General features: G+C 71.4%; 107 protein-coding genes, 2 tRNA genes and 1 other RNA gene (1 of these 110 running past the window's edge). 76 read left to right on the top strand and 34 right to left on the bottom strand.

Going from position 1 to position 111,706, the window contains the following annotated elements; translation table 11 throughout:
- The 3 genes from AB0C66_RS27920 to AB0C66_RS27910 all read left to right on the top strand — a co-directional run.
- On the top strand, positions 1–840 hold the 3' portion of the coding sequence (locus AB0C66_RS27920) for a serine/threonine-protein kinase (protein ID WP_362444273.1). It extends 483 nt beyond the left edge of the window; 840 of the gene's 1,323 nt are visible here — the last part of the coding sequence; its start codon lies off the left edge, out of view; its stop codon occupies positions 838–840.
- A gap of 40 nt (positions 841–880) precedes the next feature.
- Positions 881–1,987, top strand: a complete 1,107-nt coding sequence (gene prfB, locus AB0C66_RS27915; RefSeq protein WP_362444270.1) for a peptide chain release factor 2 — start codon at positions 881–883, stop codon at positions 1,985–1,987.
- A 287-nt stretch (positions 1,988–2,274) separates the two neighbouring features.
- Entirely contained in the window at positions 2,275–2,979 is a 705-nt protein-coding gene (locus tag AB0C66_RS27910) for an LPXTG cell wall anchor domain-containing protein (RefSeq protein WP_362444268.1), read from the top strand.
- A 117-nt stretch (positions 2,980–3,096) separates the two neighbouring features.
- Here AB0C66_RS27910 and AB0C66_RS27905 read toward each other — a convergent pair whose 3' ends face one another.
- Complete coding sequence (locus AB0C66_RS27905) at positions 3,097–3,300, bottom strand: hypothetical protein (RefSeq protein WP_362444265.1); 204 nt, start codon at positions 3,298–3,300, stop codon at positions 3,097–3,099.
- 327 nt (positions 3,301–3,627) lie between these two features.
- On the opposite strand from AB0C66_RS27905, the gene ftsE reads away from it, so the two are divergent.
- The 6 genes from ftsE to dacB all read left to right on the top strand — a co-directional run bounded on the left by ftsE (position 3,628) and on the right by dacB (position 9,181).
- Positions 3,628–4,317: a cell division ATP-binding protein FtsE gene (gene ftsE, locus AB0C66_RS27900; RefSeq protein ID WP_362444262.1), complete on the top strand. Its 690-nt coding sequence runs from the start codon at positions 3,628–3,630 to the stop codon at positions 4,315–4,317.
- Positions 4,318–4,326: 9 nt separating this feature from the next.
- Positions 4,327–5,238, top strand: a complete 912-nt coding sequence (gene ftsX, locus AB0C66_RS27895) for a permease-like cell division protein FtsX (RefSeq protein ID WP_362444259.1) — start codon at positions 4,327–4,329, stop codon at positions 5,236–5,238.
- A 68-nt stretch (positions 5,239–5,306) separates the two neighbouring features.
- On the top strand, positions 5,307–6,509 hold the full coding sequence (locus AB0C66_RS27890; protein WP_362444256.1) for a S41 family peptidase: 1,203 nt from the start codon (positions 5,307–5,309) through the stop codon (positions 6,507–6,509).
- 18 nt (positions 6,510–6,527) lie between these two features.
- On the top strand, positions 6,528–7,007 hold the full coding sequence (gene smpB, locus AB0C66_RS27885) for an SsrA-binding protein SmpB (protein ID WP_362444253.1): 480 nt from the start codon (positions 6,528–6,530) through the stop codon (positions 7,005–7,007).
- 117 nt (positions 7,008–7,124) lie between these two features.
- Positions 7,125–7,494, top strand: a transfer-messenger RNA (tmRNA) gene (gene ssrA / locus AB0C66_RS27880).
- A gap of 100 nt (positions 7,495–7,594) precedes the next feature.
- Complete coding sequence (dacB, locus tag AB0C66_RS27875) at positions 7,595–9,181, top strand: D-alanyl-D-alanine carboxypeptidase/D-alanyl-D-alanine-endopeptidase (RefSeq protein WP_362444250.1); 1,587 nt, start codon at positions 7,595–7,597, stop codon at positions 9,179–9,181.
- 51 nt (positions 9,182–9,232) lie between these two features.
- On the opposite strand, the gene AB0C66_RS27870 is transcribed toward dacB, so the two are convergent.
- The 3 genes from AB0C66_RS27870 to AB0C66_RS27860 form a co-directional block, all read right to left on the bottom strand.
- The gene (locus tag AB0C66_RS27870) at positions 9,233–12,052 is read right to left on the bottom strand and encodes a glycoside hydrolase family 3 C-terminal domain-containing protein (protein ID WP_362444425.1); all 2,820 of its coding nucleotides are present in this window, start codon (positions 12,050–12,052) and stop codon (positions 9,233–9,235) included.
- 301 nt (positions 12,053–12,353) lie between these two features.
- Positions 12,354–12,506, bottom strand: a complete 153-nt coding sequence (locus AB0C66_RS27865) for a hypothetical protein (protein WP_362444247.1) — start codon at positions 12,504–12,506, stop codon at positions 12,354–12,356.
- An 86-nt stretch (positions 12,507–12,592) separates the two neighbouring features.
- On the bottom strand, positions 12,593–13,822 hold the full coding sequence (locus tag AB0C66_RS27860; protein ID WP_362444422.1) for an MFS transporter: 1,230 nt from the start codon (positions 13,820–13,822) through the stop codon (positions 12,593–12,595).
- A 183-nt stretch (positions 13,823–14,005) separates the two neighbouring features.
- Between AB0C66_RS27860 and AB0C66_RS27855 the strand changes: the two genes are divergently transcribed.
- The 6 genes from AB0C66_RS27855 (at position 14,006) to AB0C66_RS27830 (ending at position 21,958) form a co-directional block, all read left to right on the top strand.
- Positions 14,006–14,962, top strand: coding sequence for a LysR family transcriptional regulator (locus tag AB0C66_RS27855; protein WP_362444245.1), 957 nt, complete (start codon positions 14,006–14,008; stop codon positions 14,960–14,962).
- A 171-nt stretch (positions 14,963–15,133) separates the two neighbouring features.
- Entirely contained in the window at positions 15,134–16,528 is a 1,395-nt protein-coding gene (locus tag AB0C66_RS27850; protein WP_362444242.1) for a nitrate/nitrite transporter, read from the top strand.
- 152 nt (positions 16,529–16,680) lie between these two features.
- Positions 16,681–17,901 (top strand): uroporphyrinogen-III synthase, encoded by a 1,221-nt coding sequence (locus tag AB0C66_RS27845; RefSeq protein ID WP_362444239.1) that lies wholly within the window; start codon positions 16,681–16,683, stop codon positions 17,899–17,901.
- Positions 17,902–18,132: 231 nt separating this feature from the next.
- Positions 18,133–18,654, top strand: a complete 522-nt coding sequence (locus AB0C66_RS27840) for a sigma-70 family RNA polymerase sigma factor (RefSeq protein WP_362444236.1) — start codon at positions 18,133–18,135, stop codon at positions 18,652–18,654.
- Positions 18,651–19,415, top strand: coding sequence for a zf-HC2 domain-containing protein (locus AB0C66_RS27835; RefSeq protein ID WP_362444233.1), 765 nt, complete (start codon positions 18,651–18,653; stop codon positions 19,413–19,415). The genes AB0C66_RS27840 and AB0C66_RS27835 overlap by 4 nt, the downstream gene beginning before the upstream one ends.
- A 161-nt stretch (positions 19,416–19,576) precedes the next feature.
- Positions 19,577–21,958, top strand: a complete 2,382-nt coding sequence (locus tag AB0C66_RS27830; RefSeq protein ID WP_362444230.1) for a UvrD-helicase domain-containing protein — start codon at positions 19,577–19,579, stop codon at positions 21,956–21,958.
- A 198-nt stretch (positions 21,959–22,156) separates the two neighbouring features.
- Here AB0C66_RS27830 and AB0C66_RS27825 read toward each other — a convergent pair whose 3' ends face one another.
- The gene (locus AB0C66_RS27825; protein ID WP_362444227.1) at positions 22,157–22,363 is read right to left on the bottom strand and encodes a cold-shock protein; all 207 of its coding nucleotides are present in this window, start codon (positions 22,361–22,363) and stop codon (positions 22,157–22,159) included.
- A 261-nt stretch (positions 22,364–22,624) separates the two neighbouring features.
- Between AB0C66_RS27825 and AB0C66_RS27820 the strand changes: the two genes are divergently transcribed.
- Positions 22,625–24,046, top strand: a complete 1,422-nt coding sequence (locus AB0C66_RS27820; protein WP_362444225.1) for an NAD-dependent malic enzyme — start codon at positions 22,625–22,627, stop codon at positions 24,044–24,046.
- A gap of 256 nt (positions 24,047–24,302) precedes the next feature.
- A complete protein-coding gene (locus AB0C66_RS27815) occupies positions 24,303–24,584 on the top strand; it encodes an HU family DNA-binding protein (protein WP_014179130.1) in 282 nt (93 codons plus the stop codon).
- Positions 24,585–24,770: 186 nt separating this feature from the next.
- On the opposite strand, the gene murA is transcribed toward AB0C66_RS27815, so the two are convergent.
- Positions 24,771–26,114: a UDP-N-acetylglucosamine 1-carboxyvinyltransferase gene (gene murA / locus AB0C66_RS27810; protein ID WP_362444222.1), complete on the bottom strand. Its 1,344-nt coding sequence runs from the start codon at positions 26,112–26,114 to the stop codon at positions 24,771–24,773.
- Between the two features lie 240 nt (positions 26,115–26,354).
- On the opposite strand from murA, the gene AB0C66_RS27805 reads away from it, so the two are divergent.
- The 11 genes from AB0C66_RS27805 to AB0C66_RS27755 all read left to right on the top strand — a co-directional run bounded on the left by AB0C66_RS27805 (position 26,355) and on the right by AB0C66_RS27755 (position 39,545).
- A complete protein-coding gene (locus AB0C66_RS27805) occupies positions 26,355–26,942 on the top strand; it encodes a YqgE/AlgH family protein (protein ID WP_362444219.1) in 588 nt (195 codons plus the stop codon).
- Positions 26,943–27,049: 107 nt separating this feature from the next.
- Positions 27,050–27,358, top strand: a complete 309-nt coding sequence (locus AB0C66_RS27800; RefSeq protein ID WP_362444216.1) for a DUF3039 domain-containing protein — start codon at positions 27,050–27,052, stop codon at positions 27,356–27,358.
- A 198-nt stretch (positions 27,359–27,556) separates the two neighbouring features.
- Positions 27,557–27,970, top strand: coding sequence for a hypothetical protein (locus AB0C66_RS27795; RefSeq protein WP_362444213.1), 414 nt, complete (start codon positions 27,557–27,559; stop codon positions 27,968–27,970).
- 133 nt (positions 27,971–28,103) lie between these two features.
- Positions 28,104–29,432: an extracellular solute-binding protein gene (locus tag AB0C66_RS27790; protein ID WP_362444210.1), complete on the top strand. Its 1,329-nt coding sequence runs from the start codon at positions 28,104–28,106 to the stop codon at positions 29,430–29,432.
- On the top strand, positions 29,429–30,421 hold the full coding sequence (locus AB0C66_RS27785; protein ID WP_362444207.1) for a sugar ABC transporter permease: 993 nt from the start codon (positions 29,429–29,431) through the stop codon (positions 30,419–30,421). Before AB0C66_RS27790 ends, AB0C66_RS27785 begins: the two co-directional genes overlap by 4 nt.
- On the top strand, positions 30,418–31,287 hold the full coding sequence (locus AB0C66_RS27780; protein ID WP_362444204.1) for a carbohydrate ABC transporter permease: 870 nt from the start codon (positions 30,418–30,420) through the stop codon (positions 31,285–31,287). The genes AB0C66_RS27785 and AB0C66_RS27780 overlap by 4 nt, the downstream gene beginning before the upstream one ends.
- A 12-nt stretch (positions 31,288–31,299) precedes the next feature.
- Positions 31,300–33,033: a beta-N-acetylhexosaminidase gene (locus tag AB0C66_RS27775; RefSeq protein WP_362444201.1), complete on the top strand. Its 1,734-nt coding sequence runs from the start codon at positions 31,300–31,302 to the stop codon at positions 33,031–33,033.
- A 272-nt stretch (positions 33,034–33,305) separates the two neighbouring features.
- On the top strand, positions 33,306–34,205 hold the full coding sequence (locus AB0C66_RS27770) for an FAD binding domain-containing protein (RefSeq protein ID WP_362444198.1): 900 nt from the start codon (positions 33,306–33,308) through the stop codon (positions 34,203–34,205).
- The gene (locus AB0C66_RS27765) at positions 34,202–36,409 is read left to right on the top strand and encodes a 2Fe-2S iron-sulfur cluster-binding protein (protein ID WP_362444195.1); all 2,208 of its coding nucleotides are present in this window, start codon (positions 34,202–34,204) and stop codon (positions 36,407–36,409) included. The genes AB0C66_RS27770 and AB0C66_RS27765 overlap by 4 nt, the downstream gene beginning before the upstream one ends.
- On the top strand, positions 36,406–38,727 hold the full coding sequence (locus AB0C66_RS27760; protein WP_362444192.1) for a molybdopterin cofactor-binding domain-containing protein: 2,322 nt from the start codon (positions 36,406–36,408) through the stop codon (positions 38,725–38,727). Before AB0C66_RS27765 ends, AB0C66_RS27760 begins: the two co-directional genes overlap by 4 nt.
- 125 nt (positions 38,728–38,852) lie before the next feature.
- Entirely contained in the window at positions 38,853–39,545 is a 693-nt protein-coding gene (locus AB0C66_RS27755; RefSeq protein ID WP_362444419.1) for a M24 family metallopeptidase, read from the top strand.
- Between the two features lie 3 nt (positions 39,546–39,548).
- On the opposite strand, the gene AB0C66_RS27750 is transcribed toward AB0C66_RS27755, so the two are convergent.
- Positions 39,549–40,268, bottom strand: a complete 720-nt coding sequence (locus AB0C66_RS27750; protein WP_362444189.1) for a hypothetical protein — start codon at positions 40,266–40,268, stop codon at positions 39,549–39,551.
- Between the two features lie 212 nt (positions 40,269–40,480).
- Here AB0C66_RS27750 and AB0C66_RS27745 point away from each other — a divergent pair, with 212 nt between their 5' ends.
- The 3 genes from AB0C66_RS27745 to AB0C66_RS27735 all read left to right on the top strand — a co-directional run bounded on the left by AB0C66_RS27745 (position 40,481) and on the right by AB0C66_RS27735 (position 42,890).
- Positions 40,481–41,278: a polysaccharide deacetylase family protein gene (locus tag AB0C66_RS27745; protein ID WP_362444186.1), complete on the top strand. Its 798-nt coding sequence runs from the start codon at positions 40,481–40,483 to the stop codon at positions 41,276–41,278.
- Between the two features lie 92 nt (positions 41,279–41,370).
- Positions 41,371–42,066: an alpha/beta hydrolase gene (locus AB0C66_RS27740; protein WP_362444183.1), complete on the top strand. Its 696-nt coding sequence runs from the start codon at positions 41,371–41,373 to the stop codon at positions 42,064–42,066.
- A 20-nt stretch (positions 42,067–42,086) separates the two neighbouring features.
- Positions 42,087–42,890 (top strand): HEAT repeat domain-containing protein, encoded by an 804-nt coding sequence (locus tag AB0C66_RS27735; protein WP_362444180.1) that lies wholly within the window; start codon positions 42,087–42,089, stop codon positions 42,888–42,890.
- 66 nt (positions 42,891–42,956) lie between these two features.
- Here the strand turns inward: AB0C66_RS27735 and AB0C66_RS27730 are convergent, their stop codons facing one another.
- Entirely contained in the window at positions 42,957–44,381 is a 1,425-nt protein-coding gene (locus AB0C66_RS27730) for an endonuclease/exonuclease/phosphatase family protein (protein WP_362444177.1), read from the bottom strand.
- 76 nt (positions 44,382–44,457) lie between these two features.
- Positions 44,458–45,135 (bottom strand): DUF4232 domain-containing protein, encoded by a 678-nt coding sequence (locus AB0C66_RS27725; RefSeq protein ID WP_362444174.1) that lies wholly within the window; start codon positions 45,133–45,135, stop codon positions 44,458–44,460.
- Between the two features lie 179 nt (positions 45,136–45,314).
- Between AB0C66_RS27725 and AB0C66_RS27720 the strand changes: the two genes are divergently transcribed.
- The gene (locus AB0C66_RS27720; RefSeq protein WP_362444171.1) at positions 45,315–46,571 is read left to right on the top strand and encodes a histidine kinase; all 1,257 of its coding nucleotides are present in this window, start codon (positions 45,315–45,317) and stop codon (positions 46,569–46,571) included.
- Positions 46,568–47,266 carry a response regulator transcription factor gene (locus tag AB0C66_RS27715; RefSeq protein WP_362444168.1) on the top strand — a complete coding sequence of 233 codons (699 nt, stop codon included), beginning with the start codon at positions 46,568–46,570 and terminating at the stop codon, positions 47,264–47,266. Before AB0C66_RS27720 ends, AB0C66_RS27715 begins: the two co-directional genes overlap by 4 nt.
- Before the next feature lie 9 nt (positions 47,267–47,275).
- Here the strand turns inward: AB0C66_RS27715 and AB0C66_RS27710 are convergent, their stop codons facing one another.
- Positions 47,276–47,692, bottom strand: coding sequence for an ATP-binding protein (locus AB0C66_RS27710; RefSeq protein WP_362444165.1), 417 nt, complete (start codon positions 47,690–47,692; stop codon positions 47,276–47,278).
- Positions 47,693–47,823: 131 nt separating this feature from the next.
- On the opposite strand from AB0C66_RS27710, the gene AB0C66_RS27705 reads away from it, so the two are divergent.
- Both AB0C66_RS27705 and AB0C66_RS27700 read left to right on the top strand, forming a co-directional pair.
- A complete protein-coding gene (locus AB0C66_RS27705; protein ID WP_362444162.1) occupies positions 47,824–48,633 on the top strand; it encodes a helix-turn-helix transcriptional regulator in 810 nt (269 codons plus the stop codon).
- Positions 48,630–48,926 carry a DUF397 domain-containing protein gene (locus tag AB0C66_RS27700; protein WP_362444159.1) on the top strand — a complete coding sequence of 99 codons (297 nt, stop codon included), beginning with the start codon at positions 48,630–48,632 and terminating at the stop codon, positions 48,924–48,926. Before AB0C66_RS27705 ends, AB0C66_RS27700 begins: the two co-directional genes overlap by 4 nt.
- Positions 48,927–48,945: 19 nt before the next feature.
- Here AB0C66_RS27700 and AB0C66_RS27695 read toward each other — a convergent pair whose 3' ends face one another.
- Complete coding sequence (locus tag AB0C66_RS27695; protein WP_362444156.1) at positions 48,946–49,911, bottom strand: SMP-30/gluconolactonase/LRE family protein; 966 nt, start codon at positions 49,909–49,911, stop codon at positions 48,946–48,948.
- A gap of 102 nt (positions 49,912–50,013) precedes the next feature.
- On the opposite strand from AB0C66_RS27695, the gene AB0C66_RS27690 reads away from it, so the two are divergent.
- Entirely contained in the window at positions 50,014–50,466 is a 453-nt protein-coding gene (locus AB0C66_RS27690; RefSeq protein WP_362444153.1) for an Lrp/AsnC family transcriptional regulator, read from the top strand.
- Positions 50,467–50,557: 91 nt separating this feature from the next.
- On the opposite strand, the gene gntA is transcribed toward AB0C66_RS27690, so the two are convergent.
- The 4 genes from gntA to AB0C66_RS27670 all read right to left on the bottom strand — a co-directional run bounded on the left by gntA (position 50,558) and on the right by AB0C66_RS27670 (position 57,241).
- Positions 50,558–51,250 (bottom strand): guanitoxin biosynthesis heme-dependent pre-guanitoxin N-hydroxylase GntA, encoded by a 693-nt coding sequence (gene gntA / locus AB0C66_RS27685; protein WP_362444150.1) that lies wholly within the window; start codon positions 51,248–51,250, stop codon positions 50,558–50,560.
- A 267-nt stretch (positions 51,251–51,517) separates the two neighbouring features.
- Positions 51,518–52,285, bottom strand: a complete 768-nt coding sequence (locus AB0C66_RS27680) for a sulfite exporter TauE/SafE family protein (RefSeq protein WP_362444147.1) — start codon at positions 52,283–52,285, stop codon at positions 51,518–51,520.
- A gap of 151 nt (positions 52,286–52,436) precedes the next feature.
- Positions 52,437–56,504: an amino acid adenylation domain-containing protein gene (locus AB0C66_RS27675; RefSeq protein ID WP_362444144.1), complete on the bottom strand. Its 4,068-nt coding sequence runs from the start codon at positions 56,502–56,504 to the stop codon at positions 52,437–52,439.
- A gap of 290 nt (positions 56,505–56,794) precedes the next feature.
- Complete coding sequence (locus AB0C66_RS27670) at positions 56,795–57,241, bottom strand: heme-binding protein (RefSeq protein ID WP_362444141.1); 447 nt, start codon at positions 57,239–57,241, stop codon at positions 56,795–56,797.
- Positions 57,242–57,476: 235 nt separating this feature from the next.
- Between AB0C66_RS27670 and AB0C66_RS27665 the strand changes: the two genes are divergently transcribed.
- Positions 57,477–57,854: a helix-turn-helix domain-containing protein gene (locus tag AB0C66_RS27665; protein WP_362444138.1), complete on the top strand. Its 378-nt coding sequence runs from the start codon at positions 57,477–57,479 to the stop codon at positions 57,852–57,854.
- Positions 57,855–57,923: 69 nt separating this feature from the next.
- Here AB0C66_RS27665 and AB0C66_RS27660 read toward each other — a convergent pair.
- Both AB0C66_RS27660 and AB0C66_RS27655 read right to left on the bottom strand, forming a co-directional pair.
- A tRNA-Cys gene (locus AB0C66_RS27660) sits at positions 57,924–57,998 on the bottom strand.
- Positions 57,999–58,121: 123 nt separating this feature from the next.
- Positions 58,122–59,000, bottom strand: a complete 879-nt coding sequence (locus tag AB0C66_RS27655; protein ID WP_362444136.1) for an alpha/beta hydrolase — start codon at positions 58,998–59,000, stop codon at positions 58,122–58,124.
- Positions 59,001–59,181: 181 nt separating this feature from the next.
- Between AB0C66_RS27655 and AB0C66_RS27650 the strand changes: the two genes are divergently transcribed.
- The 3 genes from AB0C66_RS27650 to AB0C66_RS27640 all read left to right on the top strand — a co-directional run bounded on the left by AB0C66_RS27650 (position 59,182) and on the right by AB0C66_RS27640 (position 61,968).
- Complete coding sequence (locus AB0C66_RS27650; protein ID WP_362444133.1) at positions 59,182–60,087, top strand: LysR family transcriptional regulator; 906 nt, start codon at positions 59,182–59,184, stop codon at positions 60,085–60,087.
- Positions 60,088–60,200: 113 nt separating this feature from the next.
- Positions 60,201–60,770, top strand: coding sequence for a cysteine dioxygenase family protein (locus AB0C66_RS27645; protein ID WP_362444130.1), 570 nt, complete (start codon positions 60,201–60,203; stop codon positions 60,768–60,770).
- Positions 60,771–60,855: 85 nt separating this feature from the next.
- Entirely contained in the window at positions 60,856–61,968 is a 1,113-nt protein-coding gene (locus tag AB0C66_RS27640) for a putative sulfate exporter family transporter (RefSeq protein ID WP_362444416.1), read from the top strand.
- 106 nt (positions 61,969–62,074) lie between these two features.
- Here the strand turns inward: AB0C66_RS27640 and AB0C66_RS27635 are convergent, their stop codons facing one another.
- Positions 62,075–62,755, bottom strand: a complete 681-nt coding sequence (locus tag AB0C66_RS27635; RefSeq protein ID WP_362444127.1) for a hypothetical protein — start codon at positions 62,753–62,755, stop codon at positions 62,075–62,077.
- A 213-nt stretch (positions 62,756–62,968) separates the two neighbouring features.
- Here AB0C66_RS27635 and AB0C66_RS27630 point away from each other — a divergent pair, with 213 nt between their 5' ends.
- From AB0C66_RS27630 to AB0C66_RS27620, 3 genes are all read left to right on the top strand, one after another.
- Positions 62,969–64,765: a DEAD/DEAH box helicase gene (locus AB0C66_RS27630; protein ID WP_362444124.1), complete on the top strand. Its 1,797-nt coding sequence runs from the start codon at positions 62,969–62,971 to the stop codon at positions 64,763–64,765.
- Between the two features lie 411 nt (positions 64,766–65,176).
- Positions 65,177–65,818, top strand: coding sequence for a helix-turn-helix domain-containing protein (locus tag AB0C66_RS27625; protein WP_362444121.1), 642 nt, complete (start codon positions 65,177–65,179; stop codon positions 65,816–65,818).
- A 44-nt stretch (positions 65,819–65,862) separates the two neighbouring features.
- Positions 65,863–66,648, top strand: coding sequence for a S16 family serine protease (locus AB0C66_RS27620; protein WP_362444118.1), 786 nt, complete (start codon positions 65,863–65,865; stop codon positions 66,646–66,648).
- On the opposite strand, the gene AB0C66_RS27615 is transcribed toward AB0C66_RS27620, so the two are convergent.
- The 4 genes from AB0C66_RS27615 to AB0C66_RS27600 form a co-directional block, all read right to left on the bottom strand.
- On the bottom strand, positions 66,587–68,044 hold the full coding sequence (locus AB0C66_RS27615; RefSeq protein WP_362444115.1) for an MFS transporter: 1,458 nt from the start codon (positions 68,042–68,044) through the stop codon (positions 66,587–66,589). The two genes, AB0C66_RS27620 and AB0C66_RS27615, sit on opposite strands and share 62 nt — an antisense overlap.
- A 21-nt stretch (positions 68,045–68,065) precedes the next feature.
- The gene (locus AB0C66_RS27610) at positions 68,066–68,266 is read right to left on the bottom strand and encodes a hypothetical protein (protein ID WP_362444112.1); all 201 of its coding nucleotides are present in this window, start codon (positions 68,264–68,266) and stop codon (positions 68,066–68,068) included.
- Between the two features lie 20 nt (positions 68,267–68,286).
- On the bottom strand, positions 68,287–68,880 hold the full coding sequence (locus tag AB0C66_RS27605) for a helix-turn-helix domain-containing protein (RefSeq protein ID WP_362444110.1): 594 nt from the start codon (positions 68,878–68,880) through the stop codon (positions 68,287–68,289).
- 97 nt (positions 68,881–68,977) lie between these two features.
- Entirely contained in the window at positions 68,978–69,445 is a 468-nt protein-coding gene (locus AB0C66_RS27600; RefSeq protein ID WP_362444413.1) for an Lrp/AsnC family transcriptional regulator, read from the bottom strand.
- 146 nt (positions 69,446–69,591) lie between these two features.
- On the opposite strand from AB0C66_RS27600, the gene hppD reads away from it, so the two are divergent.
- The 3 genes from hppD (at position 69,592) to AB0C66_RS27585 (ending at position 73,433) form a co-directional block, all read left to right on the top strand.
- Positions 69,592–70,737 (top strand): 4-hydroxyphenylpyruvate dioxygenase, encoded by a 1,146-nt coding sequence (gene hppD / locus AB0C66_RS27595; protein WP_362444107.1) that lies wholly within the window; start codon positions 69,592–69,594, stop codon positions 70,735–70,737.
- A gap of 230 nt (positions 70,738–70,967) precedes the next feature.
- A complete protein-coding gene (locus AB0C66_RS27590) occupies positions 70,968–72,002 on the top strand; it encodes a teichoic acid biosynthesis protein C (RefSeq protein WP_362444104.1) in 1,035 nt (344 codons plus the stop codon).
- Positions 72,003–72,065: 63 nt separating this feature from the next.
- Complete coding sequence (locus tag AB0C66_RS27585) at positions 72,066–73,433, top strand: FAD-linked oxidase C-terminal domain-containing protein (protein WP_362444101.1); 1,368 nt, start codon at positions 72,066–72,068, stop codon at positions 73,431–73,433.
- Here the strand turns inward: AB0C66_RS27585 and AB0C66_RS27580 are convergent, their stop codons facing one another.
- Both AB0C66_RS27580 and AB0C66_RS27575 read right to left on the bottom strand, forming a co-directional pair.
- The gene (locus AB0C66_RS27580) at positions 73,434–74,159 is read right to left on the bottom strand and encodes a hypothetical protein (protein ID WP_362444098.1); all 726 of its coding nucleotides are present in this window, start codon (positions 74,157–74,159) and stop codon (positions 73,434–73,436) included. It abuts the gene before it with no gap.
- Between the two features lie 268 nt (positions 74,160–74,427).
- Positions 74,428–74,790 carry a hypothetical protein gene (locus tag AB0C66_RS27575; protein WP_362444096.1) on the bottom strand — a complete coding sequence of 121 codons (363 nt, stop codon included), beginning with the start codon at positions 74,788–74,790 and terminating at the stop codon, positions 74,428–74,430.
- Between the two features lie 438 nt (positions 74,791–75,228).
- Between AB0C66_RS27575 and AB0C66_RS27570 the strand changes: the two genes are divergently transcribed.
- The 3 genes from AB0C66_RS27570 to AB0C66_RS27560 all read left to right on the top strand — a co-directional run bounded on the left by AB0C66_RS27570 (position 75,229) and on the right by AB0C66_RS27560 (position 78,145).
- Positions 75,229–76,875: an RDD family protein gene (locus AB0C66_RS27570; protein ID WP_362444093.1), complete on the top strand. Its 1,647-nt coding sequence runs from the start codon at positions 75,229–75,231 to the stop codon at positions 76,873–76,875.
- A gap of 76 nt (positions 76,876–76,951) precedes the next feature.
- Positions 76,952–77,572 carry an RDD family protein gene (locus AB0C66_RS27565; RefSeq protein ID WP_362444090.1) on the top strand — a complete coding sequence of 207 codons (621 nt, stop codon included), beginning with the start codon at positions 76,952–76,954 and terminating at the stop codon, positions 77,570–77,572.
- 72 nt (positions 77,573–77,644) lie between these two features.
- Positions 77,645–78,145, top strand: a complete 501-nt coding sequence (locus AB0C66_RS27560) for an RDD family protein (RefSeq protein ID WP_362444087.1) — start codon at positions 77,645–77,647, stop codon at positions 78,143–78,145.
- A gap of 11 nt (positions 78,146–78,156) precedes the next feature.
- Here the strand turns inward: AB0C66_RS27560 and AB0C66_RS27555 are convergent, their stop codons facing one another.
- Entirely contained in the window at positions 78,157–78,453 is a 297-nt protein-coding gene (locus AB0C66_RS27555) for a hypothetical protein (RefSeq protein WP_362444084.1), read from the bottom strand.
- A gap of 329 nt (positions 78,454–78,782) precedes the next feature.
- Here AB0C66_RS27555 and AB0C66_RS27550 point away from each other — a divergent pair, with 329 nt between their 5' ends.
- Positions 78,783–81,170: an immune inhibitor A domain-containing protein gene (locus AB0C66_RS27550; protein WP_362444081.1), complete on the top strand. Its 2,388-nt coding sequence runs from the start codon at positions 78,783–78,785 to the stop codon at positions 81,168–81,170.
- 132 nt (positions 81,171–81,302) lie between these two features.
- Positions 81,303–81,620, top strand: coding sequence for a hypothetical protein (locus AB0C66_RS27545; protein WP_362444078.1), 318 nt, complete (start codon positions 81,303–81,305; stop codon positions 81,618–81,620).
- Positions 81,621–81,687: 67 nt separating this feature from the next.
- On the opposite strand, the gene AB0C66_RS27540 is transcribed toward AB0C66_RS27545, so the two are convergent.
- Together AB0C66_RS27540 and AB0C66_RS27535 are read right to left on the bottom strand one after the other, a co-directional pair.
- On the bottom strand, positions 81,688–82,272 hold the full coding sequence (locus tag AB0C66_RS27540; RefSeq protein WP_362444075.1) for an isochorismatase family protein: 585 nt from the start codon (positions 82,270–82,272) through the stop codon (positions 81,688–81,690).
- Positions 82,273–82,405: 133 nt separating this feature from the next.
- The gene (locus tag AB0C66_RS27535) at positions 82,406–83,740 is read right to left on the bottom strand and encodes a nicotinate phosphoribosyltransferase (protein WP_362444072.1); all 1,335 of its coding nucleotides are present in this window, start codon (positions 83,738–83,740) and stop codon (positions 82,406–82,408) included.
- A gap of 80 nt (positions 83,741–83,820) precedes the next feature.
- On the opposite strand from AB0C66_RS27535, the gene clpS reads away from it, so the two are divergent.
- The 8 genes from clpS to AB0C66_RS27495 all read left to right on the top strand — a co-directional run bounded on the left by clpS (position 83,821) and on the right by AB0C66_RS27495 (position 89,525).
- Positions 83,821–84,129: an ATP-dependent Clp protease adapter ClpS gene (clpS, locus tag AB0C66_RS27530; RefSeq protein WP_362444410.1), complete on the top strand. Its 309-nt coding sequence runs from the start codon at positions 83,821–83,823 to the stop codon at positions 84,127–84,129.
- Positions 84,129–84,737, top strand: coding sequence for a DUF2017 domain-containing protein (locus tag AB0C66_RS27525; RefSeq protein ID WP_362444069.1), 609 nt, complete (start codon positions 84,129–84,131; stop codon positions 84,735–84,737). Before clpS ends, AB0C66_RS27525 begins: the two co-directional genes overlap by 1 nt.
- Before the next feature lie 195 nt (positions 84,738–84,932).
- Positions 84,933–86,357 carry an amino acid permease gene (locus AB0C66_RS27520; RefSeq protein ID WP_362444066.1) on the top strand — a complete coding sequence of 475 codons (1,425 nt, stop codon included), beginning with the start codon at positions 84,933–84,935 and terminating at the stop codon, positions 86,355–86,357.
- A 137-nt stretch (positions 86,358–86,494) separates the two neighbouring features.
- Entirely contained in the window at positions 86,495–86,917 is a 423-nt protein-coding gene (locus AB0C66_RS27515) for a M67 family metallopeptidase (protein WP_362444063.1), read from the top strand.
- A 119-nt stretch (positions 86,918–87,036) separates the two neighbouring features.
- Positions 87,037–87,153, top strand: a complete 117-nt coding sequence (locus AB0C66_RS27510; protein ID WP_362444060.1) for a putative leader peptide — start codon at positions 87,037–87,039, stop codon at positions 87,151–87,153.
- Positions 87,154–87,268: 115 nt separating this feature from the next.
- Positions 87,269–87,601 carry a MoaD/ThiS family protein gene (locus tag AB0C66_RS27505; protein ID WP_362444057.1) on the top strand — a complete coding sequence of 111 codons (333 nt, stop codon included), beginning with the start codon at positions 87,269–87,271 and terminating at the stop codon, positions 87,599–87,601.
- Entirely contained in the window at positions 87,601–88,551 is a 951-nt protein-coding gene (locus AB0C66_RS27500) for a cysteine synthase (RefSeq protein WP_362444054.1), read from the top strand. Before AB0C66_RS27505 ends, AB0C66_RS27500 begins: the two co-directional genes overlap by 1 nt.
- A gap of 221 nt (positions 88,552–88,772) precedes the next feature.
- Complete coding sequence (locus tag AB0C66_RS27495; RefSeq protein WP_362444051.1) at positions 88,773–89,525, top strand: MBL fold metallo-hydrolase; 753 nt, start codon at positions 88,773–88,775, stop codon at positions 89,523–89,525.
- An 87-nt stretch (positions 89,526–89,612) separates the two neighbouring features.
- On the opposite strand, the gene AB0C66_RS27490 is transcribed toward AB0C66_RS27495, so the two are convergent.
- Complete coding sequence (locus AB0C66_RS27490; protein ID WP_362444048.1) at positions 89,613–90,854, bottom strand: PTS transporter subunit EIIC; 1,242 nt, start codon at positions 90,852–90,854, stop codon at positions 89,613–89,615.
- Positions 90,855–91,107: 253 nt separating this feature from the next.
- On the opposite strand from AB0C66_RS27490, the gene AB0C66_RS27485 reads away from it, so the two are divergent.
- From AB0C66_RS27485 to rdgB, 4 genes are all read left to right on the top strand, one after another.
- A complete protein-coding gene (locus AB0C66_RS27485) occupies positions 91,108–91,395 on the top strand; it encodes a PTS glucose/sucrose transporter subunit IIB (RefSeq protein WP_362444045.1) in 288 nt (95 codons plus the stop codon).
- An 84-nt stretch (positions 91,396–91,479) separates the two neighbouring features.
- Entirely contained in the window at positions 91,480–92,211 is a 732-nt protein-coding gene (rph, locus tag AB0C66_RS27480; protein ID WP_362444042.1) for a ribonuclease PH, read from the top strand.
- A 178-nt stretch (positions 92,212–92,389) separates the two neighbouring features.
- The gene (locus tag AB0C66_RS27475) at positions 92,390–92,785 is read left to right on the top strand and encodes a hypothetical protein (RefSeq protein WP_362444039.1); all 396 of its coding nucleotides are present in this window, start codon (positions 92,390–92,392) and stop codon (positions 92,783–92,785) included.
- A 22-nt stretch (positions 92,786–92,807) separates the two neighbouring features.
- Complete coding sequence (gene rdgB, locus AB0C66_RS27470; RefSeq protein ID WP_362444036.1) at positions 92,808–93,440, top strand: RdgB/HAM1 family non-canonical purine NTP pyrophosphatase; 633 nt, start codon at positions 92,808–92,810, stop codon at positions 93,438–93,440.
- A 67-nt stretch (positions 93,441–93,507) separates the two neighbouring features.
- Here rdgB and AB0C66_RS27465 read toward each other — a convergent pair.
- Together AB0C66_RS27465 and bcp are read right to left on the bottom strand one after the other, a co-directional pair.
- Positions 93,508–93,591, bottom strand: a tRNA-Leu gene (locus tag AB0C66_RS27465).
- 41 nt (positions 93,592–93,632) lie between these two features.
- A complete protein-coding gene (gene bcp, locus AB0C66_RS27460) occupies positions 93,633–94,100 on the bottom strand; it encodes a thioredoxin-dependent thiol peroxidase (RefSeq protein WP_362444033.1) in 468 nt (155 codons plus the stop codon).
- A gap of 136 nt (positions 94,101–94,236) precedes the next feature.
- On the opposite strand from bcp, the gene AB0C66_RS27455 reads away from it, so the two are divergent.
- Both AB0C66_RS27455 and AB0C66_RS27450 read left to right on the top strand, forming a co-directional pair.
- Positions 94,237–94,557 carry a DUF3618 domain-containing protein gene (locus AB0C66_RS27455; RefSeq protein WP_362444030.1) on the top strand — a complete coding sequence of 107 codons (321 nt, stop codon included), beginning with the start codon at positions 94,237–94,239 and terminating at the stop codon, positions 94,555–94,557.
- A 121-nt stretch (positions 94,558–94,678) separates the two neighbouring features.
- Positions 94,679–94,981 carry a co-chaperone GroES gene (locus AB0C66_RS27450; RefSeq protein WP_362444407.1) on the top strand — a complete coding sequence of 101 codons (303 nt, stop codon included), beginning with the start codon at positions 94,679–94,681 and terminating at the stop codon, positions 94,979–94,981.
- An 81-nt stretch (positions 94,982–95,062) separates the two neighbouring features.
- On the opposite strand, the gene AB0C66_RS27445 is transcribed toward AB0C66_RS27450, so the two are convergent.
- Positions 95,063–97,372, bottom strand: coding sequence for a transglycosylase domain-containing protein (locus tag AB0C66_RS27445; RefSeq protein WP_362444027.1), 2,310 nt, complete (start codon positions 97,370–97,372; stop codon positions 95,063–95,065).
- A 315-nt stretch (positions 97,373–97,687) separates the two neighbouring features.
- Here AB0C66_RS27445 and AB0C66_RS27440 point away from each other — a divergent pair, with 315 nt between their 5' ends.
- The 4 genes from AB0C66_RS27440 to AB0C66_RS27425 all read left to right on the top strand — a co-directional run bounded on the left by AB0C66_RS27440 (position 97,688) and on the right by AB0C66_RS27425 (position 101,196).
- Complete coding sequence (locus AB0C66_RS27440; protein WP_362444024.1) at positions 97,688–98,488, top strand: ABC-2 family transporter protein; 801 nt, start codon at positions 97,688–97,690, stop codon at positions 98,486–98,488.
- Between the two features lie 85 nt (positions 98,489–98,573).
- Complete coding sequence (locus AB0C66_RS27435) at positions 98,574–99,338, top strand: ABC transporter permease (RefSeq protein WP_362444404.1); 765 nt, start codon at positions 98,574–98,576, stop codon at positions 99,336–99,338.
- A gap of 3 nt (positions 99,339–99,341) precedes the next feature.
- On the top strand, positions 99,342–100,421 hold the full coding sequence (locus tag AB0C66_RS27430) for an ATP-binding cassette domain-containing protein (protein WP_362444021.1): 1,080 nt from the start codon (positions 99,342–99,344) through the stop codon (positions 100,419–100,421).
- Positions 100,422–100,458: 37 nt separating this feature from the next.
- Positions 100,459–101,196 (top strand): DUF1707 domain-containing protein, encoded by a 738-nt coding sequence (locus tag AB0C66_RS27425; RefSeq protein ID WP_362444018.1) that lies wholly within the window; start codon positions 100,459–100,461, stop codon positions 101,194–101,196.
- Positions 101,197–101,245: 49 nt separating this feature from the next.
- On the opposite strand, the gene AB0C66_RS27420 is transcribed toward AB0C66_RS27425, so the two are convergent.
- Positions 101,246–102,553: an SGNH/GDSL hydrolase family protein gene (locus tag AB0C66_RS27420; RefSeq protein ID WP_362444015.1), complete on the bottom strand. Its 1,308-nt coding sequence runs from the start codon at positions 102,551–102,553 to the stop codon at positions 101,246–101,248.
- Positions 102,554–102,799: 246 nt separating this feature from the next.
- Between AB0C66_RS27420 and AB0C66_RS27415 the strand changes: the two genes are divergently transcribed.
- The 5 genes from AB0C66_RS27415 (at position 102,800) to AB0C66_RS27395 (ending at position 107,283) form a co-directional block, all read left to right on the top strand.
- Positions 102,800–104,152, top strand: a complete 1,353-nt coding sequence (locus AB0C66_RS27415) for a DUF445 domain-containing protein (RefSeq protein ID WP_362444012.1) — start codon at positions 102,800–102,802, stop codon at positions 104,150–104,152.
- A gap of 148 nt (positions 104,153–104,300) precedes the next feature.
- Positions 104,301–105,047, top strand: a complete 747-nt coding sequence (locus AB0C66_RS27410) for a class E sortase (RefSeq protein ID WP_362444402.1) — start codon at positions 104,301–104,303, stop codon at positions 105,045–105,047.
- A gap of 71 nt (positions 105,048–105,118) precedes the next feature.
- The gene (locus AB0C66_RS27405) at positions 105,119–105,445 is read left to right on the top strand and encodes a DUF6412 domain-containing protein (RefSeq protein ID WP_362444009.1); all 327 of its coding nucleotides are present in this window, start codon (positions 105,119–105,121) and stop codon (positions 105,443–105,445) included.
- 124 nt (positions 105,446–105,569) lie between these two features.
- Positions 105,570–106,238, top strand: coding sequence for a membrane protein insertase YidC (yidC, locus tag AB0C66_RS27400; RefSeq protein ID WP_362444006.1), 669 nt, complete (start codon positions 105,570–105,572; stop codon positions 106,236–106,238).
- Between the two features lie 169 nt (positions 106,239–106,407).
- A complete protein-coding gene (locus AB0C66_RS27395; protein WP_362444003.1) occupies positions 106,408–107,283 on the top strand; it encodes a fumarylacetoacetate hydrolase family protein in 876 nt (291 codons plus the stop codon).
- Positions 107,284–107,391: 108 nt separating this feature from the next.
- Here AB0C66_RS27395 and AB0C66_RS27390 read toward each other — a convergent pair whose 3' ends face one another.
- Both AB0C66_RS27390 and AB0C66_RS27385 read right to left on the bottom strand, forming a co-directional pair.
- On the bottom strand, positions 107,392–107,874 hold the full coding sequence (locus AB0C66_RS27390; RefSeq protein ID WP_362444000.1) for a heme-degrading domain-containing protein: 483 nt from the start codon (positions 107,872–107,874) through the stop codon (positions 107,392–107,394).
- Positions 107,871–108,971, bottom strand: coding sequence for a Gfo/Idh/MocA family oxidoreductase (locus AB0C66_RS27385; protein ID WP_362443997.1), 1,101 nt, complete (start codon positions 108,969–108,971; stop codon positions 107,871–107,873). Before AB0C66_RS27385 ends, AB0C66_RS27390 begins: the two co-directional genes overlap by 4 nt.
- A 55-nt stretch (positions 108,972–109,026) precedes the next feature.
- Between AB0C66_RS27385 and AB0C66_RS27380 the strand changes: the two genes are divergently transcribed.
- Positions 109,027–110,205, top strand: coding sequence for an ROK family protein (locus AB0C66_RS27380; RefSeq protein WP_362443994.1), 1,179 nt, complete (start codon positions 109,027–109,029; stop codon positions 110,203–110,205).
- Positions 110,206–110,365: 160 nt separating this feature from the next.
- The coding region (locus AB0C66_RS27375; RefSeq protein WP_362443991.1) for a hypothetical protein at positions 110,366–111,706 on the top strand (1,341 nt) is incomplete at its 3' end.

The raw sequence follows: 111,706 nt of genomic DNA, 5'->3' as shown, positions 1-111,706 counted from the left end.
CTGGTCGACGCCCCCAGCCGGATCCGCGAGCGGCACCCCGGCCGCGGCCAGCAGCAGGGCCAGGGTCAGGGCCGTTCGCCGAATCCGCGCAGTGTCATCGGCACCCCGGACTATCTGGCCCCGGAGATCATCGAGGGGCTGCCGCCGCGGGCCAGTGTCGATGTGTACGCGCTGGCCACCGTGTTGTACGAGCTGCTGGCCGGGTTCACCCCGTTCGGCGGCGGCCACCCCGGCGCGATCCTGCGCCGCCATGTGACCGAGACCGTGGCCCCGCTGCCCGGGATCCCCGATGAGCTGTGGCAGCTGCTGCTCCAGTGTCTGGCCAAGGCGCCCGCCTCCCGGCTGCGCGCCTCCGAGCTGGCGACGCGGCTGCGTGAGGTGCTGCCGAGCCTGGCCGGATATCCGCCGCTGGACATCGACGAGCCCGATGACGAGCAGGAGGAGGACGGCGAGGGCGGCTATGAGGAGCCCGCCCACCGGGGCCCGGCCGCCGGGCCGCAGCCGCGGCGGCGCGGCGCGGTGCCGCTGGTCCCCGGCGCCGTACCCGACTCCAGCCGGGACACCCACACCAGCATGCGGGTGCCCAGCGCCGACGAGCTCGCGGGCGGCGCCCACGGCACCGCGCGCGCTCCTCGGATGCACGGCCAGCGCCGGGCGGGCTCGGCCCGTAACCGGCCCTCGGAGGCGGTGCGCCGCCGCCGGGTGAAGGCCGCCGTGGTCTCGGCGGCCGCGCTGATCGCGATCGCGGTCGGTGGATGGCTGGCCACCGGCGGCGATGACGGGGGCGATCCGCCCAAGGGCGGGGAGCACTCCAGCTCCCAGGACGCCGGGACTCCCTGACCGGGGCCGGTCAGTCTGCCGCAGCGGTTACGCTGGTGCCGTGGCAGTCGTCGATGTATCCGAAGAGCTGAAGTCCCTCTCCTCGACCATGGGGTCGATCGAGGCCGTCCTGGACCTCGACAAGATGAGGGCCGACATCGCCGTGCTCGAGGAGCAGGCGGCGGCCCCGTCCCTGTGGGACGACCCGGAGAGCGCGCAGAAGATCACCAGCAAGCTGTCCTATCTCCAGGGGCACCTTCGCCGGACCGAGGAGCTGCGCGGCCGTATCGACGACCTCGAGGTGCTCTTCGAGCTCGCCGCGGACGAGGGCGACGAGGACGCCCGCGCCGAGGCCGAGGCCGAGCTGGAGGCGGTGCGCAAGGCCGTCGACGAGATGGAGGTGCGCACCCTCCTGTCCGGCGAGTACGACTCCCGGGAGGCCCTGGTCAACATCCGCGCCGAGGCGGGCGGGGTCGACGCCGCCGACTTCGCCGAGCAGCTCCAGCGGATGTATCTGCGCTGGGCCGAGCGCCATGGCTACAAGACCGAGGTCTACGAGACGTCGTACGCGGAGGAGGCCGGTATCAAGTCGACCACCTTCGCCGTCCAGATCCCGTACGCCTACGGCACCCTCTCGGTCGAGCAGGGCACCCACCGGCTGGTGCGGATCTCGCCCTTCGACAACCAGGGCCGCCGTCAGACCTCGTTCGCGGGTGTCGAGGTGCTGCCGGTGGTCGAGCAGACCGACCATATCGAGATCGACGAGTCCGAGCTGCGGGTCGATGTCTACCGTTCGTCCGGCCCCGGCGGCCAGGGCGTCAACACCACGGACTCCGCGGTGCGGTTGACCCATATCCCGACCGGCATCGTGGTCTCCTGCCAGAACGAGCGCTCGCAGATCCAGAACAAGGCCACCGCGATGAACGTCCTCCAGGCGAAGCTGCTCGAGCGCCGCCGGCAGGAGGAGCAGGCCAAGATGGACGCGCTCAAGGGCGACGGCGGCAACTCCTGGGGCAACCAGATGCGTTCCTACGTCCTGCACCCATACCAGATGGTCAAGGACCTGCGTACCGAGTTCGAGGTCGGCAATCCGCAGGCGGTGCTCGACGGCGAGCTGGACGGCTTCCTCGAGGCCGGGATCCGCTGGCGGAAGCAGCAGGAGAAGTAGGACCGATCGGTCCCCAAGTGGCCGCGTCCGCGCGCTTTTTGGTCACAGTCCTGTACCCATGCATCACTCAAGGAAATGCATAGCGGACATCTCGCACGGAAATGACCTTGACGGTGATTTCAGAACCCGGAAGGCTGACGCGCGGCATGCGTATGTCCTGGGGCGCGTGTGAACGGGGACCGGCGGACCGCCAGTTGCGGCGGTGACCGCGGAACTGCACCCCGACGGCCGTGGCCCCGTGCATAGCTGCTCCATCGACGAGTACAGCTACTGGGGGTAGCAGGCAGATGACGAAGAAGACGCGGTTGCGGATCGCGCGCATAGCAGCCGGCGCGGTGATCGCCGCCGGTGCGTCGCTCACCGCCGCCGGCGCCGCATCGGCCGTGGGTGTGGACGTCGGCATCGGAGGCGTCGGAGCCTCCGTCAGCGCCGACGAACAGGGTGTGGACATCGGCGCGAGCGTCGGCAACCCCGGCCCGACCGACGAGCCCACGGACGACCCGACGTCCATTCCGACGGACCCGCCGACCGGTGACCCGACGGACCCGCCGACCGATGAGCCCACCGACCCGCCCACGGACGACCCGACCGTGCCGCCGACCGGCGAGCCGACGGACCCGCCCACGGACGAGCCGACGGACCCGCCGACCGATGAGCCGACGGACCCGCCGACCAGCGAGCCCACCGACCCGCCGACCGGTGAGCCGACCGATGAGCCCACCAAGCCCGCCCCGGGCGGTGGCGGCGGTGACCAGGGTGGGGACGACTCCAACACCTGCACCGTGGATCTCGACAGCACCAACTGCGACGACAACACGGACACCGACAACGTCGGCTCCAAGCCGGTCGAGCAGGGCAAGGCCAAGGAGCAGCTGGCCGAGACCGGTGCCGGTGAGACCACGTTCCTGCTGCTGGGTGCCGCGACGATGATCGCGGGCGGGATCGGCTTCCGCTTCGTGCCGCGTCTGGTCAACCGCAACAACGTGGCCTGACCACAGGACGTAGCCACGATGGCCTGATCGATTACAGGCCGTGAGCACGACGAGGGGCCCGGAGCGTAGAGCTCCGGGCCCCTCGGTATGTCGGGGTGCTCGGCCTGGGGCCGAACGTCACGCCGTGGCGCCGGCCACCTCATGAGCCAGCACGACCACCGCGATCAGCGCCAGCAGCAGCGCTATCAGGGCGGCCGGCGTCATCCCGCCGAAAAGGCCGTCCTGCTGCTGAAGGCGCTCTCTGCTGGCCCGGCAGACCGGGCAGCGGCCCTCGCTGACCGGACTCGCGCAGTTGGCGCAGACGAGCCTGTCGTACGTCATGCGCTTTCTCCTCCCGCACGGCGGTGCCGCAGTAGACACGGGGCCAACGCTCAGGAAAATCGGTTGGTTCCCCTTCCACTGTGCCAGGTTCCGCCCGGTTCGGCGCGCCCCGTGCGATTCCGTGCCGTAGCCGTACGGGTTCCTGGCCACCACGGATGGCACAGCGGTCATTTTGTCAACCGTTTGCCCCCAATAGTGCCGTGAATAAACGCACCAAGGTGGATCGGCGCTGCGCGGCCGCACACGGTTCGCGTATGGTCACGCACACCGACGGGAGCCGCCCAGGCAGCTGCCCGTACCGCTACCCAGGTCGACCGTGGTGCTTCAGTGATCCGATTCGACAACGTATCCAAGACTTACCCCAAGCAGACCCGCCCCGCACTCCGGGACGTCTCGCTCGAGATCGAGAAGGGCGAGTTCGTCTTCCTGGTGGGCTCCTCGGGGTCGGGGAAGTCCACTTTTCTGCGTCTCCTCCTCCGGGAGGAGCGGGCCAGTCACGGCGCGGTCCATGTGCTGGGCAAGGATATCGCGCGGCTGTCCAACTGGAAGGTGCCGCATATGCGCCGCCAGCTGGGGACGGTCTTCCAGGACTTCCGGCTGCTCCCCAACAAGACGGTCGGCGAGAACGTGGCCTTCGCGCTCGAGGTGATCGGCAAGCCGCGCGCCGCCATCCGCAAGACCGTGCCCGAGGTGCTCGACCTGGTGGGCCTGGGCGGCAAGGACGACCGGATGCCCGGTGAGCTCTCCGGCGGTGAGCAGCAGCGAGTGGCCATCGCGCGCGCGTTCGTCAACCGCCCGATGCTGCTGATCGCCGATGAGCCGACCGGCAACCTGGACCCGCAGACCTCGGTCGGGATCATGAAGCTGCTGGACCGGATCAACCGGACCGGCACCACCGTCGTCATGGCCACCCACGACCAGCAGATCGTGGACCAGATGCGCAAGCGCGTGATCGAACTTGAGAAGGGCCGTCTCGTCCGCGACCAGTCTCGCGGCGTCTACGGCTACCAGCACTGAAAGGACGCCATGCGCGCCCAGTTCGTCCTGTCGGAGATCGGCGTCGGTCTCCGCCGCAATCTCACGATGACCTTCGCGGTGATCGTCTCCGTCGCCCTCTCGCTCGCCCTGTTCGGCGGGTCCCTGCTCATGCGCGAGCAGGTGAGCACGATGAAGGGCTACTGGTACGACAAGGTCAACGTCTCGATCTTCCTCTGCAACAAGAACGACAAGGAGACCTCGGCCAACTGTGCCAAGGGGGCCGTCACCGAGGCCCAGAAGGAAAAGATCGAATCCGAGCTCAAGCAGATGAACATCGTGGAGTCGGTGCACTTCGAGACGAGTGAGGAGGCGTACAAGCACTACAAGGAGCAGTTCGGCGACTCGCCGCTGGCCGACTCGCTGACCCCGGATCAGATGCAGGAGTCCTTCCGGATCAAGCTGAAGGACCCCGAGCGCTATGACGTGATCTCCACCGCCTTCGCCGCCCGGCCCGGGGTGCAGGAGGTGCAGGACCAGAAGAAACTGGTCGACGACCTCTTCAACCTGCTCAACGGCATGAACTTCGCGGCCCTCGCGGTGATGACGCTGATGCTGGTCGTCGCGTTGATGCTGATCGTCAATACGGTCCGGGTCTCGGCGTTCAGCCGCCGCCGGGAGACCGGGATCATGAGACTGGTCGGCGCGTCCAGCTTCTATATCCAGATGCCGTTCATCATGGAGGCCGCCATCGCGGGGCTGCTGGGCGCGGGCTTCGCCTGCGTACTGCTGGTCAGCGGGCAGTACTTCCTGGTCAACAACTGGCTGGTGGACAAGATCGACGTGATCAACTTCATCGGCTGGGACGCGGTGCTCGCCAAGCTGCCGCTGGTGCTGGCGATCGGGCTGCTGATGCCCGCCCTCGCGGCCTTCTTCGCGCTCCGCAAGTACCTCAAGGTGTGACATTCGCCCAGGGCGCCGTACCGGACAACCCGCCGTACGGCGCCCGTTGGTGCCCTACACTCACCGGCATGTCGGGCCCGAGTCTGTTCGTCCAGCCCCGCCGCGTTCGCCGCGGGGCCGCCCTGGCATTGATCTTCGTCAGCGTGCTGGCCACCGGCGCGGCCGTGGGCTCCTGGGACGCGGAGGCGGAGAACGGGCGCGATTCCGCGGCACACCGGATACCGGCGCACTCGGTCATGGGGTCCGTGGAGAGCGACGAGGTGAAGGCGGCCGCGGCCGCCGCCCAGCAGGACGGCAAGTCCGGCTCCGAGGCGGCCCGCGAGGTGGTCAGCCGCAGCGGCGACCGTTGGGGCGCGGTCTACAGCGCCCGTGAGTACGAGGGGTTCCGCCGCAATCTCAACGGTGCCTATGTGGGCACCGGGATCTCCGCCCGCCAGGGCCGCGAGGGCCGGATCGAGGTGGACCGGGTCCAGCCCGGCAGCCCCGCCCGGGAGGCCGGGATCCGCGCCGGTGACCGGCTGCTGACCGTCGACGGCGTCCGGGTGACCGGGCGTCCCGTCACCGATGTCGTCGCCCGGCTGCGCGGCCGCGCCGAGCGGACCGCGGGCAGCTCCGTGGCGCTCGGACTGCGGCGCGACGGGCACAGCTGGCACCGGACCCTGCACCGGGCCCGGCTGGCCACCGAACCGGTGACCGTGGACCGCCTCGGCGGTCCGGACGCCGGGGCCGTCCGTATCAAGGTCGGCTCCTTCACCCGGGGCTCGGGCGAGCGGGTCCGGCGCGCGGTACGGAGCATCCCGGACGGCGAGGGGATCCTGCTCGACCTCCGCGGCAACTCCGGCGGGCTGGTCACCGAGGCCGTGACCGCCGCCTCCTCCTTCCTCGACGGCGGACTGGTCGCCACCTATGACGTCCGCGGTGAGCAGCGCGTCCTCGACGCGAAGCCCGGCGGTGACACCGACAGCCCGCTGGTGGTCCTGGTCGACGGCGGCACCATGAGCGCCGCCGAGCTGCTCACCGGCGCCCTCCAGGACCGCGGCCGCGCCGTGGTCGTCGGCTCCCGCACCTTCGGCAAGGGCTCGGTACAGATGCCCAGCGAGCTGCCGGACGGCTCGGTCGCCGAGCTCACCGTCGGTCACTACCGCACTCCGGCCGGTCGCAGTGTGGACGGGGAGGGCATCTCCCCCGATCTGTCGGTCAAGGGCGACGAGGGACCCGGCGCCGAAGCCCGGGCCCGCACAGTATTGAGTGGCCTCGGGGGCGGGTCATAGTGCGAGAATGTCCTCGCTATGGCTAAAGAGACGGGTCGCAAGCTGATCGCGCAGAACAAGAAGGCGCGGCACGACTACCACATCCTGGACACGTACGAGTGCGGGCTGGTGCTCACCGGTACCGAGGTGAAGTCGCTGCGTCAGGGGCGGGCCTCGCTCGCCGACGGCTTCGCCCAGCTCGACGGCGGCGAGGCGTGGCTGCACAACGTGCACATCCCCGAGTACTCGCAGGGGACCTGGACCAATCACTCCGCGCGGCGCAGGCGGAAGCTGCTGCTGCACCGGGCGGAGATCGAGAAGCTGCTCGGGAAGACCCAGGAGACCGGGCACACGCTCGTCCCACTGGCCCTGTACTTCAAGGACGGCCGGGCCAAGGTCGAGGTCGCCCTCGCCAAGGGCAAGAAGGAGTACGACAAGCGCCAGACCCTGCGGGAGAAGCAGGACCGGCGCGAGACCGACCGGGCGGTCTCGGCCGCCCGGCGCCGCCAGCGGGCCTGACCCGGGCGGCGGGCGCGCCCCGGCGGGCGGGAATCATGTGGCCCCGTCGCGCGTTGTTCACCTATGATGGCGCTGTGCCCCTCCGAGGGCATGGCACCACCTTTGAAAACACCACATGGGGATGATCGGTTTCGACAGCGGCTGTCGAAGCAGGGGAAGCGAGCCGAGGAAGCGGCAATGATCTCGTAAACCATATGTCGCAACCAATAATCGCCAACACCAAGCGCGATTCCTTCGCCCTCGCTGCCTAAGTAGCGACTTGCGAAGTGTCAGCCCGGGGATGTTCCCGACCCGGATCCTGGCATCGACTAGGGAACTAAACCACTAGACCCGGTCACGGGGTGTAGTGGGAAATCAAACAGTGACTGAGCCCGTCGGAGACTTGTCCGCGTGATCTCCGGGGCCGAGAAAATCACAGCGGACTGCGCTCGGAGAAGCCCTGTTTCCGCACCGGTGGACGCGGGTTCGATTCCCGCCATCTCCACTCATCCCATGTACGACGAAGGCCCCGCCGGAAGGCGGGGCCTTCGTCGTGCCACGGGTGGCGCCCTGTCGCCGCGGCCGACCGTGCGGGATGCTCCGGTGGCATGAGGAGACCTGAGAGTCGCGTGAACCGCCGTACGCGCGTCTGGATCTGGCCCGTGGTCATCGGGCTGGCCTGCACGCTCAGCTGGAGCTCCCCGGCCGGTGCGGACAGCTCCCGCCCCGGGCTCGGCCGGGCCATCGACACCCTGCTCGACGACCCGTCGCTGAAGGGCGGCGCCGCCGGGGTGGTGGTCGCCGACGCCGGGAGCGGCGCCATGCTCTACCGGCACCGGCCCGACGACCGGCTGATGCCCGCCTCCAACACCAAACTGCTCACCTCCGCCGCCGCCATGGGAGTGCTCGGCCCCGACCACCGCTTCCGCACCGACGTACTGACCGACGGCACCCGCCACGGCCGCGTGCTGCGCGGCGATCTGTATCTGCGCGGCACCGGTGATCCGACCCTGCTCGCCGCCGACTACGAACGGCTGGCCAGGTCCGTCGCCGACGCCGGGATCCGCCGGGTGACCGGGCGGCTGCTCGCCGACGACACCCGGTTCGACGCCCAGCGGGTCGGCCGCTCCTGGGCCGCCGACGACGAGTCGTCGTACTACGCGGCTCAGATCTCGGCGCTGAGCGTGGCGCCGGACACCGACTACGACGCGGGCAGCGTCATCGTCGAGACCGCACCGGGCGCCCGGCCCGGCGCCCGGCCCACCGTCACGCTCACCCCCAAGACCTCGTACGTACGCGTCGAGAACCGCGCCACCACCGGAGCCGCGGGCAGCGGCAGCACCCTCACCGTCGAGCGGGGCCACGGCTCCAACACCCTCACCCTCAGCGGCAGCGTCCCCGCCGGGGCGGCGGCCGCCAAGGAGTGGGTCAGCGTCTGGGAGCCCACCGGTTACGCCGCCGCCGTCTTCGCCGACGCGCTGGAACGGCACGGGGTGCGCGTCGCCGGTGCCACCCGGCTGGGCCGGGCCACCCCGGACGGCGCCCGGCCGCTGGCCGCCCACCGCTCCATGCCGCTCAAACGGCTGCTGATCCCCTTCATGAAGCTGTCCAACAACATCCACGCCGAGGTGCTCACCAAGGCCATCGGCTATGAGACGGCGGGCCGCGGCACCTGGACGGCGGGGCTGACCGGTATCTCCGACTGGCTGAAGAAGCGGGGCGTGGACGTCGGTTCACTGCGCCAGGTCGACGGCTCGGGGCTGTCCCGTATGGACAACGTCACGGCCGGGCACTTCAGCGCACTGCTGCTGTCGGTGCGGGACGAGCCCTGGTACGCCGACTGGTACGCCTCGCTGCCGGTGGCCTGCGACGCCGACCGCTTCGTCGGCGGCACCCTGCGCACCCGGATGTGCGGCACCCCGGCCGCGCACAACGCCCGCGGCAAGACCGGCACCCTGACCGGCGCCTCCGCGCTCTCCGGGTACGTCACCGACGCGGACGGCAGGGAGCTGGTCTACAGCGTGGTGCTCAACAACTTCCTCGCGCCGTCGGTGAAGAGCCTGGAGGACGCGATCGTGGTCACCCTGGCGAAGTCCGGCGAGGACGGCACACGGCCCATCCGCCCCCGCGCCACCCCCCGCCGGTCCGCCCCCCAGACCCTGGAATGCGCCTGGACCAAACCCCACCCCTGCTGACGCCCGGGTCCGGGGCCGCGGCCCCGGACCCATGGCCGTTCGTCCGCCTCCTCAGCGGAGTGTGAACGTGGTGAGGCGTACGCCTTCGCTGAGGATCAGGTGGATGTCGTGGCGGCCCTTGGCCGAGGTCAGGGGGGCGATCACCGTGCGGTAGGTGTAGCGGGAGCCGGTGCTCGGGATGTGGGCGGTGGCGGCCAGGGGGCCGGTGGGGGAGTCGAGGCGGACCTCCACGGTGGCCGGGCCCGGGGTCTCCTTCGCCGCCCGTACGGTGAACACCGACGCGCCACGGCCCAGCTCCGCGTCCCGGAAGACCAGGCGTCCGCCGTGCGGGCCCGCGGCGACCGCGTCACCGCGCACCTTGGAGGCGTCGACCAGCCGGGTTCCCGCGTAGTCGTCGAAGTCCGCCGCCCGGGTGCGGTGTGCGAGAGCGCGGGCGGGGATCGTCTCGCCGTGGACCCGCCACGCCGTGCGGGTGCGGATATCGGCCGAGGAGGCGCCCACCATCAGGTCGTAGACCCCGCTCTCCACGACCCAGCGGCGCCGGGTGACGTCCCAGTGCGCCAGATCGGCGGTGCGCAGCGGCAGCCGGACCGTGGCGGTTCGGCCGGGCTCCAGCGACACCCGCCGGAACGCCCGCAGCCGCACCCGGGGCTGTTTGTCGCGGGAGGCCCGCTGGTGGGTGTAGAGCTGGACGACCTCGTCGCCCGCCCGGGAGCCGGTGTTGGTGACCGGGACCTCCACCCCGCCCGGGACCCGCTTCACCTGGCCGTAGCGGAACCGGGTGTACGACAGGCCGTGGCCGAAGGGGTAGAGCGGACGGCCGCGGAAGTACTGGTAGGTGCGGTCGGAGCGGATGATGTCGTAGTCCAGGATGCTCGGCAGATCCCGCTCCGAGCGGTACCAGGTCTGGGTGAGCCGCCCCGCCGGGTTCACCCGGCCGAAGAGGACGTCGGCGAGGGCGTGGCCGGTCTCCTGGCCCGCGTGGGTGGTCCACAGCAGCGCGGGGGCGTGCTCCTTCTCCCAGTTGAGGGTGGTGGGGTAGCTGTTCTCGACCACGACGACGGTACGCGGGTTGGCCCGTTCGACCGCCCTGACCATCTTCTCCTGCTGCCGGGCGAGGCCCATGTCGGTGCGGTCGTGGTCCTCCTTGCCGTTGATGAGCGGCATCGAACCGACCACGACGACCGCGGCGTCGGCGCCGCGCGCCGCCTCGGCGGCTTCCCGCGCCCCGTCGCGCCGTACCTCCCGGGTGTAGTGGGTGGCGTCCTCGGCGGTGACCAGGGCGACGGTGCCGTCCTCGCGCGCCGCCAGGTACTGCTTGTCGCCGAACCAGCTCTCCTGGGTGTCGTAGCCCGCGTAGCGCAGCAGACAGGTGCCGTCGGGCTGCCGCTCCAGCCGGAACTGCTGCTGGACGAACCAGCCGTTGGGCTCGGTCTGGTCGTTGACGAGGGTGCCGTCCTCGTGCAGCCCGACGTACCGGCCGTTGGCGACGGCGCGCAGGGCCGCCACCCCGCCGCCCCAGTCGAAGACGTCGAACTGCTCGGCCGCCCCGGCCGGGGTGGCGCTCTCCCTGAGCGGGGCTCCGGCGGTGCCGCCGCCCGCGGTGAGGTAGCGGCCGGTCTCCGCGTTCCGCAGGGCGATGCGGTCCACGCCCTCCCGGCTGGTGACGGAGCCGGTGCCGGAGCCGGACGACGCCAGCCGCTCGGCGATGCCCGCCTTCGGGGTGACCTTGTAGGGCAGGGTGCCGGAGTACCAGTCGGTGTAGAGGGTGTCGGCCAGCGGGCCGACGACCGCGACCCGCCGGGTGCGCGCCGGATCCAGCGGAAGGGTCTTGTCCCGGTTCTTCAGCAGCACCATCGCCTTGGCGGCCGTCTCGCGCGCCAGCGCACGGTGGGCCGGGCTGTTGATGACCGACGGGCCGATGTCGCCGTAGGGGCCGCCGCCCGGGTCGAACTCGCCCAGCCGGACGCGGAGGGAGAGGGTGTGCCGGACGGCCCGGTCCACATCCGGGACGGTGATCAGCCCGCGGTCCAGGGCGCTGTGCAGCGCGGCCCGGGTGGGGCCGGGGTCGGTGTTGTCGTTGGTGAAGCTGTCGATTCCGGCCTTCAGCGCGGCGGCGTCCGCCTCGGGGGGCGTGGCGTAGTAGTTCTGCACCCCCGGCAGCAGATTGCCGGGCCCCTGGGCGTCGGTGACATGGAACAGCTCGCGCCGGGTCCACCGGCGCACGGTGTCGTTCAGATCCGGATTCACCGTATTGGGGCGGCCGTTGACCAGGTTGTACGCCGACATCACCCCGGTCGCGGCATCGGCGGAGAGGGCGGGCTTGAACGCGCCCTCGTCGTACTCGTGCTCGACCCGGGGGCGGAGCTGGGAAGAAGTGGTGGTGCGGTGCCACTCGTTGTTGTTGGCGAGGTAGTGCTTGAGGGTGGGGGCGGTCTTGAGGTGGCCGGGGTCGTCGCCCTCCAGCCCCTTGCCGTACGCGGTGGAGACGGCGCCGGTCAGGAACGGGTCCTCGGAGTAGCCCTCCTCGTTGCGGCCCCAGCGCGGATCGCGCAGCAGATTGACCACCGGGGCCCAGACGTTGAGCCCCCAGCCGGCCGGACGCTCCTGCTGGAAGCCGCGGGTCTCGTCGCCCACGGCCGAGCCGACCCGCCGGACGAGCGCGGGGTCCCAGGCCGAGGCGAGCCCGATCGCCTGCGGGAAGACGGTGGCCTTCCCCAGCCAGGCCACTCCGTGCAGGGCCTCGGTGCCGGTCTTGAACGACCGGATACCGAGCCGGGGGATGGCGGGCTGGTACTGGTGGAGCAGGGAGATCTTCTCGTCCAGGGTGAGCCGGTGCAGCAGATCGTCCACCCGCGTCCGCAGCGGCAGCCGCGGATCGCGGAACGGATGGCCGGTCTGCGCCCCGGCCCGGGCCGGGCCCGCCGGTGGTAAGCCGGTCAGCAGGGCGGCGGCCAGGGCGGCCGCGGTGAGTGCGCGGAGGGCCACGCGGCGGCGGTGGGGCCGGGTGGGGGTGGCTGTCACGAACACGTACGTCCCCTCGGGTAGCGGCGGTTCGACGTCCGGGCGCGAAAACCGCACCGTAGCGCCGCCGTCCACCCGCCCGCGCCCCCCACACCCACGCGTTGCCCCCATCGGCCCATCGGACGACAGGCGAGGCAGCCATCGGATGTCAGGCGTCGCGTCGGCGCCCCGCCCGCCAGCCCGCCAGGAGCGCGGCCGCCGTCCACAGGGCCAGCACCGCCCGCCCCTCCCACGGGCCGACGCCTCCGGCCGGGTCCTCGAGATCGTGCGGGCATACGCCTGGTCGCCGAAGGCGATTCACCGCTCTTCCCGGCGGCGGTACGGCGGTCGGCCGCCTCGTACGGCGAGGACCCTCGTACGGCGAGGACCGGGGCAATGCCGCGCGGCCTAGGAGTCCGGCTTCGTGTCCCCGGCCTGAGACGGCGTCGGGCCGGGCCGCCGTCGGCCGCCGCGCCATCCCGCGAGGGCGGCGGCCAGGGCGAGGGCGGCGGCCACCGCCGGGGTGGTGTACGGCGAGACCGTGCCCAGATGGTCGGCGGTCCAGCCGCCCGCCGCGGCGCCCGCGGAGATACCGATGAGCAGCCCGGTGTAGACCGTGGTCATCCCCTCGTTGAGCCGGGCGGCCGGGACCAGCCGGTGGACCAGCGACATCCCGGTGATCATCGTGGGAGCGGTGGCCATCCCCGCCAGGAGGAGCAGCGGGGCCAGTGTCGCCAGCCGCTCCGCCGCCAGCAGCGGGAGGACGGCCACCGCCATGGCGGCCACCCCCGCCACCAGCCGGGTGGACGGCGCGCCGCGCGGCGGGAGCGCCCCGAAGACCAGCCCGGCCGCGCACGATCCGGCCGCCTGGAGGGCCAGGACCGCGCCGCCCGCCCCGGCACCGCCGAGGGACCGTACGGTGGCGACCGTCGCGACCTCCAGGGAGCCGAACACCGCGCCCGTCGCCAGGAACGTGAGCAGCAGGGCCCGTAGCCCCGGGACGCGCGTCAGCGGGACGGCGCGCTCCCCGGTGGCGGGGCGCGGATGCGGCGGCGGTTCGGTCCGGCGCTGGGCGGCGAACAGCAGGGTGCCGGTCACCAGCAGCGCCGCCGCCATGAGCAGCCCGGCCTCCGGGAAGAGCGCCGTGCACACCACCATGGCCAGGGCCGGGCCCGCCATGAAGCACACCTCGTCCACCACCTGCTCGAAGGAGGCGGCCGTGTGCCGGGCGGCCGCGTCGTCGTGGTGGAGCGCCGCCCAGCGGGCGCGGGTCATCGAACCGAGGCTGGGGACCCCGGAGGAGCCCGCCGCGCACAGGAACAGCGCCCAGGCCGGGGCGTCGTGGTGGACGCACAGCACCATCGCGGTGGCGCCCAGCGCGAACACGGCCACCGAGGGCACCGCGACCCGCGCCTGTCCGTACCGGTCCACCAGCCGTCCGAGCGGCGGTCCGGTGACCGCGGTGACCGCCACCCCGGTCGCCGAGACGGCACCCGCCAGCGCGTAGGAGTCCCGCGCCATGGCGACCATGAGCACATGGGCGACGCCGAGCATCGCCCCCGGCAGCCGTCCGGCGAACGCCGCCAGCGTGAAGGCCAGCGCACCGGGGGCGGCGAAGAGCCGTCCGTACGGGGTCAGAAACGCCGTACGGCGGCGCGGACGGCGACGGGTCCGGCCACGGGCGGGCGGCGGCGGGACACGGCGGACGACGGGCCGGGAGGCAAGGAAAAGGATCACCCCCTTACGGTCCCGGCCGCCCCCGTCACCGGTCCAACACCTGATCGGGCCCCATTGACGCATCTGGGTTGTCAATATGGAGGGGTGAACCGGGATATCGAACCGCGACTGCTGCGGGCCTTCGCCGCCGTCGCCGACGAGCTGCACTTCACCCGTGCCGCGGCCCGCCTCTATGTGGCACAGCAGGCGCTGAGCCGCGATATCCGCAGGCTCGAACGGGAGCTGGGCGCCGAGCTGTTCGTCCGCACCACCCGTCAGGTCGCCCTGACCGCCGAGGGCGAGCGGCTGCTGCCGTACGCGCGGCGGGTGCTGGCGGCACAGGACGAGCTGGCCGCGGCGGTCGGCGGCGGGACCGGCCGTCCGCTGCTGGTGGACGTGGGCGCGCCGGTGAGCACCGGCAGCCGGGTGCTGGACGAGGCGCGGCGGCGGCTCACCGCCGACACCGAGCTGGTGGCCCGCTACCACAGCGGGCTCACCGGCGCCGCCGCCGAACTGCTCGCCGGACGCCTGGACGTCTCCTTCGGCCGCGCCCGCGGTCTGGACCCGGCCGTGCTGGCCGGTCTCGAGCACCGGCCGGTGCGCTACGAACGGCTCGCGGTGGTGCTGCGCGAGGACCATCCGCTCGCCCACCGGGAGCGGATCCCGCTGGCCGCCCTCGCGGGCGAGACCCTCTACGCCGCCGCGGGCAACGCCTCCACCGCCGAATGGACCGATCTGGCCCGGCAGTTGTTCGCGGGGCGCGGGATCGCGATGGCCGAACCGTTCCCGGAGATCGAGGGCGACGCGGAGTTCATCCGGGTGGTGACCAAACGGCGCTGGTCGGTGCTGGCGAGCGAGGTCTTCATCGATCTGCCCGGTACGGTGCTGCGCCCGCTGATCGACCCGGTGCCGCTCTCACCGGTCTCCGTCGTCTGGCGCCGGGGGCTGCGCCACCCCGGGCTGACCGCCCTGCTCGCCGCCGCCCATGACCTCGGCGCCCGGCACCGCTGGCTGGACCGGCCCCGTCACGCCTGGCTCCCGCGCCCGGAGGCGGCGCACTGACACCGGGCGGGCCCCCGCGCCCCATGGCTGTACGCCCCACGGCCGTACGCCTCACCGCCCCGCGTTCCGCCGGGTGAGAGCAAGGTTTCGCCGGTGTCACCTGCCGCCACAGCGCGGTAACGCGCCGTCCCTAGCGTCGGCGGGGACACCGAGCACCGTGGAGGCGACGCGATGACTGCCCCGACCACCACCACCGCACGCAAGGGGGGCCGCTGGATCGAGCGGTGGGACCCGGAGGACGAGACCTTCTGGCGGCAGACGGGCCGCCGGACCGCCGCCCGCAACCTGGTCTTCTCCATCCTCTCCGAACATATCGGCTTCTCCCTGTGGAGCCTGTGGTCGGTGATGGTCCTGTTCATGGGGCCCGAGTACGGGGTGGACCCGGCCGGGAAGTTCTTCCTGGTCGCGATGCCGACCCTGGTCGGCGGGGTGCTGCGGGTGCCGTACACCTTCGCCGTGGCCCGCTTCGGCGGGCGCAACTGGACGGTGGTGAGCGCCGCGCTGCTGCTCGTCCCGGCCGTCGCCGCCGCCGTGGTGATGGAGCCCGGCACCTCGTACACCACGTTCCTGGTGGTCGCGGCGGTCACCGGGGTGGGCGGCGGCAACTTCGCCTCCTCCATGACCAACATCAACTCCTTCTACCCGCTGCGCGAGAAGGGCTGGGCGCTCGGCCTCAACGCCGGGGGCGGCAATATCGGCGTGCCCGTCATCCAGCTCGTCGGCCTGCTGGTCATCGGGACGGCGGGGGCCGCCCATCCGCGGCTCGTGCTGGCCGTCTACCTCCCGCTCGTGGTGGTGGCGGCGGTGCTCGCGGCGCTGTTCATGGACAATCTGGCGCCGGTGCGCAACGACACCGGCGCGGCCCGGGAGGCGGCCCGCGACCCGCACACCTGGATCATGGCGCTGCTCTACGTCGGCACCTTCGGCTCGTTCATCGGCTACAGCTTCGCCTTCGGTCTGGTGCTCCAGAACCAGTTCGACCGCACCCCGCTCCAGGCCGCCTCGCTCACCTTCATCGGCCCGCTGCTCGGCTCGCTCATCCGCCCGGTCGGCGGGCGGCTCGCCGACACCTACGGCGGGGCGCGGATCACCCTGGTGAACTTCGCCGCCATGGCCGCCGCGACCCTCGTGGTCGTCTACGCCTCGGCCCAGCGCTCCCTGGGGATCTTCCTCACCGGCTTTATCGCGCTGTTCGTCCTCAGCGGTCTGGGCAACGGCTCCACCTACAAGATGATCCCCGGGATCTTCCAGGCGAAGGCCGTCGCCCGCGGCCTCGCGGGGGAGGAGGCCGCGGCGTACGGGCGGCGGCTGTCCGGCGCGGCGATGGGGCTGATCGGGGCGGTCGGCGCGGTCGGCGGGCTGGGGATCAACCTCGCCTTCCGGCAGGCGTTCCTGACCGCCCACTCCGGCACCCCCGCCTTCGTCTCCTTCCTGGCCTTCTACGCCCTGTGCTCCGTGCTCACCTGGGCCGTATACCTGCGCGCCGGCTCCGCCGCGGGCGGGACGAGCGCGGCCGGGACACATGAACCGCGGTCCCGGCGGCAACCCGCCTACGCGGACATCTGAGCCCGCGTGCAACGGCTGTACGGCCGGTGGGAAGCCCTCGGCCGTACAGCCCGTTACACCTGGGTAACCTCCGCGAACCGCGACCGTCATGGGACGGCGGCAGGATGCGGGATCCGGAGGCGCCCATACGACAGTGAATCGGGACGAGAACCATGCACCGAGACCAGAACAGCGCGGCGGGCGGCGCCTCTGCGCCCCGGCCTCCGGCGAGCGGCGCGGCCACCGGGGACGCCCCCGTCGGCCCGCTGGCCGGGTTCACCGTCGGCGTCACCGCGGCCCGCCGGGCGGACGAGCTCGGCGCCCTCCTGCGGCGCCGCGGCGCCGAGGTGATGCACGCGCCCGCGCTGCGCATCGTGCCGCTCGCCGACGACTCCGAACTGCTCGCGGCCACCAAGCGGCTGCTCGACCACGCCCCCGACGTGGTCGTGGCGACTACCGCCATCGGCTTCCGCGGCTGGGTCGAGGCGGCCGACGGCTGGGGGCTCGGCGAGGCGCTGCTGGACCGGCTGCGCGGCGGGCGGCTGCTGGCCCGCGGGCCCAAGGTGCGCGGCGCGATCCGCGCCGCCGGCCTCACCGAGGAGTGGTCACCGGTCTCCGAGTCGATGGCCGAGGTGCTGGACCGGCTGCTGGAGGAGGGCGTCGACGGCCGCCGGATCGCCGTCCAGCTGCACGGCGAACCGCTGCCGGGCTTCGTGGAGTCGCTGCGCGCCGGGGGAGCGGAGGTGGTCGGGGTGCCGGTCTACCGCTGGATGCCGCCGGAGGACATCGGCCCGGTGGACCGGCTGCTGGACGCCACCGTCGCCCGGGTCCTGGACGCGGTCACCTTCACCAGCGCCCCCGCCGCCGCGAGCCTGCTGGACCGGGCCGAACAGCGGGGCATGCGCGAGGAGTTGCTCGACGCGCTGCGCCACGATGTGCTGCCCGCGTGCGTCGGCCCGGTGACCGCGCTGCCGCTGACCGCCCACGACGTGCCGACCAGCCAGCCCGAACGGTTCCGGCTCGGCCCGCTCGTACAGCTGCTGGCCCGTGAACTCCCCGGCCGCGTCCGGTCGTTGCCGGTGGCCGGACGACGGCTGGAGATCCGCGGCCATGCCGCGGTCGTCGACGGCGAACTGCGCGTCGTACCGCCCGCGGGCATGGCCCTGTTGCGCGCCCTGGCCCGGCGCCCCGGCTGGGTGGTCTCCCGGGCCGACCTGCTGCGCGCGCTGCCGGGCGCGGGGCGGGACGAGCACGCGGTGGAGACGGCGATGGCCCGGCTGCGGACCGCGCTGGGCGCCCCGAAGCTGATCCAGACGGTCGTCAAACGCGGCTACCGGCTGGCATTGGACCCGGCCGCCGACGCCAAGTACGACGACCTCCCGCCCAAGAAATGACGCAGGCCCCGGATGGGGGGACCGGGGCCTGCGGGGCGGAGATGGGGAGGGAGCCCTTCCTGGTAACCGGCCCCCGCCCGGGGCCGGCTTCTCGGACTCCAGTACGTACCGAATACCCGGAAGCGTTCAGTCCGGAATTGGGGCGAACGTCACAGGAATCCCGGTGAACGCCGTGCCATTCCCGCCCGTACCCCCCTCGACCCGGCGGCTTGCGTACGCAAAGATGCCCTCGTGACCGAGAGGACGACACCGGACGACGCGCTGATGCGCGCGCTCTACGCGGAGCACGCGGGCCCGCTTCTCGCCTTCGTCCTGCGCCTGGTGGCGGGCGACCGGCACCGCGCCGAGGACGTGGTCCAGGAGACGCTGCTGCGGGCCTGGCGCAACGCGGACCAACTCCAGCGCGCGGGAGGGTCGGTGCGCCCCTGGCTGGTGACCGTGGCCCGCCGCATCGTCATCGACGGCCACCGCCAACGCCGCGCGCGCCCCCAGGAAGTCGACGCCTCACCCCTCGAGGTCATGCCCGCCGCGGACGATATCGACCGCGCCCTGCGGCAGATGACCCTCTCCGACGCCCTCGCCGATCTCACCGATGCGCACAGACAGGCGCTCGTGGAGACATACTTCAAGGGACGGACGGTGAGTGAGGCGGCCGAGGTGCTGCGCGTACCTCCGGGGACGGTGCGGTCCCGGGTCTTCTACGCGCTGCGCTCCCTGAAGCTCTCGCTCCAGGAACGGGGGGTGACGGCATGATGCCGGCAGCGGACGACCAGCAGCACACGGCCGTCGGCGCCTACGCGCTCGGCGTTCTCGACCCCGCCGACGCGGCACGCTTCGAGGAGCACCTCATCGGCTGCGACCGGTGCGCCGCCGAGCTCGACGAACTGATGGGCATTCCGCCGCTGTTGGCCGAGTTCGCCACCGCCCCCGACGGACGGCCGCTGCCGGATCCGGCAGGGCTCACCGCCCGCCCCGGGCCCGAGTTGCTCGACCGGCTGCTGTCCGATGTCAGCGCGAAGCGCAAGGCGTCCGGCAGACGGCGTCTCTACCTCGTCGCCGCGGCCGCCGCCCTCATCGTCGGCGGCCCGCTCGCGGGTGCGGCCCTCACCTCCGCCTCCTCCGACGACGGCGGCGGCGGCAAGCCGGTGGCGGCGGCCAAGCAGGTCTACGACCAGGGGCAGAGGAAGTTCACCGCGGTCGACCCCGTCACCAAGGTGGACGCCTCCGTCTCCCTCGAACAGAAGGGCTGGGGCACCGCCGTCGCCCTCAAGCTGGGCAATGTGAAGGGCCCGCGCTCCTGCGACCTGGTGGCCGTCGGCAAGGACGGCCACGAGGAGACGGTGACCACCTGGGCCGTGCCCACCTCGGGCTACGGCGTCAAGGACGGCGACGGCTCCCGCTGGAGCAAGGAGCCGCTGTACGCCCAGGGCGGCGCGGCGATGAACCAGGAGGACATCGCCCGGTTCGAGATCCGCACCCTGGACGGCGAGCGGCTGGCCAAGGTCGAGCTCTAGGCCCCGTCCGCCCCGTCCGCCGGACAGCGTCCACACGGTCACCGCCGGAAACGGCGGTGACCGTTCCGACCTGCGCACCGGACCCGTACGGGAGACACCCGACACGGCGCAAAAGGGGTGTACGGTTGACGGCTGCCCTAGGGACACAGAAGGGGGCTTGGGTGGCCGCGCAGAACGCCACGCATGACAGCCGCACGGCTCCGCCGCCGGGCGGCGGGGACGGGATCCGGGACCGCGAGGTCCGGACCGAGCAGGCACATCTGGACCGGGTGTACCGGCGTCTCGAGGAGAAGATCCACGAGGCGGAGTTCCTCATGGACGACGCCGCCAAGCGCGGCCAGGTCGGCACGCCCGGCGCGCTCGCCGAGCGGGACGCCCAGGTGTTCCGCGCCGGAGTCCACCTCAACCGGCTGAACAGCGAATTCGAGGACTTCCTCTTCGGCCGGATCGATCTGCTCCTCGGCAAGGACGGCGCCCGGGGGCCGGACGGCGCCTACACCTCCGTGGAACCCGCCGACGAGGCCATTCGCTCCGCGGAGGACGGCGACCGCGCCGAGATCGCCGAAACCCTGCACATCGGCCGCATAGGGGTGCTGGACGCCGACTACGCCCCGCTGGTGATCGACTGGCGGGCGCCGGCGGCCGCGCCGTTCTACCGCTCCACCCCGGTCGCCCCCGGCCGGGTGGTCCGCCGCCGGGTCATCCGCAGCAAGGGCCGCCGGGTGCTCGGCGTCGAGGACGACCTGCTGCGCCCGGAGCTCACCGCCACCCTGGACGGCGGCGCGCTCCCGGTGGTCGGCGACGGGGCGCTGATGGCCGCGCTCGGCCAGGCCCGCGGCCACACCATGCGCGACATCGTCGCCTCCATCCAGGCCGAACAGGACATGGTGATCCGGGCCCCCGCCGCCTCCGTCACCGAGGTCGAGGGCGGCCCCGGCACCGGTAAGACGGCCGTCGCGCTGCACCGCGCCGCGTATCTGCTCTACCAGGACCGGCGGCGGTACGCGGGCGGCATCCTGATCGTCAGCCCCACCCCGCTGCTGGTCGCCTACACCGAGGGCGTGCTGCCCTCGCTGGGCGAGGAGGGGCAGGTCGCCATCCGGGCGGTCGGCTCCCTGGTGGACGGCGCGGAGGCCACCACCTACGACGAGCCGGCGGTGGCCCGGATCAAGGGCTCCTCGCGGATGCAGCGGGTGCTGCGCAAGGCGGCCCGCGGCGCCCTGGAGCTGCCCGGCGGCGGCAGACCGGCCGCGGCCACCGGGGCGAGACCCGACGGCCCGCCCGAGCGGCTGCGAGTGGTCGCCTTCGGCGCCCGTGTGGAGCTGGAGGCCGATGAGCTGGACCGGATCCGCCACCACGCGCTGGGCGGCACCGCCCCCGTCAATCTGCTGCGCCCCCGCGCCCGCAGGCTGCTGCTGGACGCGCTGTGGGCGCGCTCCGGCGCCCAGCGCCGCTACACCGACCCCGAACTGGCCGCCGAGGCCCGCGAGGGGTTCGACGAGGACATCTCCACCGAGGACGCCTTCCAGGAGTTCCTGGACGCCTGGTGGCCCGAGCTGACCCCGCGCTCGGTGCTCGCCGCGATGGCCGACGAGCGGCGGCTCGGCCGCTGGTCCCGCCGGGTGCTCAATCCGCGCGAGACCCGGCTGGTGGCCCGCTCCCTCACCCGGCTGGGCGAGGACGGCCAGGGCCCGCTGTCCGTCCATGACGTGGCGCTGCTGGACGAGCTCCAGACGGTCCTGGGCGCCCCCGTCCGGCCCGCCGCGCCCCGTGAGGCGGATCCGCTGGACCACCTCACCGGACTGGAGGAGCTGACCACCCACGCGGAGCGGACCGCCCAGCGCCGCGCCGACCGGCTGGAGCGCGAACGCGCCGACTACGCCCACGTCATCGTGGACGAGGCACAGGATCTGACGCCCATGCAGTGGCGGATGGTGGGGCGGCGCGGCCGACACGCCACCTGGACGGTGGTGGGCGACCCCGCGCAGAGCTCCTGGTCGGACCCGGACGAGGCGGGGGCCGCGCGGGACGAGGCGCTCGGCACCCGGCCGCGCCGCCGCTTCACCCTCACCGTCAACTACCGCAATCCGGCGGAGATCGCGGAGCTGGCGGCCAGGGTCCTGGCGCTCGCCATGCCCGGTACGCCGTCCCCCGAGGCGGTCCGCTCCACCGGTGTGGCACCGCGGTTCGCCCGGGGCCGCAACGGCGACGTGGGCGCGGCGGTACGGGCGGAGGCGGTCCGGCTGCTGGGCGAGGTGGACGGCACGGTCGGCGTCGTCGTCGCCATGAACCGGCGTGAGCGGGCGCGTGGATGGCTGGACGGCCTGGGCGACCGGGTGGTGGCGCTGGGCAGTCTGGAGGCCAAGGGGCTCGAGTACGACGCGACGGTCGTGGTCTCCCCGGCGGAGATCGCCGATGAGTCCCCGGCGGGGCTGCGGGTGCTGTACGTGGCGCTGACCCGGGCCACCCAGCGGCTGACGGTGGTGTCGGGCAAGCGCGACGCACCGGACGCGGACGGCGTCCCGGACCTGCTGCGGGAGTGACGGAAGGGGCCCGCCCGAGGGCCCCGGAAATCAACCCCCGAGGAGGGAATCGCTTCCGGGGATGGTTTGTTAGCCTTGCTGTGGCACCGGCTCGATCCAAGCCCCCGGGCCCAACCTTCGTCGCTTCGAGCGACCACTTGCCGCGAGGCGAGCATGGCGGGTCGGTGCCACCCTACGCATCCGGAAGAGGTCCGCGTCCTAGCCCAGGACGCGGACCTCTTCGGCTTGCGGACCCTTGCGGCCCTGGACGATCTGGAACTCCACCCGCTGGTCGTCGGCGAGGCTGCGGTAGCCGCTCCCGTCGATCGAGCTGTAGTGGACGAAGACGTCCGGCCCGCCGCCCTCCTGGGCGATGAATCCGTAGCCCTTTTCGGCGTTGAACCACTTGACGGTGCCCTGAGCCATGCCGGCGCTCCTCTGTCCCTCGACTCTGTGCGCGCCAGAGCCTAGGACGGCGGGGCCGCGGGACACTCCGCCTCGCGGGCGGTTCGCGCGAAGGAGTGGGGCTTTTCCACTCCGCTGACCCCACTCTCGTATGTCAGAACAATATGTCCGAAAGTCGGGCCGGGTTACCTGGTACCGGAAGGTAGGTGTAACCATCTGAGGATGGCGGCCGCTACCCCGTGGCCGCATACCTGAAACAAGGGAAAGCAGAGGAAGACGGCCATGGCAACGGCGCCCAGCGTCTCGTACTCGATGACGGTCAGGCTGGAGGTGCCCGCGAGCGGTACCGCGGTCAGCCAGCTGACCACGGCCGTGGAGTCCTCCGGTGGCTCCGTCACCGGCCTCGACGTGACCGCCTCCGGTCACGAGAAGCTCCGTATCGACGTCACCATCGCCGCGACCTCCACCGCCCACGCGGACGAGATCGTCGAGAAGCTGCGGGGCATCGACGGAGTCACCCTCGGCAAGGTCTCCGACCGTACGTTCCTGATGCACCTCGGCGGCAAGATCGAGATGTCGTCGAAGCACCCGATCCGCAACCGTGACGACCTCTCCATGGTCTACACGCCCGGTGTCGCCCGGGTCTGCCAGGCGATCGCGGACAACCCCGAGGACGCCCGGCGGCTGACCATCAAGCGGAACAGCGTCGCGGTGGTCACCGACGGCTCCGCGGTGCTGGGCCTGGGCAATATCGGCCCCAAGGCCGCGCTGCCGGTCATGGAGGGCAAGGCGGCCCTCTTCAAGCGGTTCGCGGGGATCGACGCCTGGCCGCTCTGCCTGGACACCCAGGACACCGACGAGATCGTCGCGATCGTGAAGGCCATCGCGCCGGGCTTCGCCGGGATCAACCTGGAGGACATCTCCGCGCCCCGCTGCTTCGAGATCGAGGCCCGGCTGCGCGAGGCCCTGGACATCCCGGTCTTCCACGACGACCAGCACGGCACCGCGATCGTGGTGCTCGCGGCCCTGACCAACGCGCTGCGGGTGGTCGACAAGAAGATCGGCGATGTGCGGGTGGTGATGTCCGGCGCGGGCGCGGCGGGCACCGCCATCCTGCGGCTGCTGATCGCCGCGGGCGTCAAGCACGCGGTCGTGGCCGATATCCACGGGGTGGTGCACGCCGGGCGCCAGGACCTGGTCTCCGCCGACCCGGAGTCCCCGCTGCGCTGGATCGCCGACAACACCAACCCCGAGGGCGTCACCGGCACCCTGCGCGAGGCGGTGCGGGAGGCCGACGTCTTCATCGGCGTGTCCGCCCCGAACGTGCTGGGCGGCGAGGACGTGGCCGCCATGGCGGATGACGCGATCGTGTTCGCGCTGGCCAACCCCGACCCCGAGGTGGACCCGGCGATCGCCCGGCAGACCGCCGCCGTGGTCGCCACCGGCCGCTCCGACTTCCCCAACCAGATCAACAACGTACTGGTCTTCCCGGGTGTCTTCCGCGGGCTCCTGGACGCGCAGTCCCGTACGGTGAACACGGAGATGATGCTGGCGGCGGCCCGCGCGCTGGCTGATGTGGTCCACGACGACGAGCTCAACGCGAACTACATCATCCCCAGCGTCTTCAACGACAAGGTGGCGGGCGCGGTCGCCGGAGCGGTGCGCGACGCGGCCAGGGCTGTGACCGGTACCACGGCGGTCTAGGCCGGGCACGGCGCGTCGCATGCTGTGGGGTCCACGGCGCACCCATAGGGTGGCGGGCAGAAAAACGACCGCCCTGGCGCTTTTCGTGTGACTCATCCGGGGTTCCGGATTGGCTTTCCCGCCACAGGTGGGGGCAGGATGCGTTCCGGGCGCGAGGGTCTGAACAGCAGACCCGGGTCCGGGGACTGTCCGAGGGCCCTGGCAGCATCGGCTTCGATCTCACGCCTCATTGGCAAGATGAACACGGGAGTACAACATGAACCGCAGTGAGCTGGTGGCCGCTCTGTCCGAGCGCGCCGAGGTGACCCGCAAGGACGCCGACGCCGTTCTGGCCGCCCTCGCAGAGGTGACCGGCGAGATTGTCGCCAAGGGCGACGAGAAGGTCACCATCCCCGGCTTCCTGACCTTCGAGCGGACCCACCGTGCGGCCCGCACCGCGCGTAACCCGCAGACCGGCGAGCCGATCGAGATCCCGGCCGGCTACAGCGTGAAGGTCTCCGCGGGCTCCAAGCTCAAGGAAGCCGCGAAGGGCAAGTAACCGTCTGTACGAAGGGGCGGCCATCCGGTGGGGTGGCCGCCCCTTCGCCTTGTTCCGGGGCCGCTGAGCCGCCTTCTGGCGCCGTTCTCGCCCCGTACACACCGCGCGCCGGGCCGCTTGGAGCGGCCCGGCGCGCGGTGTCGTGGCCGGTCGCGGGGCGGAATGCCTGGAGTCGGCCGGTATGTCTCAGATGGTGTCGCCACCGCCCGGCAGCTCGACCTTGGCGCCCAGCTCCATCAGCTTCGCCATGAAGTTCTCGTAGCCGCGGTTGATCAGGTCGATCCCGTGCACCCGCGAGGTGCCCTGCGCGGCCAGTGCCGCGATCAGGTAGGAGAAGCCGCCCCGCAGGTCGGGGATGACCAGATCGGAGCCCTGGAGCCGGGTGGGGCCGGAGACAACCGCCGAATGGAGGAAGTTCCGCTGGCCGAAGCGGCAGGCGGAGCCGCCCAGGCACTCCCGGTAGAGCTGGATGTGCGCACCCATCTGGTTGAGCGCGGAGGTGAATCCCAGCCGGGACTCGTAGACCGTCTCGTGCACGATGGACAGACCGGACGCCTGGGTGAGGGCGACCACCAGCGGCTGCTGCCAGTCGGTCTGGAAGCCGGGGTGGACGTCGGTCTCCAGTGCGATGGCGTTGAGCTTGCCGCCCGGGTGCCAGAACCGTATGCCCTCGTCGCCGATGTCGAACGCGCCGCCGACCTTCCGGAAGGTGTTGAGGAAGGTCATCATCTCGCGCTGGCGGGCGCCCCGGACGAAGATGCTGCCCTCGGTCGCCAGGGCCGCGCTGGCCCAGGAGGCGGCCTCCAGGCGGTCCGGCAGGGCGCGGTGGTTGTAGCCGCCGAGTCTGTCCACACCGGTGATCCGGATGGTCCGGTCGGTGTCCATGGAGATGATGGCGCCCATCTTCTGGAGCACGCAGATGAGGTCTTCGATCTCCGGTTCGACGGCGGCGTTGGAGAGCTCCGTCACACCCTCGGCGAGCACCGCGGTCAGCAGCACCTGTTCGGTGGAGCCCACCGACGGGTACGGCAGCCGGATCTTGGTGCCGCGCAGCCGGTGCGGGGCCTCCAGGTACTGGCCGTCCGCGCGCTTCTCGATGGTCGCGCCGAACTGGCGGAGCACATCGAAGTGGAAGTCGATCGGACGGCCGCCGATGTCGCAGCCGCCGAGGCCGGGGATGAACGCGTGGCCGAGGCGGTGCAGCAGCGGACCGCAGAAGAGGATCGGGATCCGCGAGGAACCGGCGTGCGCGTCGATGTCGGCGACGTTGGCGCTCTCCACATGCGTGGGGTCGAGCACCAGTTCGCCGGACTCCTCGCCGGGGCGCACGGTGACCCCGTGCAGCTGGAGCAGACCGCGGACCACCCGGACATCACGGATGTCGGGGACGTTGCGCAGCCGGCTCGGCGCACTGCCGAGGAGAGCGGCGACCATGGCCTTCGGCACGAGGTTCTTCGCGCCGCGGACACGGATCTCGCCCTCGAGCGGGGTGCCGCCATGGACGAGCAGGACATCGTTCTCGCGGGTCATCTGGTCTCGCGTTCCTGAGACGGGCAAGGGGCCAAAGGGCAAGAGTAATGGCCGCGCGGACCCCCTCCATAAGCCTCGTGCGGCGGTCGTGACGGCATGAATCGGGCAGAACACGTTCCGTGCCGGTCAGGGAGCCCACAGTCATGTGCGCCGCTCCTGCTGTCGTACGCCCCGACCTGCTCTCATACGGGAGTCGGATTCCACTCCCCGTCCGGAGGGGATTTGCGGGATCATGTGGCCATGACGGAGGTGTCCTCGCTCACAGGACGGCTGCTTGTCGCGACACCGGCGCTTGCTGACCCGAACTTCGACCGTGCGGTGGTGCTGCTCCTCGACCACGACGAGGAGGGCTCCCTCGGCGTGGTGCTGAACCGCCCCACCCCGGTGGGGGTCGGCGACATCCTCGAGTCCTGGGCCGCGCTGGCCGGGGAGCCGGGTGTGGTCTTCCAGGGCGGTCCGGTCTCGCTGGACTCCGCGCTGGGCGTGGCCGTCGTGCCGGGTGAGAGCGGCCGGGAGCCGGCGCGCAGCGAGGACGGACCACTCGGCTGGCGCAGAGTGCACGGGGCGATCGGACTGGTCGATCTGGAGGCGCCGCCGGAGCTGCTGGCGGCCGCCGTGGGCAGTCTGCGGATCTTCGCGGGGTACGCGGGCTGGGGGCCGGGCCAGCTGGAGGACGAGCTGTCCGAGGGCGCCTGGTACGTGGTGGAGTCCGAGCCCGGGGACGTCTCCTCACCGGCGCCGGAGCGGCTGTGGCGGGCGGTGCTGCGGCGCCAGCGCAGCGAGCTGGCGATGGTCGCCACCTATCCGGACGACCCGTCGCTGAACTAGTCCGGCGAACTGGGCCCGGTCCGGGGCGATCCTGAGCCGGTCACCGGCAGGAACGTGGCCCGTCGCACATCCGCCGCACCGGGCGGGCATGAGTACCCTAGGGCTGTATGAGCACTCTTGAGCCCGAGCGCGGGGCAGGCACGGGGACCCTCGTTGAGCCGACACCGCAGGTGTCGCACGGTGACGGCGACCACGAGCGCTATGCCCACTATGTGCAGAAAGACAAGATCATGGAGAGCGCGCTCTCCGGATCTCCGGTGGTCGCACTCTGCGGCAAGGTGTGGGTCCCGGGCCGGGACCCGAAGAAGTACCCGGTGTGCCCGATGTGCAAGGAGATCTTCGAGGGCATGGGCTCCGGCGGCGATGACAAGGGCAAGGACGGCGGCAAGGGTGGCAAGGGCGGCGGCCAGAAGTAGCCACCCGGCGCCCTGACCGGCGCCACCCCCTCCCGCTCCACGGCCCCGCGCGCGGTACGTCCGGCCCGCGTCCCCCCACCCCGGGGACGCGGGCCGGACGTACCGCGTTCCGCTGTGCCCGGACGGCGTCGGCGACGAGGTGTGAGGGTTGACGCGTTCCCGGCGCCGCGGCGGTGCCCGCCCAGTAGGGTCGCCCCCATGAGCGGGCGTGCGGAGAGCGGATCGGAGTCGCGCGCGGTCTGTCTGGTGTTCGGGGCGCGGGAGGTCGACGAGCCCGACACGGAAGCCGCGGGCATCTACTGCCAGTTCGAGAAGGACTGGGACGCCCAGCTGGAGCGCTGTGGACGGCTGGCGGAGGAGCGCGGCTACGCGGCCGCGGGCAGCTGTGTGGTGTCGGCGTCACAGCCGGCCCTGCCGCGGCTCCTGGAGTGGGCGGACGACCCGGGGTGCGAGGTCGTCCTCGTCGCGAGCGCCCGCGTACTGGCGCGTATCGAGAGCTCCTGGCCGGACTGGCCCGAGGTGACGGGCCGTCTGAAGACCTCCGGCGCGAGGGTCGAGGCGGCCCCGTATCCCGAACCGTCCTACCCCGGAGAAGAGTTGCCGAAGCGGTAACGGCAAACTTCCTGTGTCACGGAGTGGTTGAGACCTCTTGTCGTGGACGCCCAACATTCCTTAGCCTCACGCATATTGTGCTGAGCGAAATGCGCGTTGCGTTATGTGCAACGCCCTGGTGCTAAGGGTGTCCATGAAGCTGTCCAAGCCCCCCATGCTCTCCCGACGTGTCGCCGCCCCCGCGGCGGCGCTGGTCCTCGCGGGGCTGACCGCCACCGCGTGCGCGCCCTCCACGTCGGACAACAGCTCCAAGAACGACGAGAAGACCGGCACCATGCGGGTGTGGCTCTTCCGCGAGGTCAACAACAAGCCGAAAGAGGACGTGGTCGACGAAGCCGTCGCCGACTTCAAAAAGGAACATGCCGACGTAAAGGTCGATGTCAGTTACATTCCCGTCAACACCCGGGCACAGAAGATCAAGGCGGCCTTCAACGACCCCAAGAGCGCGCCGGACCTGATCGAGTACGGCAACACCGACACCGCCGGGTATGTGAAGGACGGCGGTCTGATGGACATCAGCAAGGAGTTCGGGGCCTGGGACGAGGCCATGAACACCGACCCGACCACGGAGTACTCGGTCACCATCGGCGGCAAGGTGTACGGTGCGCCGCTCTTCGTCGGGGTGCGGGCGCTCTATTACCGCAAGGACGTCTTCAAGGAGCTCGGCCTCAAACCGCCGACCACCCAGGACGAGTTGATTTCCGACGCCAAGAAGATCCGCGCCAAGCATCCGGACATGTACGGAATCGCGGTGGGTGGTGCCTCCACCTATGCCGCGATGCCGTTTATCTGGGCGCATGGCGGTGATATCGCGACGGAAAAGGGCAAGTTCGGCTCCAACCAGTACGACGCGGCCATTGACAGCAGCGACGCCAAAAAGGGCATCAAGGCGTACACCTCGCTCTTCCGCGACGACAACTGCCCGGCCGCCAAGTGCGCCCAGTGGGGCGGCAACGACACCGTCCAGTCCTTCGCCTCGGGCAAGGCGGGCATGGCCATCGCCGGTGACTTCAATCACCAGGCCATCGAGGCGGGGAAGGCCAAGGGCAAGTACGGGGTGGTCCCGCTGCCGGGTGTGAAGAAGGGTGAGGTGGCCCCCGCGTTCGCAGGTGGGAACAATCTGGGCATCCTCAGGAGCACCAGCCACCGCACCCTCTCGGTGGACCTGCTGAAGACCCTCGCCGGGAAGAAGACCCAGACGAAGCTGTTCAACGCGATGGGCTTCCTGCCCACCTTCACCGACGTCCGGGGCGCGGTCGCGCAGAAGCAGCCGTTCGTCAAGCCGTTCGTCAAGACCCTCTCGGACAGCGCCAAGTTCGTCCCGGCCAGCCCCGGCTGGGCCGCGATCGACGCCCAACTGGTGCTGCCCACCATGTTCCAGGAGGTCGTCAGCGGCCGTAAGAGCGTCGATGACGCGGCCTCCGACGCGGCGAAAAAGATGGACGAGGCATTCGCACAGTGAGTCCCGGCACCACCACCAAGCACGCCAGGCCGCGCGCGGCCGCCCCTGCCCACCGTCGCGGTGGGCCGGGCAACGGAGTCGGTCAGGGAGCCAGGCGGCGGAGGGCCTGGACTCCCTGGCTGTACCTCGCCCCGGCCCTGGTCGTCCTGGGCGGACTGCTCGTCTACCCCATCTACCAGCTCGGGCTGATCTCCTTCCTGGAGTACACCCAGGCACAGGTGAGCGGCGGTGAACCGGCGACCTTCCAGGGCTTCGCCAACTACTCCCAGCTCTTCGGCGACAGCCAGTTCTGGGAGGTCACCACCGCCACCCTGGTCTTCGCCGCCGTCTGCGTGGTCTCCACCCTCACGGTGGGCTGCGCGCTGGCGGTGCTGCTGACCCGGGTACGGGCCCTGCCGCGGCTGGCGCTGATGCTGGCCGCGCTGGGCGCCTGGGCCACCCCGGGCATCACCGGCTCCACCGTCTGGGTCTTTCTCTTCGACCCCGACTACGGGCCGGTCAACAAGGTCCTGGTGTGGTTGGGGCTCTCCGGGTTCGAGGACTTCTCCTGGACCTATGACCGCTACAGCGCCTTCGCGCTGGTGCTGTTCGAAGTGGTCTGGTGCTCGTTCCCGTTCGTCATGGTCACCGTCTACGCGGGCATCAAGTCCATCCCGGGGGAGGTGCTGGAGGCGGCCTCCCTCGACGGCGCCTCCCACTGGCGGACCTGGCGCTCGGTCATGGCGCCCATGCTCCGGCCGATCCTGATCGTGGTCACCATCCAGTCGATCATCTGGGACTTCAAGGTCTTCACCCAGATCTATGTGATGACCGACGGCGGCGGGATCGCCGGACAGAACCTCACGCTCAATGTGTACGCGTACCAGAAGGCGTTCGCGTCCTCGCAGTACAGCCTGGGCTCGGCGATCGGCGTGGTGATGCTGCTGATCCTGCTCGTGATCACCCTGGTCTACCTGCGGCTGCTGCGACGTCAGGGAGAAGAACTATGAGCCGTTCCCGTATCTCCCTGCGCGTGCGCCGCCCCTGGCGGCTGCTGGCGGAGGCCACGGCCCTGCTGGTGGCCGCCGTGGTCGCCTTCCCGCTCTACTGGATGGTGCTGTCCGCCTTCAAGCCGGAAGGCGAGATCCAGTCCACCGAGCCCCGCCCCTGGACCACCTCGCCCTCGCTGGACTCCTTCCGGCGCGTCTTCGAACAGGAGGACTTCGGGCGGTACTTCCTCAACAGCCTGTTCGTGGCCGCCGTGGTGGTGGTCGCGTCCGCGCTGATCGCCTTTCTCGCCGCGACCGCGGTCACCCGCTTCCGCTTCCGGTTGCGCACCACCCTGCTGATCATGTTCCTGGTCGCCCAGATGGTGCCGATCGAGGCGCTGACCATCCCCATGTTCTTCCTGATGCGGGACCTGGGGGAGACGGTGCCGGGCATCGGGCTCAACACCCTGGGCTCGCTGATCGTGCCGCATATCGCCTTCTCGCTGCCGTTCGCCGTCTGGATGCTGCGCGGCTTCGTCAAGGCGGTGCCCGAGTCGCTGGAGGAGGCGGCCCATCTCGACGGCGCCAGCCGCTCCCGCTTCCTGTGGCAGATCCTCTTCCCCCTGGTCTTCCCGGGACTTGTCGCGACGAGCGTCTTCTCCTTCATCTCCGCCTGGAACGACTTCCTCTTCGCCAAGTCCTTCATCATCAGCGCCACCGAGAACTCCACGCTCCCGATGGCGCTGCTGGTCTTCTTCAAGGACGAGGGCAACGACTGGGGAGGCATCATGGCCGGGTCCACCGTCATGACCATCCCCGTACTGGTCTTCTTCGTACTCGTACAGCGCCGACTGGTCTCCGGGCTGGGCGGCGCCGTGAAGGACTAAGGACACATATCCATGCCCGGACCCGCCGGTCCCCGTCCCGACCCGACCCCCGACCCCGCGGGCGCAGCCGCCCACGGTCTGATCCCGGCCCCGCGCACCACCTGGGCCACCCTGCCCGGCGGCGAGGGGCGGGCGGGGGGATATGTGCTCGACGAGCACACCCGTATCGAAGCCCGCCCCGGCACCGAGCGGGTGGCCCGCTGGCTGTGCGCCACGGTCGGGGCGGCCACCGGACTGCCGCTGGCGCCGCACACCGCCGCGGACGGCGACGCCGGACGCGTCCTGCTGCGCCTCGACCCCGAACTGGAGCGCAGACTCGGCGCCGAGGGCCACCGCGTGGTGGTGGACGACCGCGGGGCCGTCATCGAGGGCGGCAGCGAGACGGGCGTCTTCTGGGGCGCCCAGACCTTCCGTCAGCTCCTCGGCCCGGACGCCTTCCGCCGGGCCCCCATCGACCCCGCCCGGCACCAGTGGCGGCTGCCCGCCCTCGGCGTGGAGGACGCGCCCCGCTTCGGCTGGCGGGGGCTGATGCTCGACGTGGCACGGCACTTCATGCCCAAGGACGGCGTCTTCGCCTATCTCGACCTGCTGGCCGCCCACAAGCTCAATGTGCTGCATCTGCATCTCACCGACGACCAGGGCTGGCGGCTGGAGATCCGCCGCTACCCCGGACTCACCGAGGTCGGCGGCTGGCGACCGCGCACCAAACTGGGCCACCGCGCCTCACCGCTGTGGGATCCGCGCCCGCACGGCGGGCACTACACCCAGGACGACATCCGCGAGATCGTGGCCTACGCCGCCGAGCGGCACATCACCGTCGTGCCCGAGATCGACATCCCCGGGCACTCGGGCGCCGCCATCGCCGCCTATCCGGAACTGGGCAACTCCGATGTGGTCGACACCTCCTCGCTCGGGGTGCTCACCACCTGGCGCACCAATCCGAACGTACTCTCGCCCACCGACAGCACGCTCCGCTTCTACGAGAATGTGCTGGAGGAGGTGCTCGAACTGTTCCCCGGGACCTTTGTGCACCTCGGCGGCGACGAGTGCCCCAAGGACCAGTGGAAGGCGTCCCCGGCCGCCCAGGCGCGCATCCGTGACCTCGGACTGGCGGACGAGGACGAGCTCCAGAGCTGGTTCATCCGGCACTTCGGGCTCTGGCTGCGGGAGCGCGGCCGCCGGCTGATCGGCTGGGACGAGATCCTCGAGGGCGGCGGCGAGCGCGGCGGCGGTCTGGCGCCCGGCGCCGCGGTGGCCTCCTGGCGCGGCTACGCGGGCGGCGTCGCCGCGGCCCGCGCCGGTCACGACGTGGTCATGTGCCCCGAACAACAGGTCTACTTCGACCACCGGCAGGCGGCGGGCGATGACGAACCGGTGCCCATCGGATATGTCCGTACCCTGGAGGACGTCTACCGCTTCGATCCGGTTCCGCCGCGGCTCGACGACGCCGCCGCGGAACGGGTGCTGGGCGCCCAGGCCAATGTCTGGACCGAGGTGATGGAGGACCGCCGCCGCGTCGACTACCAGACCTTTCCCCGGCTCGCCGCCTTCGCCGAGGCCGTCTGGTCCGCCCTGCCGCCGCCGCCCGAGCGGGACTTCACGGAGTTCCAGGGGCGCATGGCGGCGCACTACGCGCGGCTGGACGCGCTGGGCGTGAGCTACCGCCCGCCCACCGGGCCGCACCCCTGGCAGCGGCGCCCCGGCATCCTCGGACGTCCGCTCGACGGATCGCCCCCGATCGTGTGAGCCGCCCGCAAGCGGTCCACCCCGGCGCCCCGCCCCTGCCACCGTGGGACCCACGCAAGCCCAAATCGCACAAGGGTCCCTGAAACGTGGCAATCCACACCGGGCGGAGACATCGTCGCAAACCCGTACCATCCCCCAGGTCAGGGACGGATCCATGGATCACGGACCCTCGTGACGGTGGACTCGGAAGATGTGCCAGAGTTGCCACGTCCGGGCTGTCAGCACGTACCGTACGGCGCAACAGCCGGGACACCGGGGAAGGGGCAGCTGGGTTGACCACGCACGCACCGCAGGCGGCGCACACGGTGACGTTGCCGGGCTCGCTCGATGAGGCCGTGGCGGCACTGACCGCCATGCCCGCCGCCGTGCCCGTCGCCGGCGGCACCGATCTGATGGCCGCGGTCAACTCCGGCCTGCTGCGGCCCGCCGGACTCGTCGGCCTCGGCCGGATCAGCGAGATCCGCGGCTGGCGCTATCTGGACGGACACGCCCTGCTCGGCGCCGGACTCACCCACGCCCGGATGGGCCGCCCCGACTTCGCCGCGCTGATCCCGGCGCTGGCCGCGGCCGCGCGGGCCGCCGGACCACCACAGATCCGTAACGCGGGCACCCTCGGCGGCAATATCGTCAGCGCCGCCCCCACCGGCGACGCGCTGCCGGTGCTCGCCGCCCTGGAGGCCACCGTCATCATCGCCGGGCCCGAGGGCTCCCGCCGGGAGATCCCGGTCAGCCATCTGCTGGCCGGGGTCGAAATGCTGCGCCCCGGGGAACTCGTCGGATTCGTCCGGGTCCCGCTGCTGCACGCCCCGCAGACCTTCCTCAAGGCCACCGGCCGCACCGGTCCCGGCCGGGCCACCGCCTCGGTCGCCGTGGTGCTCGACCCGGCCCGGCGCGGAGTGCGCTGCGCGGTCGGGGCGGTCGCGCCGATGCCGCTGCGCCCGCTGGAGGCCGAGCGCTGGGTCGCCTCGCTGATCGACTGGGACGGTGAGCGCGGTCATCTCGACCCGCAGGTCACCACGGCCTTCGGCGAGTACGTCGCCGCCGCGTGCATCCCCGACCCGCCCCCCGCGGAGGACGGCGCCGAGCAGGTCACCCTGCCGCCCGCCGCGCTCCACCTGAGGCGTACGGTGGCAGCCTTGGCCCGCCGAGCACTGGGGAGGGCACTCGCGTGAGTGACGAACAGCGGCCGCACCGACCGGAACCGGGCAGCGGCTGGCAGCCGATGCCGCACGGCTCCGACTGGGACGCCGACTCGACGGCCTTCGTACAGCTGCCGCCCGACTACGCCTTCCCGGACCCGTCCGACCCCTCCGGCAGCTGGGATCCGCTCGCCGCGCCCGGTACGGGCTACACCCCGCCGCCGGTGACCGGCGGCCCCGATGGACACGACGGCCAGGGCGGCCAGGGCGCGCCCTCGCAGGGCGGCCAGTGGCAGCCCCCGCACGGTCAGCCGGGCCACGGCCCCGCGGCGCACGGCCAGGGCGGCCATGACCCCGGTGCGACCGGGCAGTGGACCATGCCCCCCGCCACCGACGGCTCCGGCTACGGCTACGGCGGCCAGCCCGACCCGTTCACACCCCGCGCGAGCCAGTGGCCGGCGCCCGCCGAGGACCCGCACGCCCCGCAGACCGGTCACTGGCCGGTGCGCGGCGCGGAGCCGGTGGACGACTGGCCGGTGCCCGCCTCCTCCGACGACGGCACCGGCGCCCCGGTGCACACCAGCCAGTGGACGATCCCGGTCGCGGGCGACGAGGTGGACGAGACCGGTGAGTACCGCGTCGACGACCACCCCGGCCCGGCCGCCCCGCCCTACGGCGGCGCCCAGGGCGGCCCCCGGGATCCGCAGACCACCGCCGAGTGGCGGATCCCGTTCGCCGACGCCGGACCCGGCCGCCAGCAGGGCCCTCAGCAGCCGAGCCAGCAAGGGGGGACCGGCCAGTGGTCGATCCCGCCCGACGCCGAAGGCGCGGAGCGGTCCGGCGAGTACGCGGCCGAGGGCCGTTCCGCGCCCGCGCCGCGCCCGGCGCCCGCACGGCGTCCGCTGCGGATGCCCGGCACCGGGGACCGCGCGCAGTCGAGCGGTCCCGGCGCCGCCCCGGAGGCGGACCCGGCCACCGATCAGAGCTGGCACGGCTCCGCCGGGGACTCGGGCGAGTTCCCCGGCGCCGCCGCGCACACCGGCCTGCGCACCCCGCCCCACGGCAGCCCGGTGCCCGCGGCGCCCGACGACCCGGCCTGGCCCGCGCCCGGTGACTCCGGTGCGTACCCGGTGGACCCCGAGCACGGGGGCCGCAGCACCCCGCCGCACGGCAGCCCGGCGCCCGGCCTGCCGCGACAGCCGGGCCGGCAGGGCGAGTTCACCGGGGAGACCCACGCCGGGGACAGCCACGGCCGGGACGCCCTCGGCCACGCCGCCCCCGAGAACGAGCCCGGCGCGCGCGCCGGTGACACCGCGGACCGGACCGCCCCGCATCCGGATGCCGAAGCCGAGGGCCAGGAACGGCCCGCGGCCGAGGACGAGTTCACCGAGGCCCCGGCCGAGGCCCCGGCCGAGGCCCCGGAGACCCCCGGGACGGCCGCGCCCGCCGAGGACCCGGCCGACGCTCCGGAGGCCGCCGACGACCCCGCCGAACCCCTTCCGGCCGACGCCCCGTCCGACCCCGGGGCCGACGCCCCGGAGCGGGACGGCGCGGCGGCCGCCACCGGCGGGACCGGCACCGACGCGGAGCCGCCCCACAGCGAACACCCGCAGGCCTCCTACGTCCTGCGGGTCAACGGCGCGGACCGCCCGGTGACCGACTCCTGGATCGGCGAGTCCCTGCTCTATGTGCTGCGCGAGCGGCTGGGCCTGGCCGGGGCCAAGGACGGCTGCTCACAGGGCGAGTGCGGCGCCTGCTCGGTCCAGGTGGACGGGCGGCTGGTCGCCTCCTGCCTGGTGCCCGCCGCCACCGCCGCGGGCTCCGAGGTCCGTACCGTCGAGGGCCTGTCGGTGGACGGCCGGCCCTCCGACGTACAGCGCGCCCTGGCCGAATGCGGCGCGGTGCAGTGCGGGTTCTGCGTACCCGGCCTCGCGATGACCGTGCACGACCTGCTCGAGGGCAACCACGCCCCCACCGACCAGGAGACCCGTCAGGCGATCTGCGGCAACCTCTGCCGCTGCTCCGGCTACCGCCCGGTGGTCGACGCCGTCCGCGAGGTCGTCGCGGGCCGCGAGGCGGCCGAGGAGGCCGCGGCCGGGGGCACCGAGGACACCGAAGGCGGTGCCACCCAGGACGGGGCCCGCATTCCGCACCAGGCGGGCCCGTCCGGCCCGCCCGGGATCGGCGGCCACGGCAGCGCGAACGGAACCGGCAGCGGCAGCGGAAGGGCATCATGACCGGAATCGCGGACGGCGCCGGAGCCGTCACCGCCACCCCCGCGGCCGGTACCCCCATCTCGCCCCCACCGCCCACGATGGGCCTGGGCATCTCGCTGCCCGCCGCCGAAGCGGTGGCCAAGACCTCGGGCACCTTCCCGTACGCGGCCGACCTGTGGGCCGAGGGGCTGCTGTGGGCCGCCGTGCTGCGCTCACCGCATCCGCACGCCCGTATCGTCTCCGTCGACACCACCCAGGCCGCCCGGATGCCCGGCGTCCACGCGGTGGTCACCCACTCCGACGTACCCGGTGACGTCGCCCACGGCCGCCGGGTCGCCGACCGCCCCGTCTTCGCCAAGGACGTGGTCCGCCACCACGGCGAGCCCATCGCCGCCGTCGCCGCCGACCACCCCGACACCGCCCGGCTCGCCGCGGCCGCCATCGCCGTCGAGTACGAGGTGCTGGACCCGGTCACCGACCCCGAGCAGGCCTTCGCCGCCGAACCGCTGCACCCCGACGGCAATCTCGTCCGCCATATCCCGCTGAGCTTCGGCGACCCCGATGTCGTCGGCGAGGTCATCGTCGAGGGCCTGTACCGCATCGGCCGCCAGGACCCCGCCCCCATCGGCGCCGAGGCGGGGCTCGCCGTACCGCGCCCCGACGGCGGGGTGGAGATCTACACCGCCTCCACCGATCCGCACGCCGACCGCGACCTCGCCGCCGCCTGCTTCGGCCTGGAGCCAGAGCGCGTCAAGGTCGTCGTCACCGGTGTGCCCGGTGCGATGGGCGAGCGCGAGGACCCCGGGATGCAACTCCCGCTCGGGCTGCTGGCGCTGCGCACCGGCCACCCCGTCAAACTGGCGGCCACCCGTGAGGAATCCTTCCTCGGCCACCCGCACCGCCACCCCACCCTGCTGCGCTACCGCCACCACGCGGACGCCGAGGGCAGGCTGCTGAAGGTCGAGGCCCAGATCCTGCTGGACGCGGGCGCCTACGCGGACTCCTCCGGCGACTCGCTCGCCGCCGCCGTCTCCTTCGCCTGTGGCCCCTACGTCGTCCCGCACGCCTTCATCGAGGGCTGGGCGGTACGCACCAACAACCCGCCGTCCGGCCATGTGCGCGGCGAGGGCGCCATGCAGGTGTGCGCCGCCTACGAGGGCCAGATGGACAAGCTGGCCGCCAAGCTGGGCATCGACCCCGCCGAGATCCGGCTGCGCAACGCGATGGCCACCGGCGATCTGCTGCCGACCGGACAGACCGTCACCTGTCCGGCCCCGGTCGCCGAACTGCTCCACGCCGTACGGGACGCCCCGCTGCCGCCCCTCCCCAAGGACGACCCCGAGGAGGAGTGGCTGCTGCCCGGCGGCGCCGAGGGCGCGGGTGACCCGGCCGCCGTGCGCCGCGGTGTCGGTTACGCGCTGGGCATGGTCCATATGCTCGGCGCCGAGGGCACCGACGAGGTCTCCACCGCCACCGTCAAGGTCACCGGACCGGTCGCCACCGTCATCTGCGCGGCCGTCGAGACCGGCCAGGGCTTCACCACCCTGGCCCGCCAGATCGTGCAGGACGTCCTCGGTATCGAGGAGGTCCACGTCGCCCCGGTCGACACCGACCAGCCGCCCGCCGGTCCCGCCTCGCGCGGCCGCCACACCTGGGTCTCGGGCGGTGCCGTCGAGCGCGCCGCCAAGATGGTCCGCACCCAGCTCCTCCAGCCGCTGGCCCATAAGTTCGGCATGTCCACCGAGCTGCTGACCATCGCCGACGGCAAGATCACCTCCTATGACGGGGTGCTCAGCACCACCGTCGAGGAGGCCCTGGAGGGCAAGGAGCTCTGGGCCACCGCCCAGTGCCGCCCCCACCCCACCGAACCGCTGGACGAGACAGGCCAGGGCGACGCCTTCGTCGGCCTCGCCTACTGCGCGGTGCGCTGCGTGGTCGACGTCGACATCGAGATCGGTGCCGTCCGCGTCGTCGACATGACCGTCGCCCAGGACGTCGGCCGGGTCCTCAACCCCCGCCAGCTGCGCTCCCGGATCGAGTCCGGCATCACCTTCGGCATCGGCACCGCCCTCACCGAGAACCTCCGCACCTCCCGTGGCGTGGTCCGCCGTCCGGATCTCACCGGCTACGCCCTGCCGACCGCCCTGGACGTCCCCGACATCCGGATCGTCAAACTGGTCGAGGAGCGCGATGTGGTCGCCCCGTTCGGCGCCAAGGCCGCCAGCGCGATCCCCATCGTCACCTCCCCGGCCGCCGTGGCCGCCGCCGTCCGCGCCGCCACCGGCCGCCCGGTCAACCGCCTCCCGATCCGCCCGCAGTCCGCCGTGGTCAATCGCTGACGAGCCGCCACCGGCGGGCCGCCGACAAGGCCCCGATCACCTCCCAACTCGGGCCCTGTGCAAGGCTTGGCGGTGTATTCGGCCCACATATGTGCCCACATATGTGCTGAAGAACGGGGATGAGCATGGCAGTTGAGGAAAGCGGGCGTATCGCGGGGCTGATCGCCGCGCAGGAGAAGGCGATCGCCCTGTTCGCCGAGGTCGAGGCGCGCGGGCTGGTGGCCCCCGGCCGGGGCGAGCGGGAGGTGAGCGACCACATCCGCGACCTGGCGAACGAGATGTTCGGCACCACCAAGCACTGGCACAAGCGGATCATCCGCTCCGGTCCCAACACGTTGCGGCCCTACAAGGACAACCCGCCGGACCGGACCATCGGCGAGGACGACGTGGCCTTCGCCGACTTCGGCCCGATCTTCGAGGAGTACGAGGCCGACTTCGGCCGTACCTACGTCTTCGGCGACGACCCCGACAAGCACCGGCTCCTGGCGGACCTGCCGCGCATCTTCGACGCCGGTCGCGCCGTCTTCCGGAAGACCGAGGACATCACCGGCGCGCAGCTGTACGCGGAGGTGGAGCGCATGGCCGCCGAGGCGGGCTGGGAGATCGGCATCTGGCACGCCGGGCACCTGGTCGGCGAGTTCCCGCACGAGACCAACGACGGGGTGAAGGCCGAGTCCTACATCACCCCCGAGAACCACACCCCGCTGCGCCGCACCGACCGGTCCGGCCGTATCTGCCACTGGATCCTGGAGCTCCATTTCGTCGATCGGGCGAAGGGCTTCGGCGGCTTCTACGAGCAGCTGCTCGATCTCGCGTAACCCTCACGGCCGTCCCGACCGGCGGAGCACCGGATGGTCGAGATCGTCATTGCCGACCACGATCGTGGCGTGTGCGGCGGGGTCGATCTCGGCCAGATAGTGCCGGCAGGCGGCGTGGTAGCGGGTGTCGAAGGCGTGCTCGGCCCGGTCCAGGCCGCCGAACAGGCCGGTGTCGCGCCGGGTGCCACGGCGGCGCGCCACCGGGAAGCTGGTGTCGGTGAACACCACCTCGTCCCACAGACCGGCCAGTTCGGGGCGCTGGAGGAAGCTGCCGTCCACCACGAGCACCGCGTCGGCCGGGGCGGTGACCGGGGGTTCGTCGACCGGCCGGTCCTCGGCCAGGTCGATGAGGGCGCGCCGGTAACGGTGGTCACCGCCCGGCCCGAGCGGGAGAAGGACCGCGTGGGCGAAGCCGGGGAAGTCGTAGGCGTCCTGGTAGTACCCGAGTGCGGAGTCGCGGCCCTGCCGGTGCCGGTGCGCGCGCGGGTGGTGGAAGCCGTCCATGGACAGCTGGATCGCCGGACGGCCCCGCCGGTCGACCTCGGCGGCGATGGCGCGGGCGAGGGTGGTCTTTCCGGCGCCGGTGACGCCGTCCACCGCGACGCGCAGCGGATGTCCGGGGTGGCGGGCGATCAGCTGGTCGGCGATCCGCCCGATCACCCGGTCCCGGGTGGGCGCGGTGGTGTCAACGCTCCCGGTGGAGCGGGCCGGTTCGATGGTCATGGTGCGGCTCCCCCGCGTTCCCTCCCGGGCGTCTGCCCGGGACTCCTTGTGAGTTCCGAAAGGGAACCTACTAGACGTTCCTCGTCTCAACAGGCCCTGGCCCGTTCCCTGGTACGGGAATGTGCGAGATCCGTAACAGATGGATCCTTCTTCCCTCATATTCCGTCCTCCTGGGTGCGAAAGCGGCAGAGAAGACATGAGGAGCGGCGGACATGGGACGGCACCGGATCATGGGGACGAACGGCCGAGTGCTGATTGCGGCCGTCGGTGTGGCGGGGGTGACCGCCCTGGCCGCCGTGTGGACCGCCCAGGCCGGATCCATCGAGTCGGTGCCGAGCGCGGCACCGAAGCCGAAGCCGATCGTGGGCCAGACCTCCAAGCCGGACCCCGAACTGCCCGACCCCAAGGTCAACATGGATATCGCCCACGCCTCCGACAAGGGCCCCAAGGGCGTCAACATCACCATCGACGACGGCCCGGACCCGAACTGGACCCCCAAGGTCCTCCAGGTGCTCAAGGCCCATCACGCCAAGGCCACCTTCTGTATGGTCGGCCCGCAGGCCCAGGCCCACCCGGACCTGGTCAAGGCGGTCGTGGCGGCCGGACACCGGCTCTGCGACCACTCGATATCGCATGACACCGGTATGGACAAGAAGTCGCGCGCCTACCAGTCCAAGGAGGTCCTGGAGGCCCGGAGCATGATCGTCAAGGCGTCGGGGGGCGTCAAGCCGCTCTACTACCGCGCCCCGGGCGGTGCGTTCACCCCGTACAGCCGCCAGATCGCCGCCGCGAAGGGCATGCGGCCGCTCGGCTGGAACGTGGACTCCAAGGACTTCGAGAAGCCGGGCTCCGCCGCCATGGTCAACACCGTCAAGAACGAGATCTCCAACGGCCCGACCGTGCTCTTCCACGACGCGGGCGGCGACCGTGGCCAGACCGTCGAGGCGCTGGGCCAGATCCTGCCGTGGCTGAAGCAGCAGGGCTACACTTTCGGTTTCCCGGTCCGCTGACGGCGGCCGCGCGGTCCCGCCTCCGGCCAAACGCCGGACACAACTCCGTCCGGGTCACCCCCGTTGTCGTACCCCCGCGCTACGGTGCCGCCATGGCTGAATTCGTACTCGTGGCAGGGGCCTGGCTCGGCGCGTGGGCCTGGGACGACGTGGTGCCGGAGCTGCGCGCCGCCGGGCACGGCACCCATCCGCTGACGCTCTCTGGCGTGGCCGACAAGCGGGGCGTACCGGCCGGACAACAGACGCATGTCCGGGACATCGTCGACGAGATCGAGCGCCGTGATCTGAGGGACGTCATCCTCGTCGGCCACAGCTACTCCGGGATTCCGGTCGGCCAGGCCGCCGAGCGGATCGGCGCCCGGCTGGCCCGGATGGTCTTCGTCGACGCCAATGTCCCGGTGGACGGTGAGTCGTTCGTGATGAGCTGGCCGGAGGGCCGGTCGATCGTCGAGGCGTCCTGCGCCGACCACGACGGCTTCTGGGCCCCGCTCACCGCCGCCGACTTCGCACACCAGGGCCTTACCGACGAGCAGATCGGCCGCATCGTCAGCGGTGCCACCCCGCACCCCGGCGCCACCCTCACCGAGCCCGCCGCCCTCGCCCGCTCCCTCGGCGGGCTCCCCGCGACCTATGTCAAGTGCCTCCTCGACGGCACCGAACCGTCCCCCGACGTCGCCCGGCTGCTCACCAGCGACCGCTGGCGGCTGGTCCGGATGGACACCGGCCACTGGCCGATGTTCTCCCAGCCCCGTGAGCTGGCCCGGGTCCTGCTCGACGCGGCGGGCTGAGCCGGGGGAGGATCCCCCTCATGGCCATGTTCGTGCATCTGACGTCGGCGGCCGACGCCCCGCGCATCCGGCGGTCCGGCATCCGCGCCTCCGGCCACGGTCAGGGCGGGGCGCGCGGGGTGTACTGCTTCCCGGTGCTGCCGTCGTACACCCTCACCCACCAATGGCTGCGCGAGCTGGCCCGGTTCGGCCGAAGGGGCGGGCTGGTCGCCGTCCACGTACGGCTGGACGACGCCCAGCCCGTCCTGACCGGCCACTACGGGGACCGCGCGCGGGACGCCCAGGAAACGGTCCCCGCCGCCGAGGCGGTGCGGCGGATCGCGGCGCTGGACGATCCACGCGGCTGGGAGGTGTTCGTCCCCCGGGCGATCCGTCCCCGCGAGATCCACCGCGTCCGCACCGCCCCCCAGGTCGTCGGCTGGCGGTACCGGCCGGACGCGCACGGCGTCCGCCCCTGCACCTGCTTCGGCTGCCGGGTGCGCGGCGATTACGGATCGCGGCGGCTGCGCGAGCGGCTGCCCCATCCGCTGGACGGCCCGCCGCCACCGCCCCGGGCGCTGCTCGCCCGGATCGCCGCCGCGGGCACCCCCGGCGACCCGGCCGCGCTGCGGGAGGTACTCCACTGGTTCGGTATGCGGCGACGGGGCCCGATCGACCAACTCGCCCCTCTCGCCGGCCATCCCGACCCCACGGTGCGGGAGGAGCTGGTGTGGGCGGTCGGCCGCTGGACCACCCCCGGCGTCGGCGAGCTGCTGGACGGCCTCGCCGACGACCCGCACCCGGACGTCCGCGAGGCGGTGGCGGAGGTCCGTGAGCCGTGGTGATCACTGACTCCCTGTCGTGCCGGACCCGGGGCCGCCCCCGCTCGTGAGGCGCGCCCCGGGTGCGGGTCAGCCCGCCTGGCCGGTACCGGGGTCGCCGCGGCCGTCGTCCCCGCCCGGCTTGGGGTTGCCGCCGCCGGGGCTGTCGTCGTCCCCGCGCTCGACGGGGCTGTTACCGGTGGTGTCGTCCAACGCGGGCTCATCCACCTCGACGGGGCGCCAGGAGGAGGGCTTGTCGCCCAGGGCCATGTTCCCGTTGAGGCCGTTGCCTATCATGCTCACCCCAGGCTGCATATGGCTGCCCTGGCCGGCGCTCCCGGCGAGCACGGACTGGATCCGGTCGCCGGTCAGACCCCACTGATGCGCCGGGTCGTTGGGGTCACACTGCGCGGTGTCCGTGTACCAGGCGTCGCCGCTCTGCCTCGTGACGAGGCACTTGTCGCCCAGGACCGACAGCATGTACGTGCCGGGCGCGTTGCTGTAGCGCACCGTGACGCGGAGACGGGGATCGTCCGCGGCCGTCTTCTCGTCGAACGGGACGAGCTGCGGCACATCCCCGATCGCGAGGGCCTTGCCCGTCTCTTCCGCGGACTCGAAGCGGTAGGTGCGGCCCGGCATCGGGGCGTTGCAGTCGGCGCCGTCCCTGCGGCAGTTCTCGTGCACGAGCCGTAGGAAGAAGTGGTCGGCGGTCTCCGCACCGCCGGGGCGGTCGAGGCTGAGGGTGCCGTTGTTCCGGTCGCCCAGCAGCCAGTAGTCCAGCTCCCGCCCGCCCTGGTGGGTGGGCTGGCCCGCCATGATCACATGGCGCTGGAGAGGGATCGGAATGCTGCCGGGCTCGTTGTTGAAGTCGGCCATGAACAGCCAGTCCGCGTTCGGGGCATGGTTGTTCATGAAATCCCTGGCCCTGTTGTACATCTGCACCTGGTCGTTGGGCTGATTCCCGAGGGAGCGGGCGTGCCCGGTGAAGTACCAGTCGTTGCCGAGCTGGACCCCCAGGATGGGCCTGGAGCCGGGTGCGACCTCCAGGCTGACCACGTCCACCGCGGTCTCCCGGGTGACGAAGGCCAGCCCGTTGCGCTGCTGTCCCACGTCGGCCCAGTAGATGTTCGCGGTGGTCCGGTCGGGAGTGCGGTCCGACGAACCGGCCTGCCAGATGTATTCGTGGACCGTCGACTGGGAGAAGCGGCGCTGGGTCCGGACCCCGGGCGGCTCGTTGCCCGCCTCCTGGAGGGCCAGGACGTCGGTGTTGTCCCACCGGGACACAATGCTGTTGGACCAGCGCGACTCACGTGTCCTGTCGTCCATGCGCTGGAACTGGCCGTTCATATTCCACGAGGCGAGCCGCCGGTCCGTCGGACTGGCCTGGGCGGGCGTCCCGGTGCCGGGCAGGATCGGCACGACGAGCCCGAGCGCCAGCAGGGCCCCCAAGAGGGAGATGCGGGTGATCCGTGCGAGGCGGCCCCGTGCGGGGCGTACTCGATGTCGTAACAGCATGCGCGTGGTGGTTCCTCTCCGGGAGAGTGTCGGTCGGTTCGGGTGCGGAAGTGGCCGGACTGAGCGCACTGGAGTGTCAGCTGGTCCCGCTGTCACCGGGGACGGCTTCCTGCGGTGAGGTGTGCCAGTTGGTGGCGACCGGCCTGTCGACCGTGATGCTGCCGGTGGACAGGCTGACCGGATCGGTCTGGTCGTCCCCGCTCACCTTGACGACGATGCTGTCCAGCTCCTTGCCGTTGTCGTCGTTGGTGGTCTTGGGGTTCACCCCGGAATAGGCGACGGTGCCGCCGCTCAGCTCCACCTCCTCGGTGACCGCCTGCTCGGCCGGCCCCGCCTCGGTGCCGTCGGACCCGAACGCCACCACCGGATGCTGGCCCGGCAGCGTGCAGGTGATGCCCGGCTTGGCCTTCACCGAGATCTGGATGTAGCCGCCGGCCTGGGTCTTCGATGTGGCGGTCCAGGACAGGTCATTGGCGCCGCAGACCTGTCCGTAGCCCTCCTTGTCCCCGCCCTCACTGCCGCCCGTCGAGCCCGAGCCGCTCCGGCCCGGGTCCTTCGTCCCGGAACCCGCCGGGGCTGGGGTCTGCGCCCCGGGGTCCTCCGACGCCGTGGGAGCGGAAGAAGACGGGGAGTTGCCCGCGTCGTTCTTGCCGTCGTCGCCCTGACAGGCGGTCAGCGAGAACGTGGCGGCGGCGGCCACGGCCACGAGGCCGGTGGTACGTAACGTGCGGCGGGTACGACGAGCTGTCTTCACAAGGTCCTCCACGGGTGCCGGATGTCTGTTCCGGGCGTTCTGTGTCATTCACGTCATCCTGCGGCGCGGCGCCCCCCTTCCGGATCAACCGTCCAGCCGACCCGGCCGCCCGCCGGTGAGCCCGTATCGGCCGAAAGTTGGAGGTACGGTCGGCAAGCCCGGCCGTAACGTGAGGAAGCGTGATCCCCGCTCTCCCACTCAGCTCACCTCTCCGCCGGGCGCTGCTGGCCCTGGCGGCCGTCCTGGTGTCGGCCATGCTCGTCGCCGAGGGGGCGGCCACGGGCTATGTGCCCACGGCCGTCGCGACCGTCGCCACGGGGGCGCTGTGCGTGGCGGCGCTCCTCGTCCCCGTCAGCCGCTTCCCGCCGGCTGCCGCCGTCGCTGTGACGGCGTCCGGTGCGTTGTCCGTCGTCACCGTGCAGCTCACCCACCGGCCGGAGGTCACACCGGGGGCGATGGAGATGGGGGCGCTGCTGCTGCTGGTGTCCCGCGCCGTACGGTGCGCGCGCCCGGCGCTCGCGGCGGCCCTGTCCGCCGCGGGTGGACTGGCCGCCGGGCTGCTGCCGCTGCGGCTGCCACCTCCGGAGTACATCAACGTGATCAAGCTCGGCGAACCCGTGATCTTCTTCTGCCTGGTGCTCGCGGTCCTGCTCGGCCTCTATCTGCGGCTGCTCGACACCTTCCGCGCCCGCGAGCGCGAGGCGGACCGGCAGGCGCAGCGGCTGGAGTACGCGCGAGAACTCCACGACTTCGTGGCGCACCACGTCACGGCGATGGTCGCGCAGACCAAGGCGGTGCGGTACGCCTCGGCGCAGGGTCACGCGCCCGCACCCGACGCCCTTGACCGGATGCTGGCGGGTATCGAGCGCGCGGGGTCCCAGGCGATCGAGTCGATGCGCGGCATGGTCACGGTGCTCCGCGCGCCCGGCGAGGGCCCGGCCGCCACCCGCCCGGCCGGAGATCTGGACGGGGAGCTGCGCGGTCTCACCGAGGAGTTCACCGCATCGGGCCCGGCCACCGCCGAGGTGTCCCTCGCCCCCGAGCTGACGGCCGCGGGGCACGGGCTCCGTCCCGAACTGACCACGGCCGCGCACCGGGTGGTGCGGGAGTCGCTGACCAACATCCGCAAGCACGGCGAGGGGGTGCGGTGGGTGACCGTGGACGTACGGCCGTCGCCCGGCGGGACGCTCACCGTGACCGTCACGGACGACGGCCGCGCGTCGGCCCACGCCACGGCGGCGGGGGCGGCGCGGGCCGCCGGGAGGGCAGGGACGGCGGACGGCAGCGGGATGTCCGGGCGGTCGGGCTTCGGCCTGACGGGGCTGGCCGAGCGCGTCGAGACGCTGGGCGGAACCTTCACGGCGGGCCCGCGCGAGGACGGCACGGCGGGATGGCGGGTCACGGCCGAACTGCCTCTGGAATCATGGAAACCGTGAAGGGCAAGACGATCCGCGTGCTGCTCGCGGACGACCAGGAGATGGTCAGGGCGGCCTTCCGGATGATCCTCGAAGCCCAGCCCGACATCGAGGTCGTCGCGGAGACCGCCGACGGCGCGACCGCGGTCGCCGAGGCGCGCCGCCTGCGCCCTGACGTCTGTCTTCTCGACATCCGTATGCCGGAGCTGGACGGTCTGGAGGCCACCCGGCAGCTCGCCGGGCCCGAGGCACGGGACCCGCTGAACGTGCTGATCGCCACCACCTTCGACCTCGACGAGTATGTCTACCGGGCGCTACGCGACGGGGCCTGCGGGTTCCTGCTGAAGCACGGCTCGCCCGCGCTGCTCGCCGAGGCCGTGCGCGCGGCGGCGCACGGCGAGTCGATGATCTCCCCGTCGATCACGGTGCGGCTGCTGCGCCATATGACGCCTCCCACCGCCTCCGCCCCCGCGAAGACCACGGCGCCCGTTCCCCCGCGCGCGCCCGCGAAGGCTCCCGTCGAGCCGCTGACGGAGCGGGAGTTGGAGGTCGTACGGTGCGTGGCGCGCGGCCGGACCAACGAGGAGGTCGCGCTGGAGCTGCACGTCACCGTGTCGACGGTGAAGACCCACCTGGGCAATGTGCAGCGCAAGCTCGAGGCCCGCAACCGTGTCGAGATCGCCGCGTGGGCGTGGGAGTCGGGCCTCCTCGGCTAGCTCAGGCTCTCAGGGGCTCAGCTCGGCCCACACCGTCTTGCCGACCAGGCCCGGGATGACGCCCCAGCGGTCGGCGAGCTCCTCGACGAGCAGCAGCCCGTGGCCGGACTCGCCCGGCGCCTCGCCCTCCGGTTTGCTGCGCACGGCGGGCAGCCGGTCCGTACAGGCGTCCCGCACCTCGATGCGGAGGGTGTCACCGCTGAACTTGAGCGTCAGTCGGACGTTCCGCCCCGGTACGCGGCCATGGAGCGCGGCGTTCGCGGTCAGCTCGGCGCTGATCAGCGCCGCGTTGTCCACCGGCAGCCCCCAGGTGACAAGCCGTTCGGAGGCCATTAACCGACCGAGCCGGGCGCCTTTGCGGGTGGCGGAGAGCAGCACGGTGAAGTGCGAAACGGAGGTGTCGGTTCGAGTGATTTGTTGGCTCACGTCACTCAGAGTGGCCGTCTGTGCTTAGGCTGAAAAGTAGCGACGTCAATACGGGCGGTGACTGTCCGTCGGTTGTCCGGCCATGTCCGGACGGCGTCGGGTGGCGGGTCTCAATCGGGAGGTGGGCCGGTATGGAAGACGAGGAGAGCGCGGCTGTACTGCGGGCGGTCGGCCGTCAGATCAAGCTGTGGCGCGAGGCGGCCGGGCTGAAACAGGCCGAACTGGGCGCGGCGATCGGTTACGGAGAGGAACAGGTCTCGGCCGTCGAACGGGCCAGGCGGATCCCCAGCCCTGGCTTCCTCGACAAGGCGGATGAGGTGCTCGGGGCGAGCGGCAAGATCGCCGCGATGAAGAAGGATGTCGCGGAGGCGCGGTATCCCAAGAAGGTTCGCGATCTGGCGAAGTTGGAGGCCGAGGCCGTCGAGTTGGGTTCGTATGGCACTCACAACATGGTCGGCCTGTTGCAGACCGAGGAGTACGCCCATGCGCTGTACCGCATGAGGCGGCCGCTCCTCACGGAGGAAGACATCGACCAGCGGGTTGCCGCTCGCATGTCCCGTCAGGAAATCTTCGTACAGCAGCCCGCGCCCATCTTCAGCTTTGTCCAGGAAGAGGTGACGCTGCGCCGCCCCATCGGGGGCAAAATGGTTCAGCAGCACCAGCTTGAACACCTGCTGGAACTAGGGAAGTTGCGGAACGTCGAGATCCAGGTGATGCCGACGGAGCGCGAGGACCATGCCGGGATGGGCGGCGAACTCAAGCTCCTGAAGCTCAAGGCAGGAACCACCGTGGGCCACGTGGAGGTGCAGCGGTTCAACCGCCTCGTCTCCGATCCCCATGAGGTGCAGACCCTGGAGATCCAGTATGGGATTATCCGGGCGCAGGCCCTCACACCGCGTGAGTCCCTGGCCTTCATCGAGAAACTGCGGGGAGAGACATGACCCTCAAGCCCTTTGAGTGGATCAAGAGCAGCTACAGCAGCAACGAAGGCCCCGACTGCGTCGAGGTCGCGTGGATGAAGAGCAGCTACAGCAGCAACGAGGGTCCGCAGTGCGTCGAAGTTGCCTGGGCCAAGAGCAGCTACAGCAGCAACGACGGCCCCGAGTGCGTAGAGGTCGCCGCCGACCCCTGCGGCACCATCCACGTCCGCGACTCAAAGGTGCCCGACGGCCCCCAACTCGCCGTCACTCCGGCCGCCTGGACCGCCTTCCTCGGCTACGCCTCACACCGCTGAGCCCCCTGCCGCACTGACCTCACCGGCGCCGGGACTCCGGGCCCAGCCAGGGCCTGCGTCCCGGTCCGGTCGGGTGTGTACCGGTGACGCCCATGACCACCGAGTAGAGGCTGGTCTGGGCGGTGATGAAGAGACGGTTGCGCTTGGCTCCGCCCCAGGCGATGTTGGCAACCGCCTCGGGGACGTCGATCCGTCCGATCAGCGTGCCGTCGGGGTCGTAGCAGTGCACTCCGTCGGTCATCGCGGCCGCCCAGAGCCGTCCGCCCTCGTCGAAGCGGAGGTTGTCGAAGCGGGCCGCCCCACGGGCTCCGGCCTCGGCGAAGATCTCGCCGTCCGACAGCGTGCCGTCCTCGCGTACGTCGAAGACCCGGATGAAGCCCGCCCGGGTGTCGGAGACGAAGAGCTGCCGCTCGTCGTGGGAGAAGACGAGGCCGTTCGGGGCGCCGAAGCAGTCGGCGACCAGCCGCACTTCGCCGCTTGAGGGATCGACGCGGTAGACGTTGTTGGCGCCGATCTCGCTCTCCGCGCGGTAGCCCTCGTAGTCGCTGGTGATCCCGAAGTCCGGGTCGGAGAACCAGATCGAGCCGTCGGACTTGACCGCCGCGTCGTTCGGGCTGTTGAGGCGCTTGCCCTGCCAGCGGTCGGCCAGCACCGTGACCGTGCCGTCGTGTTCGGTCCGGGTCACCCGGCGGTTGCCCTGCTCACAGCTGATCAGTCGGCCCTGGGCATCGAGGGTGTTGCCGTTGGTGTGCCCGGCGGAGCGGCGGAAGACGCTGACGGCCCCCGTCTCCTCGTCCCAGCGCAGCATCCGGTCGTTGGGGATGTCGCTCCAGATCACCTGCCGCCAGGCGGGCAGGTAGATCGGCCCCTCGGCCCAGCGGCAGCCGGTGTACAGGACTTCCAGGCCGTCATCGCCGTTCATGCAGCGGCCGGTACGGAACCGGTCGTCGAACATCTCGTACAGGGAGGGACGCTCGCTGGTCATGTGAGTCCTTCTCATTCCGGCACATGCCGAATGTGCTTCGGCATGTAGTGGAGATTGCAGTATGAGATACGGTGACGGCAAGCTAATCCCGAATGGAGAGTTGTGGATCACATCGACCGCACCCTGCTGGCGCGGCTCCAGCAGGACGCCACCCAGTCCTACGCCGCGCTGGGCAAGGCCGTGGGCCTCTCCGCCGGGGCCGCTCATGAACGCGTACGGAAGCTGCGGGAGCGCGGCGCGATCCGGCGCACCACCGTCGAGGTGGACCCGGCGGCGGTGGGCAATGCCGTCCTGGCCTATGTGATGGTCAACTCGGACTCGTGGATGGGGGATTCGGCGGAGAGCTTCGCCGCGCTCCCCGAGATCGTGGAGGCGCATGTCATCGCGGGCAGCGCGTCGCTGCTGGTGAAGGTCCGGACCGCGACCACCGAGCAGTTGCAGGATGTGTTGCGCCGGATCTACGCGATCGACGGGGTCAGCGGGACGCAGGCCACGGTGGTGCTGGAGACGTTCTTCGAGCGGCCGGTCCCGCCGTACCCCGCCGACCAGGAGTGATCCCACAGGGGCTGGGCCCGCACGCCGTTGCCCCGGCGGCCTGGAGTGGCTGCCGGGGCAACGGGGTGTGTACGCGTGGAGCCGGGAGGGCTCAGGCCGGGGTCGGGCCCAGCAGGGCGGGCTCGCGTTCGCCCTCGCGGGCCGCGAACGGACACTGCCAGTCCGCGGGCTTCGGGCGGCCGGAGTAGCGGCGGGCCTCGGAGAGCTGCTCGTACTCGAGCAGATTGGGGTTTATATCGCCCTGGAGCTGGATGTCCTGCTTGCGGATCTTGTCCGCGAGCCGGTCCCACATGTTGGCGCCCTTGATGCGGTCGAACTGCTCATGGGAGTTGAAGGCCAGCATCGGGAAGGGAGGGCGGCGGCCCCAGCGGCGGTGGGTCTCATGCAGTCCGATGACGAAGAAGGGATGACCGGCGACGCTGTAGGCGAACTCCTCGGCCTGCGGATCGGACGAATAACCATCGGCCCATCGATAGGACCGGGCGTCCTGTTCGTGCAGCAGCTGGAGCTGTTCCCACAGCAGCTCCTCGAACCGCAGCTCGTCCACCCCGCGAGGCCGCTCGAAGGTCGCGATGAAACTCGTGAAGGACCGGGCGCTCCAGTCCGCCGCATCCACGAAGTCCGCGAGATCGAGTGCCATCAGCCGGGCCGAGTCCTCGGAGCCCATCAGGTCGTAGTGACGATGGGTGATACCACCCTTGCGCCAGGCGGAGCGTCCCGCCAGGCAAGCGAACCGGTCACCCAGGATGAACCGCTCCACCTCGTCACGTGCGTCCAACGTCATTGCCAGCCTTCCTTCCAACTACGTGCCTCCTCGCTGGGAGCTCATCTCCTTCTCACATCCGAAGGCGCCCACCCTGATCACCCGCGTGTCGAGAGCAGGGGAGCGGAGAGGGTCGCCTCGCCGATTGTGACCGGCGAGGGCCCATCGGCGAAATCCGTTTGCGGAACGGATGTCTAGGTGCGGGTGTGATGTGCGTCGTTCAACAGCGCGTGATGTTTTCGGCGCGTTCGGTGACGGTTTGGGGCCGCTGTCTCCCACCGGGTCTGGTCACCGGACCACCAGCTGCACGATCGCCACCGTGCCCACCGTGACGATGAGCGCGCGCAGCACGGCCGGGCTGAACCGGCGGCCGACCGCGGCTCCTATCTGGCCGCCCAGCGCGGAGCCGACGGCGATCAGGGCGACGGCCGTCCAGTCGTAGTGGGCGACGAAGAGGAAGAAGATCGCGGCGACGGTGTTGACCACGGCGACATAGACGTTCTTCGCCGCATTGAGACGTTGCAGGGGTTCATCGAGCAACATGCCCATCAGGGACATATAGATGATCCCCTGGGCGGCGGCGAAGTAGCCGCCGTAGACACTGGCGAGGGTCAGACCCGCGAAGAGCAGCGGGCCGCCGTCCCGGTGGACGGGGCCACCCCGCTTCTCGCGGCGCTCGCGGACGGCCCGGCTGATCCGCGGCTGGAGGATCACCAGCACCAGCGCCAGGCCCACCAGGACCGGCACGATCATCTCGAAGGCCGTACTGGGCAGTGCCAGCAGCAGGGTGGCGCCGGTGAGTCCGCCGATGAGGGCGGCCCAGCAGAGCTTGAGGATCCGCCGGGCCTGGCCGGTGAGCTCCTTGCGGTAGCCGATGGCGCCGCTGATGGAGCCGGGGACAAGACCCAGGGCGTTGGAGACGGTGGCGGTGACCGGGGGCAGGCCGGTGGCCAGCAGAACGGGGAAGGTGATCAGCGTGCCGGAGCCGACGACGGTGTTGATCGCGCCCGCACCGGTGCCCGCCGCGAAGACGGCGGCCATCTCCCAGGGGGTCACGCTGCCTCTTTCGTCGTACGGCTGGTGCTCATCGCCCTCGACGGTAGATCACGATCCGTTCGGTGACCAGCGAACTGTTTCCGGGGACGGGGACGGGGCCGGGGCGGCTGCCCCTGGGAGCCGCCCCGGCCCCGTCCGTCGGCCTCGTCCGTCAGCTCCGGGCACGGCGCAGCGCGGCGGCCAGCACCGGACCGATCCGGGCGAGCGACTCCTCCCGCATCATCCGGTAGTGGTGGTCCCCGACGCCGTGCACCTGGAGGCGGCCGCCGACATACGGCCGCCAGGCGCCGGGGACATGCAGCGGATCGCGCCGGTAGCCGGGGATCTCGTCCTCGGCCATGAAGAGCAGCATGTCGCCGTCGAACCGCTCGGGGGCGAACTTGCGCATCAGCTCCTGATCGTTGAGGAGGATGTCCAGCAGCGGGAAGCCGCGCTCGCCCGTCAGCAGCCGTTCCGGCAGCCCGGTCTCCCGGCTGAGGTCGGCCACCAGATCATCGGCCCCGCCGTTGTCCCCCTCCACGCCGTCGGGATGGGCCGCCAGCCAGCCGGGGGCGAAGACATCGCCGCCGCCGATGTCGTCCAGCAGCACTCCGAGCCACTGCCGCTTGGTCAGCTCCGGGGCGTTCGGCAGCGCCTGCGCGTTGTCGGGATAGGCGTCGACCACGGCCAGCACCCCGACCTCGGCGCCCTCGTTCCGCAGCCGGGTCGCCATGGCGTGGGCGATCAGACCGCCGAAAGACCAGCCGAGGAGGTGGTACGGACCGTTCGGCCACACCTCGCGGATCCGCCGCAGATAGTCGTCCGCCATCTCCTCCACACTGGCCGGGAGGATGTCCGGCTCGGTCAGCCCGCGCGCCTGGAGGGCGTAGACCGGCTGGTCCGGGGCGAGGTGGCGGAGCAGTCCGGTGTAGGACCAGCCGAGGCCGCCACCGGGGTGGACGCAGAACAGGGGAGGGCGCCCGCTCCCGCCGCGCAGCGGCAGCAGGATGTCCAGCGGCGGGGGCTCGGCCGCGCCGGAGGAGGCGGGCGCGGTCGCCATCCGCTCCACCAGCCGCGCGACCGTCGGCGCCTCGAACAGGTCGCGCATCGACAGCGCCTCGCCGAGCACCGGGCGGGCCTGGGCGACCAGCTTCGAGGCGAGCAGCGAATGGCCGCCCAGCAGGAAGAAGTCGTCGTCGATGGTGACACCGGGGACGCCGAGGGTCTCGCCGAAGAGGGCGCGGAGGGCCTCCTCGGCCGGGGTGCGCGGCGCCCGGCCGGACGCCGTCGCCTCGAAGGACGGCGCGGGGAGGGCGGCGCGGTCCAGCTTGCCGTTGGCGTCCACCGGGAGCGTGTCCAATACGACGTACGCGGCGGGCACCAGATGCTCGGGCAGCGTGCGGGCCAGGGCCTCGCGGGTGGCGACGGGTTCGGGCACGACGGGTTCGGCGGCTGTCAGATAGCCGGTCAGCCGCTGCTCACCGGCCTCGTCGGTATGCAGCGCGGCGGCCGCGTCCGCGACCTCAGGCAGCGCCCGCAGCGCGGCCTCGACCTCGCCCAGCTCGATCCGGAACCCGCGCAGCTGGACCTGGCCGTCGGTGCGCCCGAGGTATTCCAGGGTGCCGTCCGGGCGGCGGCGGGCCAGATCGCCGGTGCGGTACATCCGGCCGCCGGGGTCGTCGAAGAGCGCGCCGAACGGATCGGGGACGAACCGTTCGGCGGTCAGCTCCGGGCGGTTGAGATAGCCGAGGGCGAGCTGCGCCCCGGCCGCGTACAGCTCACCGGTCGCCCCGGCCGGGCACGGCTTGAGGGCGGTGTCGAGGACATAGAGCCGGGTGTTGTGGACCGGGGTGCCGATCGGCACCGGTCCGTCCGCGCCCGGCCGGACCAGGTGGTGGGCGATCTGGATGGTGGTCTCGGTGGGGCCGTAGAGGTTGTGCAGCGGGACGCCGGGCAGCGCCGCGTGGAACCGCTCGGCCGTCTCCCGCGGCAGCGCCTCGCCGCCGCTGGAGGCGCGCCGCAGGGCGCTCGCGCAGGAGGCGGCGGCGTCCGGGTCGGCCAGCAGCGCCCGGAGCATCGACGGTACGAACTGGAGCGTGGTGATGGACTCCTCGCGGACGGTGCGCGCGAGATACGCCGGGTCCTTGTGGCCGCCGGGCCGGGCGAGCACCACGGTCGCGCCGCTGATCAGCGGCAGGAAGAACTCGCAGACGGAGGCGTCGAATCCGGCCGGGGTCTTCTGGAGCATCCGGTCCTCGGAGGTGAGGCCGTACAGCTCGCGCATCCACTCCAGGGCGTTGACCACGGCCCGGTGCGGGACCACCACGCCCTTGGGGCGGCCGGTGGAGCCGGAGGTGTGGATGATGTACGCGGGGTCCTCGGGGGCCGGGGCCGCCGGGGGAGCGGTGTCGTCCGCGGCGCTCGTCCCGTCCGTGGCGCTCGTCTGGTCCGCGGCGCTCGGGGGTCCCTCGGGGGCGTCCAGCAGCAGCCGGGGAACCCCGCCCGCCGGGGGCAGCGCCGTGGTGGTGTCGGTGACCACGAGCGCGGGCGCGGTGTCCTCGAGCAGATACGCCAGCCGCTCCGCCGGATGGTCCGGATCGAGCGGCACATAGGCGGCCCCGGACTTCAGCACGGCCAGCAGGGCGACCACCAGCTCGGCGGAGCGGGGGAGTCCGACGGCGACGGCGCGGCCCGGTCCCGCGCCGTGCGCGCGCAGTCGGCGGGCCAGCCGTCCGGCGGCGGTGTCCAGCTCCGCGTAGCTCAGCCGGGTGCCCTCGTGGACCACGGCGGGTGCGCCGGGGGTGCGGGCGGCCTGGGCGGCGATCAGCTCGGGGAGGGTGGCGGTGGTGGCCGGGCGGGCCGTGGCGTTGGGCTCGACGATCAGCCGGTGGATCTCCTCGGCGGTCGGCAGGTCGAGACCGCCGACCGTACGGTCCTTGTCCGCGGCGGCGGCCGGATCGGCGAGGGAGCGCAGCAGCCGCAGATAGCGCTCGCGGTGGCCGATCAGCTCATCCTCGGTGTAGAGGTTCGAGTTGGCGTTGAGGTCGATACGGATACCGGTGCCGTCGGACCGGTCGTAGCCCATGATCGAGAGGTCTTCGACGGTGCCGTTGGAGAGGTTGTGGCCCATGACCCGGTGACCGGCGAAGCCGAAGTCGTAGTCGTAGGTCATGATGTTGACGTGCGGGCCGAGGAAGCCGTTGCCCCCGTCCGGCATCCGCAGATCCCGGGCCAGATCGATACGGCGGTAGCGCTGGTGCCGCAGGGCCTGCCGGACTTCCCGGGAGACCTGGCGCACCAGCTCCCGTATTCGCATACCGGCGTGCACCCGGACGCGCAGCGGCACCACATTGGCGAACATGCCCGGAATGGAACGGGCGGTGGCGTCGGTGCGGGCGGAGACCGGCAGCGTCAGAATGATGTCGGATTCACCGGTCATTCGGTGCAGATACACCGCGGTGGCTGTGATGATCATCGCAGACCAATGGGTCGCGTAAGCGCGGGCGGCGGCGCGCAGTTCGACCGCTTCCGCTTCACTGAGGTAAGCGGTCCGCCGCCGGACGGTGGAGAGCTCGTTACCGGGGCGGCCGGCGAGCCGGGCCGGTCGCGGGGAATCCCCGAAGTGGTCCGTCCAGTAGGCGCGGTCCCTGGCGAAATCCTCGGACGCCCGGTATTCGGCGTCCTGGTCGAGCATCGCCCGCAGTGAGCCGAAGGCGCTTTCCGCGGCGGTGGGTTCGGTGCCTTCCGCAAGGGCGGTGTAGAGCTCGGCGGTACGGCGGGCGAGAAGGGCCGCCGATCCCGCGTCCGAGACGATGTGATGGGTGCCCTGGTACCACAGGAAACATTCCGGGCCCAGTTTCAGCAGGGCGAAGGAGAACGCCGGGTGGTCGCCGAGCCGGAGCCGGGTGGCGAGGTCGTGCCGCATCCACCGCTCGGCCGCCGCGCGGGGCTCGGGCTCCCCGCTGACGTCGGGTTTCGGCAGCTCCCAGTCGGTCACCGGGTCCAGCGCCTGCCACGGCACTCCGTTGTCCTCGCCGACCCGCACGTTGTACGGCTCGGCCTCGGCGACTGCCCGGCGCAGCGCCCTCTCGAATATCTCCGGATCTATCGCGCCTTGTATCTCCAGGTATTCACCGACCCGGAAAGTCGTGCTCTCCGGCGGCTCCAACTGCTCGATGAACCAGATCTCGCGCTGGCCGGTAGTCAACGGCAGACGGGCGTCCGGTACGGCGGGCTGCACATTTCCCCCACATGGAAAAAGAACTCGGCAGAAACAAAGGTGCCTGTCGGTCGGGGCGTTGTCCGCCGTACGACCGCAGGCACCACTGTGACCCTAGGAGACAAACGCACCGGGGACGGAACACCAAGACCGTATGTCCAGGGGAGTTGACGTGATCTTAACTATGCGCCCGAAAGTATTCGCACTCAGTGGGACGGCGTGGAAACCGTCCAGTGGTGAGAATGTGAAAGCGGGAAGCGCGTCGGTGAACGCGGCGAGAAGAAAGCCGTGACCGGAATCGAACCGGGCGGTCAGCCGGTGGGCACCTCGAACCCGAGGGCGGCCAGGGCCTCTTCGGCGGCCCGCTGGTCCTGCTCGTAGCTGCCGCCGGAGATTCCGAGCCCTCCGACGCACCGGCCGTTGTCGATGATCGGGTAGCCGCCGCCGACCGCCATCAGCCGGGGGTGGCCGCCCAGCGGCGCGATGTTCGGATTGGCGAGGTAGTTGTTCCACGTGTGGGTGGGGGTGCGGAAGGAGGCCGCGGTCCAGGCCTTGTCGACGGCGACCTCGGCGGTGAGGAAGGGCGCGTCATCGGCGCGGTCGAACGCCTTGAGGTGCCCGCCCGGGTCGGTGACGGCGACAGCCGCCGTGAAGCCGATCCGGGCGGCGGCCGTCTGTACCGCTGCGATCAGTGCGCCCGCCGCGACCTGGGTGATCGAGGAGGCGGGGAACGACATTGCGAGTGGCTCGGTGCTCATGGCTGGTCCCTTTGTGACGTGCTGTGCGGGTGGCGCCGCTCCGGGCGCGAGTGGTCCGGCCGGGTCACCGCAGTGGTGAGGCGGGAGTGGGGGCCACGCTCTCCTGAAGAGGCAACACTGCGGAACTCCCTTGGCGGGCCCTCCCGTTGACGTCGGCGACGCTATCCCCGGGGATATAGTTACCTTCAAGGTCTGGTACTTCCCATTGGGAAGTGACCTGGTGAGGAGAGTGAGCATGACGACCACCTGCCCCAGCGGCCAGCACGCGCACCATGACGTCTACGCCGCCCAGTGCCCGTGCCGCGCGCTGCTGGACCTGCTCGCCAACAAGTGGTCCGCGCTGGCCATCGGCGCCCTCGAGGACGGGCCGCAGCGTTTCGGGGAGCTCCAGCGCAGGCTCCAGGGCGTCAGCCCCAAGGTGCTCACTCAGACGCTGCGCCGCCTCGAGGACTTCGGCATCCTCGACCGCACCGTCTACCCCGCCGTGCCCCTGCACGTCGAGTACGCCCTCACCGCCGTCGGGCGGAGCGCCGCGATCCCGCTCAACGCGCTCCGGTCGTGGGTGGAGGAGAACATCGACCACGCCTTCCGGCCCGAACCGGTCGCGGGGTGAACGGTCCTGTGCTCCAGCACGCGCGGCCCCGTGCGACAGGACTGGCGCCTTGCGGCGGCCGGTGGGAAATGGAGGCCGTGACCGGATTCGAACCGGCGTAACTCGCTTTGCAGGCGAGCCCCTCAACCACTCGGGCACACGGCCGATGCTGTGCCTGTGCGTCGACGGTAGGACGGGGGCCGGGAGGGAATCAATGATTCGGCCGGGGCTGCCATACGACTGACATGCCGCGTTCACAGGGGGCGGCGCCCGGCCCGGCCTGGTGCGTCAGGGACCGCCGGGGCGCCCCGCGAGGAAGTCCTCGACCAGCTGCCGGAAGAGATCCGGCTCGTCCACCCACGGGTAGTGGCCCACACCGTGCAGCGGATGGTTCCGGCCGTCGGGGAAGGACTCCGCGACCAGCTCCCCGGCCCGTACCCCGGTCACCGCGTCCCGGTCGCCGGTCACCGTCAGCACCGGGCAGGCCACCTCGCGCAGCCGGGCCAGCACCGCGCGGCGCCCCGCCTCGTCGACGCCCTGCCAGAAGCCCGCGCGCGGCACCGGGCCGAGCTGTTCGCCCTCGGCGGCGGCATGGGCCCGCTGCGGTTCCTCCCAGCGGCCGTACGCCATCGGGGCGGCCCGGAGCAGCAGTCGGCGCACCTCGCCGAAGTCGCCGGTGTCGGGCAGCAGCCGCACCGCGTCGGACGCCTCCTGCCACCACGGCTCGTCCGCGCGGGACTCGAAGATCTCCCGGGCGTCATCGGGCAGTTCACCCTGGAGCCGGGCGCCCGGACAGACCAGGACGAGATGGGTGAGGTGCTCGGGGTGTGCGGCCGCGTACGCCTGCGCCGTCGCGGCCGCCGCGTCATGGGCGAGCAGCGGGAAGCGGTTCAGCCCCAGATGGCGGCGGAGCGCCTCCAGGTCCTCCGCGAGACCGGGGAAGGAGTAGCCGCTGGGCTCACCGGCCGGAGGGGAGTCCCCGGTGCCGCGGCTGTCCGGGATGATCAGTGTGTGCCGGGCGTCGAGGCCGCCGAGGTCGCCCAGGTAGGCGGCGTCCCGCCCGGGCCCGCCGGCCAGACAGATCAGCGGCGGCCGCGCGGAGCCGTCCCGGGCCTCCAGGACGCGGTAGGCCAGCTCGGTGTTGTCGTACGACGTGTAGTGCGGCATGTGGTCAGCTTGCCCGAAGCGGCCGGACTCAGCCCGAAGACACCGGGGCGTGTGGCGTCCGTCATCGGCCGCGGGGGTGGGGAGACCGGCGATCGGGTGTGATCGGTGACTCAGAAGCGACGGTGGGGGTGATCTTCCCCCGACCCAAAATGTGCTTATGTTTTCCGCCTATGATGCGAGGGTGTTCGATTCCCGGCACATCAAGACGTTCCACGAGGTGGTCAGCGCCGGTTCCTACTCGGCCGCCGCTCGTGCGCTCGGCTATACCCAGCCGGCCATCACCCAGCAGATGAAGGCGCTCGAACGGGCCGTCGGCAGCCCGCTGTTCATCCGGGTCGGCCGCGGGATGCGGCTCACCGAGGCGGGGGAGACCCTGGCCCGCCACGCGGACGCCATCCTGTCCAGCATCTCCACCGCCCAGCAGCAGATGAACGCGATCACCCGGCTGCGCTCGGGCCGGGTGCGGGTGTGCGCCTTCCCCAGCGCCAACGCCACCCTCATCCCCGAGACCATGTCCCGGCTCGCCGCCGCCCATCCGGGGGTGCGGGTGGAGCTGCTGGAGGGCGAGCCGCCGGAGTCGCTGGGGCGGGTGGTGCGCGGCGAGTGCGACATCACGCTGGCCTTCACCTATCCCGGGCTGCGTGAGGAGGTCCCCGCCGAGCTGGTCGAGATCCCGCTGCTGGAGGACCAGCTCACGGTGTTGCTGCCGACCGGGCATCCGCTGGCCCGGCGGCGCGCGGTCAAGCTGGCCGAGCTGAGCGAGGAGCGCTGGATCGCCGGTTGTCTGCGCTGCCGCGCCAACTTCCTGCACGAATGCGCCGAGCAGGGCTTCGCCCCCGACATCGCGTTCACCACCGATGACAACCTCGTGGTGCAGAGCATGGTCGCGGCGGGGCTGGGGGTCGCGATGATGCCGGGTCTGGTGCTGTCGTTCCTGTGCCACCAGAAGGTCACCGGACGCGCCCTCGACCCCGCCTCGCGCCGCCATGTCTCGGCGTACGTCCTGCGGGAGCACCTGGAGATACCGGCGACGGCGCGGGTGCTGGAGGAGCTGAGGACGGTGGCCGGGAACCGGGTCGGCTGCTGACCCCGCCCGGCCGGGATCCGGTCGCCCCTCACCCGCCATCCATAAGCGGAATTTGGGGTCTGCCAAGAAACCGTCGTTGGACGTGATGGAGCGGGCGGCCGCACGCTGCCACCATGACCACCACGCCGACCGAACCCACCGTCTCCCGCGTCACGGCGCGCCTGGGCGCGTTCGTCGACGGCGTCCGCGAGGCCGTCGGACGCGGTCTCCCGCCGGATGTGACCGCCTACCTCGTGGGCGAACGGCTCGCGCCCTTCCTCGGCGCGGCCGATCTGCTCACCCCCGAACAGCGGGAGGGCCATCCGGACACCTACCGCCAGCACGTCCTGCACGCCGAGCCGGACGGCAGCTTCTCGATCGTCGCCCTGGTCTGGCTGCCGGGACAGCGCACCTCGATCCATGACCATGTGTCCTGGTGTGTGACCGGGGTGCACGAGGGCGAGGAGCACGAGCGCCGCTACCGGCTGGTGCCGGACGGGCTGAGCTCCCGGCTGGTCGCGGAGAAGGACGTGGTCAACCCGCAGGGCTCGGTCTGCGGTTTCGCACCGCCCGGGGACATCCACAGGGTGTGGAACGCCTGCGAGGGCACGGCGATCTCGATCCATGTCTACGGCGCGGACATCGCGCGGCTGGGCAGCAGCGTCCGCCGGGTGTACGAGCTGCCGACGGAGGACGAGCTGTGAGCGCGCGCCGCTCCCTCCGTATGCGTCCTCCGCTCCGCGGCGCGGTGACGGCGTGGCGCTGACGGGGGCGCGGGCCGCCGGGCGGATGACCGCCGCGCCCTCCGTCGTCCGGTCGGCCGGTTCGGCCGCGCCGGGCCGTCGGCTGCCCGCCCCCGCGTACGGGCTCGCACTCGCGGCGGCCGGGGTCGGGGTCGCCTGGTGCGTCCACTGGCTCGTACCGGCCGTGCCGCTGCTCACCGCGGCGGTGGTGCTGGGCATCACGGCCGCCCATCTGCCCGGGGTGCGCTCTCTGGTGCGCGGCGGATGCCGCGCCGGGCTCTCGTTCGCCGGGAAGCGGCTGATGCGGCTGGGGATCGTGCTGCTGGGTCTCGGGCTCGGCCTCGGCGATGTGCTCGGCCTGGGCTGGGCCACGGTGGCGATGGTGTTCGGCGTGGTGGCGGCCACCTTCTTCGGCACCTGGTGGCTCGGCCGCCGGATGGGGCTGCGCGGGGACCAGCCGCTGCTGATCGCCACCGGCTATTCGATCTGCGGTGCCTCCGCGATCGGCGCGGTCAGCGAGGTGTCGGAGAGCGACGAGCGGGACGTGGCCACCTCGGTGGCCCTGGTGACGCTGTGCGGCACGCTCGCCATCGCCGTACTGCCGCTGCTCCAGCACCCGTTGGGGCTGAGCGACGCGGAGTTCGGCCGGTGGGCGGGTGCGAGTGTGCACGATGTGGGCCAGGTGGTGGCGACCGCGCAGACCGCCGGGGGCGCCGCGCTGAACGAGGCGGTGCTCGTCAAGCTGGTGCGAGTGGCGCTGCTCGCACCGCTGGTCGCGGCGCTGGCGCTGTCCGTACGGGCACGCCGGGCGGCGGCCGGGACGGCCGTGCCGACCAACACGGCCGCGGGGGAGGGCGGGGCCGAGGGGGCCGAGGGCTCGGAGCGGGCGGGGACGCGGCGACCGCCGCTGGTACCGCTCTTCGTCCTCGGCTTCCTGGCCATGGCGGGCGTGCGCAGTACGGGTGTGCTGCCCACGACCGTGCTCGACACCGCCGGAGACGCCCGTGAACTCCTCCTCGCCGCCGCCCTCTTCGGCCTCGGCAGCGCGGTCCACCTGCCCTCGCTGTCCCGGACGGGGGCGCGGGTGGCGGCGCTCGGGCTGTGCGCGTGGGTCGTCATCGCGGGAGTCTCCTACGCCGGAGTGCTGCTCACGGCGTAGCGGGGCCCACGGGGGGACGGGGCCCGGCATCCGCCGGGCCCCGTCCGTGTTCCCTGGAGCGTCGTTCCCCGGGGAGCCTTCTCCGGGGAGCGTTCTCCGGGGAGCGTCAGGACGAGTAGAGCTCGGTCATCTCGGTGATCTTGTTGCCGGAGCCGACCGCGACGTCGTAGAAGTTCTGCCCCCAGCAGTCCTCGGCGTTCGTCTCGCTCTGGCCGCCGTCGTAGTGCTCGCCCTTCGGGTCCGCGCAGGTCTTGACGTGCGCGATGCCGCCCTTCTGGGCGGTGAGGGCGTGCCGCTTGCCGTCCTTCTTGCTGATCACGGTCACCTTGGCGGTACCCGAGGCGACGGAGTAGGTCTTCACCTCGCCGGTGGCCTCATAGGCCGCGCCAGCCTGGGACTTCGGGTCGCAGTGCGGTGTGGCGTCCTTGGCCAGGACGTGATTCATGGCGCCTTCGACGTTGTTGACCCATATGACCTTGTGGCCCTTGGCGAGCGTCGGGCAGTTGCCCTTGCCCTGGTCGTCCTTGCCGCCCTTGGCGTCCTTGGCGGCGCCCTCGGCACCGGCGCTCGCCGTGGAGTCGGCGCCCGAGGAGCTGTCGTCCTCCGGGCCGCAGGCGGTCAGGGCCAGCGCCGCGGAGACGAGCGCGGCGGTGGCGAGAACATGACGGATGGAAATGATGACCCCCGTGGTACGAGCCCGGACAGACGTGACCGGGTGTGCAGTGGACAGACAGCCGCGCTCGGCGATCGCGGATGCGGAGGCGGCTGGCCGAAAGTGTAAGTGCATGAACATGGCGAGTTGATCGTGGTGCCTCGCTCACGCCCGGCCGCGGTCGGGAAAGCGATAACCCCCGGTGAACGGCGGGCGGTAGGGCGGGCGCGGTGTGAGCCTGGTCCCACCGCCGGGTGGTCTCGCGGTGTAACCCCGAAGCGTGAACGGCGGCCCAGGTAGGCTGACGCGGTTCCCGAACGAACCCGCCGAGCCAGCCCGACGGAGACCGTGAGTACTACCGCCTCCAGCACCAGCCATCACCTCTCGCCCGCCTTCCCGGGGCGGGCCCCGTGGGGTACCGCGAGCAAGCTGCGCGCCTGGCAGCAGGGCGCGATGGACAAGTACATCCAGGAGCAGCCGAAGGACTTCCTCGCGGTCGCGACGCCCGGCGCGGGCAAGACGACCTTCGCACTGACCCTCGCCTCCTGGCTGCTCCACCACCATGTGGTGCAGCAGGTGACGGTCGTCGCGCCCACCGAGCATCTGAAGAAGCAGTGGGCGGAGGCCGCGGCGCGGATAGGGATCAAGCTGGACCCGGAGTACAGCGCGGGCCCGCTCGGCAAGGAGTACCACGGTGTCGCGGTGACCTACGCGGGCGTCGGCGTCCGCCCGATGCTGCATCGCAACCGCAGCGAGCAGCGCAAGACCCTGGTCATCCTGGACGAGATCCACCACGCCGGTGACTCCCGCTCCTGGGGCGAGGCGTGCCTGGAGGCGTTCGAGCCCGCGACCCGGCGGCTGGCGCTCACCGGTACGCCCTTCCGGTCCGACACCAACCCCATCCCCTTCGTCACCTACGAAGAGGGCGACGACGGTATCCGCCGCTCCTCCGCCGACTACACCTACGGCTATGGCAACGCGCTCGGCGACGGTGTCGTCCGGCCGGTCATCTTCCTCTCCTACAGCGGCAATATGCGCTGGCGCACCAAGGCGGGCGACGAGATCGCGGCCCGGCTGGGCGAGCCGATGACCAAGGACGCCGTCTCGCAGGCGTGGCGTACCGCGCTCGATCCGCGCGGCGACTGGATGCCGAATGTGCTGCGCGCCGCCGACCAGCGGCTGACCGAGGTCCGCAAGGGCATCCCGGACGCGGGCGCGCTGGTGATCGCCGCCGACCAGGAGTCGGCCCGCGCGTACGCCAAGCTGATCCGTGAGATCACCGGCAGCAAGGCCACGCTGGTGCTCTCCGACGAGGCCGCGGCCTCACAGCGGATCGAGGACTTCAGCCACTCCGACGACCGCTGGATGGTCGCGGTCCGGATGGTGTCCGAGGGGGTGGACGTGCCCCGGCTGGCGGTCGGGGTGTACGCCACCACCATCTCCACACCGCTCTTCTTCGCCCAGGCCGTCGGCCGCTTCGTACGGTCGCGGCGGCGCGGCGAGACCGCGTCGGTGTTCCTCCCCACCATCCCGATGCTGCTCGGCTTCGCGAACGAGATGGAGGTCGAGCGCGACCACGTCCTGGACAAGCCGAAGAAGGACGGCGAGGAGGAGAACCCGTACGCGGAGGAGGAGAAGCTCCTCGAGGAGGCCGAGAAGCAGCAGGACGAGGAGACCGGCGAACAGGACCAGCTGCCCTTCGAGGCACTGGAGTCCGACGCGGTCTTCGACCGGGTGCTCTACGACGGCGCCGAGTTCGGGATGCAGGCGCACCCCGGCAGCGACGAGGAGCAGGACTACCTCGGCATCCCCGGGCTCCTCGAACCGGACCAGGTGCAGATGCTGCTCCAGAAGCGGCAGGCCAAGCAGATCGCGCACAGCCGCAAGCGGCCGGACGCGGAGGCCGATCTGCTGGAGATGCCGGCCGAGCGGCGGCCGGTGGTCACCCACAAGGAGCTGCTGGAGCTGCGCAAGCAGCTCAACACGCTGGTGGGGGCGTATGTCCACCAGAGCGGCAAACCGCATGGGGTGATCCACACCGAGCTGCGCAGGGTGTGCGGGGGGCCGCCGAGCGCGGAGGCCACGGCGGGGCAGATCCGGGAGCGGATCAAGAAGGTGCGGGAGTGGGCCACGCGGATGCGGTGACGGCCGTGGTCACCGCTGGGGTGGTGCGGGGTCACCAGTGGGGTGGTGCGGCGGCCCGCCGGGGTGGTGCGGTGTGCGTTCGCACTACCCCTCGCACCCTTCACAACCCCTTTTATGGAGCCCCATCAACTCGCCACTGAATATCCGGGCATATGGCGCTAAACACCTCAATCCACAGCCTGACAGGGCGATGACACCGGAAACCTGTGCTCGGATTCTGGACGGACTCTTCCGCTGAGCGGACCGGCTCGCTAGCGTTCGGGCACGCACACGCCCCGTGGCAGCGCCGCCGCGGAGCGCAGCCGGATTGCGTACCAGCCACCGCGACCGGCGGCCTCTGCGCGCGCCGTCGTCGAGACCGGCGGTGCACCTCCGCGAAGGGCCGCCACCCATCACCGAGGAGGGGGCGTCGTGACCGCGGAGACCTCCCAGACGCTCGACCGGGGACTGCGCGTCCTCAAACTGCTCGCCGACACCGACCACGGGCTGACCGTCACCGAGCTCTCCACCAAGCTCGGCGTCAACCGCACCGTCGTCTACCGACTCCTGGCCACCCTCGAGCAGCACTCCCTGGTCCGCCGCGACATCGGCGGCCGGGCACGCGTCGGTCTGGGGGTGCTCCAGCTCGGCCGCCAGGTGCATCCCCTGGTCCGGGAGGCGGCACTGCCCGCGCTGCGCTCCCTCGCCGAGGACATCGGCGCCACCGCCCACCTCACCCTGGTCGACGGCACCGAGGCCCTCGCGGTCGCGGTGGTCGAGCCGACCTGGACCGACTACCACGTGGCCTACCGCGCCGGGTTCCGCCACCCGCTGGACCGGGGCGCCGCGGGCCGGGCGATCCTCTCCGCCCGCGCGGCCCGCCCCGACGACCCGGGGTACGCCCTCACCCACGGCGAGCTGGAGGCGGGCGCGAGCGGTGCGGCCGCCCCGCTGGTGGGGGTGACCGGGATAGAGGGCAGCGTGGGTGTGGTGATGCTCTGCGACGCCGTACCGGACCGGGTCGGTCCGAGGGTGGTGGACGCGGCCCGGGAGGTGGCCGAGGCGCTGAGGTGACGGGCGGGGCGAAGATCGCCCGGGGCGTCAACTAGATTCACTCCATGCCTGCCGTCTCCCCCCGCGCCCGCACTCTGCTGATCTGCTCGGCGATCGTGCTCGCCCTGCTGGCGGTCGCCGCGTTCGCCCCGCTGCCGTTCACCGTCGCCCAGCCGGGCACCACCGTGAACGTCCAGGGCTCCGACCACGGCAGGCCGGTGATCAGCATCTCGGGCGCCGAGACCCGTAAGACCGGCGGACAGCTCCGGATGACCACGATCCAGGCGACCGGGCCGGACGCCACCGTGCGGCTCAAGGATGTGATCGGCGGCTGGCTGGAGACCGACCGCGCCGTGATGCCGCGCGACTCGGTCTATGTGGGCGGCACCACCGAGGAGATCGAGCGGCATAACGCGCGGGAGATGGCGAAGTCGCAGTCCACCGCCACCAGCGCGGCGCTCGGCTACCTCCACCGGTCGCCGCGCGAGGTCAAGGTCCGGCTGCGGCTGGCCGACGTGGGCGGGCCGAGCGCCGGGCTGCTGTTCTCGCTCGGCATCGTCAACAAGCTGGACGGCGACGGCAGCGGCGGCGATCTCACCGGCGGGCGGACGATCGCGGGCACCGGCACCATCGACGCCAAGGGCAAGGTCGGCGCGGTGGGCGGCGTACCGCTGAAGACGCAGGCGGCCGAGCGGGACGGCGCCACGGTCTTCCTGGTGCCCAAGGACGAGTGCGCGGACGCGGAGGCCGAGCTCCCGAAGGGGCTCCGGCTGATCCCCGTCACCACCCTCAAGGGCGCGGTGTCGGCCCTACGGGCGCTACGGTCGGGCGGCCCGGTCCCGCACTGCTGAGCCCCGCCGTGACCGGGGCCCCTTTGTCCGGACAGCCTCCGGCCGGGGCGGCGGTGGCCGGGGCGGTGGCGGCTGGGGCGGGGGTCGCCGGTTCGCCGTTCGCCGGTTGGCCGTTCGGCGGTTGGCCGTCCAGGCCGCGCCAGACGGGGAAGACCAGTGGGCTCAGCGTGGTCAGGAAGTAGATCCCGCCGGTCACCAGGAACGCGGCCGTCAGCCCGGCGCCGTCCACCAGATAGCCGGCGGCGAGGCCGCCCAGCGGGACCACCACCCACACCCCGGCGGTGAGCGCCCCCATCACCCGGCTGCGCAGCTCGTCCGGTACGGCCTCGTACGTCACCGTGGTGAGGATCGGGTTGAGCATCCCCGCCGCGAGCCCGCTGATCACCATCGTCACGGCGAGCGGCGGAAGGCCGGGGACGAACGCGGCGACGGCGAACCGCGGCAGTCCGCAGAGCAGGAAGCAGACGCCGAAGACGGTACGGCGGGAGAACCGCTCGCCCACCGCCCCGTACAGCAGCGCGCCGGTCAGCGCGCCACCGCCGAACAGCGCGGCCACCAGCCCGAGATCGACCGAACCGCCCAGGTCGCGTTCGGCGTGCACCGGCAGCAGCACCGAGGAGTAGCCCTGGTCGAGCCCGTTGGTGGCCATCACCATCAGCACGATGGCCAGCAGCAGCCGGTGGCGCAGCAGGAACGCGTACCCCTCGCGGAGTTCGGCCCGGTACGCGCGCAGCGAGACCGGCGCGGTCGCGCGGCGCGGGGCGGCGGCGGCCAGTCCCCGCAGCCCCGCCGCGATCAGCAGCGCCGAGAACCCGAACGTCATCGCGTCCAGCAGCAGCACCGAGGCCGGGCCGAGGAAGGCGATGAGCACGCCGCCGAGGGCCGTCCCCAGCATCCGGGCCCCGCGCGAGGCGCCGTCGAAGAAGCTGGCCGCGCGGCTGAGGGTGGTGCCCGCCCGTTCGGCCAGCGCGGGCACCAGCACCCCGCGGGCCGTCTCACCCGGGGCGTGGAGCAGTCCGGAGACCGCCATCAGCGCGCACAGCTGCCAGAACCGCAGCAGTCCGGCGAAGTGGAGCAGCGGGATCGCGGCGACCGCCACCCCGCACAGCGCGTCCGAGGCGATCGAGACCCGCCGCCGCCCCAGCCGGTCGATGACCGGTCCGCCGACGACGGCGGAGACCACCACCGGGAGGGTGGCGCAGAAGGCGACGAGCCCGGCCCTGGTGGCGCTGCCCGTGGTCTGGAGAACGAACCACGGGACGCCGATCAGCGTGAGTGAATTGCCCGCGATGGAGATGGCGTTGGCGGCGAGGACGAACGCGAGCGGCCGACGGTCGGGACTGCCGTCGGGTCTGCCGTCGGGTATGCCGCCACTCTCGCCGTTGTTGTCGTTCATGATCCCCCCTGTACGTCTCGGTCAGTAGTCGAGCCGCGCCGTCAGTGTCGCCTGCGGACCGCGCGGTGTCGCCATCCGCAGCCCGACCTCCACCAGCGTCCAGCCCAGCCGGATGCGCAGCGGTGGGGCGTCGGGGCGGGGCGCGGGTGCCTCCCGGGCCTCCTGCCGGAGGTGTTCGGCGCGAATACGGTGCAGCCGCAGATGGATGTCGTCGCCGTGCATGGTGTCTCCCCCTGGCTCCGTCATTCCTCGTCGCGCGGGAAGGCGTGCAGATGGACCCGGTACCGGGCCGAGTTCTCGGTGTCCTGGTCCACCTCCTTCTCGCGGTAGCTCTCGATCACTTCGTGCAGCTTGTCGCGCATTTCCTCGGCGAGTTCGGGCGTCAGCCGAAGCTTGAAGTCGCTCAGGTCCGAGGCACGACGCCACTCCGGGGACCAGGTGTGCAGGGTGCCGATCCAGGTCGACACCTCCTGACTGTGCACCGTGGCCCATTCATGCAACAGGGTGTTCATCGCTCCGCGCACGGCCGGATCGGGATGGGTGCCGAACTCGTCGCCCACGCGGATGCCCCGGTGCGCCGGCTTCCACCACCGCTCCCGGCCCTTGCCGCGCTCCGGATCGTCGGTGACGAAGCCGTGCGCGGCGAGCTGCCGCAGGTGGTAGCTGGTGGCACCGCTGGACTCGCCCAGCCGCTCGGCCAGTTGGGAGGCGGTCGCCGGTCCGTACTCGCTCAGCGCGGCGAGCAGGCGCATCCGCAGCGGATGGGCGAGCCCGCGGAGGGAACGCGGATCGAGCTGCCGTACGTCGTCGGGCAACGGCTTCTCGTTCTCTGCCATGTCCGGGAGCGTAAGCATGCAAAGGTTTCGTTGCAAGTACTTCTTTGCAACGAAACCTTTGGATCCACTCGCCGCGCTCGGACCAGTCCTGTGCCGCTCAGTCCTGTGCCGCCTGCCGCACCAGCGGGATGATCCGCAGCGGTACCGCGTTCTCCATCACGATCGCCGTCGAGGCCCGGACGATCCCCTCGAACCCCACGACCAGGTCGATCACCCGCTGGAGATCGGCGTTGGAGCGGGCGACGAGACGGCACAGCATGTCGCCGTGGCCGGTGGTGGTGTGCAGCTCCAGCACCTCCGGGACACCCGCCAGATGCGTCCGCACGTCCGCCCCCTGGCCCTGCTTGATCTCCAGCGTCGCGAACGCGGTCACCGGATAGCCCAGCGCCGCCGGATCCACCTCCGGGCCGAAGCCGCGGATCACCCCCTGCGCCCGCAGCCGGTCCAGCCGCGCCTGCGCCGTACCGCGCGCCACCCCGAGGCGGCGGGACGCCTCCAGCACCCCGATCCGCGGCTCGTGTGCGAGCAGCTCGATCAGTCCGGCGTCGAGCCCGTCGATTCCCATGGACACCTCCCGGCACAGGGCGACCACCGCTGTGATGGTGGTCACTGTGTGCAGAATGCCGCGCGGAACGTCGATATGGCTATACAGAATGCTCAGCGATTTCGCGAACTGTTGCGCACCCTGAACCTCGGGGAGACGCTTCAGGTATGACTGAGATCCTGAACCCCACCCCGTCCACCGCGCGGCAGGCCGACCCCTTCCCGGTGAAGGGGATGGACGCGGTGGTCTTCGCGGTCGGCAATGCCAAGCAGGCGGCCCACTACTACGCCACCGCGTTCGGTATGAAGCTCGTGGCCTACTCCGGACCGGAGAACGGCAGCCGCGAGACCGCCAGTTACGTCCTCGTCTCGGGCAGCGCCCGCTTCGTGTTCACCTCGGTCATCAAGCCCGGCACCGAATGGGGCCGCTTCCTCGCCGGGCATGTCGCCGAGCACGGCGACGGGGTCATCGACCTGGCCGTCGAGGTGCCGGACGTCCGCGCCGCGTACGCCTACGCCGTCGAGCACGGCGCCACCGGTATCGAGGAGCCGCACGACGTCAAGGACGAGCACGGCACCGTGGTGCTCGCCTCCATCCGCACCTACGGCGACACCCGCCACACCCTCGTCGAGCGCACCGGCTACGACGGCCCCTACCTGCCCGGTTTCGTGGCCGCCGACCCCCTCGTGGCCCCGCCGGCCAAGCGCACCTTCCAGGCCATCGACCACTGCGTGGGCAATGTCGAGCTCGGCAAGATGGACGAGTGGGTCGCCTTCTACAACAACGTCATGGGTTTCACCAACATGAAGGAGTTCGTGGGCGACGACATCGCGACCGAGTACTCGGCGCTGATGTCGAAGGTCGTCGCCGACGGCACCAAGAAGGTGAAATTCCCGCTGAACGAGCCCGCGATCGCGAAGAAGAAGTCGCAGATCGACGAGTACCTGGAGTTCTACGGCGGCCCCGGGGTCCAGCACATCGCGCTCGCCACCAGCGACATCGTCTCGACCGTCCGGACCATGCGGGCCGCCGGTGTCCAGTTCCTCAACGTCCCGGACTCGTACTACGACACCCTCGGCGAGTGGGTCGGCGACACCCGGGTGCCGATCGAGGAGCTGCGCGAGCTGAAGATCCTCGCCGACCGCGACGAGGACGGCTATCTGCTCCAGATCTTCACCAAGCCGGTCCAGGACCGGCCGACCGTCTTCTTCGAGATGATCGAGCGCCATGGCTCGATGGGCTTCGGCAAGGGCAACTTCAAGGCCCTGTTCGAGGCGATCGAGCGGGAGCAGGAGAAGCGCGGAAACCTCTGATCCGGAACCATTGATCCACCCCGCTGACGGCCCCGGGCGACCCCCCACCGCCCGGGGCCGTCGTATGCCGTCGTATGCCCCGAGCAGATGCCGCGGACGCCCGCACGGCCCTTCGCCGGTCCCGCTCGAAAAATCCGAACCCCGGGCGGGAGGGCGACCTCCAGCGTCTACACTCTCGGCGACCTGTTCACTCCAACAGGGCGAGATCGCAGGGGAGTTGTGGAGTTCGCATGTCCGAGGACACCCAGGACACATATGACGCGGGGCGGTTGACCCGGCGCAGGTTCGCCCTCGCGGGCGGCGCGGCCGCCGCGGGAGCGTTCGCGGCCTTCTCGGCCCGTACCGAGGCATCGGCGGCGACCGAAGGGGGCCGGTTCGATCTGACCGCGCCCTCCACCCGGCTGCTGCGGGAGAAGACACCGCACAACGCCACGGTGCTCCAGTCCTTCGCGTTCGACGACACCCACCACCACCTCTACGTCCTCCAGCTGATGGAAGGCGGGATCCAGCTCGACGGCGAGCCGGGACCCGTCTCCGGCGCCGACCGGGCCGCGCACGGCGATATGTGCCTCACCAGGATGTCGCTCGCCGGTGCCGAACTGGGCTCCATGTATCTCAAGGGGTTCGGGCACGGGGCGGCCATCGGCTGTGAGCCGGTGGGCGGCACCGCCTATCTGTGGACCGAGTCCGACGCCGACCCCGCCTCCGGCTACGGGCGCGCCATCAGCCGCTTCCGGTTCGCCGCCGGGACCGTGCTGTCCAGCGGTTCGTCCTCGCTGGTCAAGCACCGGCCGGTGGCCGGTTCGACCGCCAACCAGCCCGCCGTCGACATGCTCGACAAGCGCCTGCTGATGCGCTACCGGCTGAACGGGGTGCCCCGCTACCGGCTGATGAGGCTGGCCGACGTCACGGCCGGGAGGTACACCGCGCTGTACGACATACCCCAGGCCGGGGTGGCCGCGAACGAGACCTTCCGGGGCTTCGCGGTGCTCGGCGACCACGTCTACCAGCTGACGGGCACCGCCTACACCGACGAGGGCGGCGCCAACCCGCCCTCCGGCCACGGCAACACCCACGTCTCCTGCGTCGACCTGCGCACCGGCGAACTGGTCCAGCGGGCCCGTACCGAGGCCGCCCACTCGCTCGGCTACCGCGAGCCGGAGGGGATGGCGATCCAGCTGACCGACCCCCGGCGGCTGTGCATGGGCTTCGCCTCGGGCGCCACGGGCGACCGCAAGGTGAGCGTCTACTACAAGCCGCAGTAGGCCGAGGCGGCGCCACACCGTCGCGATCTTCCCTGGCGGGCGGCCGGGTGCGACGCTGGAGGCATGACCGACCTCATCGAGCTGCTGCGGGAGGGCCTCCCCGAGGAGGCGGTGCTGACCGACCCCGATGTCACCGGGGCGTACGCACACGACATGGCCAGCTTCTGCGAGGCGGGCACGCCCGCCGTGGTCGTCCTGCCCCGCACCGTCGAGCAGGTGCAGCACATCTGCCGCACCGCCACCGCGCTGCGCGTCCCGATCGTCCCCCAGGGCGCGCGCACCGGACTGTCCGGCGCGGCCAACGCCTCCGACGGCTGCGTCGTGCTGTCCCTGGTGAAGATGGACCGCATCCTGGAGATCAACCCGGTGGACCGGATCGCGGTCGTGGAACCGGGCGTGGTGAACGCGGCACTGTCCCGCGCGGTGATGGAGAAGGGGCTGTACTACCCGCCGGACCCCTCCAGCTGGGAGGAGTGCACCATCGGCGGCAATATCGGCACCGCGTCCGGCGGGCTGTGCTGTGTGAAGTACGGCGTCACCGCCGAATACGTCCTGGGCCTGGACGTGGTGCTGGCGGACGGACGGCTGTTCAGCACCGGCCGCCGCACCGCCAAGGGCGTCGCGGGCTATGACCTCACCCGGCTGTTCGTCGGCTCCGAGGGCAGCCTCGGCATCGTCGTACGGGCGGTGCTCGCGCTCAGGCCCAGCCCGCCCGAACAGCTCGTCCTGGCCGCCGAGTTCCCCTCCACGGCCACCGCGTGTGACGCCATCTGCCGGATCATGGAGCGCGGGCACACCCCCTCGCTGCTGGAGCTGATGGACCGCACGAGCGTCCGCGCGGTCAACGCGATGGGCGGGATGGGGCTGCCGGAGACCACCGAGGCGCTGCTGATGGCGGCCTTCGACACCCCCGACCCGGCCGCCGACCTCGCCGCCGTCGGTGAGCTGTGCGCGGCGGCGGGCGCCACCGAGGTGGTCCCGGCCGATGACGCCGCCGAGTCGGAACTGCTGCTCCAGGCCCGCCGGATGACCCTGACCGCCCTGGAGGCGGTCAAGGGCGTCACCATGATCGACGACGTCTGCGTACCGCGCTCCCGGCTGGCCGAGATGATCGACGGCACCGCCGCCATCGCCGAGAAGTACCGGCTGACCATCGGCGTCGTCGCCCACGCCGGGGACGGCAACACCCACCCCACCGTCTGCTTCGACGCCGCCGACCCCGATGAGTCCCGGCGGGCCCGGGAGTCGTTCGACGAGATCATGGCCCTCGGTCTTCAGCTGGGCGGCACGATCACCGGCGAACACGGCGTCGGAGTGCTCAAACGGGAGTGGCTGGCCCGCGAACTCGGCCCGGTGGGCGTGGAGTTGCAGCGTGGTATCAAGGACGTCTTCGATCCGCTGGGCCTGCTGAACCCGGGCAAGCTCTTCTGATCACCGGGAGGGGACCGGGGAGGACGGGCTGCCGGACCCCGACGGGCTGGGCGTGGCCGTCCCCGACGGTATGGGCCCGGGGCGGCCGCTCGACGAGGGCTTGGGCGGCCGGGGCGTGTGACTGGGCCGCCGCGTCGGCGTCTCCTTGGGCGGCTTACGGGTACGGGTGGCCGACGGCGGGGCGCCGCTCTCCTCGGCCGCCGGTTCGCTGGCGCCGGGCGACGGCCGGGGCGGGGTGGTCGTGGGCGGGGGAGCGGTGAACGTGGGCCGCCCCTGACGGCTGGCCCGGTCCGGCGCCCGCGACGCGGGCGACACCGCGGTGCCGGGTGTGGACTCCGACGTATCGGCCTCGGGCTCCCCGGGCGTCTTGCCGTCCCGCTCCGACACCGTATGCGACGGGCCCTCGGAGCGCTGCGTCAACAGCAGCGAACCGGCGGCCAGCCCGCCCACCACCGCGAGCGCCGCCACGGCCACGGCCCTGCGCCGCCGCTTGCTCCGCCGTACGGGGCTGGGCTGGGTGAGCGTCACGGCACCGAGCTGAGCGGTCAGCGGGGCGACGGCCTCGGCCGTGTCCTCTCTGCGCTCGGGCCCGAAGACCTGCTGGGCGATGGCCCGCGTGCTCAGCGCCTTGGGGTCGGCCGGTCCGGCCAGCGGGTCGTACGCACCGCATTCCGGACAGGTGACAACCCCGTTGAGAGTCCTGCGGCACGAGGCGCAGTAGTCCATCTGTTGCCCTTCCATTCGTCGGCAGGTCCCGTTCCGCGTCGCCCGTGGGCGGGCTCGGTTCCCTGCCGGGGGTGGTGCGGTCCGCCGTCCGGTGCGGTCACCTCACGGTAACGGCCGACCAGAACGAGGTACGCCGGGCCGTCCCCCGGTGTTCAACTCCGCGCCGTGGCCAGCCTCACACCGCCGCCGCACGCACCGAGGCCCCCACTCCGTGGAGCGGGGGCCTCATGCAGGTCACACGCGGGCGGGGCCCGCGTGCCTCAGCGGATCAGGTCGAGCAGGTGTCGTCGTTCAGCTTCTCGGCGCTGGTGAAGACACCGACCATCGGCAGGGCCGCGTAGAGGTCGGTCTCGCCGGGCTTGACGCACAGCAGCTTCTCTCCGCCGGGGTTACCCGGAGCGCTGTTGTTGTAGTACGTCACACGAATCCGGTAGTTGTGATCGTTGCAGTTGATGTACTTCCTGAGGTCCTGGAAGCCACATTCCCGCTGCACGGACACCTTGCCGCTCTCGCCCTTCGCCGTACCCGATGCCGCCGACGCGGCGCTCGCTACCGCCGGTGTCCCCACGACCAACAGTGCCGACAGTCCCAGACCGGCGCCGATCATGCGCTTGGCTCGATGTTTCATCATCGTTCCTCCGTGCTGTCGTTCTCGCGAGAAGACGGCATGGTCAGTGCGCCGTCCCCCGTTCTCTGCGATGTCCGCCCCGCGCGGTTTGACCTCCGGTTCACGAGGTACGCGAAGGCGAACGATCAATAACGTCCCACGAGTTGACCGAATGCGTCAATAACCTTTCAGATCAGTCCAGTTACTGACAGGTCAGGTCAAATCGCTCGCCACGTGGGCCGGTGCCGGGGGCTCGGGGGGTCGGGTACGGGTCGCACGGGAGGGTGGTGCCGGGGGATGACGGGCACATGACGCCGTCACGTCTGATAGACCTTGACCCGCGCGCTCCGGGTTGCGCTGCGGCTCTTCTACGGCAGACTGCTTGGGCCCCCCACCCGCGAGGCACCACTCAGGCGCAGCGCAGGACAGCACGGCTGAAGCAGATACGGGACATCGGAGATCATGAGCGCTTCTACCTCAGGATCCGCTGACGGCAGCTCCATTCCTGGCTTTTATCCGGATCCGTCCATCCCTGGCTACATCCGTTACTGGAACGGCGCGGCCTGGGTGCCGGGCACCAGCAGGCCCGCGCCCTCCGAGGGCGAGTCCATGCCCGCGCCGCCGCCCGGGGTGACCCACACCCAGGTCATCGCCCCGGCGGGGGACGAGACCGGGCCGATGTTCCTGGACGAGGACCCGGCGTCGGGTCCCGCGCAGGGGACCGGTGGGGCGCTGCCCGAGGTGCGCCCGCGCGGGGAGATGGATGTCCGGGACGGTGGGACGGCCGGTGCGGGGGCCCAACCGGTGCCGCCCGGCGGGACCGCGGCCCCGGTGGACTGGGACGATCCACGGCGGTTGCACGGCTCCCGGCCCGAGCCCGCCACGGCCTGGCAGGCCGATGCCTCGCGGCAGGCGGGGTACGGAAGTGAGCAGGACCGCCGGATCTTCTGGGGCTCGGAGCACGACGGCCCCGGCGGCGCCCAGGCCGGGCCGCTGCCCGGGGTGCCCGATCCGCGGCGCGCGGCGGAGGACCCGGCGAGCGGCGGTGACCAGCCGGGTGGTGGCGACCAGCAGGGCGGCGGCCCGGACAACTCCACGCTGACCATGCGCGGAAGCGGGACCCGGACGCCCAAGGACCGTTCCACCCAGGCCCTGCCGCCGGTGCGGCGGAACCCGGAACTGCCCCCGGCGGACGGCGGAGAGGACACCCCCGCCCCTGGCCAGGGTCAGGGCCAGGGGCGGGACCAGGGCACGATGGCGTTCCGCACGGTCGCGGGCGGCGGTCCGGGCCAGGGTCCCGCGGCCGCCACACCCCCGGCCCAGCCCCAGCAACAGCAGCAGCAGCAGCCGCAACAGCAGCAGCCGCAACAGCAACAGCAGCCTCCGCAGCCGCAACCCCCGCAGCCGCAACCGCAGCAGTCCTACGGTGGCCCGCCCCCACAGAGCGGCGCCCCGGGCGCCCCGCCCTGGCAGCAGCAGGTGCACCAACTCGCCCAGCACGGGCAGCAGCAGGGGCACCAGCACGGGCAGCCGCAACCCGGCGGCGGCCAAGGCGCACCCGAGGGCGTCATCCCGTGGAAGCCGCCCGCCGACAACCCCTTCCTCCAGGCCGCGCAGGCCCAAGGGCGGCCCGCCCCGCTCGGCCGCCGTCTCCTCGCCCGGCTGATCGACACCGTCGTCCTGCTCGGCATCGTCGGCGCCGCCGCGCTGCCCCTGTGGGCAAAGGCGGGCGACCATATCGACGAGAAGGTGGAGACGGCGAAGCGGACCGGCGAGACCGTCACCGTCTACTTCCTGGACGGCACCACCGGCGGCTATCTGGGCATGGTGCTCGGTCTGCTGCTGGTCCTCGGCATCGTCCTGGAGGCGCTGCCCAGCGCCGTCTGGGGCCGCACCCTGGGCAAGAAGCTGGCCGGGGTACGGGTCCTGGACATCGAGGGGCATGACAAGCCGTCGTTCGGGGCCGCGCTGCGCCGCTGGCTGGTCTACTCGGTGCTGGGACTGCTGGCGATCGGCGTGCTGAACGTGATCTGGTGCCTGTTCGACCGCCCCTGGCGGCAGTGCTGGCACGACAAGGCGGCGCGCACCTTCGTGGCGGCCTCCGGCTGAGGCGGATGGACCAGCCGGGTCGCCCGAAGGGGGTACGCCGGATGCGGCGGCCCCGGCTCCGGGTTCGACTCGGGCCATGAGCACCGACCAGCCGCCCCCCGGGGCCGATGAGCCCCGGGACCGGGGCAGCGATCCGTTCGCCAAACACCCGCCGACCGGCGGCCCCGAGGACAGCGGCGGTACCGGGGGCACGGGCGGCGGCACCAACGGCACCCCGTACGGCGAACACCGCGACGAGGACGATCCGCTCGCGGGCATGCCCCCGCTGGCGCATCTGGGCCGCCGTCTGATCGCCCGGATCATCGACGCGCTGCTCGTCGGCATCCCGGTGGGGCTGGTCATGGCCGCGATCCTGGGCGGTTATGACCCGGTGGACGGAAGCGCCCGGTCGTCCACGGTCACCATCGTGTACGCGCTGGTGTACTTCGTCTACGAAGGATTGATGCTCACCCACTACGGCCAGACGGTGGGAAAGAAGGCGATGAAGATCCGGGTGGCGATGCTGGAGAACGGCCAGCCGCCGGTCGGCCAGCCCGGCTGGGTGCGCGCCGGGGTCTATGCCCTGCCCGAGATCGTGCCCTGCTGCGGTTTCATCTTCTGGCTGATCAACGTCTTGTGGTGCACCTGGGACCGGCCGTATCGGCAGTGTCTGCACGACAAGGCGGCCAAGACGGTCGTGGTCTCCACGGTGTCCTGAGACCGCGTACGCGGAAGGTCCGGTCCGACCCTGAGGTACCGGGCGGTCAGGGGCTGCTGATGTAATCGGGGCATGAGCCCCGAGCCGCTGTCGCCGCCGCAGAACCCCCAGCTCGCCGGGATGCCGCCGCTGGCGACACCGGGTCAGCGCCTGGCCGCCCGGCTTCTCGACACCCTTGTCCTCGGCGTCATCTGGACGGTGGCGCTGGTGGCGACCGGGGCGCTCCAGTACGCGGTGGACCACCCGGGCAAGCAGGACATGGGCAGGGTGATCGTGGCGCTGGTGCTCACCATGGCGGTCTATTTCGGCTATGAGGGGCGGATGCTGTCCCGTACCGGCCAGACCCTTGGCAAGAGGGCGCTGCGGATCCGGGTCGCGATGCTCTCCGACGGGGATGTGCCGGGGCGGCAGGGCTGGGCGCGGGCGGCGGTGTACACCCTGCCGGGGATGCTGGTGCCGCTGCTGGTCGGCACGGTGTTCTGGCTGGTCAACTCGGTATCGCCGCTATGGGACAAGCCGTACCGGCGCGCGCTGCACGACAAGGTGGCGCGGACCGTGGTGGTGACGGCGTGAACCGAGCGGGATCAGCCGTGGAACGAGTGCTCGCCGACGCCCGCCGTCTCGGCTGAGGCGCGCGCCGGAGCGCTCGGCCGCGGCCGGTTCGTCCGGACCGTACGAGAGCCCTGGGGCGGGTGGGGCGCACGGGCCGCGCGGGCGAACGGCCCGGTGACGGCGACCAGGAGGCCGAGCAGCAGACCTGCCATCGCGATGACCCCCACCCACAGCGCTGACCTGGCCTCGGACAGCAGCAACAGGGCGAAGGTCGAGACCACGACGGTGGCCGAACCGTAGGCGAGCTGTGCAGGAGTCGGACGCGGCATGGCGAGATCCGTCCTCGAGGCATCGGTATGCGGGGGGTATGCGTCTGGCAGGAGTCAGGCTGATGTGCACCGCCGAATTGACTCTACGGTGCTGAATGCCCGAGGGGAACGCGTGTAAGCGTGACCTCACCCACGGTGCCGTTGCATGAGGGGCGCACGGAATCATCACGCCGTCCAACTGACGAGATGGACGCGCCCGTTGACGTCCGGTAACCGGTATCCGGCGGACCGGTTAACGTACTTGTCCCACCAATCCAAGTCAAGGTCTGTCTTTTCTCCTGCCACTCCGGTCAAATGTCCGCACCGGCGTAAAGGGGAGGAATCAACAAGTGAACAGTCAACGGAGGGCGGCCAGATCGGCTGCCATAGCCACGGTGGTGGCCGCGCTCGGCGCTGCGGCCCTGTCCACCGGCATGGCACAGGCAGACGCACCGTCTACGCGAGTTGAGCGTCAGGACCCGGCGCCCGCGAAGACGGATGTGAAGCACGATCTGGCCGGCCCCTACAGCAAGACGCAGGAAGCGCAGCGCGAGGAGGCCCTGCGTCAGGTCATCTCCGGGGACGCGAAGGCCGCCAAGCGCGGCGGGTCGCAGGTGGTGAAGCTCGGCAAGGGGAAGTACGTCGAGCTGGCCCGGGAGAAGACCGACAAGATCTTCACCATCCTGGTCGAGTTCGGCGACAAGGTCGACAACACCACGATGGTCGACCCGGACGGGGACGGTCCCAAGCCCCCGGTGAAGAAGTACGGCGGCGACCCGGGCCCGGCCCACAACACCATCGCCGAGCCGGACCGCAAGGACGACAACAGCACCGACTGGCAGAAGGACTTCAACCGCAAGCACTTCCAGGACATGTACTTCTCCAAGGACAAGAAGAAGGAGTCCCTGAAGAAGTACTACGAGCGGCAGTCCTCCGGCCGGTACTCGGTCGACGGCGAGGTCTCCGATTGGGTCAAGGTCGACTGGAACGAGGCCCGTTACGGGTCCAACTACTGCGGTCAGACCAACTGCTCCAACGCCTGGGACCTGATCCGCGACGGGGTCAACCAGTGGGCCAAGGACCAGAAGGCGGCCGGTCGCACCGACGCGCAGATCAAGGCGGACCTGGCCAAGTACGACCAGTGGGACCGCTACGACCACGACAACGACGGCAACTTCAACGAGCCCGACGGCTACATCGACCACTTCCAGATCGTGCACGCCGGTGAGGACGAGTCCGCGGGCGGCGGCGCGCAGGCCGAGAACGCGATCTGGGCCCACCGCTGGTACGCGTACGGCACCGACGCCGGTCGCACCGGCCCGGCCGAGAACAAGTCGGGCGGCACCCAGATCGGTGACTCCGGAATCTGGGTCGGCGACTACACGATGCAGCCGGAGAACGGCGGACTCGGCGTCTTCGCCCATGAGTACGGCCATGACCTCGGTCTGCCGGACGAGTACGACACCTCCGGCAAGGGCGAGTCGTCCGTGGCCTTCTGGTCGCTGATGTCCTCCGGTTCCTGGCTGGGCACCGGCAAGGACTCCATCGGTGACCTCCCCGGCGACATGAACGCGTGGGACAAGCTCCAGCTCGGCTGGCTGAACCACGCCACCGCCAAGGCCGGGAAGAAGTCGACCCACACCCTGGGCGTCGCCGAGTACAACACCAAGAACAAGCAGGCGCTGGTCGTCGAACTGCCCGCCAAGCCCGTCACCACCGAGGTGGTCAAGCCCGCCGAGGGCGCCAAGCAGTGGTGGAGCGGGATGGGTGACGATCTGAAGAACACCCTGAGCCGGTCGGTGGACCTCACCGGCAAGTCCAAGGCCAGCCTGGACCTCCAGGGCTGGTGGGACATCGAGGAGAACTACGACTACCTCTACGCCGAGGTCTCCACGGACGGCGGCGCCAACTGGACGCCGGTGGACGGCACCGCGGACGGCAAGGCCATCCCGCGGGACGCCGGTGACAAGCCGGCCCTGACCGGCACCTCCGGCGCGTACAAGAAGCTCTCCTTCCCGCTGGACGCCTACGCCGGCAAGAAGATCGACCTGCGCTTCCGCTACCAGACCGACGGCGGAGTGGCACAGAAGGGCTTCGCGGCCGACGCCATCACGCTGACCGCGGACGGCTCCCCGGTCTTCTCGGACAACGCCGAGGGTGACGACAACGGCTGGACGACCAACGGCTTCTCGCGCATCGGCGGCTCGTTCACCAAGGACTACCCGCAGTACTACCTCGCCGAGAACCGCCAGTACGTGAGCTACGACAAGACCCTCAAGACGGGTCCGTACAACTTCGGCTGGACCTCCACCCGTCCCAACTGGGTCGAGCACTTCCCGTACCAGAACGGTCTGCTGATCTGGAAGTGGGACACCTCGCAGCCGGACAACAATGTGAGCGCCCACCCGGGCACCGGTCAGATCCTGCCGGTCGACGCGCACCCGACCGCCGAGAAGTGGGCGGACGGCACGCTCATGCGCAACCGGTTCCAGGCGTACGACTCGCCCTTCAGCACGTACCGCAGCGACGGCTACACCGTCCACAAGGACGGCAAGGCCGCGAAGGTCAAGAGCAAGGCGGGCATTCCGGTCTTCGATGACGGAAAGAACACGTACTGGGACGAGAGCAACCCCACCGGTGGTGTGAAGATTGCTGACACCAACACCCGGATCAAGATCCTCAAGGAGCGCAAGGACGGCTCCATGATGACCGTACGCGTCGGACCGTCAGCTTCATAAATCAACAAAACTGCGTTTTCGCAGGTCAGAGCGGTAGCGGCCGTCGCCCCCTAGCGGGCGGCGGCCGTTCGCGTTTAGATGCCCCTACGACCTTCTTATTGACACGACGTCTCACGGGGGACATGAACCGCAATGGCCGATGGAGGATTCACCAAGCTGCCCGGCGGCAGTGTGGTGGTCGCGATCACACTGCCGCGCCCGCTGGGCGACGGCGGCGTACGCGTCCTGGTACACGCCGCCAACCGACAGCGCGCCCTGACCAGGCTGCGCAATCTCGGGCTCCGCGCCGTCTATCTGCGCGGTAACGCGGCACCGCCGACACCGGATGAGGTGACGGCGGTCCTGCACCATCCGGACGGACTGGTCTGGCGCACCGCGCCGGACGGCGGAGGGGAGCTCTGGCACCCCATCGCCGCCCTGCTCAGGCCGCCGGCCGCGCATACGCCCTAGCCGTACGGCACACACCAGGGCCCCTCACCGCACCGCGATGAGGGGCCCTGGGCGCGCTCCCACGGGGTCAGACGACCGGGGCGCCGGTCAGCTCCACCCCCGCGGCCCGCATCTCCTCCACGGCGCGCCGGGTCGACTTCTCGGCCACCCCGGCGGTCAGATCCAGCAGCACATGGGTGACCAACCCCTCACGGCGCGCGTCCAGCGCGGTGGCCCGCACACAGTGGTCGGTGGCGATGCCGACCACGTCCACCTCGGTCACCCCGCGCTCGCGCAGCCAGCGCGCCAGCGGGGTGCCGTGTTCGTCGCTGCCCTCGAAGCCGCTGTACGCCGCGGTGTACTCACCCTTGTCGAAGACCGCGTCGATCGCCCCGGAGGCGACCGCGGGCGCGAAGTTCGGGTGGAAGCCGATGCCCTCGGTGCCCGCGACACAGTGCGGTGGCCAGCTGTCCATATAGTCCGGGCGGGCGGAGAAGTGATCACCGGGGTCGATGTGGTGATCGCGGGTGGCGACCACATGGCGGTAACCGGCGGTCGCCGCCCCGATCAGATCGGTGATGGCCGCGGCGACATCGCCCCCGCCCTTCACGGCGAGGCTGCCTCCCTCGCAGAAGTCGTTCTGGATGTCGACCACGATCAGTGCCCGGTGCATGACACATGCCTTCCGACGAGGAACGGACAGGACCGGGAAACGCCTCGGCCCGAAGCGGATGATGTGGTAACGGCTGTCACCGAGGGTAGAGACTCGGCGCCGGATGCGGCAGTGGGCACGCTCCGCGCCTCCTTCAGCTCCGCGGGTATTCGGTGGGGATCACCGGTTCACCGCGCGAGAGCTGGGTCGCCGACAGAGGCAGCCCCGCCCGCGCCACCTTGTGCCGGTCACGCGCCGCGTCCAGCGGTTCGCGCCCCACGATCTCGCCCCCGCGCACCAGCTCCACCAGCAGCTCCCGCCCGGCCAGCTCCGCCGGGACCGCACCGCCGCCGACCACCTCGGCCTCGGCCACCCCGTCCTCGTCCAGCCGCCGCGCCGCCCATTTGCGGCCGCCCACCGAGCCCTTGGCGCCCATGGACTTCTTCGCCACCGGCAGCAGCGGGGCCCCGGGGTCGTCCGAATCCGCCCGCGCGACCAGCTTGTAGACCATCGAGCAGGTGGGGTGGCCGCTGCCGGTGACCAGCTGGGTGCCCACCCCGTACGCGTCCACCGGGGCCGCGGCCAGCGAGGCGATGGCGTACTCGTCGAGATCGCTGGTGACCACGATCCGGGTGCGCTTCGCGCCCAGGTCGTCCAGCTGCTGACGGACCCGGTGGGCGAGCAGCAGCAGATCGCCGGAGTCGATACGCACCGCGCCCAGCTCCGTCCCGGCGACCTCCACCGCGCTGCGCACCGCCTCGGCCACGTCGAAGGTGTCCACCAGCAGGGTGGTGGCGCTGCCGAGCGAGTCGACCTGTGCGGTGAAGGCGTCGTGCTCGGTGTCGTGCAGCAGGGTGAAGGCGTGGGCGCTGGTGCCCACCGTCGGGATGTTGTAGCGGAATCCGGCCGCGAGATCGGAGGTGCTGGCGAAGCCGCCGACATAGGCGGCGCGCGAGGCGGCCACGGCGGCCAGTTCATGGGTGCGGCGCGCGCCCATCTCGATCAGCGGGCGGTCGCCCGCGGCCACCGACATCCGCGACGCGGCGGCGGCCACCGCCGAGTCGTGGTTGAGGATGGAGAGGATGACGGTCTCCAGCAGCACCGCCTCGGCGAAGCTGCCCTCCACCCGCATCACGGGTGAACCGGGGAAGTAGACCTCGCCCTCGGGATAGCCCCAGATGTCGCCGGTGAAGCGGTAGTCGGCGAGCCAGCGGAGCGTCGGTTCGTCCACGATCCGGTGGTGCGCGAGGAAGTCCAGCACCGCGGTGTCGAAGCGGAAGTTCTCGACGGCGTCCAGGACGCGGCCGGTTCCCCCGACAACTCCATAGCGACGGCCCTCGGGCAGCCGCCGGGTGAAGACCTCGAAGACCGCGCGGCGATCGGCGGTGCCGGACCGCAGCGCGGCCTGGAGCATGGTGAGTTCGTACCGGTCGGTGAAGAGTGCGGTCGACGGTACGTCCACCGGCAGTCCCAAGTCCGCAGTGTCCATGGAGCCGATGCTACCTCATTCTCGTCAGAGTGACGAGATAGGGGTGCCGGTTTGCGCGACGGCCCATACCGGGTGGCAGCATTGGGGGTGTGAGCGTCCCCGTGGAGATCGAGCGTCCAGAATCCCGTGAAGCGCCGTCGATGGTGCCGGAGCCCGACGTTCCCTGGGTGACGGTGGTGCACAACGACCCCGTCAACCTCATGAGCTATGTGACATACGTCTTTCAGAGCTACTTCGGCTACTCCAAGGACAAGGCGCACCGTCTGATGATGGATGTTCACCACAAGGGCCGCGCGATCGTCTCGAGCGGCAGCCGCGAGGAGATGGAGCGCGACGTGCAGGCGATGCACGGCTACGGCCTGTGGGCGACCCTCCAGCAGGAGCGCTGATGTCGGGACGATTCGAGCCGCTGCCCGGCGGTGGTGCGGCGCTCGCCCTGGACGAGGTCGAGATCTCCATTCTGCGCAGCCTGGCCGTACAGCTCGCCGAGCTGATCGGCCCCGGTGACCAGCCGGAGGGCACGACCGATCCGCTGGACGCGCTGTTCGCCGAGGGGCCCAGCAAACCGCCCGCCGACCCGGCGCTGGCCCGGCTGTTCCCGGACGCCTATGTGGCGCCGGACGCGGAGCTGGGCGCCGAGGAGGAGAAGGAGGCGCATGCCGCCTCCGCCGAGTTCCGCCGCTTCACCGAGAACGATCTGCGGGCGCGCAAGCGCGATGACGCCCTGGCGATGGTGCGGGACCTGGACGCGCTGTCCTCCGCCGAGGTCAGCCAGGTCCCGGCGGTGCTGGAGCTGGAGCCGGAGCGGTCCCGGCAGTGGCTGGGCGCCCTCAACGACCTGCGGCTGGCCATCGGCACCCGGCTCGAGGTGACCGATGAGGACGACGGCGGCGAACTGCTCGGGCTGCCGGACTCCGACCCCCGCAAGCCCATGGTGATGGCCTACTTCTGGCTCGGGGGCCTCCAGGAGACCCTCATCGAATCGCTCATGCCGTAGTGACGGAGTGTTCGTTTAGAGGATGCTCAAGTCCGGATAACGATCGAGTCACCTCCACCGTTCACTTTGTTACGCCGGTTTACATTTGTCCGGTTCTTCCTGTGGCCTGCCCCACAAACGCCTGAGTGGATCAGTGCTGCGAGCGTGGTAAATCTTCACGATCGCCAGCCGCCACAGAAGGAAAGGCGCAGCAATATGACCTCAGTGGCTCCTGAAGAGGGCTATGAGCGCGGCCTCGGCAGCCGCCAGGTCCAGATGATCGCCATTGGTGGTGCCATCGGTGTCGGCCTGTTCATGGGCGCCGGTGCGAACATCGCCAAGGCAGGACCCAGCATCATCCTGATGTACGCGCTCGCCGGCGTGATCATCTTCTTCATCATGCGAGCGCTCGGCGAGCTGCTCCTCTACCGGCCGGTCTCGGGCTCCTTCGCGGAGTACGCCCGAGAGTTCCTCGGCCCGTTCTTCGGTTATGTCACCGGATGGACGTACTGGCTGATGTGGGTGGTGACCGGGATGGCCGAGCTCACCGCCGCGGCCATCTATATCCACTTCTGGTTCCCCTCGATCCCGCAGTGGGTCAGCGCCCTGGTCTTCCTGGTGGTGCTCTTCGGGGTCAACCTGATCTCGGTCAAGATCTTCGGTGAGGTCGAGTTCTGGTTCTCGATGATCAAGGTCACCGCGATCATCGGCATGATCGTCATCGGTCTCGGCGTGCTCACCCTGGGCTTCTCCGACGCCGGTGACACCGCCGCCGCCTCGAACCTCTGGTCCCACCACGGCGTCTTCCCGAACGGCATCGGCGACAGCCTGATGACCCTCCAGGGCGTCATGTTCGCCTACCTGGCCGTCGAGCTCGTCGGCGTCACCGCCGGTGAGTCCGAGAACCCGGAGAAGACCCTGCCCAAGGCGATCAACACGCTGCCCTGGCGCATCCTGATCTTCTACGTCGGTGCGCTGGTGGTCCTGCTGGCCGTCGTCAAGTGGACCGAGTTCTCCGCGGGTGAGAGCCCCTTCGTGCACGCCTTCTCGAAGATCGGCATCCCCTTCGCGGCGGGCATCGTCAACTTCGTCGTCCTCACGGCGGCGCTGTCCTCCTGTAACTCCGGTATGTACTCCACCGGCCGGATGCTGCGTGACCTCGCCTCCAACCGCGAGGCCCCCGGCGCCTTCGGCAAGCTCAACTCCCGTAAGACCCCGGCCGTGGGCATCACCGTCTCCGTCGCCCTGATGGGCATCGGCGTGGTCCTCAACTACGTCGTCCCGGAGAAGGCGTTCACCTACGTCACCTCGGTCGCCACCGCCGCCGGTATCTGGGCGTGGATGATGATCCTCGTCAGCCACATCAAGTACCGCCGCGCGGTGGTCCAGGGCCGCCTCCCGGCCTCGTCCTTCCCGGCCCCGGGCGGCTCCGCCTTCAGCTGGGTCGCGCTGATCTTCCTGATCATGGTGACCGGGATGATCGCCTACGACAAGGACGCCCGTGTCTCGCTGTACGTCGGTGCGGGCTGGGCGGTCTGCCTGGTGATCGGCTGGATGGTGCTCAAGCGCCGCGGCCGCGTCTCCGCCCTCCCCGGTGCCGAGCAGCGCACCGAGGGTGAGAAGGAGTTCGCCCGTAAGTAACGGCGACGGCGGCGCCCCCGGACGCCGGCCGTGAAACGGGCCCCGGACCGCCGTCCGGGGCCCGTTCCCGTGCTCCCGGGTGAGCCGGGGGCGAAGGCCCCGCGCGCGCCGCCGGACGGCTTTTCTATTCTGTGGCCATGCTGACCATCACCCAGGCCCTCCATGACCAGATCGTCGCGCACGCCCGCGCCGACCACCCCGACGAGGCGTGCGGCGTGATCGCGGGCCCGGCCGGGAGCGGCCGCCCGGAGCGGTTCATCCCCATGCTGAACGCGGCCCGCTCACCCACGTTCTACGAGTTCGACTCGGGCGATCTGCTCAAGCTCTACCGCGAGATGGACGACCGGGACGAGGAGCCCGTCGTCATCTACCACTCGCACACCGCCACCGAGGCGTACCCCTCCCGCACCGATATCTCCTACGCCAACGAGCCCGGCGCCCACTATCTGCTGGTCTCCACCGCCGACGCGGACGGCGCGGGCGAGTTCCAGTTCCGCTCGTTCCGGATCGTGGCCGGTGAGGTCACCGAGGAGCAGGTGGAGATCGTCGAGGCGTACTGAACCCCTCGCCACCCCTCGCCGTCCCTCCGTGCCCCCGATATCCCGCATGCCGGTACCTACCTGTCCGTATCCCGGGACACGCTTCCTGGGGGCCGAACGGGAATCGATACGATGAGTCCATGGTTTTCGATGATGTGAGCGACAAGACGCCGGGCATGCTGCTCGTGGCGCGGCTCCACGTCGACCTGTGCAGGCTCGCCAGCGCGATCTGTCCACACCGCGCCGTGGCCGCCTGACCCCGCGGCACCCGCACCGCCAGCCCCGCCCGGCGCCGTCGTGCGCACCCGTGACGCCCGCCCGGAGCCTTCCGGGACCCGCCTTCCACTCCGCCCTCCGACAGGAGCCCCTGACATGGCCATCGAGGTCCGCATCCCGACCATCCTCCGCACCTACACCGACGGCCAGAAGGCGGTGGAGGGCAGCGGGACCACCGTGGCCGAGCTCTTCGCCGACCTCGAGTCCCGGCACAGCGGAATCCAGGAGCGCCTGGTCGACGGCGGCGAGCTGCGCCGCTTCGTCAACGTCTACCTGAACGACGAGGACGTCCGCTTCCTGGACGGCATCTCCACCAAGCTCTCGGACGGCGACAGCGTGACGATCCTCCCGGCCGTCGCGGGCGGGGCTTCCGGGGCGAAGCCCCGTCCTGCCGGGGTGGCGGCCGGGCGACGGCTGGGCATGCGCTGATGCGGTACGACAGCCCCTTGGCCGCGGTCGGCAATACGCCGCTCGTCCGCCTGCCGCGGCTCTCGCCCTCCTCCGAGGTACGGATCTGGGCGAAGCTGGAGGACCGCAACCCGACCGGCTCGATCAAGGACCGCCCCGCGCTCCATATGATCGAACAGGCCGAGAAGGACGGCCGGTTGACGCCGGGCCGCACCATCCTGGAGCCCACCTCCGGCAACACCGGTATCTCGCTCGCCATGGCGGCCAAGCTCAAGGGCTACCGCATCGTGTGCGTGATGCCGGAGAACACCAGCGAGGAGCGCCGCCAGCTGCTCGCCATGTGGGGCGCGGAGATCATCTCCTCGCCCGCCGCGGGCGGCTCCAACACGGCCGTCCGGGTGGCCAAGGAGCTGTCCGCCGAGCATCCCGACTGGGTGATGCTCTACCAGTACGGGAACCCGGACAACGCGGGGGCCCACTACGCCACCACCGGCCCGGAGATCCTGGCCGACCTGCCCTCGGTCACCCACTTCGTGGCCGGGCTCGGCACCACCGGCACCCTGATGGGCGTCGGCCGCTTCCTGCGCGAGCACAAGCCGGACGTCCAGATCGTGGCCGCCGAACCGCGCTACGACGATGTGGTCTACGGCCTGCGCAATCTGGACGAGGGGTTCGTCCCCGAGCTGTACGACGAGTCCGTGCTCACCACCCGCTTCTCCGTCGGCTCCGAGGACGCGGTCACCCGCACCCGTGAACTCCTCGCCCAGGAAGGCATCTTCGCGGGTGTGTCCACCGGCGCCGCGCTGCACGCCGCGCTCGGTGTGGCCCGTAAGGCGGAGCGGGCGGGCGAGAGCGCCGATGTGGTCTTCGTGGTCGCCGACGGCGGCTGGAAGTACCTGTCCACCGGTGTCTACACGGCGGCCACCACCGAGGAGGCGATCGAGACGCTGCACGGCCAGCTCTGGGCGTAGCGGTCCGCGGACGGCCGCCGGGAGGCCGCGGGAGGGCCATGGGGAGGCCGAGGGGGCGGCGAGGCCGGGCTCCCCCGGCTCCGTCCTGGTGATTCCGCCCACAACGCGGGCCCATGGAGGAGCTACCAGGGCTTTAGCGCCTTACGCTCGGGGGCACCGCATGACCCCCGCACCCGCCCATGGCCCTCGGCATGGGGACCCCCCAAGGAGGTTCCTGCTCCATGAAGCTCACCGTCGTCGGATGCTCAGGGTCGTTCCCGTCCGCGGAATCGGCCTGTTCGAGCTACCTCGTAGAGGCCGACGGCTTCCGGCTGCTCCTCGACCTGGGCAATGGCGCCCTCGGCGAGCTTCAGCGCCACTGCGGTCTCTACGACCTCGACGCCGTGCTCCTCTCCCATCTGCACCCCGATCACTGCATCGATATGTGCGGATACTTCGTGGCGCGCTACTACCGCCATGACGGCGGCCGCGCCGAGGCGATCCCCGTGTACGGGCCGGAGGACACCGAGCGGCGGCTGGTACAGGCCTACGACGACGTCCCCGACGAGAAGGCCATGCGGGAGGTCTTCGACTTCCGCACCCTGACCCCGGGCACCTTCGAGGTCGGCCCGTTCACGGTGCGCACCGAGCGGGTCTGCCACCCCGTGGAGGCGTTCGGCTTCCGGATCGAGCACGGCGGGCGCTCCCTGGTCTACTCGGGCGACACCGGCCCCTGTGCGGCCCTGGTGGAGCTCGCCCGGGACGCGGATCTCTTCCTGTGCGAGGCGGCCTTCACCCACGGCAAGGAGGACATCCCCGAGCTGCACCTCAACGGGCGGCAGGCGGGCGAGCACGCCCGGCGGGCGGGAGTCTCCTCCCTGGTGCTGACCCATATCCCGCCGTGGACGGATCCGCAGATCAACCAGCGGGACGCGCAGGCGGTCTTCGGGGGCCCGGTGGAGCTGGCGAAGGCGGGCGCGGTCTACGAGGTCTAGGCCCCGGCGGACACGTGAACAACGGCGATGCGCCGGACCGGATCTCTCCGGTCCGGCGCATCGCCGTTGTGGTGCGAGGAGGAGGGCTCAGCCCTTCTTGGCGCTCACGGTGGTCGCCGCGGCGTCGTCCACCGTGTCGTCCGGTTCCCGGCCCGGGGTCGGGATATTGAACTTGGTGATCACGAAGCGGAACACCACGTAGTAGACGACGGCGAAGGCCAGTCCGATCGGGATGATCATCCAGGCCCGCTCGCTGTGCGACCACCCCAGCAGATAGTCGAAGAGCCCGCCGGAGAAGGTGAAACCGCTGCGTATGCCCAGCGCCCAGGTCAGCGCCATGGAGACACCGGTCAGCACCGCGTGGATGCCGTAGAGCACCGGCGCGATGAACATGAACGAGAACTCGATCGGCTCGGTGACGCCGGTCACAAAGGCGGTCAGCGAGACCGAGAGCATCATGCCCATCACGGCCTTGCGGCGCTCGGGGCGGGCGCAGTGCGCGATGGCCAGACCGGCGGCGGGCAGGGCGAACATCATGATCGGGAAGAAGCCGGTCATGAACATTCCGGCCGACGGGTCGTCGTGGAAGTAGCGCGCGATATCACCGTGGTAGGTCTGGCCGCCCGCGGAGAAGTCACCGAACTGGAACCAGGCGAACGAGTTCAGCAGCATGTGCATGCCGACGGGTATCAGCAGCCGGTTGACCACGCCGAAGATCCCGGAGCCCGCGGCGCCGTTGTCCGAGAGCCACTCGGAGAAGTTGTTCAGGCCGTCGCCGAGCGGGGCCCAGAGGTAGCCGAAGGCCACACCGTAGAGCAGACCCGCGAAGGACATCAGGATGGGGATGAAGCGGCGGCCGCTGAAGAAGCCCAGCCAGTCCGGGAGCCGGGTGCGGTGGTACTTCTCCCACAGCACCGCGGCGGTGATGCCGACCACGATGCCGCCGAGCACGCCCGGGTCCTGCGGCTTGCCGGTGACATCGCTGACAAAGCCGGTCAGCACGTTCTTGTAGACGAGGAAGCCGACGAGACCGGCGAAGGCAGTGGTGCCGTCGGACTTCTTCGCGAAGCCGATGGCCACACCGATACAGAAGAGCAGGGCCAGGTTGTCGAAGAGCGCGCCGCCCGCGTGGGCGAAGATCTCCGCCAGCTTGTTCCAGCCGAGACCGTCCTTGCCGAACACGTCGTCCTGGCCGAGTCGGCTCAGGATGCCCGCGGCGGGCAGCGCGGCGACGGGCAGCTGGAGGCTGCGCCCGATCTTCTGCATGCCCTTGATCAGACCGGCACCCCGCTTCTGGGCGGGCGCAGCCGAGGCGGTGGCCGTACTCATCGGATTCCTCCTGGTGAGGCGGGCTCTCGGAAAGGGGGGGCGGCCCGCAGTATGGTCTACACCACAAGTGGTGTAGACCTGTTGTAGCACGTGAGGATCCGATAAAGGAATCCATCGTTGTCTGTGGTCTGAACCACCGATGTCCAGGGGTGCCAGGGTGCCATCCAGGAGGTCAACCCGCATAATGGTGTAGACCACTTGGGAGGGCGGACCGACATGGCCCTGCGAAGGTGGGCCGGCGTGGTTAACGTAGATGGACCGCTCGCCGGTATCCCGGATCCGAAGGGCCGACACAACAGGAGTGGACATGGCCAGCAAGGCTGAGAAGATCGTCGCCGGGCTCGGCGGACTCGACAACATCATCGAGGTCGAGGGCTGCATCACGCGGCTGCGCACCGAGGTCAAGGACCCCTCCCTCGTGGACGAGGCCGTCCTGAAGGCGGCGGGCGCGCATGGCGTGGTCAAGATGGGCAGTGCGATCCAGGTCGTCATCGGCACCGACGCCGACCCCGTCGCCGCCGATATCGAGGACATGATGTGACCACCCGGTGAGCCCCGGCTCCACCGTGTGAGGGCCCCCGTCCGGCCGGACCGGGGCCCCTCGCGTTCCCGATAGGCTCATCCCATGTCTCGTATCGACGGCCGCACCCCTGATCAGCTCCGCCCGGTCACCATCGAACGCGGATGGAGCAAGCACGCCGAGGGCTCCGTCCTCGTCTCCTTCGGCGACACCCGGGTGCTGTGCACCGCGAGCGTCACCGAGGGCGTACCGCGCTGGCGCAAGGGCAGCGGCGAGGGCTGGGTCACCGCCGAGTACGCGATGCTGCCGCGCGCCACCAACACCCGCGGCGACCGCGAATCGGTCCGCGGCAAGATCGGCGGCCGTACCCACGAGATCTCCCGCCTCATCGGCCGCTCGCTGCGCGCGGTCATCGACTACAAGGCGCTCGGCGAGAACACCGTCGTGCTGGACTGCGACGTCCTCCAGGCCGACGGCGGCACCCGCACCGCCGCCATCACCGGCGCCTATGTGGCCCTCGCCGACGCGGTGGAGTGGGCCCGCGGCAAGAAGCTGATCAAGGCATCCCGGCAGCCGCTCACCGGCACCGTCGCCGCCGTGAGCGTCGGCATCATCGACGGCGGCCCGATGCTCGACCTCTGCTACGAGGAGGACGTGCGCGCCGAGACCGACATGAACGTGGTCTGCACCGGCGACGGCCGCTTCGTCGAGGTGCAGGGCACCGCCGAGGGCGAGCCCTTCGCCCGCGACGAGCTCAACGCCCTGCTGGACCTCGCCGTCGCGGGCTGCGGCTCGCTGGCCGGAATGCAGCGCGCGGCGCTCTCCGACGAGGGCTGAACGCTCCCGCGGCCGGGACTCCCGCGGAGCGGGACTAGGGAAACGCGGGAGATTGAGTAATCGACCGGGCAACTCCCCTCCGGCCGACGGCGTGTAGTCAGGTAGCACACTGACCGATCCACGGTCCCGGGGCCCGCGTCCACGCGCCCCGGGACCGCTTCACGGGAGGAACCGTTCCATGGCCGCGCGCCGTCCCCATCGCCGTACCACCACCACCCTCGCTCTCGCCGCCGTCGCTCTCACCGTCCCCCTGGCAGTGGGATGCAGCGCCGTGGAGAAGGCATTCGACTGCGCACAGCTCGCGGTCGACATATCCCACGATGTCGACAAGCTCCAGAAGGCCGTGAGCGGTGTGGCGGCCGACCCCACCGAGGCCGGACAGGCGGTCGACAGCCTCGACAAGGACATCGACAAGCTGGACGACCGCACCGACAACGCGGACGTCAAGAAGGCCGTCAACCACCTCCAGACGGCCGTGCACAACGTCAAGAAGGACCTCGACAAGGGCAGCACCCCCGATATGACCGCGGTCAAGGAAGCCACGAACGAGCTGACCAAGGAATGCAGCCCCTGACCGCCCTTGATAATCGAGAGCTATGGAACGTTCAGAGGGACATCCCCCGCACACCCGCCGCCTGATCCTCGCGACCCGCAACGCCTACAAGATCACCGAACTGCGCTCGATCCTCGGCGAGTCCGGGCTCGACGTCGAACTCGTGGGCGCCGACGCCTATCCGGAGGTCCCCGACGTCAAGGAGACCGGGGTGACCTTCGCGGAGAACGCCCTCCTCAAGGCCCACGCCCTGGCCGACGCCACCGGGCACCCCGCCATCGCCGACGACTCCGGCCTGTGCGTGGATGTCCTCGGTGGCGCCCCGGGCATCTTCTCCGCCCGCTGGTCCGGCCGCCACGGCGACGACCGCGCCAACCTGGAGCTCCTGCTCGCGCAGATCTCCGACGTCCCTGATGAACACCGCGGCGCCCACTTCGCCTGCGCCGCCGCCCTCGCCCTCCCGGACGGCACCGAACACGTCGTCTCCGGCCGCCTCACCGGAACACTCCGTCACCAGCCCACCGGCGGCGGGGGTTTCGGCTACGACCCCATCCTCCAGCCGGACGGCGAGACCCGCACCTGCGCGGAGCTGACCCCCGAGGAGAAGAACGCCATCAGCCACCGAGGGAGGGCCTTCCGCGCCATCGCCCCGGTGGTACGTGAACTCCTGGGCTGAGCCCGCCCGTCGGAACGCCGCAGGCCCGGCCCGCTCATCGGCGGGCCGGGCCTGCGTCTTCCGTTCGTGCGGCCGGAGGGACTCGAACCCTCACGGGAGTTACCCCACTGGGACCTAAACCCAGCATGACTGCCAATTCCATCACGGCCGCCCGGCACGGTCATGGTACTGCCTGGTGAACGCCGGGCGAGGTCAGAGCCCCAGGTCCTTGATGATCTTGGCTACGTGGCCGGTGGCCTTGACGTTGTAGAGGGCGCGTTCGACCTTGCCGTGTTCGTCGACGATCACGGTGGAGCGGATGACGCCGGTGACGACCTTGCCGTAGAGCTTCTTCTCGCCGTAGGCGCCATAGGCCTCGAGGGTCTGCTTGGAGGGGTCACCGACGAGGGTGACCTTGAGGTTCTCCTTCTCCCGGAACGTGGCCAGCTTCGCCGGTTCGTCGGGGGAGACGCCGATGACGTCGTAGCCGTGGCCGGAGAGGAAGGCGAGGTTGTCGGTGAAGTCGCAGGCCTGCTTGGTGCAGCCCGGGGTGAGGGCGGCGGGGTAGAAGTAGACGATGACCTTGCGGCCGGCGTGGTCGGCGAGCGAGACCTCCTTGCCGTCCGCGTCGGGGAGGGTGAAGGCGGGGGCGGTGTCGCCGGGCTGAAGTCGCTCGCTCATGGTTCGGGTGCTCCTCGTGGCGTCGGGTACATACCGACATTAGCCAGCTTTGCGACCGGGGGTGCCATGGGGCGGGGACGAGGGCGAGCTGACAGACTGTCCATCACGAATCATCGAGACTGACGGAGGCAGCGCGGTGTCGGATGCCAGGACCCCTGCGCAGATCGAGGCGGACATCGCCCGCAGGCGGCAGGAGCTCGCCGTGACGCTCGACGAGATCGGGGTGCGGCTGCACCCGAAGACGATCGTCGGGGACGCGAAGGCGAAGGCGGCGTCGGCCGTGGACCGGACCGCCGGGCGGGCGTACGTCTCCGCCAACCGGATGGTCACGAATGTGCGCGGCCAGCTGGTGGGCGAGGACGGGGCGCCCCGGATGGAGCGGATCGTGCCGGTCGCGCTGGTCGTGGTGGGGCTGGTCGGCCTGCTGACCATGTCCTCGCGCCGCCGCCGCGGCTGACGGTCCCCGTGCGGGCCGTGACGGTGCGGGCTGTGACCGCCCTGGGGCCTCGGCGCGCGCCGAGGCCAGGTACGGTCATGTCGTGAGTACGAACACGTCCCATGACAAGCTGCCCATCCGGATGCTCCACGACCGCGTGCTGGTCCGTACCGACATCCCGGAGGGCGAGCGCCGGTCCACCGGCGGCATCGTCATCCCCGCGACCGCGGCGGTCGGCAAGCGGCTGGCCTGGGCCGAGGTGGTCGCGGTCGGGCAGAGCGTACGGACCGTGGAGCCGGGCGACCGGGTGCTCTACGACCCGGAGGACCGGGCCGAGGTCGAGGTGCGCGGCGTGGCCTATGTGCTGATGCGGGAGCGCGATCTGCACGCGGTGGCCGCCGAGCGGCTGGAGGGCGCCGAGGACTCCACGGGGCTCTATCTGTAGCCGCGTCCGCAGCCGCTGGCGATCGGCGGCAACAACGCGCGACGGAGGGTGGTGACCTGGTCACCACCCTCCGTCGCGCTGTCAGCCGCCGTCCAGGCCGCCGCCGGGATCCTCCTCGCCCCCGCCCTCGTCGCCCTCCCCGTCGCCGGGGTCCTCCACCGGTGGCTCACCGGTCGGCAGCCCCGTGGGCGGCTCGAAGGTCGGGAGGTCGGTCGGCACCTCCGGGATATCGGTGGGCAGGGAGGGGACCGAGGTGTCCGGCGGGCTGGCCTCCGGCGGTGTGGTCACCACCGGCGGCGGGCTGGTCGGGGGGTCGGGGGTGGCCGGGAGCTCGTCCGGGGTGCCGCTGCCGTCCTCCAGCCGCAGATCGAACTCGGCCGGCGGCTTCCCGTCCAGCGCGCCGGAGGTGTACTCGGCCCAGATCTCGGCGGGGTAGCCGCCGCCGTTGATCCGGTCCAGCCCGGTCGCCCCGTACAGCGGCTTCTGCACACCGGTGTTGGAGTCCTGGCCCATCACGGCGACGACGGTCGCCAGGTCCGGGGTGTAGCCCGCGAACCAGGCCGCCTTGTCCTCCTCCGCGGTGCCGGTCTTGCCCGCCGCCGGGCGCTCGGCGGCCTGGGCCGCGGTGCCGGTGCCGCCGTCGACCACGCTCTGGAGCACCTGGGTGGTGGTGTCGGCGGCGACCCGCGGAATGGCCTGCCGGGTGTCCCGGGACGGCAGCTGGACCTGTGCACCGTCCTTGGTGATCTCCGAGACCAGGGAGTAGTGCCCGTGCCTGCCGTGGTTGGCGATGGTCGCGTACGCCTCGGTCATGTCCAGCACGCTGGCGGTGGCCGGGCCCAGCGCGATGGAGGGGGAGGCGTGCAGATCGGGGGTCTTCTCGGGGACGCCGAGGTCGAGCGCGGTCCGCTTGACCTTGCCCGGACCGACGTCCTCGGCCATCTGCGCGTACACCGAGTTCACCGAGTTGTCGGTGGCCGTGGTGACGTCGATGTCGCCGTAGTCGACGTCGTCCTCGTTGGCGGGGGAGTAGCCGGTCGGGCCGTCCCGGCCGATCACCTCGCGCTTGTTGTCGCCGTTGTAGAGGGTGTCCGGCGTGATCGTCTGGCCGTCCTGGGTGGTGGCCCCGTAGCGCACCGCCGAGGTGAACACGAACGGCTTGAAGGTGGAGCCCACCTGGTAGTCACGGCGGGTCGCGTTGTTGACGAACTGCTTGGTGTAGTCGATGCCGCCGTAGAGCGCGACCACCTTGCCGGTTCCGGGATCGATCGAGGCGCCGCCCGCGCGGACGTAGGAGTCGACCTTCCGGTCCTTGCTGAGCTTGCTCATCAGCCGCTCGCGCACGGCCTCGGCGAAGGCGTGCTGCCGCTCGGGGTCGATCGTGGTGGTGATGCGGTAGCCGCCGCGCGCCAGGGTCTGTTCGTCGATGATCCCGTTGCTGGTGAGGTAGTCCTGGACGGCCTCGATCAGATAGCCGCGCTGGCCGGACAGACCGGAGGGGGCGCGGGCCGCGGTGGGCGCGGGGAAGGTCATCTTCTGCCGCTCGGCCGCGCGCAGCCAGCCCTTCTTGACCATGCCGTCCAGGACGTAGTTCCAGCGGGCCACGGCCTGCCGCTTGTTCTGGGGGTGGGCGACGACGTCGTACGCGCTGGGGGCGTTGAGCAGGGTGGCCAGATACGCGCTCTCGGCGGTGTCCAGCTCGCCGATGTCCTTGCGGTAGTACGCCTGGGCGGCGGCCTGGATCCCGTACGCGTTGCGCCCGAAGTAGCTGGTGTTGAGATAGCCCTCGAGGATCTTGCCCTTGCTCACCTCGCGATCCAGCTTGATCGCGATGAAGAACTCCTTGGCCTTGCGGGTGACCGTCTGTTCCTGGTCCAGGTAGTAGTTCTTCACGTACTGCTGGGTGATGGTGGAGCCGGACTGCTTGCCCTTGCCGGTGGCGGTGTTCCACCCGGCGCGGACCATGGCCACGGGGTTGATCGCCGACTCGGAGTAGAAGTCCCGGTCCTCGGCGGCGAGCACCGCGTGCTGGGTGGTCTTGGACACCTGGCTGAGCTTGACGTTCTCCCGGTTGACCTTGCCGTCGCGGGCCAGCGGGCTGCCGTCGGAGTACAGGAAGACATTGCTCTGGGCGATGGCGGCCTTGTTGGCCGGGGGGATGTCGACGAGCAGATAGCCGGTCACGAGTCCGCCCGCGACCAGCGCGACGATCAGCAGGAAGCCGCCCAGCACCACGCGCCAGGTGGGGATCAGACGGCGCCAGCCGGTGCGCCGGGGACGGCCCTTCCTGCCCTTGCCGGGCCGTGTGGACCTGCCGCCGCTACCGCCTCTGCCACTCGGGGCGCCCGTGCCGGCCGCGCGGCCGACGATCAGCTGGGGCTCGTCGCTCATGTCTCCTGAGACTCCTCGGCCGCCGTCGAGGGTTGCGCCGCGGCGGAATCGTACATCGTTGGGCGATTCGCGTCGTACGCCCCATAAAACACTGTCGCATCATCCGTTCCGGGCCGTGGTCGTGGCACGCACCCGTGATGGGTCTGTGACCGGCTGAACGGATGATTTCCCTCACACCTTCCGGTGAAAAATCACTGGCTGGTTATCGGCCAGCCGGGCTAGGCTCCTGCACTTTGGTGCCGTTCGGGGCTGGTCACCGCCGGTCGGGGGACAAGGCGGGCCGGGGAGGGCCGTTCAGGGAGGGGGAGCGGGCGGATGCGGCTGTACGCGGCCGTCGCGGTGAGCGCCTTCAAGCGCTACGCGACGTACCGGATCGCCACCGTCGCCGGGGTGTTCACCAACACCGTCTTCGGCCTGATCCTCGCGTACACCTACAGCGCGCTGTGGAACGAACGCCCGCACCTGGGCGGCTATGACCTCGCCCAGGCGCTGACCTTCGTCTGGCTGGGGCAGGCGCTGCTCGCCGCCACCGCGCTGATGGGCGGCGGCTTCCAGGACGAGCTCCAGGAGCGGATCCGCTCCGGGGATATCGCGGTCGACCTCTACCGCCCGGTCGACCTCCAGCTGTGGTGGCTGGCGGGGGATCTGGGGCGGGCGCTGTTCCAGCTGCTCGGGCGCGGTGTGGTGCCGCTGCTCTTCGGCGCGCTGGCCTTCCGGCTCACGCTGCCCGGTTCGCCGTTGACCTGGGTGTGGTTCCTGCTGTCGGTGACGCTCGGGGTGTGTGTGGGGTTCGCGGTGCGCTATCTGGTGGCGCTGGCCGCGTTCTGGCTGCTCGACGGCACGGGGCTGACGATGCTGAGCGGGCTGCTGTGTCTGTTCTTCTCCGGGATGATCCTGCCGCTGCATGTCTTCCCGGGGCGGCTCGGTGAGGTGGCCCGCGTACTGCCCTGGTCGGCGATCCTCCAGGTGCCCGCCGATGTCTTCCTCGAGCAGCACCGGGGGACCGGACTGCTGTGGGCCTTCGGCTTCCAGACCGCGTGGGCGGTGGTGCTGTTCGCGGCCGGGCGGCTGCTCCAGTCGGCCGCCACCCGGAAGGTGGTGGTCCAGGGTGGCTGAGCGTACGGCCGACCGGCGCGAGGGCGACCGGGGGGCGGGGCCCGTACTGCTCCACGGACTGCGCGCCTATGTGCTGATCGTGGGGATGTGGGTGCGCTCGACGATGGCGTACCGCACCTCCTTCGTCCTCATGACGCTGGGGAACTTCGCCGCGACCGGGCTGGACTTCGTGGCCATCGCGCTGATGTTCTCGCATATCGGCAGCCTCGGCGGGTTCACCCTGCCGGAGGTGGCCCTGCTCTACGGCACCACCAGCATCGCCTTCGGCCTCGCCGATCTGCTGCTCGGCAATATGGAGCGGGTCGGCCGCCGGGTGCGCGACGGCACGATGGACACCCTGCTGGTGCGGCCGGTGCCGATCCTGGCCCAGGTGGCCGCCGACCGGTTCGCGCTGCGCAGGCTCGGCCGGATCACCCAGGGGGCGGCGCTGCTGGGCTGGGCGCTGTACCGGCTGGACATCGACTGGACGGTCGACCGGGTGCTGCTGGTGCCGGTGATGCTGCTGAGCGGCGGCGCCATCTTCGGCTCCGTGTTCGTGCTCGGCGGCGCCTTCCAGTTCTGGGCCACGGACGCCAGCGAGGTGCAGAACTCGGTGACCTACGGCGGGAACACGCTGTTGCAGTATCCGCCGACGATCTTCGCCAAGGAGCTGCTGCGCGGCGTCACCTTCGTCATTCCGCTGGCCTTCGTCAACTGGCTGCCCGCGCTGCACATCCTGGGCCGCCCCGATCCGCTGGGGCTGCCCGGCTGGATCGGGTTCGCCGGGCCGCTGGTCGCGGCCGGATGCGCGGCGGTGGCGGGGCTGGCCTGGCGGGCGGGGCTGCGGGCGTACCAGAGCACGGGGAGCTGAGGGATGAACGGTACGGGCGGTACGGGTGGTTCGGGCGGCTCCGGCGAGGCCCTGATCGAGCTGGAGGAGGTCGAGAAGGTCTTCGAGGTACGGCGCCGCGCCGGGCTGCTGCGCCGCGAGCGGCGTCAGGTGCGCGCGGTGGACGGCATCAGCTTCCGGGTGCGGCCCGGTGAGATGGTCGGCTACATCGGCCCCAACGGCGCCGGGAAGTCCACCACCATCAAGATGCTGACGGGGATTCTGCTGCCCAGCGGAGGGCGGCTGAGGGTGGCGGGGATCGACCCCGCACGGGAGCGGACCCGGCTCACCCGCCGGATCGGGGTGGTCTTCGGCCAGCGCACCACCCTGTGGTGGGATCTGCCGCTGCGTGACTCCTACGCCCTGGTGCGGCGGATGTACCGGATCCCGGACGCCCGGTACCGGGAGAACCTGGACCGCTGTGTGGAGCTGCTGAACCTCGGCGAGCTGCTGGAGGTGCCGGTGCGTCAGCTCTCGCTCGGCCAGCGGATGCGCGGGGACATCGCGGCGGCGCTGCTGCACGATCCGGAGGTGCTGTACCTCGACGAGCCGACGATCGGGCTCGATGTGGTCAGCAAGGCGAAGGTGCGGGAGTTCCTGCGCGATCTGAACGCCGAGCGCGGCACCACCGTGCTGCTGACCACCCATGACCTCACCGATATCGAACAGCTGTGCCGACGGGTGATGGTGATCGACCACGGCCGGCTGGTCCATGACGGCGGGCTGGACGCGCTGCACGCGGTGGGCGACAGCGAACGCACGCTGGTGGTCGACCTGGAGCGGGAGACCGCGCCCATCGAGATCCCCGGCGCCCGGACGGTACGGGTCGAAGGGCCCCGGCAGTGGCTGGCGTTCCCGGCGACGAGCAGCGCGGCGCCGGTGATCGCGGCGGTGGCCGACGGCTATCCGCTGGTGGACCTGTCGCTGCGGGAGCCGGATATCGAGGACGTGATCGCGCGCATGCTGCTCCCGGGGCGGCCCGACGCGGTGCGTGAGGGGCGGCCCGACGCTCCCGGCGCGGTACGTGACACCGCCGGTGACGCGGCCGACGCGACGGGAACGTAACGCCGCCAGCCGGTCGGCCGCCCATTACGCTGTCCGTATGACAAGCGCTGGATCTTCCCAGGGGGAGAACCCCGACGTTCCGGGCGAATCCCAGATGCGGGCCTCCGACGCCGAGCGCGAGCGCGTCGCCGAGGCGCTCAGGGAAGCCGTCGCCGAAGGCCGCCTGGACATGGACGAGTTCGAGGAGCGGCTGGACGCGGCGTACACGGCGCGCACCCACGCCCAGCTGGAGCCGCTGGTCCGGGACCTCCCGGTGCCCGGCGCCGCCGCCCCGCCGTCCGCGCCCGCCCGCCGCGAGGACCGCGAGGACTGGGACCAGCGGATCGGGGGCACACCCACCTCCCGCGTGGCCGTCGCGATCATGGGCGGCTTCCAGCGCAAGGGCACCTGGACCGCACCGCGGCACTTCACCGCCTTCACCCTCATGGGCGGCGGGGAGATCGATCTGCGCGACGCGCGCTTCGAGGGCCGTGAGACGGTGATCCGCTGCTTCGCGCTCATGGGCGGGGTGCAGGTGATCGTGGGGCCGGACGTCGAGACGCATGTCGGCGGCATCGGCATCATGGGCGGCTTCGACCAGAGCGGGGAGGCCGACGGCGAGCCCGGCGCGCCCCGGGTGAGGGTCACCGGGCTGGCGATCTTCGGCGGGGTCAGTGTCGAGCGCAAGCTGCGGAAGGCGGAGGCGCGGCGGCTGAAGGCCGAGCGCCGCCGGCTCAAGGCCGAGCGCCGGGAGCGCCGTGCGGTGTCCTTCGAGAAGGACCGCCCCGACGACTGACGCGCCCCGGCTGGGAGGTTCCCCGGCCGACCGGAGCGCCCCGGCGGCTTCAGAGGGTGGCCGCCGCGGTGCCCTTCAGATCGTCCAGGTCGAGCGCCCGCGCCATGGCCCGGTAGCCCGCGTCGCTCGGGTGCAGATGGTCGCCCGAGTCGTAGACGGGCCGCAGCCGCAGCGGGCTGATCGGGTCGCGCAGCGCCTTGTCGAAGTCCACGACCTCGTCGAAGACCTTCCCGGCGCGGATCCGGGCGTTGATCTGCTCCCGTACGGCGTCCAGCCGCGGGGTGTAGCCGCGGTGGCCGTAGAAGGGCGTCAGGGTGGCACCCACGACCCGCAGACCCCGGGCGTGCGCCTGCTCGGTCATCCGCTTCAGCCCGGCCACGATTTTGTTCGGGTCGGTCTGATGGGGGATGCGAAGTATGTCGTTGACGCCCAGTTCGATGACCACGGCCTTGACGCCGGTGCGGGAGAGCACATCGCGGTTGAACCGGGAGAGCCCGCTGGGGTTGTTGGGCGGGTACTGGGTGCCGTCGCTCAGCACCCGGTTGCCGCTGATCCCCTGGTTGAGCACGCCCAGCCGGGGCGCCCCGGGCTCGGTGCGCAGCCGCTCGGCGAGGAAGTCGGTCCACCGGCGGTTGGCCCCGGCGGTGGAGGTGATGCCGTCGGTGATCGAGTCGCCGATCACGGCGACCGCGCCCTGCGCCTCCTTGGACCACACGTCCACACCGGTCAGATAGCGCCAGTACGGGCTCTGCTCGGTGTACGCCGCGCCCGCGGTGTCCTCCGTGCGGTCGCCGCGCGCCATGTACGAGGTCTGGCGGGCGTGCGGATGGTAGGTGACCGAGCCGGACGCCTCCGGGGTGTAGGTGGTGACCAGCAGGTCCGCGGCGTCCGGGACATTGAGCCGGACCGGGTCGCTGGTGACCGCCTTACCGGGCGGGATGGTCACCCAGGTGCGGTTGGAGAAGCTGAGGCGGCGCATCGTACCGGCCGCCGCGGTGGGGTTGCTCGGGGCGGCCGCGAGCGCCACCGAGGCATGCGTGATCCTCAGCGGGCGGGCGCTGTAGAAGTTGGAGAGCTGGATCCGGGCGCTGGAGCCGCCGATGCTGGTGCGGATCACATTCCGTATCGACATGCCGGACATACCGCGGAGGGTGGTGTTCGGCTCGGCGGCCGCCGCCGAGGTGGACCAGGTGCCGACCCAGGAGCCGGACGAGGCCGGGGCGGCGGAGCCGCGGGTCCGGGCCCCCGTGTCCAGATCGTCCCCGTCGCCGCCGACCCCGACGAATATCGCGGTCGAGACGAGGATCACCACGGCCGCCAGCGCAGCGAGCACGGTGTAACCCGTGCGTCTGGGCATAGGGGGCACGCTCATGGGCGGGGGTCTCCTCGGGCGACGGAGCCCGAGGCTCCGGTACATGGACGGGGAACTGCGAGTGTGTCAGCAGCGCCGTAAGGGTCCGGTCGGTCCCCCCATGATCCCATGGCGGGCTGTCCCTCCGCCCGTCGGCCTGCCCCCAGTGTGCGGGATCGCTCCCTCGGACAGACGACGGGAACCCGCCGTTCGTTCCACAAGTGGGCGACTGAAACAGGAAAGAGACAATGCATGAGGGGACGGCGCGACCGGGTGGAGCGAATGGACCGGACAACAACGGGTGATACGGCGCACAGACCGCCCGGCGGCGGTCCGGGCGGCCTCACCGCGGACACCCCGCTCGACCAGGAGCGGCGGCGCGGTGTGCGGCGGATGAAGGCGTTCGCCACCGGTCTGCTGCTCGCCGTCGCGCTGGTGTACGCCCTCGCCAAGTGGGCAGGCTCCGCCGGGGCCGGCGGCTGGGCCGGATATGTCGCCGCGGCCGCCGAGGCGGGCATGGTCGGCGCGCTGGCCGACTGGTTCGCGGTCACCGCGCTCTTCCGGCGGCCGATGGGGCTGCCCATCCCGCACACCGCCATCATTCCCACCAAGAAGGACCAGCTCGGGATGAGTCTGGGCGAGTTCGTCGGGGAGAACTTCCTCTCCGGCGACGTCGTACGGATGCGGCTGCGCTCGGTCGGCATCGCCGAGCGGCTGGGCACCTGGCTGGCCCAACCCGCGCACGCCGACCGGGTGACGGCCGAGCTGGCCACCGCGCTGCGCGGTGCGCTCCGGGTGCTGCGGGACTCCGATGTGCAGGCGGTGGTGGGCGAGGCCATCACCCGGCGGGCCGACGCCCAGGAGATCGCGCCGGGCCTCGGCAAGCTGCTGTCGCACATCGTCGCGGACGGCGGCCACCACCGCGCCGTCGACCTGGTGTGCATGCGCGCGCACGACTGGCTGGTCGAGCACAACGAGTCGGTGATGGACGCGGTCACCGGCGGCGCCCCCGGCTGGACGCCGCGGTTCGTGGACCGCAAGGTGGGCGAGCGGGTCTACCGGGAACTGGTGCGGTTCGTGAGTGAGATGCGCGACATGCCCGCCCATCCGGCGCGCGGCGCCGTGGACCGCTTCCTCACCGACTTCGCCCATGACCTCCAGTCGCACACCGACACCCGGGCCCGGGTCGAGCGGCTCAAGGGCGAGGTGCTGGGGCGCCCCGAGGTGCAGGACCTGATCGCCTCCACCTGGGCCTCGGTGCGCTCGATGATCGTCGCGGCGGCCGAGGACGAGCACAGTGAACTGCGGCGCAGGGCGCGCGAGGCCATTCTGTCGCTGGGCACCCGGATGGTGACGGACACCCGGCTGCGCGGCAAGGTGGACGGGTGGCTGGAAGACGCCGCCGTCTATGTGGTGACGACCTATCGGGACGAGATCACCTCGCTGATCACCGAGACGGTGGCGGGGTGGGACGCCGAGCACACCTCGCGGAAGATCGAGGCCCATATCGGGCGGGATCTCCAGTTCATCCGGATCAACGGCACGGTGGTGGGCGCGCTCGCCGGGCTGGTCATCTACACCGTCTCGCGCGCGCTGGGCGTTTGACGGACGCCCTTCTCTGGCAGGTGCGAGCGGCAGGCCCTATGGTGCCCCTCCCCGGAGGGAGACCGGTGTGCGACGTCAACGAGACCAGGGGCCGCGGAAGCGGCGGTTACGGCGGAGCGTCGCGGGGCGGGGCCGGGAGCGGCGCGCGGTGGCCGCCCGGGTGCTGTGGACCGCGGGTGAGCTCGCGGTCACCCTCGGCCTCGTCATGCTGCTCCTCGTCGTCCATCAGCTCTGGTGGACCAACCGCCAGGCCCGGCAGGGCGCCCAGCGCGAGGTGGCGGCCCTGGAGCGGGAGTGGCGTACCCGGGGGCCGGGGGACACCGCGCCGGACGCGGACCCGGGGGACTCCTCCCCGGCCGGTCGCGGCCCGGACCGCGACCGCGCCACCACCGCCCGTACCGGCTCCGGGGCCGGTGCCGCCCGTGCCCCGGGGCGGGACCAGTCGTACGCCGTGCTGCGCATCCCCCGTATCGGGCTGACGGCCCCGGTCGCCGAGGGCGTCAGCCGGTCCGCCGTCCTCAACCGGGGTTACGTGGGCCACTATCCGGGCACCGCCCAGCCCGGCCGGGCGGGGAACGTCGCCCTCGCCGGGCACCGCAACACCCACGGTGAGCCGTTCCGCCGGCTCGACGAGGTACGCCCCGGGGACACCGTACGCATCGACACCGCGGACGCCCGCTACACCTATGTGATCGAGCGCACCCTGCCGCGGACCTCGCCGTCCGACGGCACGGTGATCGCGAAGATCCCGTACAGCTCGACCCATCCGCGTCAGCGGTACAGCGACCCCGGCTACTACCTCACCCTCACCACCTGCACCCCTGAATTCACCTCCCGCTACCGGCTGGTGGTGTGGGGACGGCTGAAGACGGCGGTACCGCGCGCGGCCGGGTAGCGCGCGCGGATGCCTACACTGGGCGGAACGGAAGCACCTGGGGACACGTGGGAAGCAGGGGGAACGGCGGGATGACCCACCGGTTCGAGCGGCTGCGGATGCACCTGGGTGTGTGTCTGTTCCTGCTGACCGGGGCCCTGCTGACCCAGACCGGGCTGGTGAGCGCCGTCGCGTTCGCCGCCACCACGGCCGCCACCGCCGCCGTCGCGGCGGCGCTGCTGACCTGCGCGCTGCTGGCCTCCCACGGTCGGGTTCCCGCTCCACCGGGCCGGATCCGTACCGCGATCAGGGACCGGGAGCGCCGTACCGCCTTTCTGCCGCAGCGGGATCCGGACGCCTCGGGGCGCCCCCGGCCGCGAGCGCCAGGCCGTCGTCCGCCGACGGCCGCGCAGGCGTAACGCGCGGGGTCACCAGCACACTCCTGGCCCACGCACTGGCGCACCTTCATCCGTACCGCCACGCCGCGCGGTTCGTCACGCCGATTCACCCCATCCGGCACGACGAGATCCGCGGAGTTCTCCCATGTCCCTCTTCTCCTGGCTCGGCAGTCTGTTGTCCATCCTCGCCGACCAACTCGACCCGCTGTTCGGGGCGTCCGCGACGGCCGCCGCGATCGTGGTCTTCACTCTCTGCGTCCGCGCCGCGCTCCATCCGCTGACCCGCGCCGCGGTGCGCGGCGAGAAGGCGCGGGCCCGGCTCGCCCCGGAAGTCGCCGAACTGAGCCGACGCCACCGCGACGACCCCGAGCGGATGCGGCGCGCCCTGGGCGAGTTGCGGGCCAAGGAGGGTGCCTCGCCGGTGGCGGGCTGCCTTCCGGCCCTCGTCCAACTCCCCGTCTTCTTCGTCATGTACCACGTCTTCTCCACCGGCAGCGGCGCCGGTGACCTGCTCGACCACACCCTGGCGGGCGCCCCGCTGGGCGGCCGGTGGGACGGCGCGCTGGGCGGTTCGCAGGGGCTCGTCCACCTGGTCCTCTTCGCGCTGATCGCGGCGGTGGCGACGTGGACCTGGCGGCGCGCCCGCAGGACGGCGGTGCCCGGGGCGCCCGGTCTCACCCGCGTGCTGCCGCTGTTGTCCTTCGGGACCGTGGTCACCGCCGCCCTGGTGCCGCTGGCGGCGGGTCTGTACCTCGCGACCAGTACGACCTGGACGGCGGTGGAACGGGCGCTGTTGCACCGCGGCGGAAGCTGACGGCCCCGCCCGGGTGACCCGGACCGGACCGCACCGCACCGCACCGGACCGGTGGGGTCCGGTTCGGTCCGGTCCGTGAACAGGGTCTTGCGGAGTGGACAGGGCTCTTGGAGGATCATCCGACCCGGCCGTCCCCCGGACTTGTCCCTTCGACCACGGGAGTCGTGACATGAAGCTGCTGCGTGTGGGACCGGCGGGCGCGGAACGCCCGGCGCTGCTGGACGAGACCTCGGGCACCCTGCGCGACCTGTCCGGCCTGGTGGCGGACATCGACGGGGCCCTGCTCGCCGATGACGCCGCGCTCGCCCGGATCCGTGAGGCGGCCTCGGCGGAGGGCGCCGGGGCGCTGCCCGCGATCGAGGACGAGGGGGTACGGATCGGTCCGCCGGTCGGCCGAATCGGCAAGATCGTGTGCATCGGGCTGAACTACCACGACCACGCCACCGAGACCGGCTCCGCCATCCCCCAGGAGCCGATCCTCTTCATGAAGGCCCCGGACACGGTGGTCGGCCCGCACGACACCGTGCTCATTCCGCGCGGCAGCGTGAAGACCGACTGGGAGGTCGAACTCGCTGTGGTCATCGGCCGTACCGCCCGCTACCTCGACTCCGACGAGGCGGCCCTCGGCGCGGTCGCGGGCTATGCCGTCGCCCATGACGTCTCCGAGCGCGCCTTCCAGATCGAGCGCGGCGGCCAGTGGGACAAGGGCAAGAACTGCGAGACGTTCAACCCCCTGGGGCCCTGGCTGGTGACCGCCGACGAGGTCCCCGATCCGCAGTCGCTGGGCCTGCGGCTGTGGGTCAACGGTGAGCTCAAACAGGACGGCAGCACGGCGGACCAGATCTTCGGGGTCGCCCATGTGGTGCGCTACCTCAGCCAGTTCATGACCCTCTACCCGGGCGACGTCATCAACACCGGCACCCCGGCGGGGGTGGCGCTGGGCCGTCCCGACCCCAAGCCGTATCTGCGGGCGGGGGATGTGGTGGAGCTGGAGGTCGATGGACTGGGGCGCCAGCGGCAGGAGTTGCGTGGCGCTTCCCGCTGAGGGGTCGCCCGCGGTTTGGCCGCGGGTGCGTTGTCGTTCGGCCGCGGGTGTGTGGTGGCTGGGCGCGCCGTTCCCCGCGCCCCTTCGGGGCGCACCCGTTCCGCGACCTCAGGCCGTCGCGGACAGGTGGCGCTCCAGGGCTTCGACCACCAGGGCGTGGTCCTCCGCCTGCGGGAGGCCCGAGACGGCTACCGTGCCGATGACCCCGGTGCCCGTCACATGGAGCGGGAAGGCCCCGCCATGGGCCGCGTAGCGGTCCGGGTCCAGCCGCGAGGACTCCTCGAACGTGGTGCCCTTGGCCCGGAAGCGGGCGCCGACGAGGTACGACGCGGCCCCGTAGCGCTCCACCACCCGGCACTTGCGGTCCAGCCAGGCGTCGTTGTCCACGCTGGTGCCGGGCAGCGCCCGGTGGAAGAGGCGCTGCCCGGCGCGGCGCACCGAGACGGTGACGGCCGCCCCGCGCTCCCGCGCGAGGTCGGCGATCAGACAGCCGAGCCGCCAGGCGTCGTCGTTGTCCAGCCGGGGCAGCCGGAGCCGTCGCTCCTGCTCCTCAAGCCGGGCGATCAGATCCGTGGTCTCGTCGGCGCTCATGCCGTGGCCTCCAGGGGGACCGTACGGTGCTCGGCGGCCGACAGCCGGGCCGCCTCCAGGACGTGCAGGGCCGCCGCGGCCTCGGCGGCGGTGACGGGCGGGCGGCCGCCTTCGCGCAGGGCGGCGGCCACGCCCGCGTAGTAGGCGGGGTAGTCACCGGGCAGGGTCGGGACAGGGGTGCCGCCGCCGGTCAGCGGCGACTCTCCGGCGCCCAGCCGGCCCCAGGCGCTCTCCGGCTCGGCGCCCCACGGGGCGGCGTCCGGACCGTCGGGGCGCAGGCCCTCGCGGAGGGCGGCCTCCTGGGGGTCCAGACCGTACTTCACATAGCCCGCCTCGCTGCCCAGCACCCGGAAGCGCGGGCCGAGTTGGGCCGTGATGGCGCTCATCCACAGATGTGAGCGGATGCCGTTCGCATGGGTGAGGGCGATAAAGGTGTCGTCGTCGGTCCGCGCCCCGGGCCGCCGTACGTCCACCTCGGCGTAGACGGAGACGACCGGCCCGAAGAGGGTCAGGGCCTGGTCGACCAGATGGCTGCCCAGGTCGTAGAGGAGCCCGCCCACCTCGGCCGGGTCGCCGGACTCCCGCCAGCCGCCCTTCAGTTGGGGCCGCCACCGCTCGAAGCGGGACTCGAAACGCTGGACACGGCCGAGCGCGCCGTCGGCGATCAGCTTCCGGAGGGTGAGGAAGTCGTTGTCCCAGCGGCGGTTCTGGAAGACGCTCAGGAGCAGTCCGCGCGCATCGGCGAGCGCGGCCAGCTCCTCGGCCTCGGCGGCGGTCGCGGCGAGCGGTTTGTCCACCACGACCGGCAGCCCCGCCTCGAGCGCGGCGCGGGCGAGCGGCACATGGGTGCGGTTCGGGGAGGCGATGACGACCAGGTCCAGCTCGTCCGCGCGGCCCCACAGCTCCTCGGCGGAGTCCGCCAGCACCACATCGGGGTACTCGGCGCGGGCCTGCCGCTGCCGCTCGGCGCTGGAGGTGACGACGGTGTCCAGGACAAGGCCGTCGGTGGCCGTGACCAGGGGCGCGTGGAAGACGGAGCCCGCCAGGCCGTAGCCGATCAGTGCGACGCGGGAGGCGCTGTTCTGGTGGTCATCCATGGCACCACTTTGACAACGCTGTTGCGAAAGTGCAAGCGCGCGCCACAATGGAAGGGTGAACGGTTCCCTCTCCGGGGCGGCCGGGTCCGGCGCCAATCTCTCCGCCCTGCGCGGCCATAATGCCGCGCTGGTCCTCGGCCTGCTCCGGGACGCGGGTGAGGAGGGCGTCAGCCGACTGGAGCTGGCCGCCCACACCGGCCTCACCCCGCAGGCCGTCAGCAAGATCACGGCCCGGCTGCGGGCGGAGGGCCTGGCCACCGAGGCCGGGCACCGCCCCTCCACCGGCGGCAAACCGCGCACCGTGCTCCGGCTGGTGCCCGGCGCCCGCCACGCCATCGGGCTCCACCTCGACCGCGATGAGCTGACGGCCGTCCTCGTCGACCTCGCGGGCACCCCGGTCGCGGTGCGGACCGCGGACTTCGACTTCGGAGCGGGCGCCGAGCGGGCGCTGACCGCCGCGTCCACGCAGGTCCGGGCCCTGATCGAGGACGCGGGTGAACTGCTGGCCCCGGCGCCGGACCATACGGCGTACGGAGAGCCCGGCGGCGGGCCGGGCGGTGAGACGGACGGCGGCGGACTGCTCGGGGTCGGCGTCGCCGCGCCCGGCCCGCTCGACCACAGCTCCGGGGTGCTGCACAGGGTCACCGGCTTCCCCCAGTGGGACGGCTTCCGGCTGCGCGACGCGCTCGCGCGGCGGCTCGGCCTGCCCGTCGTCCTCGACAAGGACACCAACGCCGCCGCGCTCGGCCTGGTGACCGCCGAGTCCTCCGCCTATCTGCACCTGGGCACCGGCCTGGGCGCCGGGCTCGTGCTCGGCGGGGGCGTGTTCCGGGGCACGCGGACGGACGCGGGGGAGTTCGGCCACCAGGTGATCCAGCTGGACGGCCCGCGCTGCGGCTGCGGTAACCACGGCTGTCTGGAGGCGCTGTGCCTGGCGGCCGTCGCACGCGGCGAGACGGCCGTGGCCGCCCGGCTGCTCGGCGTCGGCGCGGCCAATCTGGTGCGGCTGCTCGATATCGACCGGGTGCTGCTCGGCGGCCGGGTGGTGCTGGCCGACCCCGGGCCGTACGTCCACGGGGTGTCCAGGATGCTCGCCGAGGACTCGGCCCGGGCCAGCCGCCCCGTCGTTCCGGTGGAGGTCGTGGAGCGCGGTAACCGCGCGGTGGTGGAGGGCGCGGCCCAACTCGTCCTCGCACCGCTCTTCGCCCGCGGCCGAGGTGCCATGGGGGTGTAGCTGTCGGGCCGCGAGCCGAGGCGGGTCCGACTGGGCCGATCGTGTGGGTTGTTGACCGCCATGCGAGCGCAATCGGCGGCCCTTACGGTGTGTCGGCGTGCGGAGGTGGAAGGGAACTGAGTGCTCGGGGAAACGCCGTGTCTCTCCAGAGGGTTCACTCATGCGCCGTTCCACCGCACTGTCCCTGCGTGCCGTCCTCCCGGCTGCCGCCATCGCGCTCGTCCCGGCTCTGTACGGGCTCGCGCCTCCCGCGGACGCGGCCGACACCGGGGCCGAGCCCAGACCCGACACCACAGCGGAGAGCAGACCCGGGGACGCGGCGGCGGCCGCGCCGGTCTGCGGCAGCCAGGACAGTACGGAGTTCCCGATCGCCACCAGCCTCCACGACGGGCCCGACCACTACGCCCGCGGTGGCGCCTGGCGCACCTGGCGCCTGGAACTGCGCAACACCACGGACACCGGCTGCACGGCCGTCCACCCCATCGCCGTCCTCGTCGACCGCGCCCACGCGCTGCGGCCCGAGCACATCCGCTTCGAGTTCCTGGACCCGGCCGCCGACGGCGGCACCTGGCGGCCGGTCTCCTTCGAGACCACGGACCAGGACGAGAACCTCGGCGTCTTCGACGACCACTTCAAGGGCTTCACCGTGCCCGCGGGCGAGGCCGTGGACGTCCAGGTGCGGACCCGCTTCGGCGACGACGCGCCGCGCGGGAAGGTGACCACCAACGTCATCGCCGTCCAGCGCCGCGAGGACGACGGCGACTGGGTCGGGCAGTCCAACGACTACGAGTTCAGCGTCGACGACGCCGGGACGGAGGGGACGGAGGGGACGGACGTGACGGGCGACGCGGTCGGTACGGATGACGAGACCGGCTCCGACGCCACGGCGCACCCCAAGGACCCCAAGGGCACCGACGGCGCCTCCGTGAGCCCGAGCCCGAGCGCGAGCCCGCCGTCGACGCGGAGTCTGACCCCGCCCCGGGCCAAGCCCGCGTCGCCCAGCCCGAGTCCGAGTCCGTCGGAGTCGTCCGGCACCGGTCTCAAGGAGAGCAGCCCGGCGCCGCCCAGTGCCGACACCGAGCCCAAGCCCAAGCCGACACCCACCGGTACGGACGGTACGGACGACAGCGGGGACGACGAGGACACCGGAGTCAGCGTCGACCCCAGTACGCCCCCCGGCGACACCGGAACCGACACCGCTACGGAGGACCCGGGCACCGGTACCGCTACGGAGGACCCGGGCACCGGTACGGAGGACCCCGGCACCACCGACCCCGGTGACACGGGAACCGGCACCGAAGACCCCGGCACGGGTACGGAGGACCCCGGTCTGGAGGACCCGGGCACCACGGACCCCGGTGACACCGGAGACACCGGAACCGGCACTGAGGATCCGGGTCTTGAGGACCCCGGCACGGGTACGGAGGACCCCGGTCTGGAGGACCCGGGCACCACGGACCCCGGTGACACCGGAGACACCGGAACCGGCACTGAGGATCCG

The sequence above is a fragment of the Streptomyces sp. NPDC048636 genome, from assembly GCF_040650655.1.
Classification (GTDB): Bacteria; Actinomycetota; Actinomycetes; order Streptomycetales; family Streptomycetaceae; genus Streptomyces.
Note: the sequence above shows the minus strand (reverse complement) of the source record. Positions and strands in the feature narration are given on the sequence as shown.

Excerpts from the sequence above, each read along its gene's own strand:
- AB0C66_RS27910 (WP_362444268.1), top strand. The coding sequence starts at position 2,275 with ATGACGAAGAAGACGCGGTTGCGGATCGCGCGCATAGCAGCCGGCGCG.
- AB0C66_RS27905 (WP_362444265.1), bottom strand. The coding sequence starts at position 3,300 with ATGACGTACGACAGGCTCGTCTGCGCCAACTGCGCGAGTCCGGTCAGC.
- ftsX (WP_362444259.1), top strand. The coding sequence starts at position 4,327 with ATGCGCGCCCAGTTCGTCCTGTCGGAGATCGGCGTCGGTCTCCGCCGC.
- AB0C66_RS27890 (WP_362444256.1), top strand. The coding sequence starts at position 5,307 with ATGTCGGGCCCGAGTCTGTTCGTCCAGCCCCGCCGCGTTCGCCGCGGG.
- smpB (WP_362444253.1), top strand. The coding sequence starts at position 6,528 with ATGGCTAAAGAGACGGGTCGCAAGCTGATCGCGCAGAACAAGAAGGCG.
- dacB (WP_362444250.1), top strand. The coding sequence starts at position 7,595 with ATGAGGAGACCTGAGAGTCGCGTGAACCGCCGTACGCGCGTCTGGATC.
- AB0C66_RS27850 (WP_362444242.1), top strand. The coding sequence starts at position 15,134 with ATGACTGCCCCGACCACCACCACCGCACGCAAGGGGGGCCGCTGGATC.
- AB0C66_RS27845 (WP_362444239.1), top strand. The coding sequence starts at position 16,681 with ATGCACCGAGACCAGAACAGCGCGGCGGGCGGCGCCTCTGCGCCCCGG.
- AB0C66_RS27835 (WP_362444233.1), top strand. The coding sequence starts at position 18,651 with ATGATGCCGGCAGCGGACGACCAGCAGCACACGGCCGTCGGCGCCTAC.
- AB0C66_RS27825 (WP_362444227.1), bottom strand. The coding sequence starts at position 22,363 with ATGGCTCAGGGCACCGTCAAGTGGTTCAACGCCGAAAAGGGCTACGGA.
- AB0C66_RS27820 (WP_362444225.1), top strand. The coding sequence starts at position 22,625 with ATGGCAACGGCGCCCAGCGTCTCGTACTCGATGACGGTCAGGCTGGAG.
- AB0C66_RS27815 (WP_014179130.1), top strand. The coding sequence starts at position 24,303 with ATGAACCGCAGTGAGCTGGTGGCCGCTCTGTCCGAGCGCGCCGAGGTG.
- murA (WP_362444222.1), bottom strand. The coding sequence starts at position 26,114 with ATGACCCGCGAGAACGATGTCCTGCTCGTCCATGGCGGCACCCCGCTC.
- AB0C66_RS27805 (WP_362444219.1), top strand. The coding sequence starts at position 26,355 with ATGACGGAGGTGTCCTCGCTCACAGGACGGCTGCTTGTCGCGACACCG.
- AB0C66_RS27800 (WP_362444216.1), top strand. The coding sequence starts at position 27,050 with ATGAGCACTCTTGAGCCCGAGCGCGGGGCAGGCACGGGGACCCTCGTT.
- AB0C66_RS27795 (WP_362444213.1), top strand. The coding sequence starts at position 27,557 with ATGAGCGGGCGTGCGGAGAGCGGATCGGAGTCGCGCGCGGTCTGTCTG.
- AB0C66_RS27790 (WP_362444210.1), top strand. The coding sequence starts at position 28,104 with ATGAAGCTGTCCAAGCCCCCCATGCTCTCCCGACGTGTCGCCGCCCCC.
- AB0C66_RS27780 (WP_362444204.1), top strand. The coding sequence starts at position 30,418 with ATGAGCCGTTCCCGTATCTCCCTGCGCGTGCGCCGCCCCTGGCGGCTG.
- AB0C66_RS27775 (WP_362444201.1), top strand. The coding sequence starts at position 31,300 with ATGCCCGGACCCGCCGGTCCCCGTCCCGACCCGACCCCCGACCCCGCG.
- AB0C66_RS27760 (WP_362444192.1), top strand. The coding sequence starts at position 36,406 with ATGACCGGAATCGCGGACGGCGCCGGAGCCGTCACCGCCACCCCCGCG.
- AB0C66_RS27755 (WP_362444419.1), top strand. The coding sequence starts at position 38,853 with ATGGCAGTTGAGGAAAGCGGGCGTATCGCGGGGCTGATCGCCGCGCAG.
- AB0C66_RS27750 (WP_362444189.1), bottom strand. The coding sequence starts at position 40,268 with ATGACCATCGAACCGGCCCGCTCCACCGGGAGCGTTGACACCACCGCG.
- AB0C66_RS27745 (WP_362444186.1), top strand. The coding sequence starts at position 40,481 with ATGGGACGGCACCGGATCATGGGGACGAACGGCCGAGTGCTGATTGCG.
- AB0C66_RS27740 (WP_362444183.1), top strand. The coding sequence starts at position 41,371 with ATGGCTGAATTCGTACTCGTGGCAGGGGCCTGGCTCGGCGCGTGGGCC.
- AB0C66_RS27735 (WP_362444180.1), top strand. The coding sequence starts at position 42,087 with ATGGCCATGTTCGTGCATCTGACGTCGGCGGCCGACGCCCCGCGCATC.
- AB0C66_RS27730 (WP_362444177.1), bottom strand. The coding sequence starts at position 44,381 with ATGCTGTTACGACATCGAGTACGCCCCGCACGGGGCCGCCTCGCACGG.
- AB0C66_RS27705 (WP_362444162.1), top strand. The coding sequence starts at position 47,824 with ATGGAAGACGAGGAGAGCGCGGCTGTACTGCGGGCGGTCGGCCGTCAG.
- AB0C66_RS27700 (WP_362444159.1), top strand. The coding sequence starts at position 48,630 with ATGACCCTCAAGCCCTTTGAGTGGATCAAGAGCAGCTACAGCAGCAAC.
- AB0C66_RS27695 (WP_362444156.1), bottom strand. The coding sequence starts at position 49,911 with ATGACCAGCGAGCGTCCCTCCCTGTACGAGATGTTCGACGACCGGTTC.
- gntA (WP_362444150.1), bottom strand. The coding sequence starts at position 51,250 with ATGACGTTGGACGCACGTGACGAGGTGGAGCGGTTCATCCTGGGTGAC.
- AB0C66_RS27670 (WP_362444141.1), bottom strand. The coding sequence starts at position 57,241 with ATGAGCACCGAGCCACTCGCAATGTCGTTCCCCGCCTCCTCGATCACC.
- AB0C66_RS27665 (WP_362444138.1), top strand. The coding sequence starts at position 57,477 with ATGACGACCACCTGCCCCAGCGGCCAGCACGCGCACCATGACGTCTAC.
- AB0C66_RS27655 (WP_362444136.1), bottom strand. The coding sequence starts at position 59,000 with ATGCCGCACTACACGTCGTACGACAACACCGAGCTGGCCTACCGCGTC.
- AB0C66_RS27645 (WP_362444130.1), top strand. The coding sequence starts at position 60,201 with ATGACCACCACGCCGACCGAACCCACCGTCTCCCGCGTCACGGCGCGC.
- AB0C66_RS27640 (WP_362444416.1), top strand. The coding sequence starts at position 60,856 with ATGACCGCCGCGCCCTCCGTCGTCCGGTCGGCCGGTTCGGCCGCGCCG.
- AB0C66_RS27635 (WP_362444127.1), bottom strand. The coding sequence starts at position 62,755 with ATGCACTTACACTTTCGGCCAGCCGCCTCCGCATCCGCGATCGCCGAG.
- AB0C66_RS27620 (WP_362444118.1), top strand. The coding sequence starts at position 65,863 with ATGCCTGCCGTCTCCCCCCGCGCCCGCACTCTGCTGATCTGCTCGGCG.
- AB0C66_RS27615 (WP_362444115.1), bottom strand. The coding sequence starts at position 68,044 with ATGAACGACAACAACGGCGAGAGTGGCGGCATACCCGACGGCAGACCC.
- AB0C66_RS27610 (WP_362444112.1), bottom strand. The coding sequence starts at position 68,266 with ATGCACGGCGACGACATCCATCTGCGGCTGCACCGTATTCGCGCCGAA.
- AB0C66_RS27605 (WP_362444110.1), bottom strand. The coding sequence starts at position 68,880 with ATGGCAGAGAACGAGAAGCCGTTGCCCGACGACGTACGGCAGCTCGAT.
- AB0C66_RS27600 (WP_362444413.1), bottom strand. The coding sequence starts at position 69,445 with ATGGGAATCGACGGGCTCGACGCCGGACTGATCGAGCTGCTCGCACAC.
- hppD (WP_362444107.1), top strand. The coding sequence starts at position 69,592 with ATGACTGAGATCCTGAACCCCACCCCGTCCACCGCGCGGCAGGCCGAC.
- AB0C66_RS27590 (WP_362444104.1), top strand. The coding sequence starts at position 70,968 with ATGTCCGAGGACACCCAGGACACATATGACGCGGGGCGGTTGACCCGG.
- AB0C66_RS27585 (WP_362444101.1), top strand. The coding sequence starts at position 72,066 with ATGACCGACCTCATCGAGCTGCTGCGGGAGGGCCTCCCCGAGGAGGCG.
- AB0C66_RS27580 (WP_362444098.1), bottom strand. The coding sequence starts at position 74,159 with ATGGACTACTGCGCCTCGTGCCGCAGGACTCTCAACGGGGTTGTCACC.
- AB0C66_RS27575 (WP_362444096.1), bottom strand. The coding sequence starts at position 74,790 with ATGATGAAACATCGAGCCAAGCGCATGATCGGCGCCGGTCTGGGACTG.
- AB0C66_RS27570 (WP_362444093.1), top strand. The coding sequence starts at position 75,229 with ATGAGCGCTTCTACCTCAGGATCCGCTGACGGCAGCTCCATTCCTGGC.
- AB0C66_RS27565 (WP_362444090.1), top strand. The coding sequence starts at position 76,952 with ATGAGCACCGACCAGCCGCCCCCCGGGGCCGATGAGCCCCGGGACCGG.
- AB0C66_RS27560 (WP_362444087.1), top strand. The coding sequence starts at position 77,645 with ATGAGCCCCGAGCCGCTGTCGCCGCCGCAGAACCCCCAGCTCGCCGGG.
- AB0C66_RS27555 (WP_362444084.1), bottom strand. The coding sequence starts at position 78,453 with ATGCCGCGTCCGACTCCTGCACAGCTCGCCTACGGTTCGGCCACCGTC.
- AB0C66_RS27545 (WP_362444078.1), top strand. The coding sequence starts at position 81,303 with ATGGCCGATGGAGGATTCACCAAGCTGCCCGGCGGCAGTGTGGTGGTC.
- AB0C66_RS27540 (WP_362444075.1), bottom strand. The coding sequence starts at position 82,272 with ATGCACCGGGCACTGATCGTGGTCGACATCCAGAACGACTTCTGCGAG.
- AB0C66_RS27535 (WP_362444072.1), bottom strand. The coding sequence starts at position 83,740 with ATGGACACTGCGGACTTGGGACTGCCGGTGGACGTACCGTCGACCGCA.
- AB0C66_RS27525 (WP_362444069.1), top strand. The coding sequence starts at position 84,129 with ATGTCGGGACGATTCGAGCCGCTGCCCGGCGGTGGTGCGGCGCTCGCC.
- AB0C66_RS27520 (WP_362444066.1), top strand. The coding sequence starts at position 84,933 with ATGACCTCAGTGGCTCCTGAAGAGGGCTATGAGCGCGGCCTCGGCAGC.
- AB0C66_RS27515 (WP_362444063.1), top strand. The coding sequence starts at position 86,495 with ATGCTGACCATCACCCAGGCCCTCCATGACCAGATCGTCGCGCACGCC.
- AB0C66_RS27510 (WP_362444060.1), top strand. The coding sequence starts at position 87,037 with ATGGTTTTCGATGATGTGAGCGACAAGACGCCGGGCATGCTGCTCGTG.
- AB0C66_RS27505 (WP_362444057.1), top strand. The coding sequence starts at position 87,269 with ATGGCCATCGAGGTCCGCATCCCGACCATCCTCCGCACCTACACCGAC.
- AB0C66_RS27500 (WP_362444054.1), top strand. The coding sequence starts at position 87,601 with ATGCGGTACGACAGCCCCTTGGCCGCGGTCGGCAATACGCCGCTCGTC.
- AB0C66_RS27495 (WP_362444051.1), top strand. The coding sequence starts at position 88,773 with ATGAAGCTCACCGTCGTCGGATGCTCAGGGTCGTTCCCGTCCGCGGAA.
- AB0C66_RS27490 (WP_362444048.1), bottom strand. The coding sequence starts at position 90,854 with ATGAGTACGGCCACCGCCTCGGCTGCGCCCGCCCAGAAGCGGGGTGCC.
- AB0C66_RS27485 (WP_362444045.1), top strand. The coding sequence starts at position 91,108 with ATGGACCGCTCGCCGGTATCCCGGATCCGAAGGGCCGACACAACAGGA.
- rph (WP_362444042.1), top strand. The coding sequence starts at position 91,480 with ATGTCTCGTATCGACGGCCGCACCCCTGATCAGCTCCGCCCGGTCACC.
- AB0C66_RS27475 (WP_362444039.1), top strand. The coding sequence starts at position 92,390 with ATGGCCGCGCGCCGTCCCCATCGCCGTACCACCACCACCCTCGCTCTC.
- rdgB (WP_362444036.1), top strand. The coding sequence starts at position 92,808 with ATGGAACGTTCAGAGGGACATCCCCCGCACACCCGCCGCCTGATCCTC.
- bcp (WP_362444033.1), bottom strand. The coding sequence starts at position 94,100 with ATGAGCGAGCGACTTCAGCCCGGCGACACCGCCCCCGCCTTCACCCTC.
- AB0C66_RS27450 (WP_362444407.1), top strand. The coding sequence starts at position 94,679 with ATGCTCCACGACCGCGTGCTGGTCCGTACCGACATCCCGGAGGGCGAG.
- AB0C66_RS27445 (WP_362444027.1), bottom strand. The coding sequence starts at position 97,372 with ATGAGCGACGAGCCCCAGCTGATCGTCGGCCGCGCGGCCGGCACGGGC.
- AB0C66_RS27440 (WP_362444024.1), top strand. The coding sequence starts at position 97,688 with ATGCGGCTGTACGCGGCCGTCGCGGTGAGCGCCTTCAAGCGCTACGCG.
- AB0C66_RS27435 (WP_362444404.1), top strand. The coding sequence starts at position 98,574 with ATGTGGGTGCGCTCGACGATGGCGTACCGCACCTCCTTCGTCCTCATG.
- AB0C66_RS27430 (WP_362444021.1), top strand. The coding sequence starts at position 99,342 with ATGAACGGTACGGGCGGTACGGGTGGTTCGGGCGGCTCCGGCGAGGCC.
- AB0C66_RS27425 (WP_362444018.1), top strand. The coding sequence starts at position 100,459 with ATGACAAGCGCTGGATCTTCCCAGGGGGAGAACCCCGACGTTCCGGGC.
- AB0C66_RS27420 (WP_362444015.1), bottom strand. The coding sequence starts at position 102,553 with ATGCCCAGACGCACGGGTTACACCGTGCTCGCTGCGCTGGCGGCCGTG.
- AB0C66_RS27415 (WP_362444012.1), top strand. The coding sequence starts at position 102,800 with ATGAGGGGACGGCGCGACCGGGTGGAGCGAATGGACCGGACAACAACG.
- AB0C66_RS27405 (WP_362444009.1), top strand. The coding sequence starts at position 105,119 with ATGACCCACCGGTTCGAGCGGCTGCGGATGCACCTGGGTGTGTGTCTG.
- yidC (WP_362444006.1), top strand. The coding sequence starts at position 105,570 with ATGTCCCTCTTCTCCTGGCTCGGCAGTCTGTTGTCCATCCTCGCCGAC.
- AB0C66_RS27395 (WP_362444003.1), top strand. The coding sequence starts at position 106,408 with ATGAAGCTGCTGCGTGTGGGACCGGCGGGCGCGGAACGCCCGGCGCTG.
- AB0C66_RS27390 (WP_362444000.1), bottom strand. The coding sequence starts at position 107,874 with ATGAGCGCCGACGAGACCACGGATCTGATCGCCCGGCTTGAGGAGCAG.
- AB0C66_RS27385 (WP_362443997.1), bottom strand. The coding sequence starts at position 108,971 with ATGGATGACCACCAGAACAGCGCCTCCCGCGTCGCACTGATCGGCTAC.